General features: G+C 69.7%; 106 protein-coding genes, 1 rRNA gene and 1 pseudogene. 54 read left to right on the forward strand and 54 right to left on the reverse strand.

Annotated features, from left to right (window positions below; translation table 11 throughout):
- Both rrf and C4V41_RS00010 read left to right on the forward strand, forming a co-directional pair.
- Window positions 1–82, forward strand: a 5S ribosomal RNA gene (gene rrf, locus C4V41_RS00005); the annotation flags it as partial.
- 1,636 nt (window positions 83–1,718) lie between these two features.
- A complete protein-coding gene (locus tag C4V41_RS00010) occupies window positions 1,719–4,403 on the forward strand; it encodes a tetratricopeptide repeat protein (protein ID WP_200823654.1) in 2,685 nt (894 codons plus the stop codon).
- A 41-nt stretch (window positions 4,404–4,444) separates the two neighbouring features.
- Here C4V41_RS00010 and C4V41_RS00015 read toward each other — a convergent pair whose 3' ends face one another.
- The gene (locus C4V41_RS00015) at window positions 4,445–4,789 is read right to left on the reverse strand and encodes a VOC family protein (protein WP_103953626.1); all 345 of its coding nucleotides are present in this window, start codon (window positions 4,787–4,789) and stop codon (window positions 4,445–4,447) included.
- Between the two features lie 73 nt (window positions 4,790–4,862).
- The gene (locus C4V41_RS00020; RefSeq protein ID WP_103953627.1) at window positions 4,863–5,489 is read right to left on the reverse strand and encodes a LysE family translocator; all 627 of its coding nucleotides are present in this window, start codon (window positions 5,487–5,489) and stop codon (window positions 4,863–4,865) included.
- Window positions 5,490–5,571: 82 nt separating this feature from the next.
- Between C4V41_RS00020 and C4V41_RS00025 the strand changes: the two genes are divergently transcribed.
- On the forward strand, window positions 5,572–6,060 hold the full coding sequence (locus C4V41_RS00025; RefSeq protein ID WP_103953628.1) for an Lrp/AsnC family transcriptional regulator: 489 nt from the start codon (window positions 5,572–5,574) through the stop codon (window positions 6,058–6,060).
- Between the two features lie 2 nt (window positions 6,061–6,062).
- On the opposite strand, the gene C4V41_RS00030 is transcribed toward C4V41_RS00025, so the two are convergent.
- The 6 genes from C4V41_RS00030 to C4V41_RS00055 all read right to left on the reverse strand — a co-directional run bounded on the left by C4V41_RS00030 (window position 6,063) and on the right by C4V41_RS00055 (window position 13,172).
- Window positions 6,063–7,532 (reverse strand): phosphodiester glycosidase family protein, encoded by a 1,470-nt coding sequence (locus tag C4V41_RS00030; RefSeq protein ID WP_103953629.1) that lies wholly within the window; start codon window positions 7,530–7,532, stop codon window positions 6,063–6,065.
- 168 nt (window positions 7,533–7,700) lie between these two features.
- A complete protein-coding gene (locus C4V41_RS00035) occupies window positions 7,701–8,723 on the reverse strand; it encodes a methyltransferase (protein ID WP_103953630.1) in 1,023 nt (340 codons plus the stop codon).
- A gap of 18 nt (window positions 8,724–8,741) precedes the next feature.
- Window positions 8,742–9,113 carry a cupin domain-containing protein gene (locus C4V41_RS00040; RefSeq protein WP_235029825.1) on the reverse strand — a complete coding sequence of 124 codons (372 nt, stop codon included), beginning with the start codon at window positions 9,111–9,113 and terminating at the stop codon, window positions 8,742–8,744.
- 33 nt (window positions 9,114–9,146) lie between these two features.
- Window positions 9,147–10,763, reverse strand: coding sequence for a PucR family transcriptional regulator (locus C4V41_RS00045; protein WP_103953632.1), 1,617 nt, complete (start codon window positions 10,761–10,763; stop codon window positions 9,147–9,149).
- 66 nt (window positions 10,764–10,829) lie between these two features.
- The gene (locus C4V41_RS00050) at window positions 10,830–12,458 is read right to left on the reverse strand and encodes an AMP-binding protein (protein ID WP_103953633.1); all 1,629 of its coding nucleotides are present in this window, start codon (window positions 12,456–12,458) and stop codon (window positions 10,830–10,832) included.
- A gap of 12 nt (window positions 12,459–12,470) precedes the next feature.
- Window positions 12,471–13,172, reverse strand: coding sequence for a TetR/AcrR family transcriptional regulator (locus C4V41_RS00055; protein WP_103953634.1), 702 nt, complete (start codon window positions 13,170–13,172; stop codon window positions 12,471–12,473).
- Window positions 13,173–13,227: 55 nt separating this feature from the next.
- On the opposite strand from C4V41_RS00055, the gene C4V41_RS00060 reads away from it, so the two are divergent.
- Window positions 13,228–14,676, forward strand: coding sequence for an MFS transporter (locus tag C4V41_RS00060; RefSeq protein ID WP_103954647.1), 1,449 nt, complete (start codon window positions 13,228–13,230; stop codon window positions 14,674–14,676).
- Here the strand turns inward: C4V41_RS00060 and C4V41_RS00065 are convergent.
- Window positions 14,673–15,374: an alternative oxidase gene (locus C4V41_RS00065; protein WP_103953635.1), complete on the reverse strand. Its 702-nt coding sequence runs from the start codon at window positions 15,372–15,374 to the stop codon at window positions 14,673–14,675. The genes C4V41_RS00060 and C4V41_RS00065 overlap by 4 nt on opposite strands.
- 237 nt (window positions 15,375–15,611) lie before the next feature.
- On the opposite strand from C4V41_RS00065, the gene C4V41_RS00070 reads away from it, so the two are divergent.
- From C4V41_RS00070 to C4V41_RS00080, 3 genes are all read left to right on the forward strand, one after another.
- Entirely contained in the window at window positions 15,612–16,892 is a 1,281-nt protein-coding gene (locus C4V41_RS00070; RefSeq protein ID WP_103953636.1) for an aspartate aminotransferase family protein, read from the forward strand.
- Complete coding sequence (locus C4V41_RS00075) at window positions 16,889–18,397, forward strand: CoA-acylating methylmalonate-semialdehyde dehydrogenase (RefSeq protein ID WP_103953637.1); 1,509 nt, start codon at window positions 16,889–16,891, stop codon at window positions 18,395–18,397. The genes C4V41_RS00070 and C4V41_RS00075 overlap by 4 nt, the downstream gene beginning before the upstream one ends.
- 98 nt (window positions 18,398–18,495) lie before the next feature.
- Window positions 18,496–19,599 (forward strand): extracellular solute-binding protein, encoded by a 1,104-nt coding sequence (locus tag C4V41_RS00080; RefSeq protein WP_146103475.1) that lies wholly within the window; start codon window positions 18,496–18,498, stop codon window positions 19,597–19,599.
- A 112-nt stretch (window positions 19,600–19,711) separates the two neighbouring features.
- On the opposite strand, the gene C4V41_RS00085 is transcribed toward C4V41_RS00080, so the two are convergent.
- Both C4V41_RS00085 and gabT read right to left on the reverse strand, forming a co-directional pair.
- Window positions 19,712–19,888, reverse strand: a complete 177-nt coding sequence (locus C4V41_RS00085) for a hypothetical protein (protein ID WP_407669887.1) — start codon at window positions 19,886–19,888, stop codon at window positions 19,712–19,714.
- A gap of 232 nt (window positions 19,889–20,120) precedes the next feature.
- On the reverse strand, window positions 20,121–21,449 hold the full coding sequence (gabT, locus tag C4V41_RS00090) for a 4-aminobutyrate--2-oxoglutarate transaminase (protein WP_103953639.1): 1,329 nt from the start codon (window positions 21,447–21,449) through the stop codon (window positions 20,121–20,123).
- A gap of 92 nt (window positions 21,450–21,541) precedes the next feature.
- On the opposite strand from gabT, the gene C4V41_RS00095 reads away from it, so the two are divergent.
- Window positions 21,542–23,068, forward strand: a complete 1,527-nt coding sequence (locus C4V41_RS00095; RefSeq protein ID WP_103953640.1) for a PucR family transcriptional regulator — start codon at window positions 21,542–21,544, stop codon at window positions 23,066–23,068.
- On the opposite strand, the gene C4V41_RS00100 is transcribed toward C4V41_RS00095, so the two are convergent.
- Entirely contained in the window at window positions 23,034–23,660 is a 627-nt protein-coding gene (locus C4V41_RS00100; protein ID WP_103953641.1) for a TetR/AcrR family transcriptional regulator, read from the reverse strand. The two genes, C4V41_RS00095 and C4V41_RS00100, sit on opposite strands and share 35 nt — an antisense overlap.
- A gap of 290 nt (window positions 23,661–23,950) precedes the next feature.
- On the opposite strand from C4V41_RS00100, the gene C4V41_RS00105 reads away from it, so the two are divergent.
- Entirely contained in the window at window positions 23,951–25,378 is a 1,428-nt protein-coding gene (locus C4V41_RS00105; protein ID WP_103953642.1) for an aldehyde dehydrogenase family protein, read from the forward strand.
- Between the two features lies 1 nt (window position 25,379).
- Here the strand turns inward: C4V41_RS00105 and C4V41_RS00110 are convergent, their stop codons facing one another.
- A complete protein-coding gene (locus C4V41_RS00110; protein WP_200823655.1) occupies window positions 25,380–26,456 on the reverse strand; it encodes a trypsin-like serine peptidase in 1,077 nt (358 codons plus the stop codon).
- A 270-nt stretch (window positions 26,457–26,726) separates the two neighbouring features.
- Between C4V41_RS00110 and dxr the strand changes: the two genes are divergently transcribed.
- Window positions 26,727–27,917 carry a 1-deoxy-D-xylulose-5-phosphate reductoisomerase gene (gene dxr / locus C4V41_RS00115; RefSeq protein ID WP_103953643.1) on the forward strand — a complete coding sequence of 397 codons (1,191 nt, stop codon included), beginning with the start codon at window positions 26,727–26,729 and terminating at the stop codon, window positions 27,915–27,917.
- 39 nt (window positions 27,918–27,956) lie between these two features.
- Window positions 27,957–29,120, forward strand: coding sequence for a flavodoxin-dependent (E)-4-hydroxy-3-methylbut-2-enyl-diphosphate synthase (gene ispG, locus C4V41_RS00120; protein ID WP_103953644.1), 1,164 nt, complete (start codon window positions 27,957–27,959; stop codon window positions 29,118–29,120).
- Between the two features lie 113 nt (window positions 29,121–29,233).
- Here ispG and C4V41_RS00125 read toward each other — a convergent pair whose 3' ends face one another.
- Both C4V41_RS00125 and C4V41_RS00130 read right to left on the reverse strand, forming a co-directional pair.
- Entirely contained in the window at window positions 29,234–29,719 is a 486-nt protein-coding gene (locus C4V41_RS00125) for a PIN domain-containing protein (RefSeq protein WP_235029826.1), read from the reverse strand.
- 15 nt (window positions 29,720–29,734) lie between these two features.
- Entirely contained in the window at window positions 29,735–30,196 is a 462-nt protein-coding gene (locus C4V41_RS00130; RefSeq protein ID WP_103953645.1) for a helix-turn-helix domain-containing protein, read from the reverse strand.
- Between the two features lie 205 nt (window positions 30,197–30,401).
- Here C4V41_RS00130 and C4V41_RS00135 point away from each other — a divergent pair, with 205 nt between their 5' ends.
- Together C4V41_RS00135 and C4V41_RS00140 are read left to right on the forward strand one after the other, a co-directional pair.
- Window positions 30,402–31,991, forward strand: coding sequence for an alpha/beta hydrolase (locus C4V41_RS00135; RefSeq protein ID WP_327535306.1), 1,590 nt, complete (start codon window positions 30,402–30,404; stop codon window positions 31,989–31,991).
- A 72-nt stretch (window positions 31,992–32,063) separates the two neighbouring features.
- On the forward strand, window positions 32,064–32,906 hold the full coding sequence (locus C4V41_RS00140) for a GNAT family N-acetyltransferase (RefSeq protein WP_103954650.1): 843 nt from the start codon (window positions 32,064–32,066) through the stop codon (window positions 32,904–32,906).
- Between the two features lie 16 nt (window positions 32,907–32,922).
- On the opposite strand, the gene C4V41_RS00145 is transcribed toward C4V41_RS00140, so the two are convergent.
- Together C4V41_RS00145 and C4V41_RS00150 are read right to left on the reverse strand one after the other, a co-directional pair.
- A complete protein-coding gene (locus C4V41_RS00145) occupies window positions 32,923–33,300 on the reverse strand; it encodes a DUF3037 domain-containing protein (RefSeq protein ID WP_103953647.1) in 378 nt (125 codons plus the stop codon).
- Complete coding sequence (locus tag C4V41_RS00150) at window positions 33,297–34,103, reverse strand: HipA family kinase (protein WP_103953648.1); 807 nt, start codon at window positions 34,101–34,103, stop codon at window positions 33,297–33,299. Before C4V41_RS00150 ends, C4V41_RS00145 begins: the two co-directional genes overlap by 4 nt.
- 82 nt (window positions 34,104–34,185) lie before the next feature.
- On the opposite strand from C4V41_RS00150, the gene C4V41_RS00155 reads away from it, so the two are divergent.
- The gene (locus tag C4V41_RS00155; protein WP_103953649.1) at window positions 34,186–34,623 is read left to right on the forward strand and encodes a MarR family winged helix-turn-helix transcriptional regulator; all 438 of its coding nucleotides are present in this window, start codon (window positions 34,186–34,188) and stop codon (window positions 34,621–34,623) included.
- A 4-nt stretch (window positions 34,624–34,627) separates the two neighbouring features.
- A complete protein-coding gene (locus tag C4V41_RS63845; protein WP_103953650.1) occupies window positions 34,628–35,176 on the forward strand; it encodes a TetR/AcrR family transcriptional regulator in 549 nt (182 codons plus the stop codon).
- Here the strand turns inward: C4V41_RS63845 and C4V41_RS00165 are convergent.
- Together C4V41_RS00165 and C4V41_RS00170 are read right to left on the reverse strand one after the other, a co-directional pair.
- Entirely contained in the window at window positions 35,160–36,032 is an 873-nt protein-coding gene (locus tag C4V41_RS00165; protein ID WP_103953651.1) for a TIGR03619 family F420-dependent LLM class oxidoreductase, read from the reverse strand. The two genes, C4V41_RS63845 and C4V41_RS00165, sit on opposite strands and share 17 nt — an antisense overlap.
- Window positions 36,029–37,276, reverse strand: a complete 1,248-nt coding sequence (locus C4V41_RS00170; protein WP_103953652.1) for an LLM class flavin-dependent oxidoreductase — start codon at window positions 37,274–37,276, stop codon at window positions 36,029–36,031. Before C4V41_RS00170 ends, C4V41_RS00165 begins: the two co-directional genes overlap by 4 nt.
- Before the next feature lie 88 nt (window positions 37,277–37,364).
- On the opposite strand from C4V41_RS00170, the gene C4V41_RS00175 reads away from it, so the two are divergent.
- From C4V41_RS00175 to C4V41_RS63850, 5 genes are all read left to right on the forward strand, one after another.
- Window positions 37,365–38,171: a TIGR03619 family F420-dependent LLM class oxidoreductase gene (locus C4V41_RS00175; RefSeq protein ID WP_103953653.1), complete on the forward strand. Its 807-nt coding sequence runs from the start codon at window positions 37,365–37,367 to the stop codon at window positions 38,169–38,171.
- A 33-nt stretch (window positions 38,172–38,204) separates the two neighbouring features.
- Window positions 38,205–39,698, forward strand: coding sequence for a serine/threonine-protein kinase (locus C4V41_RS00180; RefSeq protein ID WP_103953654.1), 1,494 nt, complete (start codon window positions 38,205–38,207; stop codon window positions 39,696–39,698).
- A 54-nt stretch (window positions 39,699–39,752) separates the two neighbouring features.
- Window positions 39,753–41,150 (forward strand): serine/threonine-protein kinase, encoded by a 1,398-nt coding sequence (locus C4V41_RS00185; RefSeq protein WP_103953655.1) that lies wholly within the window; start codon window positions 39,753–39,755, stop codon window positions 41,148–41,150.
- Between the two features lie 106 nt (window positions 41,151–41,256).
- Window positions 41,257–43,125, forward strand: coding sequence for a protein kinase domain-containing protein (locus C4V41_RS00190; protein WP_103953656.1), 1,869 nt, complete (start codon window positions 41,257–41,259; stop codon window positions 43,123–43,125).
- A 28-nt stretch (window positions 43,126–43,153) separates the two neighbouring features.
- On the forward strand, window positions 43,154–43,285 hold the full coding sequence (locus tag C4V41_RS63850; protein ID WP_235029827.1) for a DUF6203 family protein: 132 nt from the start codon (window positions 43,154–43,156) through the stop codon (window positions 43,283–43,285).
- 1 nt (window position 43,286) lies between these two features.
- Here the strand turns inward: C4V41_RS63850 and C4V41_RS00195 are convergent, their stop codons facing one another.
- Both C4V41_RS00195 and C4V41_RS00200 read right to left on the reverse strand, forming a co-directional pair.
- The gene (locus C4V41_RS00195) at window positions 43,287–46,163 is read right to left on the reverse strand and encodes an FAD-binding and (Fe-S)-binding domain-containing protein (protein ID WP_103953657.1); all 2,877 of its coding nucleotides are present in this window, start codon (window positions 46,161–46,163) and stop codon (window positions 43,287–43,289) included.
- The gene (locus C4V41_RS00200) at window positions 46,163–47,011 is read right to left on the reverse strand and encodes a fumarylacetoacetate hydrolase family protein (RefSeq protein ID WP_103953658.1); all 849 of its coding nucleotides are present in this window, start codon (window positions 47,009–47,011) and stop codon (window positions 46,163–46,165) included. Before C4V41_RS00200 ends, C4V41_RS00195 begins: the two co-directional genes overlap by 1 nt.
- Window positions 47,012–47,149: 138 nt before the next feature.
- On the opposite strand from C4V41_RS00200, the gene C4V41_RS00205 reads away from it, so the two are divergent.
- The 4 genes from C4V41_RS00205 (at window position 47,150) to C4V41_RS00220 (ending at window position 50,710) form a co-directional block, all read left to right on the forward strand.
- Window positions 47,150–47,902, forward strand: a complete 753-nt coding sequence (locus tag C4V41_RS00205; protein ID WP_160150130.1) for an IclR family transcriptional regulator — start codon at window positions 47,150–47,152, stop codon at window positions 47,900–47,902.
- Between the two features lie 81 nt (window positions 47,903–47,983).
- A complete protein-coding gene (locus C4V41_RS00210) occupies window positions 47,984–48,814 on the forward strand; it encodes an SMP-30/gluconolactonase/LRE family protein (RefSeq protein ID WP_103953660.1) in 831 nt (276 codons plus the stop codon).
- A 33-nt stretch (window positions 48,815–48,847) separates the two neighbouring features.
- Window positions 48,848–49,930 carry an alanine racemase gene (locus C4V41_RS00215; protein WP_103953661.1) on the forward strand — a complete coding sequence of 361 codons (1,083 nt, stop codon included), beginning with the start codon at window positions 48,848–48,850 and terminating at the stop codon, window positions 49,928–49,930.
- Window positions 49,931–49,945: 15 nt separating this feature from the next.
- Complete coding sequence (locus C4V41_RS00220) at window positions 49,946–50,710, forward strand: SDR family NAD(P)-dependent oxidoreductase (RefSeq protein ID WP_103953662.1); 765 nt, start codon at window positions 49,946–49,948, stop codon at window positions 50,708–50,710.
- A gap of 3 nt (window positions 50,711–50,713) precedes the next feature.
- Here the strand turns inward: C4V41_RS00220 and C4V41_RS00225 are convergent, their stop codons facing one another.
- Genes C4V41_RS00225 through C4V41_RS00235 form a run of 3 tightly spaced genes read right to left on the reverse strand, consistent with a single transcriptional unit; the run spans window position 50,714 to window position 54,001 of the window.
- A complete protein-coding gene (locus tag C4V41_RS00225) occupies window positions 50,714–51,766 on the reverse strand; it encodes an amidohydrolase family protein (RefSeq protein WP_103953663.1) in 1,053 nt (350 codons plus the stop codon).
- Window positions 51,759–53,054 carry an alpha-galactosidase gene (gene melA, locus C4V41_RS00230; protein WP_200823656.1) on the reverse strand — a complete coding sequence of 432 codons (1,296 nt, stop codon included), beginning with the start codon at window positions 53,052–53,054 and terminating at the stop codon, window positions 51,759–51,761. Before melA ends, C4V41_RS00225 begins: the two co-directional genes overlap by 8 nt.
- Before the next feature lie 2 nt (window positions 53,055–53,056).
- Window positions 53,057–54,001: a zinc-binding dehydrogenase gene (locus C4V41_RS00235; RefSeq protein ID WP_103953665.1), complete on the reverse strand. Its 945-nt coding sequence runs from the start codon at window positions 53,999–54,001 to the stop codon at window positions 53,057–53,059.
- 286 nt (window positions 54,002–54,287) lie between these two features.
- Here C4V41_RS00235 and C4V41_RS00240 point away from each other — a divergent pair, with 286 nt between their 5' ends.
- Entirely contained in the window at window positions 54,288–55,439 is a 1,152-nt protein-coding gene (locus C4V41_RS00240) for an FAD-dependent monooxygenase (protein WP_200823657.1), read from the forward strand.
- A gap of 19 nt (window positions 55,440–55,458) precedes the next feature.
- Here the strand turns inward: C4V41_RS00240 and argG are convergent, their stop codons facing one another.
- Window positions 55,459–56,910 (reverse strand): argininosuccinate synthase, encoded by a 1,452-nt coding sequence (argG, locus tag C4V41_RS00245; RefSeq protein WP_103953667.1) that lies wholly within the window; start codon window positions 56,908–56,910, stop codon window positions 55,459–55,461.
- Window positions 56,911–57,065: 155 nt separating this feature from the next.
- Between argG and C4V41_RS00250 the strand changes: the two genes are divergently transcribed.
- From C4V41_RS00250 to C4V41_RS00260, 3 genes are all read left to right on the forward strand, one after another.
- Window positions 57,066–57,524 (forward strand): hypothetical protein, encoded by a 459-nt coding sequence (locus C4V41_RS00250; protein ID WP_146103476.1) that lies wholly within the window; start codon window positions 57,066–57,068, stop codon window positions 57,522–57,524.
- Window positions 57,525–58,204: 680 nt separating this feature from the next.
- Window positions 58,205–58,465, forward strand: coding sequence for a GntR family transcriptional regulator (locus C4V41_RS00255; protein ID WP_103953669.1), 261 nt, complete (start codon window positions 58,205–58,207; stop codon window positions 58,463–58,465).
- 120 nt (window positions 58,466–58,585) lie between these two features.
- Window positions 58,586–59,530 carry a restriction endonuclease gene (locus C4V41_RS00260; RefSeq protein ID WP_103953670.1) on the forward strand — a complete coding sequence of 315 codons (945 nt, stop codon included), beginning with the start codon at window positions 58,586–58,588 and terminating at the stop codon, window positions 59,528–59,530.
- 46 nt (window positions 59,531–59,576) lie between these two features.
- On the opposite strand, the gene C4V41_RS00265 is transcribed toward C4V41_RS00260, so the two are convergent.
- Together C4V41_RS00265 and C4V41_RS00270 are read right to left on the reverse strand one after the other, a co-directional pair.
- Window positions 59,577–62,654 (reverse strand): DUF3427 domain-containing protein, encoded by a 3,078-nt coding sequence (locus tag C4V41_RS00265; protein ID WP_103953671.1) that lies wholly within the window; start codon window positions 62,652–62,654, stop codon window positions 59,577–59,579.
- Between the two features lie 178 nt (window positions 62,655–62,832).
- Entirely contained in the window at window positions 62,833–63,165 is a 333-nt protein-coding gene (locus C4V41_RS00270) for a hypothetical protein (RefSeq protein WP_200823659.1), read from the reverse strand.
- A gap of 17 nt (window positions 63,166–63,182) precedes the next feature.
- Here C4V41_RS00270 and C4V41_RS00275 point away from each other — a divergent pair, with 17 nt between their 5' ends.
- Window positions 63,183–63,713, forward strand: coding sequence for an NUDIX hydrolase (locus tag C4V41_RS00275; protein ID WP_327535341.1), 531 nt, complete (start codon window positions 63,183–63,185; stop codon window positions 63,711–63,713).
- Window positions 63,714–63,813: 100 nt separating this feature from the next.
- Here C4V41_RS00275 and C4V41_RS00280 read toward each other — a convergent pair whose 3' ends face one another.
- The 8 genes and pseudogenes from C4V41_RS00280 to folE all read right to left on the reverse strand — a co-directional run.
- Complete coding sequence (locus C4V41_RS00280; RefSeq protein ID WP_103953672.1) at window positions 63,814–64,626, reverse strand: class I SAM-dependent methyltransferase; 813 nt, start codon at window positions 64,624–64,626, stop codon at window positions 63,814–63,816.
- Window positions 64,627–64,691: 65 nt separating this feature from the next.
- Complete coding sequence (locus C4V41_RS00285; RefSeq protein WP_200823660.1) at window positions 64,692–65,615, reverse strand: DUF2797 domain-containing protein; 924 nt, start codon at window positions 65,613–65,615, stop codon at window positions 64,692–64,694.
- 30 nt (window positions 65,616–65,645) lie between these two features.
- The gene (locus tag C4V41_RS00290) at window positions 65,646–66,326 is read right to left on the reverse strand and encodes a dTMP kinase (RefSeq protein WP_103954653.1); all 681 of its coding nucleotides are present in this window, start codon (window positions 66,324–66,326) and stop codon (window positions 65,646–65,648) included.
- Between the two features lie 5 nt (window positions 66,327–66,331).
- On the reverse strand, window positions 66,332–67,429 hold the full coding sequence (locus C4V41_RS00295) for a nucleoside phosphorylase-I family protein (protein ID WP_200823662.1): 1,098 nt from the start codon (window positions 67,427–67,429) through the stop codon (window positions 66,332–66,334).
- Window positions 67,426–68,259, reverse strand: a complete 834-nt coding sequence (locus C4V41_RS00300) for a hypothetical protein (RefSeq protein ID WP_103953674.1) — start codon at window positions 68,257–68,259, stop codon at window positions 67,426–67,428. The genes C4V41_RS00295 and C4V41_RS00300 overlap by 4 nt, the downstream gene beginning before the upstream one ends.
- Entirely contained in the window at window positions 68,249–69,052 is an 804-nt protein-coding gene (locus tag C4V41_RS00305) for a 7-carboxy-7-deazaguanine synthase QueE (protein WP_103953675.1), read from the reverse strand. Before C4V41_RS00305 ends, C4V41_RS00300 begins: the two co-directional genes overlap by 11 nt.
- 61 nt (window positions 69,053–69,113) lie before the next feature.
- Complete coding sequence (gene queD, locus C4V41_RS00310; RefSeq protein ID WP_103953676.1) at window positions 69,114–69,491, reverse strand: 6-carboxytetrahydropterin synthase QueD; 378 nt, start codon at window positions 69,489–69,491, stop codon at window positions 69,114–69,116.
- Window positions 69,488–70,024 (reverse strand): annotated as a pseudogene (gene folE / locus C4V41_RS00315) (GTP cyclohydrolase I); the annotation flags it as partial. The pseudogene folE and the gene queD, both read right to left, overlap by 4 nt.
- Before the next feature lie 250 nt (window positions 70,025–70,274).
- On the opposite strand from folE, the gene C4V41_RS00320 reads away from it, so the two are divergent.
- Both C4V41_RS00320 and C4V41_RS00325 read left to right on the forward strand, forming a co-directional pair.
- Window positions 70,275–71,576, forward strand: coding sequence for a helix-turn-helix transcriptional regulator (locus C4V41_RS00320; protein WP_103953677.1), 1,302 nt, complete (start codon window positions 70,275–70,277; stop codon window positions 71,574–71,576).
- Window positions 71,577–71,586: 10 nt separating this feature from the next.
- The gene (locus tag C4V41_RS00325; protein ID WP_103953678.1) at window positions 71,587–71,955 is read left to right on the forward strand and encodes a hypothetical protein; all 369 of its coding nucleotides are present in this window, start codon (window positions 71,587–71,589) and stop codon (window positions 71,953–71,955) included.
- A 186-nt stretch (window positions 71,956–72,141) separates the two neighbouring features.
- Here C4V41_RS00325 and C4V41_RS00330 read toward each other — a convergent pair whose 3' ends face one another.
- Window positions 72,142–74,118, reverse strand: a complete 1,977-nt coding sequence (locus C4V41_RS00330) for a hypothetical protein (RefSeq protein WP_103953679.1) — start codon at window positions 74,116–74,118, stop codon at window positions 72,142–72,144.
- Window positions 74,119–74,157: 39 nt separating this feature from the next.
- Window positions 74,158–75,375, reverse strand: coding sequence for a Gfo/Idh/MocA family protein (locus C4V41_RS00335; protein WP_103953680.1), 1,218 nt, complete (start codon window positions 75,373–75,375; stop codon window positions 74,158–74,160).
- Window positions 75,376–75,473: 98 nt separating this feature from the next.
- Here C4V41_RS00335 and C4V41_RS00340 point away from each other — a divergent pair, with 98 nt between their 5' ends.
- Window positions 75,474–76,577 carry an ROK family transcriptional regulator gene (locus C4V41_RS00340; protein WP_103953681.1) on the forward strand — a complete coding sequence of 368 codons (1,104 nt, stop codon included), beginning with the start codon at window positions 75,474–75,476 and terminating at the stop codon, window positions 76,575–76,577.
- Between the two features lie 9 nt (window positions 76,578–76,586).
- On the opposite strand, the gene C4V41_RS00345 is transcribed toward C4V41_RS00340, so the two are convergent.
- Window positions 76,587–77,534: a threonine/serine dehydratase gene (locus tag C4V41_RS00345; RefSeq protein ID WP_103953682.1), complete on the reverse strand. Its 948-nt coding sequence runs from the start codon at window positions 77,532–77,534 to the stop codon at window positions 76,587–76,589.
- A gap of 281 nt (window positions 77,535–77,815) precedes the next feature.
- On the opposite strand from C4V41_RS00345, the gene C4V41_RS00350 reads away from it, so the two are divergent.
- Window positions 77,816–78,598 (forward strand): phytanoyl-CoA dioxygenase family protein, encoded by a 783-nt coding sequence (locus C4V41_RS00350; protein ID WP_146103477.1) that lies wholly within the window; start codon window positions 77,816–77,818, stop codon window positions 78,596–78,598.
- 68 nt (window positions 78,599–78,666) lie between these two features.
- On the forward strand, window positions 78,667–79,209 hold the full coding sequence (locus tag C4V41_RS00355) for a YbaK/EbsC family protein (RefSeq protein ID WP_103953684.1): 543 nt from the start codon (window positions 78,667–78,669) through the stop codon (window positions 79,207–79,209).
- On the opposite strand, the gene C4V41_RS00360 is transcribed toward C4V41_RS00355, so the two are convergent.
- Both C4V41_RS00360 and C4V41_RS00365 read right to left on the reverse strand, forming a co-directional pair.
- On the reverse strand, window positions 79,187–81,937 hold the full coding sequence (locus C4V41_RS00360; protein WP_103953685.1) for an ATP-binding protein: 2,751 nt from the start codon (window positions 81,935–81,937) through the stop codon (window positions 79,187–79,189). The two genes, C4V41_RS00355 and C4V41_RS00360, sit on opposite strands and share 23 nt — an antisense overlap.
- A 135-nt stretch (window positions 81,938–82,072) precedes the next feature.
- Entirely contained in the window at window positions 82,073–82,597 is a 525-nt protein-coding gene (locus C4V41_RS00365) for a TetR/AcrR family transcriptional regulator (RefSeq protein WP_103953686.1), read from the reverse strand.
- Between the two features lie 101 nt (window positions 82,598–82,698).
- Here C4V41_RS00365 and C4V41_RS00370 point away from each other — a divergent pair, with 101 nt between their 5' ends.
- The 3 genes from C4V41_RS00370 (at window position 82,699) to C4V41_RS00380 (ending at window position 86,363) form a co-directional block, all read left to right on the forward strand.
- Window positions 82,699–84,915 (forward strand): MMPL family transporter, encoded by a 2,217-nt coding sequence (locus C4V41_RS00370; RefSeq protein WP_103953687.1) that lies wholly within the window; start codon window positions 82,699–82,701, stop codon window positions 84,913–84,915.
- Window positions 84,916–84,925: 10 nt separating this feature from the next.
- Window positions 84,926–85,777, forward strand: coding sequence for an oxidoreductase (locus C4V41_RS00375; RefSeq protein WP_200823664.1), 852 nt, complete (start codon window positions 84,926–84,928; stop codon window positions 85,775–85,777).
- Between the two features lie 130 nt (window positions 85,778–85,907).
- A complete protein-coding gene (locus C4V41_RS00380; protein WP_103953688.1) occupies window positions 85,908–86,363 on the forward strand; it encodes a hypothetical protein in 456 nt (151 codons plus the stop codon).
- On the opposite strand, the gene C4V41_RS00385 is transcribed toward C4V41_RS00380, so the two are convergent.
- Window positions 86,355–86,933, reverse strand: a complete 579-nt coding sequence (locus C4V41_RS00385; RefSeq protein WP_103953689.1) for a helix-turn-helix domain-containing protein — start codon at window positions 86,931–86,933, stop codon at window positions 86,355–86,357. The two genes, C4V41_RS00380 and C4V41_RS00385, sit on opposite strands and share 9 nt — an antisense overlap.
- Before the next feature lie 69 nt (window positions 86,934–87,002).
- Here C4V41_RS00385 and C4V41_RS00390 point away from each other — a divergent pair, with 69 nt between their 5' ends.
- Entirely contained in the window at window positions 87,003–87,908 is a 906-nt protein-coding gene (locus C4V41_RS00390; RefSeq protein WP_103953690.1) for an NAD(P)/FAD-dependent oxidoreductase, read from the forward strand.
- 12 nt (window positions 87,909–87,920) lie between these two features.
- Window positions 87,921–88,151, forward strand: coding sequence for a hypothetical protein (locus C4V41_RS00395; RefSeq protein WP_103953691.1), 231 nt, complete (start codon window positions 87,921–87,923; stop codon window positions 88,149–88,151).
- Here C4V41_RS00395 and C4V41_RS00400 read toward each other — a convergent pair.
- Genes C4V41_RS00400 through C4V41_RS00420 form a run of 5 tightly spaced genes read right to left on the reverse strand, consistent with a single transcriptional unit; the run spans window position 88,138 to window position 90,377 of the window.
- On the reverse strand, window positions 88,138–88,521 hold the full coding sequence (locus C4V41_RS00400; protein WP_103953692.1) for an effector-associated constant component EACC1: 384 nt from the start codon (window positions 88,519–88,521) through the stop codon (window positions 88,138–88,140). The two genes, C4V41_RS00395 and C4V41_RS00400, sit on opposite strands and share 14 nt — an antisense overlap.
- A 57-nt stretch (window positions 88,522–88,578) precedes the next feature.
- On the reverse strand, window positions 88,579–88,860 hold the full coding sequence (locus C4V41_RS00405) for a hypothetical protein (RefSeq protein ID WP_103953693.1): 282 nt from the start codon (window positions 88,858–88,860) through the stop codon (window positions 88,579–88,581).
- A 13-nt stretch (window positions 88,861–88,873) separates the two neighbouring features.
- The gene (locus tag C4V41_RS00410) at window positions 88,874–89,185 is read right to left on the reverse strand and encodes a hypothetical protein (protein ID WP_146103478.1); all 312 of its coding nucleotides are present in this window, start codon (window positions 89,183–89,185) and stop codon (window positions 88,874–88,876) included.
- 50 nt (window positions 89,186–89,235) lie between these two features.
- Window positions 89,236–89,883, reverse strand: a complete 648-nt coding sequence (locus C4V41_RS00415) for an ArsR/SmtB family transcription factor (RefSeq protein WP_103953695.1) — start codon at window positions 89,881–89,883, stop codon at window positions 89,236–89,238.
- Entirely contained in the window at window positions 89,883–90,377 is a 495-nt protein-coding gene (locus tag C4V41_RS00420) for a cupin domain-containing protein (RefSeq protein WP_103953696.1), read from the reverse strand. Before C4V41_RS00420 ends, C4V41_RS00415 begins: the two co-directional genes overlap by 1 nt.
- 318 nt (window positions 90,378–90,695) lie before the next feature.
- Here C4V41_RS00420 and C4V41_RS61610 point away from each other — a divergent pair, with 318 nt between their 5' ends.
- Both C4V41_RS61610 and C4V41_RS00425 read left to right on the forward strand, forming a co-directional pair.
- Window positions 90,696–90,845, forward strand: a complete 150-nt coding sequence (locus C4V41_RS61610) for a hypothetical protein (RefSeq protein ID WP_160150131.1) — start codon at window positions 90,696–90,698, stop codon at window positions 90,843–90,845.
- Between the two features lie 39 nt (window positions 90,846–90,884).
- Window positions 90,885–91,472, forward strand: coding sequence for a TetR/AcrR family transcriptional regulator (locus tag C4V41_RS00425; RefSeq protein WP_200823665.1), 588 nt, complete (start codon window positions 90,885–90,887; stop codon window positions 91,470–91,472).
- A 6-nt stretch (window positions 91,473–91,478) separates the two neighbouring features.
- Here the strand turns inward: C4V41_RS00425 and C4V41_RS00430 are convergent, their stop codons facing one another.
- Window positions 91,479–91,886: a RidA family protein gene (locus C4V41_RS00430; RefSeq protein ID WP_103953698.1), complete on the reverse strand. Its 408-nt coding sequence runs from the start codon at window positions 91,884–91,886 to the stop codon at window positions 91,479–91,481.
- Window positions 91,887–91,942: 56 nt separating this feature from the next.
- On the opposite strand from C4V41_RS00430, the gene C4V41_RS00435 reads away from it, so the two are divergent.
- From C4V41_RS00435 to C4V41_RS00445, 4 genes are all read left to right on the forward strand, one after another.
- Window positions 91,943–92,566, forward strand: coding sequence for a TetR/AcrR family transcriptional regulator (locus tag C4V41_RS00435; protein ID WP_103953699.1), 624 nt, complete (start codon window positions 91,943–91,945; stop codon window positions 92,564–92,566).
- A 131-nt stretch (window positions 92,567–92,697) separates the two neighbouring features.
- Entirely contained in the window at window positions 92,698–92,883 is a 186-nt protein-coding gene (locus C4V41_RS60555; RefSeq protein WP_146103479.1) for a hypothetical protein, read from the forward strand.
- Window positions 92,884–92,958: 75 nt separating this feature from the next.
- Window positions 92,959–93,876 (forward strand): helix-turn-helix transcriptional regulator, encoded by a 918-nt coding sequence (locus C4V41_RS00440; RefSeq protein WP_235029828.1) that lies wholly within the window; start codon window positions 92,959–92,961, stop codon window positions 93,874–93,876.
- Between the two features lie 106 nt (window positions 93,877–93,982).
- A complete protein-coding gene (locus tag C4V41_RS00445; protein WP_103953701.1) occupies window positions 93,983–94,984 on the forward strand; it encodes a WD40 repeat domain-containing protein in 1,002 nt (333 codons plus the stop codon).
- A gap of 30 nt (window positions 94,985–95,014) precedes the next feature.
- Here the strand turns inward: C4V41_RS00445 and C4V41_RS00450 are convergent, their stop codons facing one another.
- Both C4V41_RS00450 and C4V41_RS00455 read right to left on the reverse strand, forming a co-directional pair.
- Complete coding sequence (locus tag C4V41_RS00450; protein ID WP_146103480.1) at window positions 95,015–95,701, reverse strand: hypothetical protein; 687 nt, start codon at window positions 95,699–95,701, stop codon at window positions 95,015–95,017.
- A gap of 24 nt (window positions 95,702–95,725) precedes the next feature.
- On the reverse strand, window positions 95,726–96,814 hold the full coding sequence (locus tag C4V41_RS00455; protein ID WP_103953703.1) for an alcohol dehydrogenase catalytic domain-containing protein: 1,089 nt from the start codon (window positions 96,812–96,814) through the stop codon (window positions 95,726–95,728).
- Window positions 96,815–96,953: 139 nt separating this feature from the next.
- Between C4V41_RS00455 and C4V41_RS00460 the strand changes: the two genes are divergently transcribed.
- From C4V41_RS00460 to C4V41_RS00470, 3 genes are read left to right on the forward strand one after another with little or no spacing between them, the layout of a single operon-like run.
- On the forward strand, window positions 96,954–98,213 hold the full coding sequence (locus C4V41_RS00460) for an ABC transporter substrate-binding protein (protein ID WP_103953704.1): 1,260 nt from the start codon (window positions 96,954–96,956) through the stop codon (window positions 98,211–98,213).
- Window positions 98,210–100,807 (forward strand): ABC transporter permease subunit, encoded by a 2,598-nt coding sequence (locus tag C4V41_RS00465; protein WP_103953705.1) that lies wholly within the window; start codon window positions 98,210–98,212, stop codon window positions 100,805–100,807. The genes C4V41_RS00460 and C4V41_RS00465 overlap by 4 nt, the downstream gene beginning before the upstream one ends.
- A gap of 2 nt (window positions 100,808–100,809) precedes the next feature.
- Window positions 100,810–101,550, forward strand: a complete 741-nt coding sequence (locus C4V41_RS00470; protein WP_103953706.1) for an ABC transporter ATP-binding protein — start codon at window positions 100,810–100,812, stop codon at window positions 101,548–101,550.
- On the opposite strand, the gene C4V41_RS00475 is transcribed toward C4V41_RS00470, so the two are convergent.
- Window positions 101,547–102,275 (reverse strand): dienelactone hydrolase family protein, encoded by a 729-nt coding sequence (locus C4V41_RS00475; protein WP_103953707.1) that lies wholly within the window; start codon window positions 102,273–102,275, stop codon window positions 101,547–101,549. The genes C4V41_RS00470 and C4V41_RS00475 overlap by 4 nt on opposite strands.
- Before the next feature lie 85 nt (window positions 102,276–102,360).
- Here C4V41_RS00475 and C4V41_RS00480 point away from each other — a divergent pair, with 85 nt between their 5' ends.
- Window positions 102,361–103,173, forward strand: coding sequence for a helix-turn-helix transcriptional regulator (locus tag C4V41_RS00480; protein WP_103953708.1), 813 nt, complete (start codon window positions 102,361–102,363; stop codon window positions 103,171–103,173).
- A 1-nt stretch (window position 103,174) separates the two neighbouring features.
- Here the strand turns inward: C4V41_RS00480 and C4V41_RS00485 are convergent, their stop codons facing one another.
- The 3 genes from C4V41_RS00485 to C4V41_RS00495 all read right to left on the reverse strand — a co-directional run bounded on the left by C4V41_RS00485 (window position 103,175) and on the right by C4V41_RS00495 (window position 105,513).
- Entirely contained in the window at window positions 103,175–103,600 is a 426-nt protein-coding gene (locus C4V41_RS00485; RefSeq protein WP_103953709.1) for a MerR family transcriptional regulator, read from the reverse strand.
- 19 nt (window positions 103,601–103,619) lie between these two features.
- Window positions 103,620–104,600, reverse strand: coding sequence for an MDR family NADP-dependent oxidoreductase (locus C4V41_RS00490; protein ID WP_103953710.1), 981 nt, complete (start codon window positions 104,598–104,600; stop codon window positions 103,620–103,622).
- A gap of 67 nt (window positions 104,601–104,667) precedes the next feature.
- Window positions 104,668–105,513, reverse strand: coding sequence for a LysR family transcriptional regulator (locus C4V41_RS00495; RefSeq protein WP_235029918.1), 846 nt, complete (start codon window positions 105,511–105,513; stop codon window positions 104,668–104,670).
- A gap of 82 nt (window positions 105,514–105,595) precedes the next feature.
- Between C4V41_RS00495 and C4V41_RS00500 the strand changes: the two genes are divergently transcribed.
- Together C4V41_RS00500 and C4V41_RS00505 are read left to right on the forward strand one after the other, a co-directional pair.
- Window positions 105,596–106,264: a type 1 glutamine amidotransferase domain-containing protein gene (locus C4V41_RS00500; RefSeq protein WP_103953712.1), complete on the forward strand. Its 669-nt coding sequence runs from the start codon at window positions 105,596–105,598 to the stop codon at window positions 106,262–106,264.
- Window positions 106,265–106,359: 95 nt separating this feature from the next.
- Entirely contained in the window at window positions 106,360–107,325 is a 966-nt protein-coding gene (locus tag C4V41_RS00505) for an alpha/beta hydrolase (RefSeq protein ID WP_103953713.1), read from the forward strand.
- On the opposite strand, the gene C4V41_RS00510 is transcribed toward C4V41_RS00505, so the two are convergent.
- On the reverse strand, window positions 107,303–108,409 hold the full coding sequence (locus C4V41_RS00510; protein WP_103953714.1) for a PucR family transcriptional regulator: 1,107 nt from the start codon (window positions 108,407–108,409) through the stop codon (window positions 107,303–107,305). The genes C4V41_RS00505 and C4V41_RS00510 overlap by 23 nt on opposite strands.
- A 66-nt stretch (window positions 108,410–108,475) precedes the next feature.
- On the opposite strand from C4V41_RS00510, the gene C4V41_RS00515 reads away from it, so the two are divergent.
- From C4V41_RS00515 to C4V41_RS00525, 3 genes are read left to right on the forward strand one after another with little or no spacing between them, the layout of a single operon-like run.
- Window positions 108,476–109,576: an acyl-CoA dehydrogenase family protein gene (locus C4V41_RS00515; protein ID WP_103953715.1), complete on the forward strand. Its 1,101-nt coding sequence runs from the start codon at window positions 108,476–108,478 to the stop codon at window positions 109,574–109,576.
- Window positions 109,573–110,523: an acyl-CoA dehydrogenase family protein gene (locus C4V41_RS00520; protein WP_103953716.1), complete on the forward strand. Its 951-nt coding sequence runs from the start codon at window positions 109,573–109,575 to the stop codon at window positions 110,521–110,523. Before C4V41_RS00515 ends, C4V41_RS00520 begins: the two co-directional genes overlap by 4 nt.
- Window positions 110,520–111,347, forward strand: coding sequence for a TIGR03619 family F420-dependent LLM class oxidoreductase (locus tag C4V41_RS00525; protein WP_103953717.1), 828 nt, complete (start codon window positions 110,520–110,522; stop codon window positions 111,345–111,347). The genes C4V41_RS00520 and C4V41_RS00525 overlap by 4 nt, the downstream gene beginning before the upstream one ends.
- The last annotated feature ends 467 nt before the right edge of the window (window positions 111,348–111,814 follow it).

Raw genomic sequence — 111,814 nt, forward strand, 5'->3', positions numbered from 1 at the left:
CATTCCGAACCCGGAAGTTAAGCTTCTCTGCGCCGATGGTACTGCACTCGGGAGGGTGTGGGAGAGTAGGTCACCGCCGGACAATCTTTTTGAAAGGGCTCCGACTTCGGTCGGGGCCTTTTCTATTTCCCGTGCAATGAGGGCTTTCTGCGCTTACCGGGCATGCTGGAGTTTCGGTGGCGGGCTCCAGAAGGCGCCGTCACTCTGGAGGAGTGACGGCTGCACCCCCTTCAGGATCTGAATCGGAGCAGGCACGGCGTAATCGCCGACGCCTGCGTCTGGTGACTTGGGCAGTAACGCCGGTTTCGCTCACCCTCATTACGGCAGGGTTGGCGGACTTTTTTGCCGACTCATTAGAAAAGCCCGGGACACTCCTGCACGTCCTCGATGAGCAGGACAGCCTGATCAGCATTTCGCTGGGAATCGCCGGCGTGTTGGCGGTGGGGGTGACGGCGATGGTGCGCCGTCGGGCCCTCCGAAGGAAGCAGTTCAAGGAACCCACACTCGCGCCAGGCGACGGGCCCGAACACCCGAACGACCCGGCCGCGACGGCGGACCCATCCGAGACAGCAATCCCGAGCGGAACGGTAACCCCAAGCGGGACGGGAGCCCCGAGCGGAAAGACGCCTCTCACCGGGCCAGCAGCTACCACCGGGCCAGCAGGCCCCACCGGGACGACAGCTGCCACAGGGACGACAGGTCCCACTGGGGTCGCCTCGGGTGAGACGGCAGCCCCGGACGGGGTCGGACTCCCGAGCGGGACGGCCGCTCCCAGTGAGCCGGCAGCCCCAAGCGGGACGGCGACTCCGAGCGGGGTCGTCGCCCCGAGTGGGACGGTGGATCCCGCCCGGACGGGAACCTCGAACGGGGCGGCCAACCCCGATAGGACGGGCGATCCGTTGGAGGCAGAGAACCCGGCGTGGCCAGACGCCCGGACTCGGGCAGGCGACCCGGTTCCGACAGCCGGTCCAGCCCAGGAGGCTGGTCCGGCTCAGGTCGCCGGTCAGGCTCAGGCGGCCGGTCCCGCTCCCATGGGTGGCCCGGATCCCATGAGGGATCCCGGCCCGACGGTCGGCCCTGCTCAGGCGGGTGGTCCCGCTCAGGCGGCCGGTTCGGTTCCCGCAGGTGACCCGGAACCCACAACGGATCCCGCCCCGACGGTCGGCCCCGCCCAGGGGGCCGACCGGGGTCCGGCGGGTGGTCCGGCTCAGGCGGTCGGTCCCGCTCCCACGAGCGGTTCGGCTCCTACGGGCGGTCCGGCTCCCACCGCCGGCCCGGCTCAGGCGGCCGGTTCGGTTCCTGCGGGTGGCCCGGATCCTATGGGCGATCCCGGCTCGACGGTCGGTCCTGCTCAGGCAGGCGGTCGGGCTCAGGCGGCCGGTCGGGCTCCGGCGGGTGGCCCGGATCCCACGGGCAGCCTGGCTCCCACGGGTGGTTCGGATCCTACGGGTGGGCGTATTCCTGCGGGTGATCCTGTTCGGGGGGAACGTTCCATTGGGGTGGGTGGGGATAACGCGGGGGTGGCGATGACTGGGGATGGGGCCACCTCGGTGATCGGTGGGCATGTGGGGGTCGTCGGGGATGTGCATGTGGCGCCCCGTCCGGCGGTTCCGACGCGGCCTGTGCAGCTTCCGCCCCGACCCCCGCAACTGCTTGGCCGGGACGAGGTGGTGGCCGAGGTGCGGGAGCGGTTGGTGGCCGGGGTCACTGAGCCTTGCGTGGTCGTCATCTACGGGCTGGGCGGGGTGGGGAAGACGAGTCTGGCGCTTGAGTATGCGCACCGCCACCAGCAGGAATACCAGCTCGTCTGGCAACTGCCGGCCGCCGATCCGGCGGTGTTGTCGGGGGCGTTCGCTCGGTTGGCCGCGTTGCTGGGGCTGCGGGAAGGGGCCGCTGTGGCCGATCCGGTGGATCAGGTGCATGCGGCGCTGGCCGCTCGTACCGATCCGTGGTTGCTGATCTTTGACAACGCACCAGAAGGCGGGGCGTTGCGCCCTTTTCTGCCGCCGGCGGGGCCCGGGCATGTGCTGGTCACCAGCCGTTCTGGAAACTGGCCGCGCGAGCAGAGCCTGGAGTTGCCCGTGCTGGAGCCGGGGCCGGCGGCGGCTCTGGTGCAGGCGCGGTCCGGGCAGGAGGACGCCGAGGCGGCGGCCGCCGTCGTGGCGGAGCTGGGGGCGTTGCCGTTGGCGCTGGAGCAGGCCGCCGCCTACATGGCGGAGACCGGCCTCACCCTGCCCGAGTATCTCGACCTGCTGGACCACCAGCGGGCGGCGTTGCTCGCGCAGGGACAGGCGTGGGGATACCCCGAGCGGGTCACGACCACCTGGCAGCTCGCCTTTCAGAATCTGGCTCGGACCAGCTCCCGGGCGATCGCGCTGCTGCGGGCGCTGTCCTGTTACTCGGACGACGCCATTCCGTACCATCTGCTGCTGTCGCAGCTCGAACGGTGTACGCCACGGGAGTTGTTCGGGGCTGATCTGCGGCGGCAGCGGGCGTATGGGCGGTTGCAGAGTGCCAGGGTTCGGTTGTTTCGTGACTTTCGTCCGTGGCTCAGTGCGCTCGCGGTGCTGCAGGAGTTGCCGCGTGACCCGCTCACGCTGAACGCCGCCATCAGCGCGCTGCGCGTCCACAGCCTCATCGGGCTGCCGATGGACGGCATGGTGTCGGTGCACCGCCTCGTCCAGGCCGTCACTCTCGACCGGCTCGCGCCCCACGAGCGGCAGCGCTGGCACGACGCCGCCGCCGTGCTCCTGGAGTCCGTGCTGCCCGACGACCCCACCCACGCGGGCGACTGGCCCCGCTATGCCCAGTTGCTGCCGCACATCCTCACCGTGCTCAGCCCGACCTCGGCCGGGATGGACAAGGCGGCGCAGTATCTGGGGGCGAGCGGCGACTACCGTACCGCCAGACGGCTCTATCGGAAGATTCGCGATGCCCTCAGTGCGCGGTTCGGCGCCGACCACCCTTCCACGCTGACCGCCCGGCAGGCGCTGGCGCGGTGGACGGGTGAGTTGGGGGACGCGGGGTCGGCGCGGCGGCAGTACGCGGCGCTGCTGCCCGTGCGGGAGCGCCAGCTCGGTGCCGAACACCCGGACACGCTGACGGTCCGGCACGAGCTGGCCCGGTGGACGGGCGAGCTGGGGGACGCCGCCTCGGCCCGTGACCAGTACGCGGCTCTGCTGCCGGTACGCGAGCGCGTCCAGGGCGCTGACCACCCCAACACGCTCACCATCCGGCATGAGCTGGCCCGCTGGACCGGCGAACTGGGTGACGCGGCCGCTGCCAGAGACCAGTACGCCGCCCTCATCCCCATCTGGGAACGCGTGCAGGGGATCGACCATCCGGACACGTTGACCGCCCGCGCCAACCTGGCCCAGTGGACCGGCGAGGCCGGCAACGCGGCCGCCGCCCGCGACCGGTATGCCGCCCTCCTCCCGATACGCGAGCACCTGCTCGGCCCCGATCACCCCGTCACCCTCACCCTGCGGGCGAACCTCGCCCAGTGGACCGGCGAGGCGGGCGACCCGGCGGCGGCCCGCGACCAGTACGCGGCCCTGCTCCCCGTCTCCGAACGCGTCCTCGGCCCCGAGCACCCCGGCACCCTGACCACCCGCCACAGCCTCGCCCAGTGGACGGGCCAGGCGGGTGACCCGGTCGCCGCCCGCGACCAGTACGCCGCGTTGCTCCCGGTACGAAGACGGGTGTCCGGCCCCGAGCACCCCGGCACGCTCACCACCCAGGCCAACCTCGCCCAGTGGACCGGCCGGGCGGGCGATCCGGCGGCGGCCCGCGACCAGTACGCCGCGCTGCTGCCCGTCCAGGAACGGGTCCAGGGGCCCGAGCATCCCTCCACCCTCACCAACCGGCACGAGCTGGCCCGGTGGACGGGCGAGCTGGGCGAGGCGGTGTCAGCCCATCAGCAGTACGCGGCCCTCGTCGCCGTACGCGAACGGATCTCGGGCCCCGACCATCCGGACACGCTGACGATCCGGCATGAGCTGGCCCGCTGGACCGGCGCGCTGGGCGACGCGGCCGCCGCCCGTGACCAGTACGCGGAACTGGTGCCGATCCGCGAGCGCGTCCAGGGGATCGACCATCCGGACACGCTGACCGCCCGCGCCAACCTGGCCCAGTGGACCGGCCAGGCGGGCGATCCGGCGGCCGCCCGCGACCAGTGCGCGGCGCTGCTGCCGGTCAGGGAACGTGTGCTCGGCCCCGACCACCCCTCGACCCTGATCACCCGGCACGAGCTGGCCCTGTGGACGGGCCAGTCGGGGGACGCCGCCTCGGCCCGTGACCAGTACGCGGCCCTGCTGCCCATCAAGGAACGCGTGCTCGGCCCCGACCACCCGGCGACCAGGAGCACCAGAGAACAACTCGTCTACTGGGCAGAGCGAGCGTGAGCACGATGCGGGTCAGGAGGGCGGAGCGTGCTGAGCATGGGTCACTGGGTGGGGGCCTGGGCGAGGGACAGGCTGTTGCCGTCCGGGTCGAGGATCTCCACGTGGCGTACCCCGTTCCCGTAGGTTTCCACGGGCTCGTGCTCGACACCGTGCGCCGCCAGCCGGGCCACGATCTCGTCGAGGTCGTTCACCCCGAACGTGATCATGGTGCCGCCCACCCGCGACGCCCGCACCTGCCGATCGTCGATGACGACCCAAGCGTTCTCACCGACCTGCCACAAGTACTCCTCGCCGATGATCTCGTCCGCCGGCCGCCCGAAGAACACCTCGAACCACTTCAGCGATACCGCCCGATCACGCACGCACACGACGCTGTACAGGTCCACCCGGACCACTCCTTCCAGTCGCTTCAGAAGGTCAGACCGCTCCCGCGATCAGAACTCATCGGCGGCGAAAAGGCTACTGGGTGCCGAGCGTGGCGGCCGCGACGACCAGGAGCATCGTGCCGGAGACGGCGGTGATGCGGCGGGCGGCCTTCGGGGTGCCGGTCAGGGCGCGGCCGGCCTGCGCCGTGGCGACGGCGATCAGCCCGTACAGCAGGGCGCAGTTCACGACGTGGAACAGGCCGAGCACGGTGAGCTGGACGCCCAGCGGGACGCCCGTCTCGGTCGAGATGAACTGCGGCATCAGCGACAGGTACAGCAGCACGCCCTTCGGGTTGAGCAGGGCCGTGAACATGCTCTGCCGCAGCACCTTGGTGGCCGGTTCAGTATCGGCGCCGAGCGCGGGGCCGGTGCGGTGGCGCAGCGACATCAGGGTCCTGACCGCGAGGAACACCAGGTACGCGGCCCCGGCGTACCGCATCACCGGCAGCGCGGCCGGGACGGCCTGGAGCGCGGCGGCCAGCCCGGCGGCGGCCAGGACGGTGTGCACCGCGTAACCGCCGCAGATGCCCGCCACCGCCGTCAGCCCGGTGCGCCGGCCCTGGCCGAGCGAGCGGGCCACCACGTAGAGCATGTCGGGGCCCGGCGTGCAGATCAGCAGCAGGTCCATGCCCAGAAAGAGCAGTACGAGCCGAGTGTCCATAGTGCGACGGTAGCCGGAAAGGGCTGGCACACGATGGTGGATTCATGCCGTCGAAACCCGGCATGTGGCACGATGTTGCGCCATGGACGCGATCGACCGCAGCATTCTGCGGGAGCTGCAACGGGACGGCCGGCTCAGCAACACCGACCTGGCCGACCGCGTGGGGCTCACGCCGTCGCCGTGCCTGCGCAGGGTGCGGCAGTTGGAGGAGAACGGGGTCATTCGCGGCTATCGGGCGCTGCTCGACGGCGACGCGGTGGGGCGGGGGTTCGGGGCGTTCGTCACGGTGGTGATGAGGTACGAGGATCACGACACGGTGGCGGAGTTCGAGCGGCGGGTGGCGGAGATGCCGGAGGTGGTGGAGGCGCATCGGCTGTTCGGCGACCCGGACTTCCTGCTGCGCGTCGCCGTGCGGGATCTGGCCGCCTATGAGCGGTTCTACTCCGAGACGCTGTCGGGGCTGCCGGGGGTCGCGCAGGTCACCTCGCACTTGGCGATGAAGGCCATCAAACCGGACACCGGCCTGCCCATAGAAAAGGGACCCGCCCATGGTGGCGCGGGTCCCGGGTGAAACTACTGGGGCAGCACCAACAGGGCGTCGCCGACGCCGCGCTCGGCGCCGTCCGACGGGCGGTTGACGAGCTTGTTGCCGACCACCATCGCGGTCGAGCCGCCGCCGTCCAGGTTGATCGCCTGGGTGGCGCCCAGCCAGCGCATGAACTGAGCCGCCTCGGGGAAGTTCGCCCCGATGGTCACCCCGGGCTGCCGGCCGTCGATGGTCGCCAGGATCAGGCTGCCGTTCTTCGTGACGCCCAGCAGGGTGCGGGGGTGCCGGCGCAGGATCATGTTCATCGAGTCGTGCCCGTCGAGCTTGGCGGTGATCTTCACCTTGCCGTTGCGGACCAGGCCGACGCCGCCCGCGATGACGTGCAGGTCGGGGGTGAGCTTGAGGGCCTTCTTCGTGCGCAGGTCGACGACCTTGGTGTCCACCTTGACCGTGTAGTCGGCCAGGGCGTGCTCGTTGAGCCAGTCGGAGGCCACGCCGTTGCCGTGCAGCACCCGGGTTCCGGCGGCCACCGCGGCGCCGGAGCCGCGGACGCCCACGACCTTGCCGTTGGCGTCGAGGACGACGTCGGTGCCGCCGGTGGGCGTCTTGGCTCCGTACTCCTCCGTGTACAGGACCAGTTCGTTCTCCACGGTCGCCCGGTTGACGCCGTTCACCTCGACGGCCTCGCCGTCCTGGGAGGTGGCGACCACGGAGGTCTTGAGCTCGGTGATCTTGGCGGTGCGGCCCTTGAGGACGACGGCCGAGCGGCCGGGTACGGCCTCGCTCAGCAGCTTGCCGCCGACCACCGACGCGCCGACGGGCTCGCCGCGCAGCGCCTTGGAGGTGTGGATGTTGAAGAAGCCGCCGTTCACGCCGAGCAGCGCCTTCTGCGCCTTGGCCATCGAGGAGACGGTTTCGCGCTTGGCCACGCTGGTGCCGAGCGAAGCGGCGTACGAGCCGCGGAACGTCCGGCTGTCGATCATGGCGACCTTGACATCCCAGGGGCCGGTGGTCTTGAGACCGTCGTCGCCGAGGTAGTCGACCTTGATCTTCAGGCCGGCGTCCTTGAGCGTCTTGGCCGTCTCCTCGGCCTTGGCCTTGTCCTTGAAGGCCCAGAGGCCGACGCGGACCATGTAGACGGTCTGGGAGGGGGCGTCGGCGACGCTCGGCCGGATCACCTTCTGCAGGCTGGCCACCTCGCCGGCGGCCTCCACCTCGGCGACCTTGGCCTCGGCGGTCGGGAGCGTCCCGTAGTCACGGCCGCTCGGCATGAGGACGGTGACCGTGTAGCCGTCGGTGGAACTGCCGGCCTTCACGTCGTACAGATCGATGCCCTGTGAGACGGCGGTCATCGTCTTGGTCGGCACGGGCCGGGTGCCCAGCGGGAACTTCGCCGACGGGAACCCGACCGACAGTTGCTCCGCTGTCGCGGGCAACGCGGTGAGGGTGAGCGCCGCGGCTATGGCCAGGCCGCCGGCGAGGGTGCGTCGAGACATGAACTCTCCAGAGGGCGTAAAAGGGACCGCACCATAGTGGCGAGATCAAGGTCTCGTGGGCAGGCGAACACGCCAAACGGGTAAAGAGGTTACGAGATTGACACCAGAAACGACTACCAGTCGTATATGAGTCGCATCCGCGCGTGGCGGAACCATTTAAAAAGCCATTCACATTAGGCGAGAAATGGCCAGTTCCATGGCGGCGGAACGCAGCGGCCGGCGATGCCGGGGCCGGCCGAACCCGGCCGCCCGCAGCAGGCCCGACACCTCGCCGAACTCGCGCACCCGGCCACCCGCCGCGACCAGGTAATTGAGGTCCAGCAGCCGCAGCAGGGCGCGGCTGGCCCGGCCCGGCATCAGGCTGTCGCCGAACTGGTCGCCGACGACGATCGTGCCACCGGGGCCGAGCGCCGCCGCCAGCCGGGCGAGGAGCGTGGCGGCCTCCCGGTCGTCGAGCCCGTGCAGGACGTTGAAGAGCAGGACGACGTCGTAGCCGGCACCGAGGTCGTCGTCGAGGAACGACCCGGGGCGGAGCGTCAGCCGCGGATGGTCGGCGGCGGCCTCCAGCGCCCGCGGCAGGTCGATGACGGTGGCTCGCAGCCCGGGATGCCGGCGCAGCAGCTCCATGCCGAACCAGCCGTGCCCGCCGCCCACGTCCAGCACCCGTGCGGCACCGCGCGGCACCGGGACGACGCGCGCCACGGCCGGGGCCTGCCGCCTGGCCAGCGCTCCCGTCCACGCCTGGAACGAGCGCGACAGCTCCGGGTCGCTTTCGAGCAGCGTGTAGAAGGGCGTGCCGGGCGCGCCGTCCCGCACCGCCTTCTCCACCCGGGGCCAGATCACGCAGGCGGTACGCTCCCAGAACTCCAGCCCCGCCACCAGCGACGTCGGCGAGTCCGTGGTGAACCACGACCGGGCCGTCCTGGTCAGCCGGTAACGCCCACCCCGGGAACGCAGGTAGCCGAGCCCGGCCAGCGACCGTAACAGCACGCCGGTCGCGTGCGGGTCGAGGTTGAGCGCGGCGGCCAGCTCACCGGCGGTGGACGGCCGCTCGCCGAGGGCGTCGAAGACGCCCATCCGGGCGGCGGCGACGAGCGCGTGCAGGCCCAGGGCGCCGAAATAGTCGAACATCGGCGGCACGATCGACAGCCGGTGGGCGCCGGCTTCCAGCGCGTTGTAGAAGAGGGGCACACCTGCGACGGTAAGCGGCTATTCCGTGCTCTGGCGGGTCTGGTACACCTTGCGCAGCGTCTCATGCACGATCCACGTGGTCTTGGCGCCCTCGGCGAACAGGCACACGTCACCCGGGCCGACCTCGATCGTGGTGCCGCCCTCGACGGCGATCGTGGCGCGGCCGGACAGCACGACGAAGATCTCGTCGGTCTCCACGTCCGTCACGACGCCGGGCGTGATCTCCCAGATGCCCCGCCCGTCTCCCAGCTCCAAGGAAGAGGTCGCGGGGTCGCCCGCGACGATCTGCTCGGGATCGAGCTCTTCCCTGGTCAGCCGCACGTCGTGGACGGGCACCGAAAAGGCGCCCGCGGTGGCGAGCATTCGGCCGAGATCGGTCGCATCAGGCATCAATACATCAGACATATCGCCCATTTCAGCACATCAACGGCTCTCTCTGCGGAACGACTCCAGTGCCAGGAGCGCCACATGCAGCGAAAGGCACGATTCGACGTCGTCGAGATCGGTGTCGAGAATGCGCTCAAGACGGCGCAGCCGGTCGTAGAAGGCGGGCCTCGAAAGGTGGGCCTTCTGCGCCGCGACCGCCTTGTTGCGGCCCGAGTCGAGGTAGATCCGCAGGATGCGGGCGAGGTCGCCGCCCCGCTGCGCGTCGTGGGCCAGCAGCGGGCCCAGCTCCCGCTCGGCGAACGTCTGCAGCCTCGCGTCGTCGCGCAGCAGGTGGAGCAGGCCGCGCAGGCGCAGGTCGGGCAGCCGGTAGAAGGCCCGGCCGTCCGGCTGGCGGACCGCCACGTCGGCCACCTGCTCGGCTTCGAGGAAGCTGCGGCGTACGTCTCTGATGGACTCCACCACCGAGCCCGCCGCCAGCACGAACGACGAGCCGGGCCGCCACAGCACGCGCAGCCGCTCGGCGAGCGAGGTCAGCGCGGGCTCGGCCTGCGCGCGCGGCGGCAGCGGCAGCAGGACACCGACCCGCTCCTGGTCGAGCGCGCCCACCAGGGCGGGCAGCCGGGCGTCGCGGCAGGCGGCGGCGGTGGCCTCGGCCAGCTCGCCGAGCTGCGCCTGGCCGTCGAGGGCCTGGTCGATGGGCTCGGTCGGCCTGATGACCACGCTGACCAGCTTGCGCCCGGTGAGCGGCACGCCCACCGCGCGGGCGCGGGCGGCGGCCTCGTCGGGGTCGGCGTAGGCGTGGGTCAGGATGCCGGTGATGATCGTGCCGTGCGCCTGCCGTTCGAGCGACTCCTGGTGGCGCTCCAGCAGGCGGCCCAGGGCGAGCGTGGTGGCGGCGCGCTCGGCCAGCACCATGTCGCGCGGCGACGGCTGCGCGTCGCACAGCAGGATCAGCCGTCCCCAGTCCTGCCCGCGCGCGCCGACCGTGGTGACCAGCCAGCCCGAGGCGCCGTCGTACGCGGTGCGCTCGGCCGGAGCCACCGCCCGCGACCTGGTCTCCCACCCGGCCAGCAGGGTGCCCGCGTCACGCCCGGCGGACTCGCAGGCCAGCACCTGGTGGGCCAGGTTCTCCAGCAGCACCGGCCGCCCCGACAGCCGCGCCACCTGGGCCAGCACCTCGGCCGGTGAGGCGCCTTCGACCGACAGCTCGGTGAAGACCTCGTGCAACTGCTCTGAGGCCCGCAGCTCCTCCAACTGGATGTCGATGATCCGCGCGTGCACCGACTCGGTGATCTGCACGAACGGCGTCTCGCGGGTCAGCACGATGACCGGCAGGCCGTGCTCCTCCGCGGACTTGATCACGGCCCGCGGCAGCTCGCGGACGAACCGGCGGCCCAGCTCCACGATCAGCCCCGACGCTCCCACGGACGAAAGCTCACCGATGTAGTCGGCGAGCTTCTCGGGGTCCTCGGGCAGGGCGACCCCCGTGGTGAGCACCAACTCCCCGCCGCGGAGCAGATGGGCGATGTCGGCGATCTCACCGACGTGCACCCACCGCACCTTGGTGTCGAGCCGATCGGCGCCCGCGACCACGCGCGGGCTGCCCCGGCGTACGGTCTCCAGGGCGAGGACATCGGCGATGGTGGGCAGCACGGGGCAGAGCCTAGCCGATCAGCCTGTAAGAAGGGCCATAGGCCGATTTACACTTTGTGACCCTTGTCATGGATTGAGGTCATCCTCGCGATATTCCTGGCGAGGTTCGCGTACGCGCAGCTCAACGCGGCGGATCTTGCCGGAGATCGTCTTCGGCAACTCGCCGAACTCCAGCCGCCGCACCCGCTTGTACGGCGCCAGCTCCCGCCGGCAGTGCTCGAAGATCGACCGGGCGGTCGCCTCGCCGGCTTCGAACCCCGGAGCGAGCGTCACGTACGCCTTCGGCACGGCCAGCCGCACCGGATCGGGGGCGGGCACCACGGCCGCCTCGGCCACCGCCTCGTGCTCCAAGAGCACGCTTTCCAGCTCGAACGGCGAGATCCGGTAGTCGGAGGCCTTGAAGACGTCGTCGGTCCTGCCGACGTAGGTGATGTAGCCGTCCTGGTCGCGGGTGGCGACGTCGCCCGTGTGGTAGAGCCCGTCCCGCATCGCATCCGTCAATCCACCGACATATCCGGACATGAGGCCTAGGGGGCGGCGGTCGTCCAGCGGCAGGCAGATCTCCCCATCCTCGCCCCGCTCACCCGACACCGGGTCGACCAGCACCACCTCGTAACCGGGCAGCGGCCGGCCCATCGACCCCGGCCGCACCACCTCGTCAGGCGCGTTGCCGATCTGCGCGGTCGTCTCCGTCTGGCCGTAGCCGTCCCTGATCGTCACGCCCCATGCCCTGGACACCTGCTCGATGATCTCGGGGTTCAGCGGCTCGCCCGCCGCCACGGCCGTCCGCAGCGGCAGCTTCCACGCGGCCAGGTCCTCCTGGATGAGCATCCGCCACACCGTCGGCGGCGCGCAGAACGTGGTGACCCGCTCGTCGCGCAGCACCTCCAGCAGCGCGGGCGCGGAGAAGCGCTGGTAGTCGTGGACCAGCACGGTCGCCCCCGCGTTCCACGGCGCGAACACGTTGCTCCACGCGTGCTTGGCCCACCCCGGCGAGGACACGTTGAGATGCACGTCGCCGGGCTTGATCCCGATCCAGAACATCGTCGACAGGTGCCCGGCCGGATAGGAGGCGTGCGTGTGCTCGACCAGCTTCGGCTGCGAGGTGGTGCCGGAGGTGAAATAGAGCAGCAGCGTGTCGCCCGCGCGTGTCGGCCCGTCGGGGGTGAAGCTCGCGCGCGCCTCGTACGCCTCGTGGTACGGCAGCCAGGTGTAGGCGTCGCCCACGGCGATCCTGGTGTATTCGCCCGCCCCGAACTTGCCCGCGTCGGCGGCGTTGGCGATCACGTGGGAGACGCCGCCGCGCTCGATCCGCTCGACGATGTCCTTGCCGGTCAGCAGCGTCGTGGCCGGGATGATGACCGCGCCCAGCTTCATCGCGGCCAGCAGCGCCTCCCACAGCTCGGCCTGGTTGCCCAGCATGAGCAGGATCCGGTCGCCCCGGCGCACCCCCTGCTCGCGCAGCCAGCCGGCCACCTGATTGGAGCGGGCGGACAGTTCGGCGAAGGTGTAGGAGGCGCTGCTCGCGCCCACGATCTTGAGAGCGACGGCGTCCGGGGTCTCGGCGGCCAGCACCCCGTCGAACCAGTCGAGCGCCCAGTTGAACGTGTCGAGCTCCGGCCAGCGGAAGTCGCGGCGGGCGGTGGCGGGGTCGGCGCCGAGCAGGAAGTCACGGGCGGCACGAAAATCGCTCATGCCCGGATCCTGCTACGTCGCCAGCCGCCGCTCAAGGCCGTCGAGCACCGACACGAGCCCGAAGTCGAAAGCTATCTCCCGCACCGCCTTCGGGTCGTCGTAGGTGGCCATGTCGACGCTCTCCAGCATCTCCGGGAAGGGCGCGGCGGCCTTGGCCACCGCCGCCCGCATCTCGTCGGCGTCGTAGACATGGCCGCCGGTCGACTTGTTCCAGGCGATCTCGGGGATCGTCATGCCGTAGACGTAGGCCGTCAGCGTGGCGATGGCGTAGTCGGTGTCGAGCCCGGTGAATCCGGCCGCCTTGAACATCTTGCGCAGCTCGTTGGCGACCCACAGCGCGTTGGGGCCGAGGGCGGGCAGCCGGCCGACGAACTCGGCCGCCCACGGGTGGCGCACGATGACCTGGCGCATGCTGTAGGCCAGCGCGGCGGCCGCGTCGCGCCAGCCCACCTCCTCGTGGTCGGGCACGGTCATCTCGCCCCAGATCTCGTCGTAGACCAGCTCAAGAAGCTCGTCCTTGTTGGCGACGTACCAGTAGAGGCTGGTGGCGCCCGCCCTCAGCTTCGCGCCGAGCTTGCGCATGCTCAGCCCGGCCAGGCCCTCCTCGTCCAGAAGTTCGAGGGCGGCTCTGACGATCTCCTCCCGGCTGCGCCCGGGGCTGGTGGCCTTGCGGGGCTCGCGGAGCCATACGGAAGGGAACGGCTTGCCTGTCATGAGCCCAGGATAAAACAACTCGCACACTGTGCGAGTTTTGTCGTACGGTGTGCGAGTGAACTCGAACACCGTACGAGATCCCCGTCGCTGGTGGATTCTCGCCGCTCTGTGCCTCGCGCTGCTGGTGCTGGTCATCGACAACACCGTGCTGAACCTGGCCATCCCCTCGCTCAACGAGGAGATGGGCGCGACGCCCTCCGACATCCAGTGGATCATCGACGCCTACGTGCTGGCCTTCGCCGGTCTGCTGCTCACCTCGGGCGCCCTGTCCGACAAGTACGGCCGCCGCCTCTTCCTGGTCATCGGCCTGGTGTTCTTCGGCGGCGCGTCGCTGCTCGCCGTGATCGTCACCGAGCCCTGGCAGCTCATCGCCGCCCGCGGCCTGATGGGCGTCGGCGGCGCCCTCGTCATGCCGTCCACGCTGTCGATCCTGATGACCGTGTTCGACGAGGAGGAGCGGCGCAAGGCGATGGCCGCCTGGAGCGCCGTGGCCCTGGTCGGCCTGGTGTCGGGCCCGACGCTGGGCGGCTTCATGCTGGAGCACTACTGGTGGGGCTCGGTCTTCCTGCTGAACATCCCGGTCGCGGCGATCGCCGTCGTGGCCGCCTTCGTCCTGATGCCCGAGAGCCGCAGCGAGGGCCGCAAGATCGACCCCGTGGGCGTGGTGCTGTCGATCGTCGGCCTGACCGCGGCCGTCTACGTGATCATCGAACGCGAGTGGAACATCCCCGTCATCGCCCTCGCGGTCGTCGCCCTGGCCGGCTTCGTGATCTGGGAGCGCCGGCGCGAGGAGCCGATGCTGCCGCTGCACCTGTTCGCCAACCGCAACTTCAGCGGCGCCTCGTTCTCGATCCTGCTGATGTCGTTCGGCGCGGGCGCCGTGATGCTGATGCTCACCCAGTACCTGCAGTTCGTGCTGGGCTACGGGGAGATGCAGGCCGGGCTGGCCATGCTGCCCTACGCCGTGGCCGCGGCGATCTTCAACGGGGTGGGTGCCGGGCTGGGGAAGAAGCTCAGCAACCGGGTGCTGGTCGGCGTCGGTCTGCTGGCGATGGCCGGGGGCTTCGTCGTCATGGCCATGACCACCGGCTACCTCCCGCTGCTCACCGGGCTGACGCTCATGGGCGTGGGCGGCGGGCTGGCCGGCCCCTCCGCCTACGCCTCGCTCATGGGGGCGATCCCGATCGAGCACGCAGGTGTCGGCTCGGCGCTCAACGACACCGTCCAGCAGGTCGGCATGGCGCTGAGCATCGCCGTCCTGGGCAGTGTGCTGGCCGGGAAGTACACCTCGGAGATGCCCGCCGACCTGCCCGCGGCCGCCAGGGAGTCGATCGGCGCCGCGCATCCGATGGGCCTGGCGGAGGTGGCCAACGAGGCGTTCACCTCCGCCATGCACCTCGGCTCGTGGGTGGGGGCCGCGTTCTGCGTGGCCGCCGCGGCGCTGGCCGTCACCGTGCTGCGCCCGGCCGAGCCCGCCGCGGCCCCCGACCCCGTACAGGTCTAGCGGACACGGGGCTCCCTCATGCTCTCGATGCTGTCGAGCTTGTGGGTCCGCTCGTCGTGGCCGATCTGCCGGAGCAGGTCGGCCACCGAGCGGTAGCGGCCGTACTCGGCGGCGTAGGTGCCGGGGTCGGGCACGAAGTCCAGCTCCGGGTTCTCGGCCACGAACGTCATGTACTCGTGCTCGGCGTGGTCCTCGAACTCGGCGTTGAGCCGGTAGCTCCAGTCGGGCCTGACCAGGAACAGCACCCAGGACACGTGATAGTAGAAGAACGCGATCAGCCAGGGCGCGGCCTTGTGCAGCAGCCACGACTGCCGCTGCCCGGTGCGTTGCACCAGGTCCTGCATGATCAGCAGGTGCCACTGCTCGTTGTCCTGGTCGGCGCGGGCCTCCACGATCCGCTCGAAGACCCGCCTGGCCAGCGCGGAGCGGCCCGCGTGCCGGTGCACGGCCCAGTAGCCCATGCGCTCCCACGCCTGGTACGGCACCCTGGCGATGATCTCCAGCATGGCGAACTTCGTGTACGAGCCCCGCTTGCCGTACATGAGGTCCACCGGCTTGAACATCATCTTCGCCAGCAGGCTGTAGTCCATGCGCGGCGTGTCCAGGGTGTCCTGCTGGGCCCGACGCAGTTCCTCGCGGTCGAGCTTCGGCGGGCCGGACGGCGCTTCGGGGCGGTGGTGGTCGACGATCACGGTCATCTCGGTGTCTCCTTTTGTTTTGCGAGTGACTAGATCGTCGTCGAGGGGGGCGGTCCCGGTCGTCGCCCGCCAGTGGTCATTCGCGGTGATTCCGGGGACGTAGAAGAGCGGAGATCGGTACACCTCCAGGCGGACGGGAGATCCCCTAGGGGATTTTCCACTCTGTAAGCCATCTCCTGGCGTCCCCGACAGGTTGGAGGTATGAGGGCGGGGAACGGAAAAGGGATACTCGGTAGCATGTCGGAGCTTCTCGCGCGCCACCGGGCGGTCATGCCCAACTGGCTGGCACTCAACTACACCGAGCCCATCGAGATCGTCAGTGGCAAGGGCAACCGCGTCATCGACGCGGACGGCAAGAGTTATCTCGACTTCTTCGCCGGGATCCTGACCAACATGATCGGCTACGACGTACCTGAAGTGCGTGAGGCCGTCGAGCGCCAGCTCGCCACCGGGGTGGTGCACACCAGCACCGTCTACCTGCTGCGCGGCCAGATCGAGCTGGCCGAGAAGATCGCGCGGCTCTCCGGCATCCCCGACGCCAAGGTCTTCTTCACCAACTCCGGCACCGAGGCCAACGAGACGGCGCTGCTGCTGGCCACGTACGCGCGGAAGAGCGACCAGGTGCTGGCCATGCGCCAGAGCTACCACGGCCGCAGCTTCGGCGCGGTCAGCGTCACCTCCAACCGGGCCTGGAAGAACAACTCGCTGTCCCCGCTCAACGTGCACTTCCTGCACGGCGCCGACCGGCATCTCACCCAGTTCAAGGGGCTGTCGGACGCCGACTACATCCAGGCGTGCGTGGACGACCTGCGGCACGTGCTGGCCACGAGCGTCTCCAACGACGTGGCGGCGCTGATCGCCGAGCCGATCCAGGGCGTGGGCGGGTTCACGATGGCCCCCGACGGGCTGTTCGCCGCGTACAAGGAGGTGCTCGACGAGCAGGGCATCCTGTTCATCTCCGACGAGGTGCAGACCGGGTGGGGCCGGACGGGCAGCGCGTTCTTCGGCATCCAGAACCACGACGTGACCCCCGACATGATCACGTTCGCCAAGGGGCTCGGGAACGGCTTCGCGGTCGGCGGCATCGTGGCGCGCGGCGACCTCATGGACGCGCCGCACGCGGTGGGCCTGTCCACGTTCGGCGGCAACCCGATCTCCATGGCCGCCGCCAACGCCACCCTCGACTACGTGCTCGACCGCGACCTGCAGGCCAACGCCGCGCGGACCGGCGACATCATCATCGGCGGACTCAAGGCGGCGGCCGGGCGGCTGTCCATCGTCAAGGACGTGCGCGGCAAGGGCCTGATGTTCGCCATCGAGCTCGAAACCCCCGCCCAGGCGGCCCGGTTCATGGAGGAGACCAAGCGGGCGGGCCTGCTGGCCGGCAAGGGCGGCCTGTACGGCACCGCCATCCGCATGGCGCCGCCCCTCACCCTGACGGTGGACGAGGCCACCGAGGGCCTCGGCATCATCGTCACGGCCCTGGAGACCATCGACGCGGAGGCTGCTGCGCAGTGAAGTTCGTCAAGCACTGGATCAACGGCGCGATCGCGGACGGCGACCCCGCGCGCACCGCGGAGCTGTACAACCCGGCCACGGGCGAGGTGAGCGGCCACGTCGCGCTGGCGGCCGCCGCCGACGTGGACGCGGCCGTGGCGGCCGCCGTCGCGGCGTTCCCCGCCTGGCGGGACGCCTCGCTGGTCAAGCGGGCACAGGTGCTGTTCCGCTTCCGCGAGCTCATGTACGCCCACCGCGACGAGCTGGCCGCGCTGATCTCCGCCGAGCACGGCAAGGTGCACTCAGACGCGCTCGGCGAGGTGGCCCGCGGCCTGGAGGTCGTGGAGTTCGCCTGCGGGATCCCGCACCTGCTCAAGGGCGGTTTCTCCGAGGGCGTCTCGACCAGGGTCGACTCCTACTCGCTCCGGCAGCCGCTGGGCGTCGTGGCCGGGATCACGCCGTTCAACTTCCCGGCCATGGTGCCGATGTGGATGTACCCGGTGGCGATCGCGTGCGGCAACGCCTTCGTGCTCAAGCCGTCGGAGAAGGACCCGTCGGCGTCGCTGCTGATGGCGCGGCTCTGGCAGGAGGCCGGGCTGCCCGACGGCGTGTTCAACGTCGTGCAGGGCGACAAGGTGAGCGTGGACCGGCTGCTGGAGCACCCCGACGTGCGCGCCGTCTCGTTCGTCGGCTCCACCCCCATCGCCCGCTACGTCTACGAGAGCGGCACCGCGCACGGCAAGCGCGTCCAGGCGCTCGGCGGCGCCAAGAACCACATGCTGGTCCTGCCGGACGCCGACCTCGACCTGGTGGCCGACTCGGCGGTCTCGGCCGGGTTCGGCTCGGCGGGGGAGCGGTGCATGGCGATCTCCGTCGTGCTGGCCGTGGACCCGATCGGCGACGAGCTCGTCCAGAAGATCGTCGAGCGGGTGGACCGGCTGGTGATCGGCCCAGGCGACGACCCCGAGTCGGAGATGGGCCCGCTCGTCACCGGGCCGCACCGCGACAAGGTCGCCTCCTACCTCGACCTCGGTGTCGAGGAGGGCGCCAAGCTGGTCGTCGACGGCCGCGAGACGGCCGTGCTGGGCGGGGGCAAGGCGTCGGAGACGCCCGGCTTCTGGCTCGGCCCGACCGTGCTCGACCAGGTGCCGGCCGGGTCGCGTACGCACACGGACGAGATCTTCGGCCCGGTGCTGTCGATCGTGCGCGTCTCCTCGTACGAGGAGGGCCTGGAGATCATCAACGGCGGCCTGTACGGCAACGGCACCGCGATCTTCACCAACGACGGCGGCGCGGCCCGGCGCTTCCAGAACGAGGTCGAGGTCGGCATGGTCGGCATCAACGTGCCCATCCCGGTGCCGATGGCCTTCTACAGCTTCGGCGGCTGGAAGTCGTCCCTGTTCGGCGACACGCACGTGCACGGCACCGAGGGCGTGCACTTCTACACGCGGGGCAAGGTCGTCACCTCCCGCTGGCTCGACCCGTCGCACGGCGGCGTGAACCTGGGCTTCCCCACGAACGGGTAGGCGCTCGCGCTTCGGCCGGGAGTGAACGTGGCGTTCCTCCCGGCCCCGTCCCCGGTAAGCTCCAGCGCAGGGACGGCGCGGGTGCAAGGGGGGACATCGTGAAACGACGTGCCATGGTGCTCGCCGTGACGGCTCTGGTCGCCGGCATGGGCGCGGGCCGTCCCAGCCCCACCCCTACTCCCACTCCTTCGCCGACCGTCACGCAGAGCGACGGCACGCTGCAGATTCTCACCTATCGCGGCTACGCCGAATACGGCGGCACGAGCCCCAAGGTCAACTGGGTGGGCTCGTTCGAGAAGGAGACCGGCTGCCGCATCGCCAGGCTCGACGTCGTGCAGAGCGCCGAGGAGATGGCCGACCGGGCCGACGACCGCCCCTACGACGTGATCAGCGCCGGGCCGGTGCTGGCGGGCGACCTCATCGAGCGCAAGCAGGCGCAGCCCATCGACCCGGCCAAGGTGACCGGCTTCGAGGACATCGACGAGCGCTTCCGCGACCTGATGACCGTGTCGGGCAAGGTCTACGGGGTGCCCTATCTGTGGGCGTACGACGAGTTCCTCTACGCCTCCGACCGGGTCAAGGGCGGCGGGCTGGAGCAGGTGTTCGCCTCGGACCGGACGGCGCTCAGGGACAGCGCGATGACGATCGCGGACGCGGCCATGGCCGGGGGCGCGAAGGAGCCCTACGAGCTGGATACGACCGACTTCGGCAAGGCGATGGCGCTGCTGGAGCGCACCAAGGACCGCACCTACTGGAGCAGCCCGATCGACCTGGTCACCGGGTTCGCCACGGGGAAGCTCGACTACGCGCAGGCCACCCCCTACTACCGGCTGCTGCTGCAGCGGGCCGGCAACCCGGTCAAGACGATCGCGACGGATCGCACGACCGGCTGGGTCGACTCCTGGATGCTCGGCGCCGGCGTCACCGACACCACCTGCGCCTATCGCTGGCTCAACTGGATGACCGCGTCCGGCGCGCAGCGCGACGCGGCCGCGTGGGCGGGGATGGCGCCCGCCAACGGCAAGGCGTGCAAGGGGCGGGCCAGGCTGATGTGCGAGCTCTACGGGGCGGGCGACGACAAACGGCTCGACCGCGTGCTGTTCGCCGTGCGGCCGCCTGACGGTTGCCGGGCCGAAGACGGGGAATGCACTGACTACCGCCTCGTCTGGACCGACCGGTGGGGCAAACTGACGACCAAGTGAGTGACGCGGTCGTGTCCTTCCCCCGCGGACGCGGCCTGCGGAGGCGCCCCGGGCCTTCCCCCCGTCCCGGGGCGTCTCGCTCACCGCCGCGCGGGCGGCGGCTCAGCTCGGCTCAGCGAGACGGGAAGGCGACCACGGTGGCCATCGGGGTGGGCATGAGCGCCTCCGCGCAGTCGCCGCAGGCGAGCACCGCGGAGTCGTCGGGCAGCCGGCCCACGCGCACGCGCGGTCGCGGCCAGCGCTTGTGGCAGACGACACACGCGTCACCCTCGCGCTGTGCCGAGGTCAAGCCCTCAGGGTCGAACGTCAACACACTCCGCGCCGTTCTGGTCGGACCCCAGTTCATCACGCTCCCAGCAGCCATAGCCCATCCCTATGTCGGAACCGTTATAACCCTGACCGAGGCCGGAGGCGTCTAGCTGAGCGTCAAGTCAGGGTGAATTCTCTACCCGAGTGCCGCCTGTTACACCACAAAACGGGCATCCAGCCGCAAGCTGGATGCCCGTTTCGTTGGGTTTCGTCTAGAGCTCGGCGATCGCCTTCTCCAGGATGCCGAGGCCCTCTTCGAGCAGGTGCTCGGGGATGACGAGCGGCGGCAGGAAGCGCAGGACGTTGCCGTACGTGCCCGCCGTCAGGACCAGCAGGCCCTCCGCGTGGCAGCGCTTCACGATCTCCGCCACGGCCGCCGGGTTCGGCTCCTTGGTGCCGGGCTCGACCAGCTCGATCGCGATCATCGCGCCGCGCCCGCGTACGTCGCCGATCACCTCGAACCGCTCCTTGAGCGCCTCCAGGCGGGGCAGCATGATCTCCCCGATGCGGCGGGCCCTGGCGACCAGGTCCTCCGCCTCGATGGTCTCCAGCACGCCGAGCGCGGCCTCGCAGGCGAGGGGGTTGCCGCCGTACGTGCCGCCGAGGCCGCCCGCGTGCACCTTGTCCATGATCTCCGCGCGCCCGGTGATCCCGGCCAGCGGCAGGCCGCCCGCGATGCCCTTGGCGGTGGTGATGATGTCCGGCACGACGCCCTCGTCCTCACAGGCGAACATCGTCCCGGTACGCGCGAAGCCCGTCTGCACCTCGTCGGCCACGAACACGATCCCGTTCGCCCGGCAGAACTCCGCGATGCGCGGCAGGAACCCCCTGGCCGGCACGATGAACCCGCCCTCGCCGGCGATCGGCTCGATCACCACGGCGGCCACGTTGTGCGCGCCGATCTGCTTGGTGATCACGTCGATGGCCTGCTCGACGGCCTCGTCCGCGCAGTTCTCCGGGCCGCTCGGCCACCGGTACGGGTAGGCCAGCGGCACCCGGTGCACCTCCGGCGCGAACGGGCCGAATCCCTCCTTGTACGGCATGTTCTTGGCCGTCAGCGTCATCGTGAGCAGCGTGCGGCCGTGGTAGCCGTGGTCGAACACCACGACGGCCGGCCGGCCCGTGGCGTGCCGGGCGATCTTGACCGCGTTCTCCACGGCCTCGGCGCCGGAGCTCACCAGGAAGGAGCGCTTCTCGTGGTCGCCCGGGGTCAGCTCGTTGAGCTTCTCGCAGACCCGCACGTACGACTCGTACGGCGTGACCATGAAACAGGTGTGGGTGAAGTCGGCCACCTGCTTCTGGACCCGCTCGACGACCTTGGGCGCGGCGTTGCCGACGTTCGTCACGGCGATGCCGGAGCCGAAGTCGATCAGCGAGTTCCCGTCGGCGTCCTGCACCACGCCGCCGCCGGCGCGGGTGACGAAGACCGGCAGGGCGGTGCCGATGCCGGGCGGGACGGCGGACTGCTTGCGGGCCAGCAACTCCTGGGACTTGGGGCCTGGGATCGCGGTCACGAGGCGCCGCTCCTGGGGAATGCTCATGGTTCTGACGCTACGGCGGGCTCCCACCTGGGCCGATACGTCGATATGTCACACTGAAGGTGCTCGTCTTTGCCGGAATGGATAAAACACGCATGCCGCCTACGCTGCAGACCGTCGTGCGCCGCATGAACTTCCGGCCGCTGGCCGGGACCTCGGGCGGCGGGGTGCTGGACGCCGCGGTGCGGTGGGTGGCGGTCAGCGAGCTCGCGGACCCCACACCGTACCTGGAGGGCGGCGAACTGCTGCTCACCACCGGCATGCGGATGGAAGGCGACCTGCGGCACTACGTCGGCCGCCTGGTGGCCAGGGGAGTGGCCGGGCTGGGGTTCGGCGTCGGGGTGTCGCACGAGGAGACGCCGCCCGCCCTCGTCGAGGCCGCCGAGGAGGCCGGGCTGCCGCTGTTCGAGGTGCCGCGCGAGACACCGTTCATCGCGGTCGGCAAGGCCGTCAGCGAGCTGCTGGCCGCCGAGCAGTACGAGGAGGTCACCCGGGCCTTCGCCGCCCAGGGACGGCTGACGCGGGCGGCGCTGCGGCCCGAGGGCATGCACGCGGTCATCGACCGGCTGGCCAAGGAGGTCGGCGGGTGGGCGGCGCTGCTGGAGGAGTCGGGCGAGGTCCGGCACGCCACGCGCGGCGCCAGGACGGAGGCGGTCGCCGCCGAACTCGCCCGCCGCCGCGGCCGCCCCGTCCCCGGCCGTACCGGGGGTGCCGAGCGGCCGCCGGACAGTCTCGCGCTGTCCGCGCCAGGGGAGCACACCGTCATCCAGCCGCTGGGCGGCGGCGGACGGCCGCGCGGGTTCTTCGCCGTGGGGGCCGGGCACGCCTTCTCGCCCGTCACCCACACGGTGATCAACGCGGCCGGCTCGCTGCTCACCCTCGCCATGGAACAGGGCAGGACCCAGCTCGCCGCCGAACGCCGCCTCAGGACCGCCGTACTGGAGCTGCTGCTGTCGGGGGAGGAGGACCGGGCCCGCACGGTGCTGGGCGCGCTCGGCGGACGGCTCCCGGACGGGCCCCTGATCGTGCTCGCGGCGCCTCCGGAGGCGTTGGAGGCCCTGGAGCCCGTGGCGTTCACCGCCGCGCCCGGCGGCCCTCACAGCGGCCCTCACAGCGGCTCCGGTGAGGAGCCGGTCGTCGCGCTGGTGGCCGAACCGGAGGCGGAGGAGGTCGCGGCGGCCGCCGAGGGGCCCGTGGGCCTCAGCCAGCCCTGCGGATACGACGGCCTTCGCAACGCCCTCGACCAGGCGAGCAGGGCGCTGGAGTCGGGCGGCGGCGGCGTGGTCCGGTTCGGGGAACTGGCCGGTCAGGGCCTGCTCGGGCTGCTCGACCAGGCCACCGTGCGGGCGTTCTCGGCCGCGCTGCTGGCCCCGCTCACCGGGTACGGCTCCCGGGCCGACCTCGTGCGGTCGCTCCGCGCGTACCTGGACAGCAACGGCCACTGGGACGCGGCGGCGCAGCGGCTGGGCGTGCACCGGCACACCCTGCGCTACCGCATGAGACGCGTCGCCGAACTGCTCGGCCGCGACCTCGACGACCCCGGCGTACGCGCGGAGCTGTGGCTCGCCCTGGAGGCGGCCCAACGGCCTAGTCCTGCTTCTCCACCAGATAGCAGCAGATAGTCGCCATCGTCACCGCCTCGTACGTCCGCCCGTCGCGTAGGTGCCCGGCCCGTTCGAGGCTGATCGCCCCCTGGGCCGCCGCCCACAGCGCGTCCGCGATCTTGCGCGGCTGGGTCGGGACCAGGTAGCCGGCCGAGATGCAGTCGGCGATCACCCGGTCGAGGATGTTCAGGGCGGCGCGGGCCAGCGTCCTGGCGCGCTCGCTGGGCTCGAAGCCGGGGATCGCGCGCTCGAACATCAGGCTGTAGTAGCCCGGCTCGGCCAGGCACGCCTGGCGGTAGGCGGGCCCGAGCGCGCTCAGGTGCTCGAACGGGTTGCGGCGCTGCGGCACGGACTCGAGAAAGCGGCGGAAGCGCTCGAACCCCTCCAGATAGAGCGCCTCCGCCAGACCCTCCCGGTTGCCGAACATGGTGTACATCACGGTCGTCGTGCAGCCCGCCTCCGCGGCGATCCTGCGCATGGTGAGGCTCTCCGGGCCGTCCGACTGGAGCAGGTTCACCGCCACGTCGAGCAGACGGGAACGGAGTTCGTCGTGACCGGCACGCTCACCCAGCAGGTAGGCGCCCTGCAGGCCCAGTGGCGCCGAGGTCATGAGAGTCCCCCTGTGGCCAAGGAACGAAGTGTCCTTGTGACCTCACGTTGTTCGGTCACGGGGCCCACGCCTTTCAGATCGGGGGCCCGCCGCGCTGGAGACCCGCACCGATGACTTAGCCATGGCGGAGATCGCTCAAACCACCCCGCATGGTAAACATCCCGAATTGGGTCTACTTCTGTTACATCATGGGTATACAACGGGGCTTGTACTTAACGGTGGGCCCTCGCGGGAGTCTTGTGCATCGTGGTGTAAATCCCCGGTGTGCGGCTTGGCATAACGTCGGGGGTATGGACGTGCGTACCTTCTGGCTGGCCGGCCGCGCCGCGACCGGGGACACCGAGCTCACCGTCACCAACCCGCATGACGGCCGCGAGGTCGGCAGGCACTCCGTGCCCACCGACGCCCAGGTCGAGGAGGCCGTCGCGGCCGCTCGCGCGGTGGCCGGGCAGGCCGCCGCGCTGCCCGTGCACGTACGGGCCGAGGCCCTGGCCCACGTCTCGCGCCGGCTGGCCGAGCGGGCCGAGGAGATCGCCCGGCTGATCACGGCCGAGAACGGCAAGCCCATCCTCTGGGCGCGCGGCGAGGTCGGCCGGGCCGTCGCCACCTTCCGCTTCGCCTCCGAGGAGGCCCGCCGCTGGTCGGGCGACGTGCAGCGGCTCGACACCGAGCCGGCGGCGGCCGGGCGGCTGGCGTACGTGTCGCGCGTCCCGTACGGACCCGTGCTGGCGATCACCCCGTTCAACTTCCCGCTCAACCTGGTCGCCCACAAGGTCGCGCCCGCCATCGCCGTCGGCGCGCCCGTCATCGTCAAGCCCGCCCCCGCCACGCCGCTGTCCTCGCTCGTGCTCGGCGAGATCCTGGCCGAGACCGACCTGCCCGCCGGCATGTTCTCGGTGCTGCCCATCGAGAACGACCGCGCCTCCGGCCTCGTCCAGGACCCCCGGCTCCCGGTGGTGTCGTTCACGGGCTCGGCGCCGGTCGGGTACGCCATCGCCGACCAGGTGCCGCGCAAGCACGTGACGCTGGAGCTGGGCGGCAACGCGGCCGCCGTCGTGCTGGCCGACGCCGACCTCGACTGGGCGGCCCAGCGCATCGCGCTCTACTCCAACTACCAGGCCGGCCAGAGCTGCATCGCGGTGCAGCGGGTGATCGTCGAGCGGCCGGTGTACGACGCCTTCGTCGAACGCCTGCTCCCGGCCGTCTCCGGCCTCGTCACCGGCGACCCCGCCGACGAGAAGACCCAGGTGGGCCCGCTGGTCTCGGAGGCCGCCGCCGAGCGGGTCGAGCAGTGGGTGCAGGAGGCCGTCGCCGCCGGGGCCAAGGTCCTGGCGGGCGGCACCAGGGAGGGCGCGACCTTCGCCCCGACGGTGCTGTCGGACGTCCCCCGGGAGGCCAAGGTCGCCTGCGAGGAGGTCTTCGGGCCCGTCATGATCCTCCAGCCGGTGGGGTCGATGGAGGAGGCGTACGCGGCGGTCAACGACTCCGCGTACGGGCTGCAGGCCGGGGTGTTCACGCGCTCGCTGGACGCCGCCTTCCGGGCCAACAGGGAGTTGGAGGTGGGCGGCGTGATCATCGGCGACGTGCCGTCGTACCGGGCGGACCAGATGCCCTACGGCGGGGTCAAGGACTCCGGGATCGGGCGCGAGGGGCTGCACTCGGCGATGACGGACCTGACGTACGAGAAGGTCATGGTGCTGACCGGGCTGTCGCTCTGACCTAGGCGTGCTCGGCCGTGTTGAACAGGGCCTTGGCGGCGTCGCCGAAGTAGGGGCCGTACATGGTGCGCTGGTCGTCGCTGTACTTGAAGCTGCTCAGCGACGTGATCGTGCCCTTGCCGGTCGTGGGGTCGAACCTCGTCATCCAGGGGCCGCCGCTGGAGCCCGCCGTCATGTCGCAGCCGAGGCCCTGGTCGCGGGTCTGGCCGTACGGGTCGTCCTTGAGGCGGCCCGCGCAGTAGACCAGGTGGTCGCCGTCGTAGGGCGGGTCGGCGGGGTAACCGAAGCCGAACGCCTGGCCGCCGCGCGAGGAGTTGAACCCGATCTCCTGCGTGCCCACCGCGTCGGCGACGTGCTTGCCGCCCGAGGTGGCCAGGGCGACCATGCCGACGTCGTGGTTGTCGTCGCCGCTGCGTGACCAGGGGCCGGCGACGAACATGCGGCGGGCGGTGTACTGGCCGTAGGGGTGCGCGCCGCCCGTGCGGTAACCGGGGACGAACGTCCAGTTCGCCGCCCACTCGCCCACGCCGTCCTTGACGCAGTGGCCGGCGGTGACCACGACGTCCTTGTTGGCGCTCCTGACCGTGCTGGCCGAGCAGACGAAGTCGGCCCCGGCGACCGTCAGGAACACCCGGCCCGTGGTCCTGGCCACCAGGCCGCCCGTGACCCAGCGGGCGCCGACCGTCCTGGCGTCGGGTCTGGCCGCCGCCAGGGGGCGTGCCGCGCCCATGAGCCTGCGCGCGGCCTGCTCGCTTGTGAGGTCGGACGTGGTGCGGGTGCTCGTACGGCCCGTCAGGTCGTCCACCAGCTTTCCGCCCTTCGTCACGACGTCGAGCAGGCCGATCGGGAGGGCTCTGGCCATGCGCTCCGTGGTCCAGTAGGCGAGCACGCGCTGCTGGTCGGCGGGGGTGCGCGCGGCCACGTGCTCGACGATGTCGCTGTGGGCGGCGGCCGTGCGGACGTGTGCGGCGGCAGGCGCGCCGGCCTGCTGCGGGCCCGGGACCGCGCCGAGGAGCGTGGGGCCGATCAGCCCTGCCAGGAGCGGAGCGGCCGCAAGCAGGGGGGTGCTCAGGGTCATGGATCACGAGTGTGCACCACGACGTGTGTCGTTGTCGTTACTTTCGGTAAATGGCCCAGGGTGTGTGGGTGTTTTGGGGTGCTTGATGAGCGGTCTGGGTGTTTGGAGGTCAGCCGCCTAAATATCCAGATTTATTGGGACTCGTACAAGCTGATATGGCGATATTCCAGCCGGAATTACGTGTGTTATCGCACGTCGCAAAAGGGAGGAAAATCGAGTTCGGGCAGGCCCGCGTGCCCGAGCGCACCGTCCAGCGGGGACAATGGAGGCGTGCATGCAGAGAACCTCCGCTCCGTCGTCGTGCTCGGCTCCACCGGTTCGATCGGCACGCAGGCCCTCGACGTCATCGCCGCCAACCCGGGCGGCTACCGGGTCGCCGGGCTGGCGGCAGGGGGTGGCAAGGTCGACCTGCTGGCCAGGCAGGCGGCGGAGTTCGGCGCCGAGGTGGTGGCGGTGGCCGACGCCTCGGCCGTACCGGCGCTGAAGGAGGCGCTGGCGGCGCACCACGCCCGGCCCGTCGTGCTCGCCGGGCCGGAAGGCGTCGCCGAGGTGGCCGGTTGGCAGTGCGACATGGTGCTCAACGGCATCACCGGCGCGCTCGGGCTGACCTCCACGCTGGTCGCGCTGGAGGCGGGCCGGCTGCTCGCGCTGGCCAACAAGGAGTCGCTGATCATCGGCGGGCCGCTGGTGAAGCGGCTGGCGAGCCCCGGCCAGATCCTCCCGGTCGACTCCGAGCACTCGGCGGTGCAGCAGTGCCTGTGGGCCGCCGGGCCCGGCGGTCACGACCCCTCGCGCGTCCGTCAGCTCGTGATCACCGCCAGCGGCGGGCCGTTCAGGGGCATGAAACGCGAGGAGATGACCGACGTCACGCCGGAGATGGCGCTGGCCCACCCCACCTGGTCCATGGGCCCGGTCATCACGATCAACTCCGCCACCCTGGTCAACAAGGGGCTGGAGGTGATCGAGGCACACCTGCTGTTCGACCTGCCCTTCGACCGGATCGAGGTCGTGGTGCACCCGCAGTCGATCATCCACTCCATGGTCGAATACATCGACGGCTCCACCATCGCCCAGGCCAGCCCGCCCGACATGCGGCTGCCGATCGCGCTGGCGCTCGGCCACCCCGAGCGCGTCCCCGGCGCGGCCCGGCCGATCGACTGGACCAAGGCGCACACGTGGACGTTCGAGCCGCTGGACGACGTGGCGTTCCCGTCCGTCGCGCTGGCCAGGCACGTCGGCAGTGAGGGCGGCACCGCGCCGGCCGTCTACAACGCCGCCAACGAGGCGTGCCTCGACGCGTTCATGCGGGGCCGGCTGCCCTTCCTGGCCATCGTCGACACCGTGGCCAAGGTCGTCGAGGAGCACCAGGTGACTCCCGCCGATTCCGTCGAAGAGGTGCTGGCGGCCGACGCCTGGGCGCGCGCCCGTGCGGCGGAACTCACAGCCGGGCAGTCCCGCTAGCTACCTAAACTGGAAAGCGTCGTCACACTAAGGGTTGAAATGTCTCCTGTAGCTCTCGGCATCCCGTCGGTCCGTCCCAAGCCCCTCGCCGAACGCCGCCACTCCCGCCAGATCATGGTCGGCAGCGTGCCCGTGGGCGGGGACGCGCCGGTCTCGGTGCAGTCGATGACGACGACGGTGACCGCCGACGTCAACGCCACCCTGCAGCAGATCGCCGAGCTCACGGCGTCGGGCTGCCAGATCGTCCGCGTGGCCGTACCGTCTCAGGACGATGCCGACGCGCTCCCGATCATCGCGAAGAAGTCGCAGATCCCGGTGATCGCCGACATCCACTTCCAGCCGAAGTACGTGTTCGCCGCCATCGAGGCCGGCTGCGCGGCCGTCCGGGTGAACCCCGGAAATATCAAGAAATTCGACGACAAGGTCGGCGAGATCGCTCGCGCGGCCGCCGACCACGGCGTCCCGATCCGCATCGGCGTCAACGCCGGCTCCCTCGACCCCAGGCTCCTGCAGAAGTACGGCAAGGCCACCCCCGAGGCGCTGGTCGAGTCCGCGCTGTGGGAGTGCTCCCTGTTCGAGGAGCACGGCTTCCGCGACATCAAGATCTCGGTCAAGCACAACGACCCCGTCGTCATGATCAACGCCTACCGCCTCCTGGCCGCCCGCTGCGACTACCCGCTGCACCTGGGCGTCACGGAGGCCGGCCCCGCCTTCCAGGGCACGATCAAGTCGGCCGTCGCCTTCGGCGCGCTGCTGGCGGAGGGCATCGGCGACACGATCCGCGTCTCCCTCTCGGCCCCGCCGGTCGAGGAGGTCAAGGTCGGCGCCCAGATCCTGGAGTCGCTGGGCCTGCGCGAACGCGGCCTCGAAATCGTCTCCTGCCCGTCGTGCGGCCGCGCCCAGGTCGACGTCTACACCCTCGCCGAGCAGGTCCAGGCGGGCCTGGAGGGCATGAAGGTCCCGCTGCGGGTGGCCGTCATGGGCTGCGTCGTCAACGGGCCCGGGGAGGCCAGGGAGGCGGACCTGGGGGTGGCCTCGGGCAACGGCAAGGGGCAGATCTTCGTCAAGGGCGAGGTCATCAAGACCGTACCGGAGTCGCAGATCGTCGAGACCCTGATCGAGGAGGCCCTGCGCCTGGCCGACGAGATGGGCGTCGAGGTCGACCTCGACGAGGACGCGAGCCCGACGGTCACGGTCGGCTGATCTTCTTCCGGGGTGTGGGCCTGAAAGTAGGCCCACACCCCGGCCGGCTCATCCGAACCATCGTCTGACCTCATCGGCGAACCTTGGTGTGCCGGTTCGCTCCAGGGCTGTCATCAGTCCCGGTACGGTTCTGGGATCGCGCTTGTAGCCGTCAGCTTGCTCGCGCAGCGTTCGAAGGACAATTCGGGGTGCCGCATCCAGCAGCCGAGGAGGAAGATGTCCGGAGTGAGCAGTTCGATGTCGTACGGCTCGCGGGAGTCTGCGGGAAAGTCTTTCGCATTGAAGGTCACCAGCGCGTTCGCGCCCACGCACACTCCGGCGGCCAGCACATGACGGTCCTTCTCGTCGCAGGTCACCGTGGGGATGAGAGGCTGGTAGCCGATCACTTCGGCGTCTTCGAAGGCGAGTCGCATCTCGGCCACCAGCCGGCGCACGACCTGGGCAGGGATGCCTGCCCTGATCAAGTTACGGTCCAGCTCATCCAGGATGTCCGCGGACCACAGCGGCCGGAACAGGCCGGCTTCCGCCAGGCGCAGCAGAGTGTCCCGTAGATAGGCGGGATACAGAACGCGCGTGTCAAGGACGACGCTATAGGTCATGCCGACCCCATCTGATCACCTGGTCGGGCGGAAGTCGGCGGTTGCCTCGTACAGATCGGCTTCTTCGGAGATCTCGACCATCCGGTCCAGAGAGGCTCGGCGTTGGTGACGACGGCGCTCCTGGTAGGCCAGCACCTCGCGGAGCAGGATCCGGCGGTGTCGTCCCGGCTGTTCGTAGGGGATCTCGCCGCGTTCCAGCAGTCGGACCACTGTCGGCCGGCTCACGCCCAGCAGGTCGGCGGCTTCCTGAGTGGTGAGCGTCTGGTGATGAGGCGCGATCGTGACCGCCTGTCCGGCGGCCATCGCCAGCACCACCAATTGGACGACCTCGAACACCTCGTCGGGCAGGACGATTCGTTCTCCGGACGCCCCGACCAGCTCCGCGTGTCCGCCGTGAGCGTGTCGCACCGCATCGGCCAGTTGATCCAGCGGCACCCCAGGCGGAAGAACCGTCCGTTCGACCAGTTCAGCCGTCATTTGAGCCTCCTCTCACCATCTCGACTGTAGCAAGAAATCGAACGAAACGAACATGCCCTTCTCCGAGACCGGCCGTGCTTGACTACGCCTTGCAATGGATCCATTACAAAATGGCAAGCCTTCCCCATACCCAGCGTCACGACCCGATCGCTCGCGGGAGCATCGCAGGGCCTATGACAGGGCCTATGACTGGGAAGGGGGCCGGGTGAAGCGGGTAGTTGGGGTTGTTGCCGGGCTGGTGGTGCTGGTCGCCGGGATCGTGACCGCGGACAGTGCGGTGGCCGACAGGGGGGCGCCGGCTGCGGCGGTGTGGGGGGCCTGTCCGAAGGTGGCGGGGAAGGCGGTGGCGGCCGATCTGGAGTGTGCCACCGTGCGGGTGCCGCTCGACTACCGCGCCCCCATGGGGCAGTCGATCAAGATCGCGCTCAACCGGATCAAGGCGAAGGTGTCCAGGGACGCGAACCATCTGGGCACGCTGCTCATCAACCCCGGGGGGCCGGGGTCGCCGGGGCGGGACCTGACGGAGTACGTCGCCACGCAGCTACCGGTCGACGTGTCCGAGCGGTACGACATCGTGGGGTTCGACCCCCGGGGCGTCGGCGGGAGTGAGCCGGCCGTGCGCTGCGTGGATCCGGCCGCCTACTACAAGGCGCCGCGGCCCGACGCGGTGCCGCACGGGAAGGCGCACGAGAAGGTGCTGCTCGCCCGGGCCGCCGAGTACGCCGGCCGCTGCGGCCACCTCTGGTCCTGGCTGCTGCCGCACCTCACCACCGAGAACACCGCCAGGGACATGGACCGCGTCCGCGCCGCCCTGGGCGAGGAGAAGATCAGCTACCTGGGCTACTCGTACGGCACCTACCTCGGTGCCGTCTACGCCACCCTCTTCCCGAACCGGGTCAAGCGGCTGATCATGGACAGCACCGTCGACCCCTCCGGCGTCTGGTATGAGTCCAACCTCAAGCAGGACCGCGCCTTCGAGCGCCGCCACCGCCAGTTCCTGGCCTGGACCGCCAAGCACAACTCCGTGTACAAGCTGGGCGCCGGCACCAAGCAGACGTCGTTCGCCTACTACGCGATGCGCGACCGCCTGCGGGCCCGTCCGGCGGGTGGCATCGTGGGGCCGAGTGAGCTCGACGACACCTTCACCGTGGCCGGCTACAGCGACAAGGTCTGGCCGCTGTTCGCCCAGGCGTGGTCCTCGTACGTGCGCCAGGGCGACACCAAGGGCCTCATCGAGATCTACGACAAGCACGGCAAGCAGGACGCCAAGGACGAGAACGGGTACGCCGTCTACCTCGGTGTCCAGTGCCGCGACGCGCGGTGGCCGCGCAACTGGGACCGGTGGCGTACGGACATGGACGCGATGCACCGCCGCGCGCCCTTCCTGACCTGGCCGAACGCCTGGTTCAACGCCCCCTGCGCCTTCTGGCCGGTCAAGGGCGGCAAGCCGGTCGAGGTCCAGGGCTCGAAGAAGCTGCCCCCGGTCCTCATCCTGCAGTCCCGCGACGACGCCGCGACGCCGTACAAGGGGGCGATGGAGATGGCCAAGCGCTTCCCGACCTCGCGCATGGTGGTCGAGAGCGGGGGCAACCACGGCATCTCGCTCGGCGGCAACGCGTGCGTGGACGGGCACCTGGCGGCGTACCTGAGGGACGGGTCGCTGCCCAAGCGGGGGGCCACGTGCGCCGCGCTCGCGGAGCCCCGTCCGGCCGCCCACATGACGTCGGGAGAGCCGAAGTCCGCCGAGCTGCTGGGGCTGCTCGGAGCGCTCGGAGGGCTCACCGGCGGAAGGTGACGTCAAGAAAGGGTTACCGTGGGCAGCGCCAGATGAGCTAATCGGTAACCCTTCGCGTAGTCTGACCTAGTGATGCTGCGTACATCGGCGTCGCGCGTGCTCGACGACAGCGACCGGGACGAGGTTCTCGCCCTGCTGGACAGCGATCCGGTCGCGAACGTCTTCGTCGCCTCCCGGGTGCGGGCCGTCGGACTCAATCCGGCCCGGCTCGGTGGGCAGATGTGGGGGTTCGGGCAGCGCGGTGGCCTTGTGTCACTCTGTTACGCCGGTGCCAACATGGTGCCGGTGAACGCCGGTCCGGAGGCCGTGCACGCCTTCGCCGACCGTGCCCGTAAGCAGGGGCGGCGCTGCTCGTCCATCGTGGGGCCGATCGACGCTGTCTCCCTGCTCTGGGAACGGCTGGAGCCGCACTGGGGCCGGGCGCGCGCGATCCGCTGGGCTCAGCCGGTCATGGCCACCTCGCGCAAGTCGCCGGTGCCCGCCGATCCGCTCGTACGCCGGGTGCGGCCGGACGAGTTCGACATCCTGCTGCCCGCGTGCGTGGCGATGTTCACCGAGGAGGTCGGGGTCTCGCCCAACCTCGGTGACGGCGGCGCCCTCTACCGGACCCGGGTGGCCGAGCTGATCCGGATCGGGCGCTCTTACGCGCGGATCGAGGACGGCCGGGTGGTGTTCAAGGCCGAGGTGGGGGCCGTCACGCCGCAGGCCTGCCAGATCCAGGGCGTCTGGGTGGCGCCCGACCTGCGCGGGAAGGGTCACGCGGCGGCGGGGATGGCCGCCGTGGTCGAAGCGGCCATGAGCTGTTTCGCCCCGATCGTCACCCTCTACGTCAACGACTTCAACCGGTCGGCACGGGCCGTCTACCGCAAGGTGGGCTTCCACGAGGTCGACACGTTCATGTCCGTACTTTTCTAGACATGTCCGGGCTTTTCTAGATTCGCACCAGCTTGTCGAAGAGCCTGGCCAGCTCCGTGACCGGATCGGCGGTGAGTCCGGCGTGCACCGGGCCCGTCTGGACGATCGTGCTGCGCGGCGCCGTCAGCCAGCGGAACCTGCCGCCCAGCGGCTCGCCCGCCAGCGGCCCAGGGTCGTCGCCGCAGGCCAGCTCGTACGCGCTGAGCGCCCGGTCGATCCCGTCGATGTCGGCGTGCGGATCGAGGGCGCGCAGCCGGGCCGGGTCCAGTTCGACCCGGGCGCACAGGTAACCGCGCGGCTGGCAGTAGAGCAGCACGCCCGCGTTGATCAGCTCGCCCCGCTCGACCTTGGGGATGACGCGGATCACCGCGTACTCGTAGACGTCCCTGGTCATCGGCTGCCGCCTCCCCGCCAGAACTCGCCGACCGAACCGGGGCCGGTCTTCGGCGACAGGTGCTCACTGCGTACGAGCCACTCGCCGTGAGCCCGTTCGAGCAGATGATCGACGTACGCCCGCCGCACGGCCGCCGGCGAGTCGAAGCCCGGCTCGCCCTCCAGCCATTCGTCCGGCACCAGTGCCGTCACCGTCTCCAGCAGCTCGGCGGTGATCCTGCGGGCGAGATCGGCGCCGGCGGCCGGCACGTCGCCCGCGTAAGGCGCCAGCACGTGGTCACTCGCGTCGAACGGCCGCTGCGGGTCGGCGGTGCGCCAGTTGTGGTGGAACCAGAGCGCCGCGCCGTGGTCGATCAGCCAGGTGTCGCGGTGCCAGACCAGCAGGTTGGGGTTGCGCCAGCTCCGGTCGATGTTGTGGATCAGGCCGTCGAACCACACCAGCCTGGCCGCGAACAGCGGATCGGCGACCCAGGCCAGCGGCTCGAACCCGAGCGCCCCGGGCAGGAAGTCGACCGCCAGGTTGAGGCCGGTGCTGGCCTTGAGCAGGTCTTGCACCTCCTCGTCCGGCTCCCTGATGCCGAGCTGCGGATCGAGGTCGATGAGCTTCAGATCGGGGGTCCTGAACCCGAGGCGGCGGGCCAGCTCTCCGGCGATGATCTCGGCGACGAGCACCCGCCGGCCCTGACCCGCCTCGCGGAATTTCACCACGTATGTGCCCAGGTCGTCGGCCTCGACCACGCCGGGCAGGGACCCGCCCTCCCGCAACGGGGTCACATAACGGGTGGCTGCGATCTTATCCAGCACGAGATGAGGCTATCGTCCCTTCGCACCGCCCCTGTCCAGGGGCAGCCCGGATCGCTGTCGTGACAGCCAGTAGCCTGGCCATATGACGGAACGACCTTTCGAGCTGACCCTGGGCGGAGGGGCGCTGCTCGTACAGGTGGGGCGGGAACTGAACACCGAGACCGAGCGGCGGCTGGCCCCGTTGGGGCTGACGGCCCAGCAGGCGGCGCTGCTGCTGCACGCGTCCGGCGGCGCCAGCACGCCGAGCCTGCTGAAGACCCGGCTCGGCACGGACACGGCCGGGATGACCCGCCTGTGCGACCGGCTGCAGGCCAAGGGCCTGCTCCGGCGCGCCCGGCATCCCGAGGACCGGCGCTCGATCGTCATCGAGCTGACCGACGAGGGCCGGGCGCTGGTGCCGCGCCTGCCGCCGATCTTCGGGCGGATCACCCACCAGGTCTTCGAGGGGTTCTCCCCGGAGGAGATCGCGCGGATGGCGGAGATGCTGCGGCGCATCATGACCAACCTGTCCGGGGCGTGACCGGGTGGGGCGGCTGAGCGCGGACGACTGGGCGCGGGCGGCACTGGCGGCGCTGGCCGAGGGCGGGCTGGCGGCCGTGGCCGTGGAGCCCGTCGCGGTGCGGCTCGGGGTGTCCAAGGGCAGTTTCTACTGGCACTTCGCCAACCGGCGGGCGCTCGTGGAGGCGGCGCTCGCGCGCTGGGAGGCGTGGACCGAGGAGGTCATCGCGGGGCTGGAAGGCGTACCGGATCCGGTGGTGCGCATGCGGACGCTGCTGGAGCAGGCGTTCGGCGACGCGCAGGACGCGGCGATCTCCTTCCGGCTGATCAGTGAGGCCGACGATCCCGTGGTCGGCGCGGTGGCGCGGCGGGTGAGCGAGCGGCGGCTGGCGTACATGCGCAGGACGCTGGAGGAGGCCGGCCAGCGGCCTGAGGAGGCGGCGCGGCGGGTGCTGGCCGGGTACGGGACCTACTTGGGGCTGGCGGCGCTGGTCCGGGTGGGCGCGGTGGCGGAGGTGCCGCCGGACCTGGTCGAGGTGGCCATGGTGGAGCTGGGGCTCACATCTTCGCGATGACCTCCTCGGCGAAGCGCTCCATGGTGGCGATCTTGAGGTCGAGGGTGCCTTCGCCGTACCGGGCCTTCTCCTCGGGGGTGGCCAGCCACCACGGGGCGGCCATCGTGCCCGTGACGCCCTTGGCGGCGAAGCGGCGGTAGGTGCCGGCGTCCGGCAGGACCGCCAGCGGCGCGATGATCTCGAACGGCTCGTCGGCCCTTCCATGTTCGGCGAGGTGGCCGCGCAGGGTGTCGAGGACGGTGTCGAACTGCTCCTCGGTGTAGATGCGGTTGCCGATCCAGCCGTCGCCCAGCTTGGCGGCGCGCCGCAGGGCCGCCTCGCTGTCGCCGCCCACGTAGACGGGAATGGGAGCGGCCGGGGTGGGGGAGATCGACAGGGGCGGCAGGCCGTCCACGGTCACGGTCTCGCCGGTCCACAGGGCGCGCAGCACGGGGAGCATGTCGTTCAGCCGCCGGCCGCGGGTGTGGAAGTCCTGGCCGGTGCCCTCGAACTCCTCCTTGCACCAGCCCACCCCGACGCCGAACGTCACGCGCTCGCCCGACAGCACCGCGGCCGTGGAGACCTGCTTGGCCACGGTGAACAGGTCACGGGCGGGCGCGATGTAGACGTTCGGGGAGAAGCGCAGCGTGCTGGTCACGGCCGCCATGGCGCCGATCGTCACCCAGACGTCCGGCCAGTGCGTGCTCGCGTCCCAGCGTGGCCGCCCCGACTTCGAGTACGGGTACGGCGAGGCGAAGTCCGCGTAGAAGAGATGATCGGACAGCGTCAGCGTGTCGAACCCGCACCGCTCGGCCGCCCGCGCGAGCTCCAGGAACTGGCCGGTGTCGACGAACGAGGCTCCCAGCCAGAATTTCATCGGAACTCCGGTGCGACCTTGGTGGCGAACAGTTCGAGGTTCCGCTTGACCGTGTCCAGGGGCAGCACACCCTGCTGGCCCTGCATGTACAGCCCGAACCACTCCAGGTCCGGCATCCGGTCCAGCATGCGCTGGATGCCGCGCTTGACGTCGTCGGGGGTGCCGAACAGGGCCATCTCGACGTCGTTCATGCGCTTGGCGTCGCCCTTCTCCGGGGAGATGGGCTTGTGCTTCTCGTCCTCCTTCTTGCGCAGCACCTCCAGGTAGCCGAACGGGCCGAAGAAGGCGGCGAAGTCCTTGGGGATGCTGCGGCCGAAGGTGTTGATGGCGTCCTCGGTGGTGTCGGAGATGCCGACGATCTTCAGGATGCCGGTGTGCTCGCCCAGCTTGTAGTCGCGGCCCTGCTTGGCCGACTCCTCCTGGTACAGCTTGGCCTTGGCCGCGTGGTCGTCCGGGTTGGGGGTGAACATCCACGGCAGGATGTTCTCCTGCGCGGCCCTGATCACCGACCGGTCCGAGATCGTGAACGGCTGCCACAGCTCGGGGTACGGGTTCTGGTACGGCCGCGGGCAGACCGACACCGCCTGCACCTTGTCGTCCTCCGACAGCTCCCCTGGCGCGCCGAAGGTCCTGGTCCACTCGATGGCCGGCCAGCCCTCGATGCCCTCGTACGGATAGGGCACCTGGTAGTCCAGCACGTCCGACTTGTACCGCAGGCTCTCCTCCGTCCACGCCAGCTTCATGATCTTCAGCACCTCACCGAAGACGTCGAAGTTGCGCGTGTCGGTGGCCGAGCCGTCGGAGCGGGCGGCGGCCGCGTGCCAGCGCTGGCCCAGGACGTTCATCCAGCGGTTCTGGTAGCCCCGCGCCACGCCCAGCCGCAGCCGTCCCTTGCAGAACTGGTCGAGCAGCGCCACGTCCTCGGCCGCCCTGATGGGGTCCCAGGCGGGCAGCACCATGCCGAGCGGCGCGAGCAGGATCCGCTCGGTCCTGGCGGCCAGATCGGTGAGGAACATCAGCGGGTTGACCGAGAACTCCATCCCTTCGGAGTGGAAGTGGTGCTCGGTCATCATCAGCGCGTCGAACCCGATCTGGTCGGCGTGGACGGCTATCTCCCGTACCTCGTGCAGCAGTTTCTGGTACGACTCCGTGTCGCGCCCGATCGGGCGTTTGGCCTTGGCATTCTCCTCGGCCGCATATCCAGAGCCTGGAATCTGGGGATTCAGGAAGATAGAGAACTTCACCGGGAACCTCTTTCCGCGGGATGGTCTTCTGCAAGGTACTCTGGAAATCTTAACCGAGCAATCGCTTGGTTCATAAGGAGGTCGGCGCATGAGGCTCGGGGTCACGATGTTCGCCACCGATCGGGCCATGCCGATCCAGGACCTGGCCAGGGCCGCCGAGGAGCGCGGCTTCGACTCGCTCTACGTGCCGGAGCACACCCACATCCCGGTCTCGCGCCGCACCCCGCCGGCGGCCGGCCAGGACGAGCTGCCCGAGGAGTACAAGCGCACCCTCGACCCCCTCGTCGGCCTCTCCTTCGCCGCCGCCGCGACCACCCGGCTGCGTGTCGGCACCGGCATCCTGCTCGCCGCCCAGCGCGACCCCATCGTCACCGCCAAGGCCATCGCCACCCTCGACCATCTGTCCGGCGGACGGGTGGTGGTCGGCGTCGGCTTCGGCTGGAACGTGGAGGAGATCGAGAACCACGGCGTCCCGTACGGGCGGCGGCGCGAGGTGGCCCGTCATAACGTGCTGGCCATGCGGGCGCTGTGGCGGGACGAGGTCGCCTCTTTCGACGGGTTCGAGCCCTCCTGGTCATGGCCCAAGCCCGTGAACGGGCCGCCCGTCTATGTCGGCGGGGCCGCGGGACCGAAACTCTTCGCCCACGTCGCCGAGTACGCCGAAGGCTGGATGCCGATCGGCGGCCACGGGATCAAGGCTTCGCTCCCCGCCCTGCGGGAGGCGTGCGAGAAGGCGGAGCGGCCGATGGCGAAGGTGATCCCGTTCGGCACCCGGCCCACCCGGGAGAAACTGGACTATTTCGCCGGGCTCGGCATCGAGGAGTCGGTGGCCACGCTGCCCAGCGCGCCGGCGGACGTGGTGCTGCCGATTCTGGACGCGTACGCCGCGCTGTAACGCGTGTTGCGCTTGCTGTAATAATGGCGCCCTATGTCCGAGCTCCACGCTGATGACCCCCGGCAACTGGGGGAGTACCAGCTCTCCCGCAGGCTCGGGCAGGGGGGCCAGGGCGTCGTCTTCCTCGCCCATTCGTCCGGCGGGGCACAGGTCGCCGTCAAACTGCTGCACGCCGGCCTGTCCGGCGATCCGGACGTGCGGCGCCGGTTCCTCGGCGAGGTCGAGGCCGCGCGGCGGGTGGCCGCCTTCTGCACCGCCCAGCTCCTCGACGCCGACCTCGACGGTGACCGGCCCTACCTGGTCAGCGAGTACGTCGAAGGCCCCTCGCTGGGCGAGCACGTGATCGACAAGGGGCCGCGGACGGGCGGCTCGCTCGAACGCCTGGCCATCGGCACCGCCACCGCTCTGGGCGCCATCCACCGGGCCGGGGTCGTGCATCGCGACTTCAAGCCGGGCAACGTGCTGCTCAGCCTCGACGGGCCGCGGGTGATCGACTTCGGGATCTCACGGATGATCGACACCGCGCTCACCACCAGCGGCGTCGCCATCGGCACCCCGGCCTACCTGTCGCCGGAGCGCATCCAGGCCGTGCCCGCCGGGCCGCCCGCCGATCTGTGGGCCTGGGGGCTGACCGTCGCGTACACGGCGACGGGCAGGCATGCGTACATGGCGGACACGTACCAGGAGATCCTGGCCAGAATCCTGTACGGCAAGCCGGATCTGAGGGGTCTGTCCGGGCGGCTGCGGGAGATCGTGGAGGCCTGCCTCGCCCACGATCCCGCCGAGCGGCCGGACGCGGAGGAGGTGCTGCGGTGGCTGCTGGGGCATGACGCGGAGACGGACGACGTGCTCAGGACCGGCGTCCGAGCGGCCACCGCCGCTCCCGACACCGCCCCTTCCGGCACCGCTCCTTCCGATACGACGGAACCGGGCCAGTCGCCGCCCGAGCCGCTCCCGACCGCCGACCTCAGGGGCATCCGCACCGGGAACGGCGAAACGGAACCGAAGGAAGGGTTACCGCCCGGACGCCGGTTACGGGCATGGCGGGGAGCGGTGGCGGTCGCCGGGCTGGCCGTGGCGGTGACCGGCTTCGTCCTGTGGACGCGCGGCGACCAGCAGGCCGGAGCGGGGCGCACGGGGACGGAATCGGAGCTGCCGGCGGTCGCGCGATCGGCGACCGTCGAGCCCACGACGGCCCCGGCCAAGCCCGTTCAGGAGCCGCGTCTGGCCGGCACGTGGAAGGGATCGGCCGAGCATCCCACGGCCAAACGGATCTTCCCCGTCGAGCTGGAGCTCGGCGACGACGGCGGGGTCATGCGGTGGGGATCCGACCTGCACTGCTCGGGACGGCTCAACCCGACCAAGAGCGCGCAGGCGTTCGCGCTCGACCACGTCAAGGGTGACGCGTGCCATCCCGGGACGCTGCGCATCGTCCCGACCGCCGACCCCAACCAGATCGTCATCACGGTGACGCGAGAGGGGAAACACGAGGTCACCTATTCGGGCACGGTCGCCCGCGGTTCCTGACCGGTTGCCGATCAGTACGCCTCGCCGTTATAAGAGCGGGCATAATGGCAGGATATGTCCGAGCTACGTGCCGATGATCCGCGCCAACTGGGGTCGTACCGGCTTACACGCAGACTCGGCCAGGGGGGCCAGGGGGTCGTCTATCTCGGCGAGTCGCCGCAGGGGGCGCACGTCGCGGTCAAGCTGCTGCACGCCAGCCTGTCGGGGGACCCGGACGTGCGGCGCAGGTTCCTGGGTGAGGTCGAGGCGGTGCGCAGGGTGGCCGCGTTCTGCACGGCGCAGCTTCTCGACGCCGACCTGGAGGGCGATCGGCCGTACCTGGTCAGCGAGTACGTGGACGGGCCCTCGCTGCGCGAACATGTGGTCGCCGAGGGGCCGCGGACCGGCGGCTCGCTCGAACGCCTGGCCATCGGCACCGCGACCGCCCTCGGAGCCATCCACCGGGCCGGGGTGGTTCACCGGGACTTCAAGCCGGGCAACGTGCTGCTCGGCATCGACGGGCCGCGAGTGATCGACTTCGGGGTGTCCAGGCTCGCCGACACCTCCGTCACGACCAGCCACATGCCCATCGGCACGCCCGCGTACATGGCGCCCGAGCGGATGAAGGCCGAGTCGGCGGGGCCGCCGGCCGACATGTGGGCCTGGGGGCTGACAGTGGCCTACACCGCCACGGGGCGGCACGCGTACCGGGCCGACACGCATCAGGAGGTGCTGGCCCGGGTCCTCTACGGCAAGCCGGACCTGGGCTCGCTGAGCGGGCGGCTGCGGGAGATCGTGGAGGCGTGCCTGGTCCCCGAGCCGAAGGAGCGGCCGGACGCAGAAGAGGTGCTGCGGCGGCTGCTCGGGCAGCACGCGGACGGCGCCGACGTGCTGTCCACCGGCGCGATGGCCGCCGTCGGCCCCTCAGGGCACATCACCAGAGGGCCCGCCACCACGCGTCCCGGCATGGTCGTCGGGATCGGCGTCTCGGAGGCCGCGCCCGGCGTGATCACCGACCCCAACCCGACCACGAGCTTCCCCGCCATCACCGCCGCGACGACCGAGGCGCCGGTGCCGAAGAAGGGCCGCGCCTGGCAGGTCGCCGTGGCGGCGGCCGGGGCACTGATGGCGCTGGCCGGGTTCTGGTACTGGCTGGGCGGGGCGCGGGCGCCGGGACTGACGGGAACCTGGACGGGCTCGGCCGAGCATTTCACGGCCGACCGGATCTTCCCCGTCGAGCTGGAGCTCGGCGACGACGGCGGGGTCATGCGGTGGGGCGCCGATCTGCACTGCACGGGGCGGCTCACCCGGGACGGGACGGTCTTCGCGCTCGATCAGGTCAAGGGCGACGAGTGCTATCCGGGCACGCTGCGCATGTTCCCGACGTCCGACTCCAACCAGATGGCCATCAAGGTCACGCGTGAAGGTAAGGACGAAGTGACGTATTCGGGCAAGGTCGCACGCACGTCTTGACCGGCTGTGTCACGGTCAGGCGGCGATTGCGTTGAGCACCGTTGACTGATCGCCGCCCGTTGCATTCAGTAGAAAGCAGCAAGGGTGGCGGCGAGGGGAGGCGCCCGTGCCAACGGCGCAGCCGCTCAGAACGGGGGACCCGCAGCGACTCGGGGAGTACGCACTTTCCGGACGCCTGGGTGAGGGTGGTCAAGGCGCCGTCTTCCTCGGTTCACGGGGTGGCGAGACATACGCGGTCAAGCTTCTGCACGGGCCCGTGGGCGACGAACGGGCGGCGTTCCTGCGGGAGGTCGAGCTGGCCAAGCACGTGGCCCGGTTCTGTACGGCCCAGGTGATCGACGCCGGGTTCGACGAGGGGCGTCCGTACATCGTGAGCGAATACGTCGACGGCCCTTCTTTGCAACGGGAGGTCGCGCTCACCGGGCCCCGGCGGGGTGGCGCGCTGGAGCGGCTGGCGGTCAGCACGGCGACCGCGCTGGCCGCGATCCACCGGGCCGGGATCGTCCACAGGGACTTCAAGCCGCAGAACGTGCTGCTCGGCTCCGACGGGCCGCGGGTGATCGACTTCGGGCTGGCCAGGGCGCTGGACGCGGCGGCCACGGTGAGCGGGCGCGGGGTGGGGACGCCGGCGTACATGGCGCCCGAGCAGATCACCGCGGCGGCGGTCACCGGAGCGGCGGACGTGTTCTCGTGGGGCGCGACGATGTGCTTCGCGGCCAACGCCTCGGCGCCGTTCGGGCAGGACTCGGTGGCGCCGGTGCTGCACCGGATCCTGACGGCGCCGCCGGAGCTGGGGCGGCTGGACGGGCGGCTGCGGACGCTGGTGGAAGCCTGCCTGGACAAGGACGCGCGCAACCGGCCGAGCAGCCGGGAGCTGCTGTTCGAGCTGCTGGGGGAGTCGTCGCAGGACGTGCCTGCGGAGGTGCTGCGCTCGCCCCCGCCACACATTCTGCGCGACACGCCCATACTCGTCCCCGAGCAGCGAGCGCCCGCCGGCGACTCAGGGGCCACTCCGCTGGCCGAGCCGGAGGCGACCGGCGCGCCCGGCGGCTATGTGATGCCGGACGTGCCCCGGCCGCGCCGGGGCTGGCCCAGGGCGGCCCTCGCGGTCTGCGTGGCGCTGCTGGTGACGGCGGCCGTACTGCTCACCATGATCGTCCCATCGCTGAACAAGAGCGACGCGGTGCCGGGCCCCCAGGCCGCCGGGCCGTCGAACCCGCCGCCGACGGAACCCGCGCCCACGGTGGCCAAGTCCGCCCCGGCCAAGACCAGGTCGGCGGGACCGCGCGAGTCCGCCGTCGATCCGCCGGTGGCCCGGCCGCCCACGGTCACGGTGCCGCTGCTGACGGGCCTGACCAGGGGCGCGGCGACCAGGGCGATCCAGGACGCCGGGCTCGTGCTGGGCTCGGTCACCCCGATCGACTCGGGGCGCAAGATCGGCCAGGTGCTGGCCAGTCAGCCGGCCTCCGGCACGTTCGTGAACCAGGGCGCCAAGGTGTCGTTGCAGGTGTCGGCCGGGCTGGCCGTACCCGCCGTGACGGGCATGCGGCGCAAGGCCGCCGAGTCGGCGCTGACCGGCACCGGGCTCACGGTCGGCGCCATCACCACCACCTGCTCCCAGTCGCCGGACGGCCGGGTGCTGTCCACACGGCCCAAGGCGGGCCGCCGCGTCCCGGGCGGCACCCCGGTGGCGCTCACGGTGGCGCGAAAGGGCGCCACCGTGCCATCGGTCGTCGGCCAGGCCCGTGAGGACGCGCGGGGGGCGCTGATCGCGGCGGGACTCACGGTGCAGACGAAGGACCAGGTCGTGGAGGACGAGTCGCGGGTCGGCACCGTACTCGCGCAGAGCGTCCCGCCCGGGGTGTGCGGCGCGCCGGGCGCCTCGATCGTGATCACCATCGGCATGGCCGCCCCGCCGAGCCCCGACCCCGGCGAGCCCACCGAGACCCCGACCGGGCCGATCCCCGGCGACTGACGCTTCCGTCTCAGGGCAGGTGGGGGGCATGAAGAAGTTCCTGAAAGTGCTGGTGGTACGCCGCCTGGCGGCCACCCCGATCGGGCTGGTCGCTCTGGGAGTCGGCTGGTACCTGGGCCGGCGGCACAAGAAGCGGCGGGACGAGCGCGCCAAGCACTGACTCAGCCGGTGGCCTCGTCGAGGAGTTCGAGCAGATGGTGGTACGGCCGGCCGGTGGCGCGGGTCAGGGCCAGCTCGCAGGTGCGGTTGACCGAGGCGTGACCGGCGCAGCCGGCCGTCACCACGGCGGCGGCCTCCGCGCGGGTGGCCGAGGCGGTCAGCTCCGGGTGCAGCAGGCCACGGTCACCGGCGAAGGCGCAGCACTGCCAGCCGTCGGGGATCACCACCTCGTCGGCGATGGCCTCGGCGATCGTGGCGATGGCGGCGTCCAGGCCGAGGTGGGTGGAGGAGCAGGTCGGATGGAGGGCCAGCGACGGCAGGCGGCGGGCGGCCGGTAGGCGGGGCAGGATGTGCTCGGCGGTGTAGGCGACCGCGTCGATCACCTCCAGGCCGAGCCGGCGGAAGCCCTCGGTACAGGAGGCGGCGTCGGTGACGATCGGCAGGCTGTCAGTGAGCGCGGCGTCGGTGCCCGCCGGCAGGTCGGCGAGCGGGTCGTCGGCGAGCGGGCCGCCGGCGAGCGGGCCGCCGGCGAGCGGGCCGCCGGCGAGCGGGCCGCCGGTGAGCGGGTCGCTTGTGAGCAGGCCGCTGGTCAGCGCGGCGCGGACCTGCTCGGCCATGGTCTCGTGACCGTCGGTGTAGCCCTTGGAGGACCAGGGGGTGCCGCAGCACAGGCTCGCGATCTTGCCGGGGACGCGCAGCCGCAGGCCCGCGCGTTCGGCCAGCCGCTGGAAGGCGGTCATGACGCCGGGGCCGCCGTCGGCGGGCGCGAACAGGGTGTTCAGGCAGGACGGCACATAGATCGCGTCAGCGTCGGCGGCCGGGCTCGGGCGGCGGCGGGTGCCGCCGCGCGGCAGGTCGCGGGTCCACTGGGGGACGGCGTCCGTGAGAGTACGGGCGGCGCGGCCGACGGCCTCGGTGAGCCGGGGCGGGGTGGCGGCGGCGGTGTCCAGGGCGAGGTTCATCGCGCGGGTGACGCCGTCCCAGTGCCTGGCGGCGCTCTTCCAGCCCTTCTGGGCGGCGCGGCCATGACGCTCGGCGCGCAGGCGCTTGGTCAGATCGCCGGTGTTGATCAGTACGGGGCAGGCGGTGGCGCACATGCCGTCCACGGCGCAGGTGTCGACGGCGTCGTAGGCGTACTCGGCTTCGAGCTCGCGGGCGAGGGCGTGGTCACCGGCCGCGTGGGCGGCGGCGAGCTCGCGGCGCAGCACGATCCGCTGCCGGGGCGTCGTGGTCAGGTCGCGGCTGGGGCAGACCGGCTCGCAGTAGCCGCACTCCACGCACCGGTCCACCTCGGGCTCGACCGGCAGGACGGTCTTCAGGTCGCGCAGATGCGCGCCGGGGTCGTCGGTGAGGACGACGCCGGGGTTGAGCGTGCCGGCGGGGTCGCACAGGCGCTTGACCTCGCGCATCACGTCATAGAGCGCGTCGCCGTACTGGCGGCGGACGAAGGGCGCCATGACGCGGCCGGTGCCGTGCTCGGCCTTCAGCGTGCCGCCCCGGTCCAGGACGGCGGCGACCATGTCCTCGGTGAAGTCGGCGTAGCGCCGCAGGTCGGTGCCGAAGCGCTCGTTGAGCATGAAGTGCAGGTTGCCGTCCTTGGCGTGGCCGAAGATGACGCTGCGCTCGTAGTGGTGCCGGGTGAACAGCTCGTCGAGGTCGTCGCAGAGGTCGGCCAGCGCGGGCACCGGGACGGCGACGTCTTCGAGCAGGGCGGTGGTGCCGCTGGGACGGGCGCCGGCGACGGAGGCGTACAGGCCCTTGCGGATGTGCCAGAGCGCGGCCCGGCCACCGGCGTCGCGGCTGAGCCGCGCGGGCGCGGACAGCTCCAGGCCGGCGAACACCCGCTCGGCCGCCCGCTCACGGCCGGTCAGCAACTCGGCGTCGGACTCCTGCCATTCGATCAGCAGGGCGGCGTGGCCGGCGACGGTGAGCGTACGCAGCACGTCGTCGGCCTTGGGGTCGGTCTGGGCGACGCGCAGGGACTCGGCGTCCAGCAGCTCGACGGCGGCGGGCTCGGCGGTGATCAGCTCGGGCATCGCGGCCATCGCCTGGCGCAGGGTGGGGAAGACGAGCAGGCCGGTCGCGGCCAGGCGGTGTGCCGGGACCGTGCGCAGGACCGCCTCGGCGACGAAGCCGAGCGTGCCCTCGCTGCCGATGACCAGGTGGGCGAGGATCTGCGCGGGGGAGTCGTGGTCGAGAAGGCTGTTGAGCCCGTAGCCCATCGTGTTCTTGAGCGCGAACTGGGCGGTGATCCGGCGTACCGACTCGGGGTCGGCGCGGACGCGGTCGCGCAGCCGTTCCAGACCCTCGGCGAGCTCGGGTTCGAGCGCGCGCAGCCGCTCGTCGGCGTCGCGGGCGCCGGTGTCGACGACGGTGCCGCTGGGCAGCACGAGCGTCATCGACTCCAGGGTCTGGTACGTGTTCGCGTGCGTCCCGCAGGTCATGCCGCTGGAGTTGTTGGCCACGACCCCGCCGATCGTGCACGCCGACTCGCTCGCCGGGTCCGGCCCGAGCTTGCGGCCGTAGGGCGCCAGCCGGGCGTTGACCTGCCGCAGCACCGCCCCAGGCTGCACGCGCACCCGGGCCCCGTCGTCGAGCACCTCGATCGCGCGGAAGTGCCGCCGGGTGTCGACCAGCAGATGCTCGCTCACCCCCTGCCCGCTCAGGCTGGTGCCGCCGGAGCGGAAGGTGAGCGTCAGACCGGTCCGCAGCAGCGCCGCCACCTGCTCGGCGCTCTCCGGCACCAGGACGGCCTGCGGGGTGAGCAGGTAGTGCGAGGCGTCGTGGGCCATGCCGAGCCGGTCCGTCACCCGCGAACGGGTGATCCCCGGGACGGCGTTCTCCACGGCGGCCAGGACGGCGGGGTCGGGCGTGCGCACTAGCGCGGGCCCTGGACGTGCTGGCGCTGACTGCCGAGGCCGTCGATGCCGAGCTCCATGACGTCGCCGGGCTGGAGCCAGATCTGCGGGTCGTGGCCCATGCCGACGCCGGGCGGGGTGCCGGTGTTGATCAGGTCGCCGGGCTCCAGCACCATGAACTGGCTCAGGTGGTGCACGATGACGTACGGGTCGAAGATCATCGTCGCGGTCGTCCCGGTCTGGCGGCGGACACCGTTGACGTCCAGCCATATGCCGAGGCTGGTGACGTCGGCGATCTCGTCGGGGGTGACCAGCCAGGGGCCGGCCGGGTTGAACGTCTCGGCCGACTTGCCCTTGCTCCACTGGCCGCCGCGCTCCATCTGGAAGGCGCGCTCGCTGACGTCGTTGACGACGCAGTAGCCGGCGATCGCGTCGCGAGCCTCCTCCACCGAGTCGAGGTAGGAGGTGCGCTTGCCGATGACGATGCCCAGCTCCACCTCCCAGTCGGTCTTGGTGGCGCCGCGCGGGATGCGCACGTCGTCGTACGGCCCGACGAGCGTGTTGGGCGACTTGGTGAACAGGATCGGCTCGGCGGGGACGGCCTGCCCGGTCTCGGCGGCGTGGTCGCTGTAGTTGAGGCCGATGCACAGGATCTGGTGCGGCCGGGCGATCGGCGCGCCGATCCGCTCACCGGCGAGCTCACGGATCTCGCCGTTGGCGACCCGGTCGGCGAGCAGCGCGACGCCGCCCTGAGCGAAGAAGCGCTCGTCGAAGTCGGGGGTCAGGTCGGAGACGTCGATGTAATGGGTGTCGTCGACGCGGACGGCGGGCTTTTCGGCGCCGGGCGCGCCGATGCGCATGAGGTACAAAGGATGTTCCTCCGTGAGATTCCTGTCCAGATTCCGAACCGTAGACTACCGTTCCGAGGAGCGGAAGCAGCGGGCGGGGGTTTGTTCCGCGATGCGCGCTAGCATTCCATGAAGCGGAACAGAGGATCGGAGAAAGCAGTGGCAGATTCCCCTGTGGGGAGCGTCGACCGCGCCCTGCTGATTCTGCAGGAGATCGGCAAGCACAGCAGGGGCGTTACGCTCGACGAGCTCGCGACCCGGCTCGGCCTGCCCAAGAGCTCGCTGCACCGCCTGCTGGGCGCGCTGCGGCATCGGGGGTTCGCCGCGCAGCCCGAGCCCGGCGGGCCCTACTTCCTCGGCACCGAGATGCTGGCCACCGCCTTCCGGTTCTACGAGTCGATGGACCTGCGCACTCTCGTGCGCCCGCTGCTGCTCCGGCTGAGCGAGGAGTTCGCCGAGACCGTGCACATGGCGATGCTGGACGGTTCGGAGGTCGTCTACCTCGACAAGGTCGAGGCGGTGCGGTCGATCACGATGACGTCGGTGGTCGGCGGCCGCAACGCGGCCCACTGCACGGGGGTCGGCAAGGCGCTGCTGGCCTGGACCTACCCGACGGACGAGGCGATCATCGCCTGGGGCGACCGGTTCGGCCCGCTGCCGGCCAGGACCCGCAGCACCATCACCAGCCCCGCCAAGCTGGCCACCCACCTCGACCAGGTCCGTCAGCGCGGCTACGCGCTCGACCTGGAGGAGAACGAGCCGGGCGTGCGCTGCGTGGCGGCCCCCGTCTTCATGGGCAAAACGGCGCCGGTCGCGGCGGTCAGCGTGACCGCGCTCAAGGACCGGATGTCGCCGGCGCGGATGGAGGAGATCGGGCACGTCCTGCGGCGATCGGTCGCCGAACAGACGTAACCACCCGGGGGCCACGGTCGTGTGGGCCCGGGCCTTGGGTTTGTGCGTTAGGCGGAATGTCGTTCCGTAAGGAGGAAAACGGTGAAGCTGGAGACGGTGCCGGTCCCGAGGGCGCGACTGGGCGAGGGGCCGCGCTGGGACGCGAGCACGGGAACGCTGCTGTGGGTGGACATCCCGGCGGGCCTGGTGCACCGGCTCGACGGTGACTCCCAGGAGACCATCGACGTGGGGCAGCCGGTCGGCGTGGCGGTGCCGCGCGAACAGGGCGGGCTGGCCCTGGCCGTACGCGACGGTTTCGCCGTGCTGGCGGACGGGCGGCTGACCGTGGTGGCGCCGGTGACCGCCGCCGAACGGCCCGGCAACCGGATGAACGACGGCGCGTGCGACCGGGCGGGCCGCTTCTTCGCCGGCACCAAGGCCGAGGACGACACCCCGGGGGCGGGCGCGCTCTACCGGCTGGACCCCGACCGCACCTCGCGGCGCGTGCTGGACGGGGTGACGATCTCGAACGGCGTCGGCTGGAGCCCGGACGAGCGGCTGCTCTACTACGTGGACACGCCGACAGGCCGGGTGGACGTGTTCGACTACGACCCGGCGACCGGCGAAATGGCGGATCGCCGGACGTTCGCCGAGCTCCCGCAGCCCGACGGGCTCACGGTGGACGCCACGGGGCACGTGTGGGTGGCGCTGTGGGGCGGCGGCGCCGTCGTACGCCTGCGGCCCGACGGCGGCCACGACCTGACCCTGGAGGTGCCCGCCACCAACGTGACGAGCTGCGCCTTCGGCGGGGCCGGCCTCGACGAGCTCTACGTCACCACGGCCTGGGACGGCCGGACCGGCGGCGAGCTGTGGCGCTGCCGCACCCCGTACACCGGCATTCCGGCCCATGGGTTCCGTGATTCGGAACGCTAGTGCGCGATACGGAACGGATGCTATGTTCGCACCATGTACCCCGAGCTCGACACTCCGGCGCTCGTCATCGACCTCGACGCCGTCCGGGCCAACATCGACGAGATGGCCGAGGCCGCGGCCAGGCACGGCGTCAGGCTGAGGCCGCACATCAAGACCCACAAGATGCCCGAGCTGGCCCGGATGCAGCTCGACGCCGGAGCAGGCGGCATCACCTGCGCCAAGCTGGGCGAGGCCGAGGTGATGGCGGACGCCGGGATCGACGACATCCTGCTGGCCTTTCCCCTCTGGGGCGAGCCCAAGCTGCGCAGATTCGCCGCGCTGCGTGAGCGCGCCCGGGTGCGGGTCAGCCTCGACTCTCCCGAGGTGGCCGCCGGGCTCGGCCGGCTGGGCGGGCCGCCGGTCGAGGTGCTGGTCGAGGTCGACACCGGCCAGCACCGGCTGGGCCGGCCGCCGGGGCGGCCCACCGCCGACCTGGTCGCCGAGATCGCCGCGATCCCCGGTGTCGAGGTCGTGGGGCTGCTCACGCTGGCCGGGCACGCCTACCACGCGCGTACCGCCACCGAGCTGGCCGAGACCGCCCGCCGCGAGGGCGAGGACCTCGTCGCCACGGCCGAACTGTGCGCCCGCGACGGCATCGAGCTGCGCGAGATCAGCGTCGGTTCCACCCCGACGGCTCGGCACGCGGCGGGTGTCGCCGGGGTGACCGAGATCCGGCCGGGCACGTACATCTTCAACGACACCGCGATGATGCGTCTCGGCGTGGCCACCGAGGAGACGGCGGCCGCCCGCGTGCTGACGACCGTGATCGGCAGGCCGATCCCCGAGCGGGCCGTCTTCGACGCGGGCACCAAGTGCCTGGCCTCCGACGGCACGGGCACGCCCGGCTGGATCAGAGCCGCCGGGCTCCCGTACGTGCACATGGACTTTCTCAACGAGGAGCACGGCGTCGCCCTGCTGGAGGCCGGGCACCACGACGACCTGCCGGTCGGCACGCGGGCCCAGCTCATCCCCAGCCACGCCTGCGCCGCCGTCAACAACTTCGACCTCGCCTACGGCGTCGAGGGCGGCCGGGTCACCACCGAACTTCGCGTCGCGGCCCGCGGCGCGGTGCGCTGAAGGGAAGGCGACGCCATGCGCGGACTCGCCGGCAAGCGGGTGCTCATCAGCGGCGGCAGCAGCGGCATCGGCGCCGCCACCGCCCGCAGGTTTCTGGAGGAGGGCGCCAGGGTCGTCCTCACCGGCCTCGACCAGGCCGAGGCGGACGCCACGGTGGCCGGGCTGTCGGCCCTGGGGGAGGTGCATGGGCTCGCGGGCGACGTCAGCCTCGAAGCCGACGTCGACCGGCTGGTCGGCGGCGCCGTCCAGGAGCTGGGCGGCCTCGACGTCCTGGTCAACAACGCCGGTACGGCCTGGCGCGAGCCGTTCCTGGAGATCACCCCCGCCCACTGGGATCGGATCATGGCGGTCAACCTGCGCGGCATGTTCCTGGTCGCCCAGGCCGTCGCCCGTCACCTGGTGGCGCAGGGCACCGGCGGGGTCATCCTCAACATGTCCTCCACCAACGGCCTGGGCGGCGAGGCCGACTACGCCCACTACAACGCCTCCAAGGGCGGCGTGCTGCTGCTCACCAGGACCATGGCCGTCGAGCTGGGCAAACACCGCATCCGCGTCAACGCGCTGTGCCCCGGCTACATCCAGACCCCGCTCAACGCCTCGATCTCGGCCGGGCTGGACGGCGACTTCGTCTCCGGCTACGAGCGCGACCACATCCCGCTCGGCCGGGCGGGGCTCGCCGAGGAGGTCGCGGCCGGGTACGCCTTCCTGGCCTCCGACGACGCCGCCTTCATCCACGGCACCGAGCTGGTGATCGACGGCGGGCAACTCGCGATCATGTGAGGGTCACGCCAGTCTGGGAACGAGGTCGAGCGCGTTGCCCGCGTACACGCGCTCCAGGACCTCCAGCGGCAGGTCGAGCCCGGAGATCGTCCAGCGGCCCATCAGCGGCGGGTCGTCCCGCGAGTGCGCGAACGCCTCGTCGTCGGTCTCCATGAACCGGAAGTGGGTCCGGTAGATCTCGCGGTCCGGCGGGATCTCGTCGGTGCCGAACAGCACCCGCCCGGGGTGACGCAGCATCAGCGCTCGGGTGGCGCGCGGCTGGCGGCCCAGCTCGGCGATCCGGGCGGCGATGTCGATGTGGAAGTTCGGGTACGTGTCCAGCAGCCGGCTCGCGAAGCCCAGGTTCTCCGGCCAGCAGCCGGCGTGCACGCCGATCACCGTGGTCGCCGGATGCCGGGCGATCATCGACTCCATGGCCTCCATCAGCCGCTCGAACGGCGGGAACCCGGGGCCGGAGAAGTTCCAGTCGGGGCGGGCGGCCAGCAGCTCGTAGCGTTCGTTGCGCTCGTCGGCCGGCTCGAAGAAGGCCACCGGGTCGGCCGTGTGCAGCGCGATCGGGATGCCCGCTTCGCCGACGGCGGCCCAGAGCGGGTCGAGCCTGGGGTCGTCGAGCATGAGCAACTCGCCGCGGTCGTCGCGGACCCGCAGGCCGACGTCCTTCCAGACCTTCAGCCCGGCCGCGCCCTCGGCCACGTTCCTTCTGAGCTGTCCGGCCAGCCGTTCACCGAAGCCCGGCTCGGCCGCCATCGACCAGTCGACGTGGCAGAACGTGGCGAACCTGCCTGGGTGGGCGGCGTCGTAGCGTTCGAGGTTCTCGGCCAGCTCCCTGCCCCAGCGGCCGTCGAGGTTGACCATGCCGCGCAGGTTGAGCTCGTCCATCAGGCCGGTCAGCGCCGGGACGTCCTTGACCATCCAGTCGCCGTCGTCGGTGAGCCAGCGGCCGAGGTGGATGTGGGCGTCCACGGCGGGCACCCGGGCGCGGTCGATCTCGTGGACCGCGACCCGTAACCGGGACACCGGCCGGTAGCGGGAGAGGGGCAGATCCGGGTCACACATCCCTGATTCCTTCCGGCAGCAGGTCTCCGTGGGCCGCGATCAGGTCGTCCACCAGCGCGCGGACCTTGCGGACCGGGAGGGTGGCGGCGGTGTTGGGGTCGAGCAGCGCGGCCTGGTAGACGTGGTCGCGCCGGCCTTCGAGCGCCGCCTTTACGGTCAGCTCGCTGACGTTGAGCAGGGTCCGGTTCAGCGCGGCCACCTGCGCGGGCAGCGGGCCCACCCGCACCGGCTGCACGCCGGCGCGGTCGACATGGCACGGCACCTCGACGGTGGCCTCGTGCGGCAGGTTGGAGATCAGGCCGGCGTTGCGCACGTTGCCGTGGATCATCCGGCGGGTGCCGGTCTCCATCGAGTGGATGGCCAGGGAGGCCAGCTCCTCGCCGCGCTCGATCGGCACGCCGCGGCCCGCTTCGAGCGAGCGCTTGTACGCCGCGTACTCCTCGAAGCCGTCGGCCAGCCACTCCAGGTAGACGCCGACCGGGATCCGGTAGTGCGCGACCTCGTCCTCGTGCGGCAGGAACCAGGGCAGATACTCCGAGCCGTGCTCGCTGGACTCGGTGGGAAAGTAGCCGAAGTTCCGGTAGACCTCGACGCGGACGCGGCGGGCCAGCTCGGGGTCCTTGGCGATCAGGGCGTCGAGGCGGTCGTACAGGTTCTCGCCGTCGCGCTCGAAGCGCAGGACGAACGCCTGGTGGTTGACGCCCGCGGTGAGGAAGGAGATCTCCTCCTCCGGTACGCCGACCATCCTGGCCAGGGTCTGCTGGGTGTCGCGGGCGGCGTGGCAGACGCCGATGACGTTCTGGAAGGGCGTGCCCGCGTAGACCGACCACGGGATCATCGACATCGGGTTGGTATAGGTGAACAGGGTCGCGTCCGGGGCCAGCTCGGCCAGGTCGTTGCCGATGCCGACCATCACCGGGATCGTGCGCAGGGCGCGGAAGATGCCGCCGATGCCGAGGGTGTCGGCGATGGTCTGCCGGACGCCGTAGGAGGCGGGGATGTCGAAGTCGCGCTTGACCGCGTCGAGGCCGCCGACGGCGATCTCGTTGATCACGTAGTCGGCGCCGGCGACGGCGGCCCGGCGGTCGGCGTGGGCCTCGATCGTGGCGCCGATGCCCAGCTCGGTGACCATCCAGCGGGCCATGGCCGCGGCGGTGGCGAGGCGGGCGGGGTCGATGTCGTGGAGGACGATGGTCGATTCCGACAGTTCCGGAAATGTCAGGATGTCGGAGAGGAGATTCTTCGCGAAGGTAATGCTGCCGGCTCCGACCAGGACGATTCTGGCCACGTCTACCTCGCTTCCGGGGACAGCAGGGCCTTGACCGGCAGGGACCGGCCGTTCATCAGGGTCGTGAACACGTCCGCGCCCTCGCTCAGGGGGAAGGTCCCGACCCAGCTCAGGTCCCATCCGGCGACCAGGTCGATCGCCTGGGCGAAGTCGGCGTCGTCGTAGGCGAACGAGCCGAGCACGCGCTTCTCACCGCGTACCAGGTCCTGGGCGTCGAAGCCGGCCATGGGGTCGGCCAGGCCGAGCCAGACGGCCGTGCCGCCGGGGCGCAGGCGGGCCAGCGACTGCGCGTGGGTGGCGGCGGCGCCGACCGCGTCGAAGATGACGTCGTACTCGCCGGTCAGCTCGGGGCCCGCCGTCCGTGCGCCGAGCCTCGCCGCGACCTCCAGCCGCTCGGGCGAGCGGTCGGCGACCTCCGCCGAGCCGGCGCCGCCGGAGAGCGCGGCCTGCAGGCAGGTCAGCCCGATCGCGCCGGCGCCGATCACGCCGACCCTGGCGCCGGCCGGCCGCCCGGCCAGCCGCCAGGCGTGCACGGCGTTGGCGGCGGGCTCGACCACGCCCGCGGCCGTCCAGCTCAGGTTTTCCGGCAGCGGTACGACGGCGCTCGCGGGCACCGCGACCCGCTCGGCGAACGCGCCCGGCCGGTGCACCCCGATGATCTGCCGGCTCCGGCACACGTTGCGCAGCCCGAGCGCGCAGACGTCGCAGGTGCCGCAGGACAGGATCGGGTTGACCGTCACGGCTCGCCCGTCGTCGGTGCGACCGGCGAACTCGTGCCCCATCACCAGCGGCGGCACCCGGAAGCCGGGGGCCTTGACGCCGTGCAGCTCGCTGCCGCAGATGCCGGACGTGACCACGTGCACCAGGACCTCGCCCTGGCCGACCTCGGGCTCGGGTACGTCGAGCGGCTCCACCACGCCCGTCGCGGTGAAGACGAGCGCCTTCATCGCTGCCCGCCGGCGTTGGAATGCGCGTGTTCCATGAAGTTCCTTCTTCAGATTCCGTATTACGGAACAACGTTCCGAACTAGCGCTAGCAGATCACTGACGCGAAGACGATGTCAAGAGGGTTCTATTCCGGATAATGGAATCACGCTCTGCTATTCAGAATGAACGACGTCCAGAGTTGGGAATCTCCTGACCCACGACGCGACGGGATGAAAGAGACCCAACGCACCCCCCTTGCTACTGTCAGTAATGACTTAATGACCTTGCGTTACATATGGGGGCTTGTGTGAAGGTCGCGTGCGTCGGCGGTGGACCCGCCAGCCTGTACTTCTCGATCCTGATGAAGCGGGTGGACCCGTCCCACGACATCACCGTCTATGAGCGCAACCCGGCCGGGTCGACGTACGGCTGGGGCGTGACCTACTGGTACGAGCTGTTCGAGAACCTCCGCCGCGCCGACCCGGAGTCCGCCCGCGACATCGCCGAGAGTTCCGTGCACTGGGACAGCTGGTACGCGCAGGTCCACGAGCACCCGCCGATGATGATCGACCACTGGGACGAGGGCTTCGGCATCGGCCGCCGCGAACTCCTCGACATCCTCACCCGGCGCGCCCGCTCGCTCGGCGTGCGGGTGGAGTTCGAGCACGAGATCGGCGACGACCTCCCGGAGGCCGACCTGATCGTCGCCGGCGACGGCGTCAACAGCGTCCTGCGCGACCGCCACCCCGAACACTTCGGCACCAAGGTCGAGGTCGGGCGCAACAAGTACATGTGGCTCGGCACCACGAAGGTCTTCGGCCCCTTCTCCTTCGCCTTCGTCGACACCCCGCACGGCTGGATCTGGTGCTACGGGTACGGCTTCAGCCGCACCCACAGCACGTGCGTCATCGAGTGCTCACCCGAGACCTGGCAGGGACTCGGGCTGCACCAGACGAACGAGGCCGACAGCCTGGCTCTGCTGGAGAAGCTGTTCGTCGAGGTCCTGGACGGCCACCCGCTGATCGGCCGCGAGCAGGCCGACGACAGCGCCCACTGGCTGAACTTCCGCACCGTCACCAACCGCACCTGGTACCGCGGCAACGTGGTCCTGCTCGGGGACGCCGCGCACACCACGCACTACTCGATCGGCGCCGGCACCGCCCTGGCGCTGGGCGACGCCGCCTACCTGGCCGACGCCCTGCGCCAGGACACCTCACTGGAGGCGGCGCTCGCCGCGTACCAGAAGGAACGCCGGTCGGCGATCCGCACCAGCCAGCGGGCGGCCCGCAACAGCGCCCGCTGGTACGAGAACCTGCCCCGCTACGCCGGCCTGCCACCACAGCACATGCTCACCCTGCTCGGCGAACGGCACTCGACCCTGCTCGCCTACATGCCACCGAAGCTCTACTTCCAGCTCGGCAAACTGACCTCACGAGCCATCCAGGCCGTACGCCGCTGACCGAGCCAGGCTGCTTGCGTCAGTCGGTGCCGGCCTCCATGGCGGCGTTGTCGAGCAGCTGCTCCTCGTCGTCCGGCACCTCGCCGCGCGACGCGATCGCCTCGGCGCCGCCCTCCGACAGCTCCCCGATCAGGTCGGGCGCGGGGGTCGGCGCGGCGACGACGAGCGTCGTGTGCTGGCTGCCGACCATGCCCAACGCCGCGTACTGCTCCAGCTTGGCGCGCGAGTCGGCGATGTCGAGGTTGCGCATGGTGAGCTGGCCGATGCGGTCGGTCGGGCCGAAGGCGGAGTCCTCCGTACGCTCCATCGACAGCTTGTCGGGGTGGTAGCTGAACGCCGGGCCCGAGGTGTGCAGGATGGAGTAGTCCTCACCGCGGCGCAGCCGCAGGGTGACCTCGCCGGTGATCGCCATCCCGACCCAGCGCTGCAACGACTCGCGCAGCATCAGGGACTGCGGGTCGAGCCAGCGGCCCTCGTACATCAGCCGGCCGAGCTTGCGGCCCTCCGTGTGGTAGCTGGCGACGGTGTCCTCGTTGTGGATGGCGTTGACCAGCCGCTCGTAGGCGGCGTGCAGCAGCGCCATGCCCGGCGCCTCGTAGATGCCGCGGCTCTTGGCCTCGATGACGCGGTTCTCGATCTGGTCGGACATGCCCATGCCGTGCCGGCCGCCGATGGCGTTGGCCTCCAGCACCAGGTCGACGGGGGAGGCGAACTCCTTGCCGTTGATCGCCACCGGGCGGCCCTGCTCGAAGGCGATCGTGACGTCCTCGGTGGGGATCTCGACCTCGGGGTCCCAGAAACGTACGCCCATGATGGGGTCGACGATCTCGATGCCCGCGTCGAGGTGCTCAAGCCTCTTGGCCTCGTGCGTGGCGCCCCAGATGTTGGCGTCGGTGGAGTAGGCCTTCTCGGTGCTGTCGCGGTAGGGGAGGTCGCGAGCGAGCAGCCACTCCGACATCTCCTTGCGGCCGCCGAGCTCGTGGACGAAGTCGGCGTCCAGCCACGGCTTGTAGATGCGCAGGGAGGGGTTGGCGAGCAGGCCGTACCGATAGAACCGCTCGATGTCGTTGCCCTTGAAGGTCGAGCCGTCGCCCCAGATCAGCACCTCGTCCTCGAGCATCGCGCGCACCAGCATGGTGCCGGTGACGGCGCGGCCGAGGGGGGTGGTGTTGAAGTAGGTGCGGCCGCCGGAGCGAATGTGGAACGCCCCGCACGCCAGCGCCGCGAGCCCTTCCTCCACGAGCGCCGCCCGGCAGTCGACCAGCCGTGCGATCTCCGCACCGTAGGCCGTGGCCCGGCCGGGCACGGAGGCGATATCGGGCTCGTCGTACTGGCCGATGTCGGCGGTGTAGGTGCAGGGGACGGCGCCCTTTTCGCGCATCCACGCGACCGCGACCGAGGTGTCGAGACCACCGGAGAAGGCGATCCCGACGCGTTCGCCGACGGGCAGGGAGGTGAGCATCTTAGACACGAGTAGAAGTATATACATACCTCTGCATGGCCATGCAAAGCCTGGCCCTGTGGCGTCCTTCACTTCTCCGCTGGCGTGGGTGCCGACACGGGGGTGCTTTTCTCCCCCGACAAGGCGGGCTAGTGCCAGCGCGCCGGACATTTCCCCCGGTCAGGGTGGATGAAGCCGGGGGAGAAAACCACACCCTGCCGCCTAACGGCACCCACGTCTGTGAGCTGCTTGCCATCATGTGCTTGTACGTCGATGAAGCCCAGGCCGACAGACAACCTGGCTTCTCTCCCGCAACCGAAAAGGCATGGTCGTTCGTGGACCTAGAGGCCGAGATCCTCGATCTGAAGCGTCGTATGCAAGCGTTCGAAGCAGACACGTACTCCAAGGACGACGCGCTGACACCGATCGGCGCCACCGAGGCGAAAACCCTGATCGCAGACGTCCAGACTGGGATAACCGACGATCTGGGGGCTCTCGGGGTGGAGATCGCGGGCCTTCGCTATCAGACCTCCGAGTACTTCAAAACCGCCCATATGCAGATGATGGAGCGACTCGACGCTCTCCGGAGCGACATGCTCCACCTGGAGCTGAGATTCGATCAACTGCTCAAGGATCGACAGTAGAACTCGTTAGGGCCCTCGATGCCAGGCTGGTCGAGGGCCCTACACGGGCGCTCCTTAACGTGCTCGCCCTTCAAGCAGATCCCTCCAGAGCTGGTTCGCCGCAGCGGCGCGAAGCCAGGGCTCTCGCTGACACGACCGCCTGCGGACGTCCGTACGGTCCGACGGATGTGGCTCAGACCCCAGCTCATAGACGGTGCGGTAGTCGCGGACTTGGACGGTGGGCGACCTTCCCGCCGCGTCTGACCAGACGATCGCGCGGTAGTCCTTTCGCATGGGCTCTGGGTGCGTGCTGTGGAATTCCTCCATGCTCATGCCGTCCTCCGACGCCGATAGCACTCTTGCGAATGGGGCATTGAGGGACTCGGTGGACTCGAGGCGAGCCTTAAAGCGGGCGGACATGGGTGACGTGGCGGCTAGGGAGTAGCTCACGCCCAGCGCGGTGGAGCCAGCGGCGAAGCAAAGAGTCCCTGGTTGTAGCCGGATTTCGAGCGAACGGCGTCTCGTTGAGGCTGCTGTCGAACGGATCCATCCCTCGCTCCTCCTTCGTCAGTGCTGTGACTGGGCGGCTGGCGTAGCTCGACCATAGCTCAACCTGTGAAGTCCTGTAACGTGATGTCAGTTGACGTTATGTGCATAGCGCTTCTATGTCATGTAGTCAATAGCCCTTTAGTGTTATCAGCGTGACCGATCAAGGCGGCTTCGAGTGGGACCACACGCTCTACAAATACGAGCAGATAGCCCAAGTCATTGCAGAACGGATCCGAACGGGTGCCTACCCGCCGCAGACCGTGCTGAGCGAAGTGCGCTTTGAGCAGGAGTTTGGAGTCTCCAGACCGACAGTGCGGCTTGCTTTCAAGATCCTCAGGGAGGAGAACTTGATCGTCACCAAGCCTGGTAGGGGCTCTGTCGTGCTACGTCGTGGCAGCGCTGAGGGGTCGTGACGGTCGGCCCTGCGTCGATTGAGTCCGACTTGTGTCGAATAAGTTCATCTAGATGGTTGGCGTGAAAAATCGGCGTATGTCACAGTAGATCACCTCTAAGGCGATCTACTGGAGACGCACATGACCGCGCAGTCCTCGTCGCAGCCTCCGACCTGGTCTCTCGTTCCTGGACGACCGATCAAGCGCACGATGCTGCACCAGAGTTTTGGTGGCTCCGGGCAAGGCGGTATCGGACCTTCTGCGCGCTCCAAGAATGTCTTCGTTTTCACCGATCCCACCGAAGGTGAGAAGCACGGCTACTTCGATGACTGGATGCCTGATGGCATGTTCCACTACACCGGCGAAGGTCAGCGCGGCGATCAGCGAATGAGAGCGGGAAACGCGGCAATTCTGAGGCATCGGCAAGACGGGCGTGCCTTGCGCGTGTTCGAGGGTAGTAAAGGAACTGTCGTCTATCTTGGCGAGTTTGAGATAGCGGACGAGAACCCGTGGTACGAGGCAGATGCGCCGGAGACTAACAATGGTCCGATACGCCGAGTAATCATTTTTCGGTTGCGCCCCATCGATACCCAAGCTCGGCCGCCACAGACTCGTTTAGGGCGGTTACGAGCTGCTTTGACAAGCCGTGTGCAGGCGGTGCCATTGGAGCAGCAATTTACCGAGAAAGTGTTCGTTGAGCCAGGTCGGGAACAGTATACCGCGGAGCGGAGAGAGGCCGGTTTAGTGCAGGCGCTTGCCGATTACCTATGCGGTCTGGGTCATGCTGTTACGCGCCATCAAGTACTGCCCGAAGGTGAGAGTCGGCCGCTCTTCACTGACTTGTTCGATGCGGACTCGAATCTGCTCGTCGAGGCAAAGGGAAGCGTCACGCGAGAGAATGTACGGATGGCAATTGGGCAACTCGCCGACTATGGCCGCTTCTGGCCGGAGGCCAAGAGGGCGATCCTTCTGCCGACTGAGCCGCGTAACGACTTGATGGAGCTTGCTCATAGTCAGAGCATCGTGATCATATGGCCGACGGACGTTGGCTATGGCAGTAGCCGGCCGGGTTTTACGTTAGCTTAAGCCGAATGGCGACTCCTTCATAAAGAGGTCGGCTGCCCTCGCTGGCTTATCCGACTACTGCCGCGCGGCGGAACAGGTCCACAGGCATTTCCTCGTCCAGACGCCAGGTGATTGCCATTGGACGTTCGCCTTCATGCTTCACATAGCGGGCTGTCCCATGAAACACAAACGGCTCGGGATGGCGGTTCTCGTTCTCTTTGCGCTCTCGGGTGAACAGGAGCACATGACTGCCTTCGTGTTCATGATTTTGGTAGCGCAGCCCGGTTGAAGAACGTTCTCTTGTGCGATGCTGGGACTCCCAATGAAACAGAGTTGGAGTCAGGGCATAGTCCCGATACATGGTTTGGGGAGAAAACTCCTTCTCGTTCTTCTGCAGAGTGACAAAGAGAGCGTCGCATTGGGTGGTGGGGCTCCATGCGACGCCCTCGCGCATGGTGGAGGGCACCGACTTGCCTAGGGTTGCCCAGCCTATTGCGGCCAGGGCCTCATCTGTAGAGTAGCGAGCATTAACGGCAAGGGGCAGTTCGTTGAGTGGCGCGGGTAGCCTTCTGGCGACGTGGCGCGGGCGCTCCAAGCCGTAGGAAAGCACCTGGTTGATCTCCTCACAGAGAGCGGGCTGGCTGCGTAGTTGGCGCAGGCCTTCGTCGTAGGAGGCGAACCCTGCACCATCGCGCCAGAATGAGAAGAACAACATGCGGGCGAATGCTTGTTGGGTGGCGGAAAGCTTGTCGTAGCGCACATCGTCAGAGCTGAGCAGGTGCGCATATGCTGCGGCTCTGCCAGCGTCGTCAACGTGAAGAAGAGCGCGGATGCGGCGTCCAAGCTCTATCTCTAGTGGTGAGCTCTCCTCGGGCAGAAGCTTGCTTTGACGCAAGAGCCCCGTCCAGAAGCGCTTGTTGCGATACAGGTCGTTGATGTCGCGGCCGCTGGATTCCAGATAGTTGATAAGGGATTGCTCCGCGTATGAGCGAATCTCTTGCGTAAGGGTCGTCACGGTGGCCGCGAGATGGGCTTTTAGCTCGGCGAGCACGCGGTCCTTGGTGACTCGATCGAGCACGATCTGGCTGCCCGTTGGCAGATGTGGGAAGTCGTTGTTGGCCTGCTCCTGCAGTCGGCCGCGGGTATGGCCTGTCAACGCCTGGAATCGGTTGGTGAAGCGGTACTCCTTGCGGTGCTGCCCGACAAAATCTAGGACAGTCAGAACTGCCTTTTCTGGAGTTCGTCGTAGGCCGCGGCCGAGTTGTTGCAAGAACACTGTGCCGCTCTCGGTAGGACGCAGTAGGAGCAGAGTGTTCACGTCTGGTACGTCTAGACCTTCATTGAAGAGGTCAACAGTGAAGAGGAATTTTACTTCTCCCATGCGCAAAGCGTTCAGCGCGCCTTTGCGAGATGCCTCGTCGGTGGAGCCATCTACTGCCAAGGAGGGTAGGCCGGCCTTGGTGAAGATTTTAGCCATGAAGTGGGCATGGCGGACCGATACGCAGAAGCCCAGGCCGCGTACTGCTGCAAGGTCAGAAACTTTGTCCCGTAATGAATTGAAGATCAGGCGGGCGCGAGCATCGTCGCCGGTGAATATGTTGTCCAAGTCCGTCGCGTCGTAAGAGCCACGTGACCAGCGCACCGCGGAAAGGTCGGTTTCGTCGTTGATCCCGAAATAGTGGAATGGGCACAGCAGATCGGCGTCGAGGGCATCCCAGAGGCGTAGTTCAGAGGCGATGCGGCCGTCAAAGAACTCGTCCTGAACCCACTTGCCGTCTGACCGTTCAGGTGTGGCGGTAAGTCCGAGCAGCTCAATCGGCTGTAGGTAGTCGATTATTTCTCGATAAGTGCGGGCGGTAGCGTGGTGGAACTCGTCGATGACGACCACATCGAAGTGATCGGATTTCAGCGTCTCGATACCGCGTGCCGTGAGCGATTGGATCGACGCAAATACGTGCCGCCAGTGACGCGATTTCTCGTGCCCCACATGCAGTTCGCCGAAGTCGGGTACGGCCAGCACCTGGCGGTAGGTGCGCAACGCTTGCGTGAGGATCTCGCGACGATGTGCGATGAACAGCAGAGATGGCTGCCGCCCAAGCCGTTGCTGCAGGTTGCGGTAGTCAAATGCGGCTACAACGGTTTTCCCTGTGCCGGTCGCCGCGACCAGGAGATTACGGTGCCGATCGTGCACGGTCCGCTCGACGTCCAGATCCTCTAGCATCTCTCGCTGATGCGCGAAGGGATGAGGAACCAGGGCCGGGATGTCGAAAAGCGGTTGTCCTGTCTTCGACCGGGACAGCGCCTCGTCCAGACGATCGCCATCTGTGTCTGGGTCGTAAAGCTCGAACTGTTCACGATCCCAGTAGGAGTCGAACGTGGCCTCGAACTTGTCTAGCAGTCGCGCCGTTGTCACCGACGATAGGCGAACGTTCCACTCAAGCCCGTCCAGAAGCGCAGCGCGGGAGAGGTTGGAACTGCCAACGTACGCTGTGTCGAATCCAGTGCGCCGCCGAAGCAGCCAAGCCTTTGCATGTAGGCGGGTGGTGTTCTGCTCGTAACTGATGCGTACCTCTGCGCCGAAGTCACGTACCAGTCGATCGAGAGCGCGACGCTCGGTAGCACCCATGTACGTGGTGGTGATCACCCGCAATGGCACGTTTCTGCGACGGAGATCGGCCAGCGGACGTTCGAGGATACGTAGCCCGGACCATTTCACAAACGCGCACAGCAGGTCCACGCGGTCAGCGCTCGCAAGTTCTGTGGCGAGTTCGTGGGACAGGCTCGGATCCTCCCGAGCGTTAGTGAGTAGCGCTGCTTCGGAGAGGGAGGTCAGAGGCCGGGGCGGTGAGGTCTTGCCAGGCGTCTGCTGGACGATGGAGAGCAGCTTGGCCGGGCCGTCCACGAGGGTGTCGGGATCGGCGAGTTGGCGCAGGAGCCGGTTGGCTAGCTCTACCTGCTCTTTCGGGCTCTTGAGGGCTGCGAGCGCGCGGGTCGAGGCCTCGCCGACGAATCGCCCCAGCAATTGGGCGACTTCCTCGTTGGCAACATCGGAGATTTGGACAAGGTGTCCCGAACTGGTCCAGGCGTCAGTTTGCTGTTGAAGACGCTGTGTGAGGAGCGAGTCGTACAGGCCTTCAATTGGCATGTTGTCCACAGGCAGCCGCCCCCCGGTTGAAAAGTGACCAGGAGGAACTCCCTTCCTGATGGATGATCATTTTGGCTGCTTGGCGGGGGCAGTGCAATACCAGTAGCTCAGCCGGTCTATCGAGTGGCAATACACGTTAACGAGGTGTACCAAGCAGCCCGAAGTTAAGAGCCGTTTCTCAGCGTTTGCGCTTCTTGCGGCGGCTCTTTGCGCCTGGGGGAGTTGTCGGGATCAGGCGGAGCGGGTGGCGGCTGGTGGCGCGGAGTGGCTCGGCGACCAGGACCCGTAGCTCCTGCAAGCCCACGACGTCATGGTGCCCCGATGCCAGCACCGCCTCCACGAACTCGTACGCATCCCCACCCGCCATACTCCTGAGCTGCTCGATCAGGGCGTCCGGCCCCCCGAGCTCCAGCATGGACAAGAAGTTCTCCGCCGCCAGGAGCAAATGCTCCCGCTGGCTCAACGACTCGGGATCAAGCTCCCCGCCGTCCACAAGGAAGGTCTGCCCCAAGCGAGTAGCCTGGGGCGGTGGATCAGCGTGGCCCTGACCAGTACACGTTGCGGGCAGCCGTGAAGGATGCCCGCAACGCAGAAGCTGAGTTCGACAACGCGTGCGCCTGGCTGGAGGCGGCGATGAATGGCCCGATGGCCCCGCTCGCGGCCGAGGTGTGGGTGTTCGACGAAACCCTCCGGCATGTGCTGCTGGTGAGGCATCGCTGGCGAGGTTGGGTGCCGCCGGGCGGACGCGTCGAACCTGGCGAGAGTCCACGGGAGGCGGCTCGTCGTGAGCTGCTTGAGGAGTCGGGTCTTTCTGCTGATCTGCTGGAAGTTCCGGCGGCGGTGACGGTGCGGTCCTACCGCCGGGATTGGAGTGTCACGCTTGGCTTGTCCTATGGAGCCGTCGTGCACCGGTCGCTCCGGCTGACCGAGGAGAGCGGCCAGCCTGTGGCATGGGTCCCTCTTTCACAGGACTGGGATGGGGTCTTTCCCGAAGATCGACCTCGGATACGTGAGTATGCGAAACAGCTATCTCGACGGGCCGGAGCTGTAGGGACGTGATCGGCCTCCCAGTCCCGCCGGCCGGCGATGCGGGGTGAAGGGGATCTCTTTGAGAAGTAGGACGGGCCCATGACGGAGGGCGCCGGAGCGCTTGTTGTTGTCAGGCTCGGGAAGTGACGACGAGCCAGCGCGTGGTGATCTCTCGTGTCCTGTCGGCCGCGTCGTAGGCCCTCTGCAGGATCTTCATGCGCTGGGCGTGGGTGAGTTGGCCGAGTGGTCGGGCGAAGAGCGGGATCGAGAGCCAGGCACGTTTCTCCTCCAGGGTGCCGGTGCGCGCGACAATGTCTGAGGCGACTGTGGTGAATCCGGCGGCCTTCAGTTGCGCTTGTACGAGGGCAGATGTCAGGGGTGGTCGGCATCTTTCCTTGGGTGGTACGTAGCCGTAGTCCGCTACCGCGATGGCGGTGATCAGGTCGTTGAGGGACGTCGTGGCGTGAGGGTCTCGGTTGGTGAGGCCGGCGAATCGGCCGCCGATGTTGAACACGAACCGTCCGCCTGGCCGCAGTACGCGTTTTGCCGCGGCGAAGACGGCGGTGGTGTCGGTCTTCCAGATCGCTGAGTTGCAGACCACGGCGTCGGCCGGTGTGGAGATGTGGTGGGCGACGTCTTCGGCCTTGGCGGTGATCCAGGTGATGCGGGGGTCGTCACGAGTACGTCGTCCTATCGCTTGCATGGCCGGAGCGCTGTCCAGAGAGATCACGCGGCCGTGGGGCGGAAGACTCTCCAGGAGGATGGCCGCGGTGACGCCTGACCCGCCGCACAGATCGATGACCAACTGCTTGTCGGTGAGGTCGGCGCGGGAGACCAGGTCTCGGCTGGCGTCGGCGTAGAAGGTGTGCTCGCGGGCGAAGCGGTCATAGAGTTCGGCGTTGTGCTCGTCGTCCCAGCCGGTGATCGCATCCAGGCGTTGCATGAACCTCCTGTCTTCGCAGGTCGCCGTGGGCTGCTGCTTGCCGGCGGCGCGAGCTGCGGTTGTTGTCAGAAGAGTGATCCTTGGACGGTTGTCCGTGGAGAGGTGTAGTTCCCGATCAGTACGCGGTGGCCTTTGAGCGTGTTGAGGTCGAGGACATAGGGGATGTCGTCGGCGCCGGACGACAGCCGTGCCATGACATGGGAGCCGGAGCAGGCTTCGATACTGAACCCGTGCTCGCCGGTGCGCAGGTCATGTGGGTAGATCGCGCGTTCTGGTGATCGTGGGAAGTTGCGGAGGGCATGGCTCTCGGGCGGAGGCGTCCATGCCTCGCGTTCAGGAGCTACTCCGGCTGCGGTCAGCGTGGCATGAGTTCGGTCGACGGCCTTGTCGTGTGCGGCATCAACGTGGTCGTGATCGAAGGCGATCAGGGCGGCGAGTTTTGCGGTGGAGCGGATCGTCTGGGCGAGGCCGAGTTCGCGGCTGAGAGTGTCTTCGAGGCGGCGAACGGCGTGGCCGTTGGGTGCTTGGGCGATGTAGGTGGCGCGTATCGGTCCTTGCTCGTCCAGCCGTGAGGTCCGTCGGGAGGCCGCCGCCGTTCCGACCTTGCTGACCGAGTTGGCAAAGGTGGCAATGTAAAGCCAGTGGGGTTGCGCCATGTAGGCCGCGAGTGCTGGGGGAACATGTCCGCTCTTGTGGACCTGGTGCGCGAAGCGGAAGTCGTCCCTTTCCAGGCAGGTGGCGCATTGGCCACCGCGTTCGGCGACGGCTTGCTGCGGGCATGCCCGTGGTTCCACACGGAAGGTGTCGGTGAAGCCGTAACGGCCGGTGCAGAACCGGGCCCGGTCGACCACTTTCAGCCCGAGCTGCAAGCTCATGACCTCAACCTGCCCGAGGGCGCCGGTCGTGGTGTCGGCCAGGAGGAGCGTAGGCACTCTTGCCGCCCAGGTGATGCTGTGCCATAGGTACTGCCGGCCGGTTTCGCGCTTCACGCAGCCTCCTCGTCAATCGTCGCCGGTACTTCAGGGGATTCGGATGTCGAGGCATTCGGACAGCAGGGCGAGCGTCTCGGTCAGGACGGCATCGGCGTCCTTACGTGTAACGTCCATGGACGCCCAGGTTGCGTCGGTTGCTTGTCGGCGTAGTTCCTCGGTCACGTGCGTTTGGTAGGAGATGAACGCCTCGCCCGTGGATCCGGTGCGGCCTGCCTCCAAAGCGCTGAAGTCGCCATTGCGCCGACGCAGGGCCTCATCGGCGGTGATATGGAGGAACAGGATGAGGTCGGGCGTGGTGAGGTGGGCAAAGAGTTGGCGGGCCAGATCGGTGGGGACGTCAGGGGAGACGGCGTAGCGGGCGAGGATCTTGTGGTGGGCGTTGTCGAGGATGACGTGGACGCCGGCCTGCAACGCGGGTTTGATGATCAGTTGGTCCTGGAGGGTGTACCAGGCGGCGAGCGCGAACAGCCAGTAGTGGTTTCCGCAGGCGGCGCCCACGCCCGGCTTACGCCGGTAGACGACTGCGTTGACGTCGTCGACGTATTGCGACAGGTCTGCACTCATCGGGACCTCGGTGGTGTGTTTGCCCACGAGGATGGTGTGCTCTGTGGAGTCCTTGAGCGCTGAGTGGAGGGATGCGGCCAGGGTCGATTTGCCGGCGCCGTCGATGCCGGCCACCGTGATGAGCTTGCCGGGCTTTCCCGCCATGATGTTCACGCGTTCGTTCCTTCGCTGGCCTGTGTCGCGGGGATGCTCCGCAACCGGAGCCGGATGATCTCGTGGATGCGGTCGAGAAGTTGGGCACGCCGTTCGACCACCGTGTGCAGTCGTTCGTTGGAGAGGTCTTCGGGGTAGTGGCGGGCCAGGTTGTTGGAGATGACGTGAAGGAACCCGAACTCGATGCCGGCGGTGTGGGCGGCGCGTCCCATGTGGCCGATCTCGGGGTCGACGAAGCGGTGTCCGTGCTGTCGGGCCAGCCAGTTCGTGTCTTCGAACAGGATCGATGGCGAGGTCACGTGGACACCGGAGCGGACGTCCGACTGGCCGGCGGCGAGGCCGCCGAAGAAGTCCGGCCAGGTCACTTGGCCGTCGGACAGAACGCTGCTGTTGCCAGTGGCCAGGCAGGTGTTCGGGGCGATGCGCGGGTCGAGAGAGCCGACCTTGCCGACGTAGATGACCCGGCGTGCGCCCAGCGTGGCCAGGCGTGCCACCACGCGGCCGGCCACGTCGCCCCAGATGCTGTGCAGGTAGCCCAGGTAGAGCACGCGCCGCCCGTCTATGTTGGTGCGTTGCCATGCGTGGCCGGGGCCGTGGACCCAGGTGGTGCCGTTGACGAACCGCTCGAGGCCCCAGCCGACGACGATGAGGTCGTCTGTGGAAGCGTCGATGTCCAGCCGGTCGACGGCTGACCGGCATGCGTGTTCAGAGGGGAGCCGGTAGTCGACCTGGCCGCGGTAGCGGCCGACCATGTTCAGGTACGTCGCGATGATGAGGGCGTAGTGGTGGACGTAGTCCACGCCAGGGAAGCACTTGACGATCAGGTGATTGCCCTGGACGTGCGCGGTGGGGCGCTGCCAGTTGAACAGCTTGTCGTTCTTCTCATGCGCCGAGACCATGCAGTGGCGGTCATAGCCGGCGGTGACCGAGATGCGGGCCCAGTCGTAGTCCTGGATCAGGTGATGGACCTTGATTTTCAGGTAGCGCAGCAGGTTCGAACTGCTCATCGTGTGGCGGTAGAAGTCGATGGGGGATGCCCCGAGGAGTCCTACTTCTGCTGCGGGCGCGTGGTCGGTGAGCGGAGGGCTCGTCATATCGGCGTCCGGATCTCGATGGGGCAGTTGGCGGCGTACCGGACGGCTTTGATGTTGTCCCTGATCAGCGCGAACCGGTCGGGTTCGATGTGCTGCACTGCCTCGACGCGTGGCGTCGGGGTTTTCTGGTAGGGCCCGTCGGGCAGCATCCGGAGGCCCATGGCGCCGAGCAGGACCGGCGCGGCGGCATCGACCGAGCTGATCCACTCGTGGTGACGTTGTTCGAAGAGTTCCAGATGGCCGGTGCGGCCGAGGCCCAGGAGCCGGTAGATCCGGTCGGCGTTGATCATCCCGTGGGCTTCGAGGTAGTCGGTTGCGGCGACGCGGTTCTTCGACAACTCACTGCTCGGCTCCTTGCCGCGGGAGGCGGGAAAGGCGATCGCGCCGACGTGGTCGCGGGTGGCGAAGTGGTCGTAGCAGTGGCGCCAGTCCTTATCGTCGGCGGCCTGTACGACCGCGCACAGCCGGAACTCGTCGCTCATGTCGAGGATCTGTGCGGCTGCGCTGTCGCTGGCCCGCATGGTGGCATGAGCGTCGCGGATGACATCGGACAAGATGATCTCTTCGGCTTTCACCGCCCGAGCTGCACGTACGAGCTCGCATGGGCTGAGCGAGCGGCCAAGGTCGAAGACGCCGTTGTCGAGGATGATCGTGGCGCCCCGTCGTTCCTCTTCGAGGAAGAACTCCCGGTAGACGGGATCGAGAAGGACGCGCTGGGCCGCCACATGGTGGATCGTGGCAGGTGTCTGGGCGACGAAGTCTCGCAGGTAGGCGGCGGGCGCGATGACGGAGAAGTTGATGCTCTGGGACGGGTGGAGGCTACTTGGCACGCTGGCCGCCCCAGATCAGCACGTGCTCACGGGTGGTCAGGTTCCAGCCGTGTGCCAGGGCAAAGCTTGCGGCCATGCGCATCCGCTCCAGGACGCGGGTGGGGGTGGTGCCCTCCGGGCTCAGCCAGATCTCGGTGAGCCCGAACTCCGCCTGAAGCTCGGCGATCTCGGTCAGGTCCTCCAGGGTGCTGACGACGAACTTCCACCTGGCCTGGCCGCTGGCCTCGATCGCTCTGATCGCGTCCGGTTTGATGCGCTTCTTGCGTGGCACCGCTGAGCTGGCCAGTTTGGGGCCGGCGTTGAAGGCCACGCCCGGGGAGAGCAGCTTGGGGTTCGGCTTGATGGTGGCGTTCGTCTCGATCTCGATGTGCCGGCCGGTCAGTGCGGCTTGGCGGGCGAGATGCAGGATGGCGTCCTGGTGGAGAAGCGGCTCCCCACCGGTGACGACGATCAGATCGACGGGGGCGATGGAAGGGGTGGCCGTGGCGGGATCGAGGTTGATGAGCTCGTCCCACACTCCTTGCGGCGTCAGGTGCCGTACACCGTCGGAGAGGTCGTGCTTGGCGCTGTTCCAGGTGTACTCGGTGTCGCACAGCATCGTGCCCTGTGCCGGGATGTCGCCGGTGGCGGGTGCCTGTCTGTAGCCGCAGGTCAGGTTGCAGCCCAGGAAGCGAACGAGGAGAGCGCGACGGCCGAGATTCACACCTTCGCCCTGGAAGGAATAGAACAACTCGGCGATCGGGACGGGCCGCTGTTCGGTCGGGTCGGCGATCGACAGCAGGTCGGCGGACATGGAGATTCCTCTCGAGGGAGACGGGCGCGGATCACACGCCCACATCAGGTCCTTCTGGACGTCAGTGGCAGGGGCGGTATTCGGCCCAGGTGGCTGACGTTTCGCTCACCCGGACCGCCTCGATGGCGGCGGTGGCGGGCAAGGGGACGTTCTTGGCGCACCATTCGAACAGGACTCGAGCGAGGTTCTCGCTGGTCGGTTCGATGTCGATGGCCTCGTTGAGCGGTTGGTGGTCGAAGTGCTCGGCCAGATGGCGCTTGATCGGATCGAGGTTGGCGAAGTCGATGACGAAGCCCGACTCCGACAACTCGGTCGCGGTCAGCACCACTTCGACCGTGTAGGAGTGGCCATGCAGACGGCCGCACTTGTGCCCTCCGGGTAGACCGCTCAACTGGTGAGCGGCTTCGAAGGTGAACCGCTTACCGATCCTGAAACTCATGCCGCCCTCCGCACCTGCGGGACGGCGAGCTGCAGAAACTCGGCACGGGCTGCGGGATCATCCCGGAGCGCGCCTCGGCAGGCGATCGTGACCGTGTCGGAGCCCAGGGCGCGCACCCCGCGGCGCGTCATGCACAGGTGCTCGGCCGTCAGGACGACACCGACCCCGCGGCATTCCAGCCGCTCTTCCAGGAAGGTCGCGATCTGCTGCCCGAGTTCTTCCTGAACCTGCATCCGAGCGGCGAACGTCTCGACGGTCCGCGCCAGCTTGGACAGGCCGGCGATCCGCTGGCCGGGAATCACCCCCACATGCGCGGTTCCCGAGAACGGAAGCAGATGGTGGGCGCACAAGGAGGTGAACGGCACGTCGCGGGCCAGCACCAGCTCGTGCTGCCCCTCCCGATTGGGGAAGGTGGTGAATTCCCACGCCGGGCAGCTGAGCAACTCCGCTAGGCCCGCCACCATCCGGGCGGGAGTACGGACGGCGGCTTCGCTCGTCTCGGCCACGCCGAGCGCCGTGAGAAGGGCGGCGGCCGCCCGTTCGGCGGCCTAGAAGTCGAAGCCTGGAGATCCCGGGAATAGGCGGTTGCTTTCGGGGTGTGCGATGAGCACGTCGTCTCCTCCGATCGAAGTCCCAGCAGGCACCGTTAAGCCAACCGCGCGGCAAAGCACCAGGCCACGGCGCCGGCGACGCATCAATGAGGCACCTTTGCGGCATCGCAGCCGCTGAGCGGGCCGGTCCCGTACGCTTCCCTTGGAAGAAGGACACAGGTGGAGGTGCGCCTTGGCGGGCAAACGAAGGCGCCTCGCCGACCGGAGAAAGGCGCTCGGCTACAGCCAGGAATTCTTCGCTGACGAGCTCGGCATCGACCGGACCACGGCAAGCCGGTGGGAGCGAGGAGAAACCGAGCCCTGCCCCTACATCCGGCCCAAGCTCTGCGCCGTCCTGCAGGTCACGCCGGATGAGCTGGACGACCTGCTGACCCTTCGCTGCGAATCCGCGGTCGCCGCCGTTTCCGCACCGATCATCATGGGCCGGGTCGTGCCTGAACCCGCGCTCACGGGTGAAGCTGACGATATGTACCGTCGCGAACTTCTCCGCTTGCTGAGCATCGCCGGCACGCTCATGGTGCTTCCCCAGCCGGCCTCCGCCCAGCCCCAGGACTGGCTCGGCCAAGGCGACGAGGCCGATGACATCGAACAGCACGCCCTGCTCAGCGGCCATCTCTGGCAGGTCTTCGCCCTGTCCAAGTCGAAGCGCCTTGTCTACCCACTGGTCCATGACCAGCTCAGACTCCTGGTCAAGCAGATGGACCAGGCCCACTCAGCCCGAGCACGGCGTCAACTCTGCCTACTGGCCTGCGATCTGTTCCAACTCGCCGGAGAGATCCTCTTCGACAGCAATCGCTATACCGACGCCGCCTACTGCTACACCATGGCCGTGAACGCCGGTCGTGAAGCTCGCTGCTACGACCGATGGGCTTGCGCCCTGACCCGCCAGGCGTTCATCAACATGTACGACCAGGAATACCCCGAGGCCTCTTCCGTCCTCTCCGCGGCCGCACGGATCGCTGAGCAAGGCGACAGCCGGCTGTCGACTCGGTATTGGGTCGCAGCCGTACAGGCCGAGGCCCATGCCGGGGACGGCGACCGAACAGCATGCGAACGGGCCCTCGCCATCGCAGACGAAGTTCTCAACCTCGCCCACCCCGTCAGCCCTGGAGGTTGGCTCCGCTTCGACGGCTCCCGCTTGGCAGAGGAAAGAGGTACCTGCTACCTCACTCTCGGCCAGACCGACCTGGCCGAGACGTCACTCAACGCCGCACTCAACCAGGCCACCTCGCTCCGGCGCCGGGGCAGTCTCCTCACTGACCTGGCAGCCCTCGGCATCCAACGCCGCAGCCTGGACCAGTTTCTGCACTACGCCGGCGACGCCGTGGACCTGGCCGAGCAGACCCAATCCGCGGGCTACGTCGGCCGGAAACTTCACAGCGTTCAAAAGCAGCTCCAACCCCTTCTGTCCGACAGCCGGGTGGTCCAGTTGAACGACCGCATCGCCCGCCTGTCGGCTCCCGTCCAACAGTGAGAGGAACACGATGCAGACTGAGGCGGACGAGCAGGGCCGTACCTTCCGGGAGGCATGGATCGCGGGGGTGAACAAGCACTATCCGGGCGAGCCTAAGTCCTCCTACGTCACACCGTGGGAGGAGACACCCGAATGGGAACGCCAGGCCGCCGCCGCCGTCTGCAGCCAAGTGCGTACCTTCGTCGAGATCAGCGCCGGCAACACGGCCAAGCTGACCCGCGAGCAAAAGGGCCGATTCGTTGCTCTGTGCTGGATCGTCCAGATCCATAAGCACATCGACAACCCAAAACCGTCATATGTCGCCGATTGGGGCGATCTCCCCGAGTGGCAGCGAGAGACCGACGCGGACATCTTCGAACACATCGAAAACGACGCCTAGCGAAGTCCCGCGACTGGGCCCTTACCCTCGGTTGCGCGTCGGGAACAAGACATAGCGGATAGCGGCAGGTCTTAAGAAGCCAGGTTGCCCCGATGTCAGGACCGCGTCCCACGAACTTGTACGCGTCATCCCAGCCAGCTCACCGATCTTCATACGGACCGACTGCTCGGTGAGGCCAGTTGTTTCTCAGCGTTTGCGCTTCTTGCGGCGGCCCTTTGCGCCTGGGGGAGTCGTGGGGATCAGGCGGAGCGGGTGGCGGCTGGTGGCGCGTAGCGGCTCGGCGACCAGGACCCGTAGCTCCTGCAGGCCCACAGCGTCATGATGCCCCGAAGCCAGCACCGCCTCCACGAACTCGTACGCGTCCCCACCCGCCATTCCCCTGAGCTGCTCGATAAGGACCTCCGGCCCTCCGACCTCCAACAGGGACAGGAAGTTCTCCGCCCCCAGCAGCAGATGCTCCCGCTCGCTCAACGACTCAGGATCAAGCTCCCCCTCATCCACCAGGAAGGTCAGGACGGCGGGGCCGAGGGTCGGGTCGTGGCGGAGGTCGGTGAGGAGGGTGCGGCCCTGGGGGAGGGCTTCGGTGAGGAGGTTGAGGAGGGCGGCCGTGCGCGAGCGGAACGGGCAGTCGCGGATGGCCTGGAGGAGGGTTTCGACGGTTTGGCCGGGGTGGGTCAGCCAGCCGTTGAGTTCTGTGGTGATGTCTTCTGGGGCGTAGTGCTGGGAGATCACGCCGAGGAGGCCGGACGGTGGGGTCGTGGCGAGGGCGCCGAGGAGAGGGGCGTCGCGGCCTTCGGAGAGGAGGTGGTCGCGGACGGCGCGGCGGCCGAGGGGGGTCAGGCGGATCTGGGGGAGGTCTGGGGCGGTGAGACCTTTGCGGAGTCTCTTGATCGCGTCCGGAGGGAGCTCCTGGTCCTCGTGGTCGAGGTCGCTGGAGTAAAGGGGGTCGGCGGGGCCGTGGAAGAGGTCGATGGCGCCGAGGTCGGACAGGACCTCAAGGGTGCGGGTCAGGTCTTCGGCGGTTTCGCGGCGCAGGACGTCCCGGATGTGTTCTTCCTTGTCGTCCAGAACGAAATACTCCTGGCAGGCCAGCCACACCGTCTCCTGCAACCGGATCACGGGCATGTCGTCCATGCCGTAGATCGTGTTGAGGACGTCGGGCAGGATCAGGTCGAAGGCGTCCGCGAGCAGGGAGCCGGGTTGCCCGGTGACCGCCCTGCCCAGGTAGGGGAGGGCTTCGAAGGCTTGCTGCCACAGGGTTTCCGGGTCGCGCAGGAGCGGAGCGGCCTTGGTGACCTGGAAGAGGCGGCCCTTGGCGGTGCGGGTCAGGCGGAGTTTCTTGGCCCAGGCTAGGAGGAGGGTCAGGCGGGGGAGTTCGGCGGCGCTGCGGGCTTGGAATTGCTCCTCGCCGGTGCCCAGAACGGTTGATAGTTCGCGGGCGGCCGCCAGGGGGAGGTTGCCGGTTTTAGTGAGGGGGCGGCCTTCCGTGCCTGCCCAGGTGGCCAGGGTGATGAGGTGCTGGACGGTCTGGCTCTGGGTCGCGGCTTCGGTCAGGTCGGCGGCCGGGGGGAGGGTGATGGGAGGCTGGGGGAAGGCGCGTTCCTCGTCGAGGCCCGTTCCGTGGAAGCGGGCCTCGACCAGTTGGTCGAGTACGGCCTGGTCGTAGTCGATGCGGCCGGCCTCGATGTCCTGCCTGAAGCGTTCGAAGGCGGCCGGGTCGGTGAAGTCCACGTCGTGGTCGAGGGCCTTCTGTGCCCAGAACTTGGCCAGGCCCTGGCGGGTGGGGTCGTCGAGGGCGGACGGGTATTCGGCTACCGCCTGGGCGAACGCCTCCGGGGTCGTGGTGCCGCGGGGGTCGCGGAGTCCGGTGGCGTCGAGGTAGTCGAGGAGGGTACGGAGGATGTCGGGGGCCGCGTCGAGGAGGTCGCGCGGGGCCACCACGTGGTGCGGCACATAGCGCAGCAGAAAGCGCCTGACCTGCTCGTCGTCCCAGTAGGCCAGGCGGCCGTCGCGGCTCTCGTGGCGGGCGTCGACGGCCGTGGCCAGCACCAGGCCGTCGGCGGGGCGGCCGTGCTCCTCGGCCCAGGTGAGACAGCGCCGGACCAGCAGGTCTTTGGCGGCCTCGAACTCCTCGGTCTCCTCCGGCTGGAACCAGGTACGCACAGCGTCACTCCCTGTCGTGGCGTGCGTACCAGTATCGCGCTATTTGAGAGCCACGGTCTCGCCTTCCAGGCGCGACCGTTCTGCGGCCCAGGCGATGAGGTGGCTGTGCAGGCTCTCGCCCGGTGAGGAGAGGACCGACGAGCGGTCGCGCGTCGCGACCGCGGTCAGGAACGCGTCCACCAGGCCCTCGTCGCCGCCCCCGTGGCCGCCCCTTGCCGTCGCGTCGCCTGTGGCGCTGGTGTCGATGGTTTCGGTCCGGCCGGTGACGAAGTCGGTGATGGTCAAGGTGTTGCCGTCGCCGTCGATCGAGCCGCGGGTGCAGAAGACGCGGGTCTGCCGGTGGAGGGCCGGGGTGAAGGCGGTCATGGTGAACGACGCCGTCGTGCCGCCCTCGAACTCCATGTTCACGACCTGGTGGTCGACGACGTCGTTGTCGCAGGCGTACACGCATCTGCCGTACGGGCCCGTCCGCAGGGCTTCGAGGACGCCCGCCTCGGAGACGTCGTCGGTGATGACCGACAAAGGCCATTCGTCCTTGCCGGCGCGCGGGAGGTAGATGCGCTTGGCGGAGTAGGGGCAGTCGGGTTCGACGGCGCAGTCGAGGCAGCGGTCGGCGGCGCCCGCCGGGCGGTTCTCGGGACGGAAGTGCTTGAGGTCGCCGAACGAGGAGACGCGCGTGACCTGCTTGCCGGTGAGGTGGACGAGCCAGTCGAGGTCGTGGCAGGACTTGGCGAGCAGCATGAACGTGGACTCGTCGGCCCGCCGCCAGTTGCCCCGTACATATGAGTGGGCCTGGTGCCACCAACCGACCGGCTCCAGGTGCTGGATGCTGACGATCTCGCCGATCCGGCCGGCGTCCAGCAAAGCCTTCAAAGCCCGTGTGTACGGGGTGTAGCGCAGCACGTGGCACACGGCGAACACCGCGTCCGAGCGTTCGGCGGCCGCCACGATCCTCCGGCAGTCGTCCTCCGAGACCGCCATCGGCTTCTCCAGCAGGATGTCGTAGCCCAGCTCGGCGAAGCGCACCGCGGGCTCGACGTGGTCACGGTCCTGGGTGGCGATGATCACCGCGTCCGCCTGGCGGGGCAGGGCGGCCAGCTCACGCCAGTCCGCGTACTGCGCGGCCTCGGGGAACCTGTCGCGGCGGACGTCCAGCGGGTCGGCCACCGCGACCACCCGCGCCTGACCGGTCTCGACGGCGTGGCGGGCGTACGAGGTGCCCCGCGAGCCCGCACCGACGACGGCGAGCGTGACCATGACGCCTCCACATATGTAACCAGTTAACGTATGTCGGCCGATGCTAGGATCCTGGCTGGTAGACGTCAATAGGGGAGTTACGGGAAAGGGTCTCATAAGTGACCGAGCTCCGACCCGGCGACGCGTCGCTCCTGCGCAAGGTGAACACCCAGGTCACCCTCCGCGCCCTGCGTCGCGAGGGCGTGGCCACCCTGACCCGGCTCGGGCGGATCACCGGCCTGTCCCGGCAGACCGTGGAAGCGGTGCTCGACGAGCTGGGCGAGCGCGGCTACATCAGGGAGATACCGCCCGACGAGGGCGTGATGGGGCGGCCCGCGCGACGGTACGGGTTCCGGGCGGACGCCGGTCACGTGGTGGGCCTGGAAGTGGGCGGCGACGGCGTCGTGGTGGCGCTGGCCGATCTCAACGGTGACGTGGTCGCCTGGGAGCGGGCGGAGCTGGGCGATGACATGGCGGCTCACGAGCGGATCGAGGCCGCCAGGGACACGGTGCTGAAGTGCGTGAACGGCGCGGGGGTCGCGCACAAGCGGATCTGGGCCGTGGCCGCCGGCACGCCGGGCATCGTGGACCGTACGGGGCGGGTGACGTTGTCGCTCACCCTCCCGGGCTGGACGGGGCTGGACCTGGCGGAGGTGGCGGGCCGGTGGTTCGGCTGCCGCGGGCTGGCCGCCAACGACGCCAACCTGGCCGCGCTCGCCGAGCACTGGCGCGGGAGCGCGCGGCACGCCTCCGACATCGTGTACGTCCTGATCGGGCACCGGGCGGGCGCGGGCATCCTGATCGGCGGGCGGCTGCACCGCGGGCGGAGCGGAGCCGCGGGTGAGATCGGTACGCTGCGCCAGGTCGGCTGGGAGGCCGCCGCCCGCGACCTGGTCAAGGACGCCTCGGCGGCGGAGGTGTTCGAGGCGGCCTCGAAGGGGGATCACGAGGCTCGGGAGCGGGTGGAGCGGTACGCCGAACACCTCGCCGTCGGCGCCTCGGCGCTCATCCTGACCGTCGACCCGGATCTGCTGGTGCTCGGGGGCGGAGGGTATTCGCAGGCGGGTGACGTACTGCTCGAACCGGTGCGGCGGCACCTCGCGGAGCTGTGCGTGAGCGCGCCCGAGGCGGTGGCGTCCACTCTCGGCGACGAGGGCGTGGCGCTCGGCGCGGTACGCCTCGCGCTCGACCACGTCGAACGCGAGGTACTCGGACTTCAGTAAGCCCGGGCTTTACGTCGCCAGGTCGGCGGGGTCGGTGTTGGCGCCGCAGAGCACCAAGGCGAGCCGCTCGTTCGCACCTGGCCGGTACGATCCGCTGACGAGGCCGGCGAATGCCGTGGCGGCTCCATATTCCACCGCGATGCGCCAGCCGTCCCAGAGCATCCGGCGGGCTTCACGGATCGCGTCTTCACTGACGAGGACCGATTGCACGTCCGCCTGGGCGGCGACGGCATAACCGATGTCGCCGATGCGGGTCGCGCCAAGAGAATCGGATGCCACGCCGGTGACGGAGACGTCGACCGGCCGCCCCGTCGCCAGCGCCGTGTTGAGGGTCGGCGCCGCTTCCGGCTCGACGGCGACGACACGTGCCTGTCCCGCGACGGCCGTGGTGACGCCCGCGAGCAGCCCTCCGCCTCCCACGGCGACAATGATCGTATCGAGCTCTTCGGTCTGTTCGAGCAGTTCCAGCGCCAACGTGCCCTGTCCCGCGCAGATCTCCGGCTGGTCGTACGCGTGGCAGAACAGTGCTCCGGTGTCACTCGCCTCCTTGACGGCCACGTGATAAGCGTCTTCATAAATCTGTCCCGCCTGGACGACCTCGGCATCGAGCTTGCGCAGCTTCTCCACCTTGACCCGGGGAGCACTGGTGGGCAGGACCACGCGAGCGGGGATGCCGAGCTGAGCGGCGGCATAGGCCACGCCCAGCCCCGCGTTGCCTCCGGAGGCGACGATGACCCCAGCGGGTGGCAGCCGGCCCTCCTCCATCGCTTTCAAGATGCGGTTGAAGGCGCCGCGAGGTTTGAAGGATCCGGTGTATTGCAACTGCTCAAGCTTCAGCCACGCCCGGCCGGGCGTTGAGGTGAGCGCGTCGAGATCTATTTCGATGATGGGCGTTCTGCGAACGTGGCTGCGTATACGTCCTGCCGCGGCTTGAACGTCTGCCAGGGAGATCGTCATTGTCGGGCCGATTCTTGATATCTGACAGGGACGAAAATCAGGTTCGGGGCACCGGCAAGACTACAACGTGTCCTCGTGAGCCGTGAGCGAAGCCGAACAACGGTCGAGGCTGGCCAGGTCATTTCGATATGCCGCCTGACTTGTCAGGATATAACATATTTCTGGCGGTCCGAGGAGACTCTGCGCAGTCGTGGGGCAGAATGTGAACGGAATTCAGCGCTCTCTGGTCATCGAGCCAGTGCCGGTTTAGTATCGATCCATCTCGATCGTGTGAGGGAGTCATGAGGACTGACGATCGAATGGCACAAATCGTTACCCTGGGCGGGCTTGATCCGGAGGCACTCACCACTCTTGCGCGCGATGGGGTCGGCGCCTTGCGAGTGCCTGGGTTTTTTGACGAAAAGTTCTGCGAACAACTGCTCGCGGTGGGACACGAGTTTCTCGAGCGCTACGACCGTGACCAATATCCGGTCGTGGCCTGCAAAATCGGCCCAGCGCTCAACGAGTACATGGTGAAGGACGGAATTTCTCCGCAGTATTGGTCCGAGGCGGACCGGGTCGTCCATCTCTGGTCGACCGAGCTGCGACACCTCGCCGTGCACGATGAGTGTCACAGGCTGCTCACCGAGTCCTGGAGCGGGCCGGTGCGGGCGGCGCGAGTCTCTGGCAGGCCACTGTTCTGGGGAATCGTCAGAGAGATCAGTGAGGGAACCCTCATCCACTGGGACGATGTGACGCAAGAGCTCCAAGGGTTGTCGATCGATCCTCGTCCGTGGGCCCAGCTAGCGCTCAACGTCTTCCTGTCAGTGCCGGAGCAGGGCGGCGAGGCGGTGGTCTGGCTACAGCGATGGGCGGTGGGCGACGAGTCGCACAGAATAAGTTTCGGGTATCGGCCAGATGTGATTCGGCCCTCCTCGCCGATCTGCACGATAGTGCCCCACGTCGGCGACGCGATACTTTTCAATGCGAGAAATTATCACACCGTCAATCCTGGCCATTCAGGACGAAGGGTGGCTTTTTCCGCATTTGTGGGATTGGGTGATGAGATGGCGCTATGGTCTTAAACGCCTATTTAAATGGTTATTGAAATGACGCCTGGCTGGCACTTGGAAAATGGTGTTAGCATCGGCGAGTGAGTGATTCACTTCAGTTCGTCCCTGCGCTGAGCAGGCCTGAGTTGCTTGCAGAGCCGGTGCGCGCCGTGCTCGAGCGATGGGCCGAAGCGCCATGGTCGGAAGATGTTCAAGTGGCGGAGATAGATCCGGCTTTCGCCGGCGGCTCTGAGCTTTGCGATCATTACGGCCTCGACCCGAAATTCGGCGGTAACTGCCTGGTGATCGAGGCAAGGAGAGGCGGCGTCTTCAAAAGGGCCGCATGTCTCATCCCTCCAGGCACCCGAGCCGACTTGAACGGCGTCGTGCGCAGGCACCTCCAGGTGCGCCAGGTGACGATGCTGGATCGCGATTCGGCCGTTTCGGACAGCAATATGGATTACGGCAGCATCACGGTAATCGGGCTGCCCTCCGATTGGCCGGTTCTCATCGATGCCTCATTGAGTGATTTGCCGAGACTGGTGATCGGCAGCGGACGTCTTCGAGCGAAACTCAGGCTTCCGGGAGAGGCTCTTGCCGATATGACCGGTGCGACCGTGCTCACGGGTCTGGTTCGCTCGTAGGCCCTGGACGGGAGTCGGCCGCATCCATGTCGGCCAGTATGCGACGAATGTCCACCGCCTCTGGCACGCCAAGACCCTGGAACAGAATGAGCGCCTGGCCAAGTGGCCCCCTTGCCTCGCCACGTCTCCCCGCGCACAGTCGCGCTCGTCCGAGCCCGTCGAGCGCCCGGGCCTCCTCATAGACGGACCCCGTTTGCCGGGCCAGAACCTGTCCTCGCAGCGAGTACTTCTGGGCGAGTTCGCACTCGCCCATCTTCACGTGCAGATAGCCCAAATTGTTGTAGACCGTGTTCTCGATCTGTCTGTCCCCCAGTCGCAGTGCGAGATCGAGTGCGCGCAGGAGATATTCCTTGGACTCGGCGAACTTGTTCATCCGCTCGAACGTGAAGCCGATGTTGTTCAGGGTGCGAGCTTGGCCGTGCAGATCCGAGATATCGATGCGCGTCCCCAGCGCGGAGACGAAACATCGCAACGCCTCTACGTACGTGCCCTTGCGCCAGTGGACGGCGCCCAGGCTGTTCAGCGTTTTCGCCTGGCCATGGAGGTCGCCGAGCCGGCTTCGAATATCAAAGGACTCCTGGAGGACTCGCAGCGCATCGGGATAGTCGCCGGTGCGCTCGTAGGTGAATCCGATCTTGTCGAGAACGCGTGCTTCGCTCTCCACATCCGCGAGATCCTTATAGAGGCCGAGCGCGACGTTGAAGCAGACGAGGGCCTCCTGGAAGCTGCCGAGCTCCCACTTCGCCGTGCCGCAGTTCTCATGACTCACCGCCCGCATCGCCGCGCCGCCCTCTTGCGAGGCGACTCCTACCGCGGCCGAATGCAGATCCACCGCCTCTCTGATATAGCCCCTCAGAAGGAGAAAACCCGCGGCCGCGGCGGCGAGATCGCACACCGCCGTCGGAACGACCTGTTGGGCCTGGCGCGCGACGCCGAACAGATTCAGACGTTCTTGCTCCATCCACCGCAGGGCTTCCACTCGGCCGGCGAAGCACATGCGCACGGACACGGTGTCATCGGGCACGATGACCGCGGGATGGAGCCGTGTGTTGATGTGCACACTGGCCGCTCTGGATCCGGCCAGATAGAACTGGATGATTCTCTCTGTGGCCGACCGGAGCTCTGCCGACTCATGGGAGGACGTCGCCATGTTGCGGGCGAAGTCCTTGAGCAGATCATGGAACTGGTAACGCCCCGCGGTCGCTTCCTCGAGCAGGCTGTGGTCCACGAGCGTCTCGATGATGTCCTCGACCGTTTCCCGGTCGGCATCGTAAAGGGCCGCTGCGGCCCCCACGCAGATGGTCGCTCCTTCGTGCAGGCTCAGTCTGCGGAACATGAGCTGCTGGCGCGCTTCAAGGCCGGCATAGGACAGCTTGAACGCGGCTTCCAACGCCATGTCCTCGGCCCGCAACATCAGGGACCGGGACTTGGCCGCCCGCAACCGCCGCGCGAATGAGGAGATATCCCATTCCGGACGATACTTCAGCCTGTTGCCGGCCAGCTGGAGGGCCAACGGCAGTCGGCCGCACAGTTCGGCCACCGTGCGAACCTGGCCTGGTTCCCGACCGGCCCGTTCCGCTCCGATGATGTTGGTGAGAAGCTGTACGGCGTCCCGGAGTTGCAGACATCGCAGGGACAGGGGCTGCGCATGTCCGAGCCCGGTGAGCTGACGTCTGCTGGTGATGATGACCCGGCAGGTGGCCGTACCGGGCAGCAGCGGCCGTACCTGCTCGTGATCGAGCGCGTTGTCCAGGACGAGCAGGGCCCGCTTGGAGGACATCGCGGAGCGCCAGAGCGCAGTCCGTTCATCCATATCCAGGGGGATCTGTCCGATGAGGGGCCGTGCCATGCGCAGCAGCATTCCCAAGGCCTCGCCGGCCTGAAGGGGTGGCTGGCCCGCTGTATATCCGTGCAGGTCGAGGAAGAAGCAGCCGTCCGGATAATCGTCGCGCATCTTGTGTGCGACGTGGACGGCCAAAGCCGTCTTCCCGATACCGGCCATGCCATTGACCGTGTCGATCACGAGAGTGCCGGGACGGTCCGGTTGACGAAGGATTCTTTGGATTTCCGTCTTTCGGCCGACCACCATGACGTCGCGTGGGAGGTTGTTCACTGATTCGGCGGTTGCAGTCGCCTTTTCGCTTGCGGAGATCGACTGCGTTGGCACTTGAGTGATGCGGCCGGTATCTCGTCGCAGTTCTCGCAATTCATCAACAATGGCCGCGGTGGCCTGCGCACTGGCTCTTTGCAAATAAAGGGAGTAGATGCCGTGGAGTTCCGGAAGATGCCAGACCTCCTCGGCCAGGCAGTTGAGAAAACAGACGAGCGCGTTGTGAGCTCGCTCCGCCCCGATCTCTTCTCCGAGATGATGACGGAAGTGCTCCTCGACGGTCCGGCGAGCGTCGTCAGCGGCCGTGCTCCCCGCCTGCCTGATGATGGCCTCCATGGAGGTCATCAGCGCCTGGCCGGTCCAGAATCGCCTGTCGAGTGCCAGCCTCTCGGCGACCTCTTGGTCTACATCGCGGTACGCTCGGTGAAACTTCACCAATGCCGCTTTCACTGCACCTGCGAACTCGGCCCGGAACTTGCCGTCGCTCTTGAGCCTGCGGATCCCTTTGGCGACCTTGTCGCCGTGCAGGTTTTCGGCCAGCCGCGCCATCGAGTCCAGCGCCGAGTCGAGAGCTCTCTCAAGAGCGTAAGACGGAAGCAGGGAAAATGGATCGATCATATCGGCCCCTTTGCTCGCTCAAGGAAGCCTGAACCTCATAGGTGAGATTTATTCGCAAAAATGCTGAAGCCGGGTCACGGCACTTACGTTACAGATCCTTTGCGGGGCCATTCGGCTTCTTCGGAAAAAGGCATATCAGTATGCCCTCGCGGCCTCGAGGAGAGCCGCCCGTACCTGGTCCTCCGGGAGGTCCATGGTCTTGACCGCGCCCCACTGCAGCGCGCCGAGCAGGGCCCAGCTCTTCAGCCGGGTCTCCGGCGTCGGGTCGTCGCCGACCAGCTTGGCGTAGATCTCGTCCCGGAACGTCCTGACCTTCTCGCGTTCCGAACCGGGCTCCCCCGAGGAGTCGTCCGCCGCCAGGTCCTCCATGAACAGGCGGATCACCGAGCGGTACCGCACCGCGAACCCGACCAGCGCCTCGACGAACTCCTGCCGGGTGGCGTACGTCGTCCCGAGGAGCGCGAGCATGTCGCCAGCCGACGGGGACAGCAGCTCGGCGGCCAGCCGGTCCTTCGGATGGAAGTGGTAGGCGACCGCGGTCTTGGTCAGGCCGACGACGGCGGCGATGTCGGCGAGGGATGTGGCCGCGTAGCCGCGCTCGGCGAACAGCTCTCTGGCGGCGGCCAGGATCCGGGTGCGGGTGTCGTCGGGTGTGGTCATCGTCTCATTTCCCTACGGGAGACGGTATTCCGGATATATCCCGTCTTATCGTATGTCCTGTACGACCGTACAGGACGGCCGTTGGGCGGGGGCACAGAGCGATGACGCGGTTACTGGGACGGTTGGGCGGCTGGTGCGCGCGGCACGGATGGATCGTGCTGGTGTCATGGGTGATCGCGGCCGCCGCGCTGATGGGCGGCAGCCTCGCCTTCCCGGGCCCGACCAGCAACGACGCCAGCATCCCCGGCACCGACGCGCAGCGCGCGCACGACCTGATGAAGACCGGCTTCGGCCCCGGGTACGCCACCGGTGGCACGATCCAGCTCCTCCTCTACTCCGCCGACGGCCCCCTGATCGACGACAAGCCCAAAAAGGCCGTGGAACGCACCATCGACGACCTGCGGACGATGCCGTACGTCACGAAGGTCGAGACGCCGTTCCGGAGGGGCGGCATCTCCTCCAACCTGCAGATCGGGCTCATCACCATCCGCCTGGAGGGTCACGACTCCAACAAGCTCGCCGAGACCACGCAGAAGCTGTCGAAGGCCGCGGATCCGGCGCGGGCCGCCGGGCTGGAGGTGGTGCCCGCCGACAGCTCCACGCCCGCCGACAAGGAGATCAAGACCGGGCCCAGCGAGATCATCGGCGTGATCTGCGCGCTGCTGGTGCTGGTGTTCGCGTTCGGGACGCTGGTCGCCGCGATGGTGCCGATCTTCGTCGCCCTCATCAGCGTCGCGTCGGGGCTGGGCGTGATCGGGCTGCTCGGGTGGGTCGTGGACATGCCCAAGCAGGCCGGCATCATGGCCACGATGATCGGGCTCGGCGTCGGCATCGACTACGCGCTGTTCCTGCTGTCCCGCCACCGGCGGCTGCTGGCCGAGGGCGTGCCGGTGGTGGAGTCGGTACGTCGTACGGTGGCGAGCTCCGGCGGGGCCGTCGTCTTCGCGGGCGGCACCGTGATCATCGCGCTGAGCGCGCTGCTGCTGGCCGGCTTCCCGCTGCTGGCCACGCTCGGCTGGGTGACCGGCATTTCGGTCGTGGCCGCCGTACTGACCTCGGTCACGCTGGTCCCGGCCCTGCTCGGGCTGCTCGGCCACCGCGTCAACGCCCTGAAGGTGCCCCTCCTGCGCGGCGGCGGCACGTCCGGCGAGGGCTGGGCGGGGCTCGGCTCGTGGGTCGCGCGCCGTCCGTGGCGGGTGCTGATCGCCAGCGCCCTCGTGCTCGGCGCCTTCGCCGCGCCCGCGATGGCGCTGAAGCTGGGACCGCTCGACGAGGGGTACGGCACCAAGGGCTCCGAGCCCCGCCGCGCCTACGAACTCATGGCGACCGGCTTCGGGCCAGGCTTCAACGGCCCGCTGATCGTGGTCGCCACCCTGCCCTCCCGCGTCACCGACGCCGAGGAACCGATCGTCGACAACCTCGTACGCGAGGTGAAGGACGTCGACGGCGTCGCCCACGTCGCCGACCCCAAGATCAACACCTCCGGCCGCTCGGTCCTCATCCAGGCCATCCCCGACTACGCCCCCAGCGACGACCGGGCCGCCGAGGTGGTCCGCGACGTCAGGGCCATCTCGGTCCCCGGCGTGCGGGTGCACGTCGGGGGCAAGGTGGCGGGGCTCACCGACGCCGGTGACCGGATGGCTGAGCGGACCCCGCTGGTCATCGGGGTCGTGGTGCTGCTGAGCGCGCTGCTGCTGTTGCTGGCCTTCCGCGCGCCCGTCGTCGCGATCAAGGCGGCGGTGATGAACCTGGTGTCCCTGGGGGCCGCGTTCGGGGCGCTGGCCATGGTGTTCTCGATCGGCGTCGGCAGCGGGCTGGTGGGCATGGATCCGCCGGTCAGCTCGTCGTACGTGACGGAGCTGTTCTTCTCGGTGCCCATCGAGAGTTATGTGCCGCTGATGCTGTTCGCGGTGCTGTTCGGGTTGTCGATGGACTACGAGGTGTTCCTGCTGACGGCGGTGCGGCAGTCGTACCTGCGGCATGGGGACAACTCGCGGGCGGTCGCCGAAGGGCTCGGTTCGACGGGACGGGTCATCACGTCGGCGGCGTTGATCATGGTGGCGGTGTTCGTGGCGTTCATCGCCTACCCAGACGCGATGGTGAAGACGTTCGGGGTGGGGCTGGCGGTGGCGATCGCGGTGGACGCGACGATCATCCGCGGGTTCCTGGTGCCGGCCACGATGGTGCTGCTCGGGCGGTGGAACTGGTGGTGCCCGCGGTGGCTGGACCGGATCCTGCCCAACCTGTCGGTGGAGGGCCACGAGGAGGACGAGCCCGCCACGCCGCGTCGGCGGGAACCGGTGGAGGCAGGGGTTTAGGGTACAGATCATGGGGTGGGAACTGGGCGGCGACCTGAGCGTCGCGCGAATCGGGTACGGCACGATGAAGCTGACCGGCTGGCCGATGGGCGACCCGCCCAGCCGGGAGACGGCGCTGGCCATCCTGCGCCGGGCCGTCGAACTCGGGGTGAACCACCTCGACACCTCCCACTACTACGCACGTGACGGGGTGGCGGCCAACGAGCTGATCCGGGAGGCGCTGCACCCGTACCCCGACGATCTGGTGATCGTGACCAAGGTCGGAGCGCTGGTCGAGGCCTCCGACCTCGCCCTGCCCGCGGCGGAGAAGACCGGCCTCACGCCGGACAACCTGCGCCGTGGCGTCGAGGCGAACCTGCGCACGCTCGGCGTGGACCGCCTCGACGTGGTGAACCTGCGCATGGGCGACCTCGGCCACGGCGCGACGTCACTGGCCGCGCCCCTGGAAGCGCTGCTCGCGCTGCGCGAGGAGGGCCTGATCCGGCATCTGGGCGTCTCCAACGTCAGCGCCGCCGAGTTCGACGAAGCCCGCAAGGTCGCGCCGATCGCCTGCGTCCAGAACCTCTACAACCTGACCCAGCGCGACGACGACCCGCTCGTCGACGCCTGCGCGGCGGCCGGCATCGCGTATGTGCCCTTCTTCCCGGTCGGCGGATTCCAGCCGATCACGGCCGAGCGCCTGGAGGCCGTCGCCGCCCGCCACGGGGCGAGCGTGCCGCAGGTGGCGCTGGCCTGGCTGCTGGCCCGATCGCCGAACATCCTGCTCATTCCCGGCACCGGTTCACTGGCCCACCTGGAGGAGAACATCGCCGCCGGCTCGCTGCGGCTGAGCGAGGAGGACCTCGCCGAGCTGGTCGCGTAATCAATCTTGTCACCGCCGCGCCCGTTGTGCTGTGCGCGGGGGCACCAGGCCGGCGGGTAGATGTGCGCGGACGGATCAGCGGCCAGAGGCGATGCTGACAGCCGGTGCATTCCTTCCGAAGGACCCCCATATGACGCTACGCACTCTGGTCACGGACCCGGCGGGCCTGTTCGCCGAGCTGGTTCGGCTGGACCTGCCCTACGGCGACTACGTCGTGTGCGGCTCGGCCACGCTCTACGTACGCAACCTGCGCACCTGCATGGGCGACCTCGATGTGCTGGCCCGCGGCGCCGCCTGGGCCATCGCCCTCACCCTCGGCGTCCCGCCCAGAACGGCCCCCTCCGGCCACGGACAGGTGATCAACCACCCGGCGTTCGCCATCGAGTTCGTCGACCGGTGGACCCCCGGCTGGCCGACGCACCACCTGATCGAGACCGCCGACCTGATCGACGGCATCCCGTTCATGCGGCTCGGCGACGTCCTGGAGTGGAAGGCGCGTGCCCGCCGGCCCAAGGACCTGCCGGACATCTCCGCCATCGACAACCTGCGCCGCCTGTGGAGCGCGCCCCTGGCCGGGTCAGTCTGACCGCGTGTGTACGTGGATGCGCTCGCCCGGCCGCCCGAAAATGCTCAGCACCTCCGCCGCCCCCTCCCCGGTGCTGCCGAACCAGTGTGGCACCTGGGTGTCGAACTCGGCCGCCTCGCCCACGCCGAACACGAAGTCCCGGTCACCGAGGATCAGGCGCATCCGGCCCGACAGGACGTACAGCCATTCGTAGCCGTCGTGCGTCCGCAGGCTCGGCGTCGACTGGCTCGGCGGAATGATCATTTTCCAGGCCTGGACGCCGTTCGGCTGCCGGGTGAGCGGAATGACCGTGCGGCCGTGCACCCGTCGCGGCTTGAGCCTGATCCGTGGATCGGCCACGTCGGGGGCGCCGACCAGGTCGTCCAGCGGTACGCGGTAGACCTGGGAGAGCGGCAGCAGCAGCTCGAGACTGGGACGGCGCTGGCCGTTCTCCAGCCGGGACAGCGTGCTCTTCGAGATGCCCGTGCGCTCGGCCAGATCGGTCAGGGTGACCCCGCTCTGAGCCCGGATCCGCTTCAGCCGCGGCCCCACCCGGTCGAGCGCGGCGATGATCGTCGATGTGTCGTCCACCCGCCCATTTTTCCCGGAAATGGCAACGAACGTTGTCGGCTCTACCCGTGAACGAGCACCCTGGCCGACATGAGCGAATACGACGTAGTGGTCATCGGCGGCGGCGCCGCCGGACTGTCGGCGGCCCTGGTCCTGGCCCGGGCCCGGCGCCGGGTCGCGGTGGTCGACGCGGGCGCGCCGCGCAACGCCCCGGCCGCCCACATGCACGGCTTCCTGTCCCGTGACGGCTTCGCGCCGCGCGACCTGCTCGCCGCCGGGCGCGAGGAGGTGGCGGGCTATGGCGGCCTGCTGATCGACGGCCTGGTCGCCGGCGTCGACCCGGGCTTCCAGGTCAGGCTGAAGGACGGCCGCTCGTTGAGCGCCCGCCGCGTCCTGGTCACCACCGGGCTCCAGGACGAGCTGCCCGACCTGCCGGGCGTGCGCGAACGCTGGGGCCGGGACCTGCTGCACTGCCCCTACTGCCACGGGTACGAGGTCCGCGACCAGCCGCTCGCGGTGCTGGGCGGGACTGCGGAGGCGGTGCAGCACGCCCAGCTCGTCAGGCAGTGGTCACCCGATGTCCTGATATTTCCGCATAATGGCATGCTCACGGCCGGCCAGCGCGAACAGCTCGCCGCCCGCGCGATCGGCGTCGTGGACGGCCCGGTGCGGCGGCTGGTCGTGGACGACGACCGGTTGAGCGGTGTCGAGCTGGAGGACGGTCGTTTCGTCGGCCGGGCCGCGGTGTTCGTCCGGCCGCGCTTCGTCCCCAACGACGACGTGCTCGTCTCCCTGGGCTGTGCAACCGACGAGCGCGGCTGGGCCGTCAGCGACGACACGGGCCGTACCAGCGTCGCGGGCGTCTGGGTGGCGGGCAACGCGGCCGATCCGCGAGCCCAGGTCATCACCGCCGCCGGCATGGGGTCGGCCGCCGCCATCGCGATCAACGCGGACCTGGTCGCCGACGACGTCCAGTCCTCCCTGACCCGAGCATAAGGAGCTCCCACCATGTCCCCCGACCGGACGATCCCACCGCCCTCGAAGCACCAACTGGCGTTCATGATCTGGCTGGCCGTCTTCCCGACGCTGGCCGTTCTCAACCTGGCGCTCGGCGGCCCGCTGGCCGGGCTGCCCGTCGTCGTGCGGACGTTCGTGCTCGCCACGATCGCGGTGCCGATCGTGATCTATGGCCTCATGCCGTGGCTTCACCGGCTCCGCGCCCGGCTCATGAGCCGGTGACCTCAGGGTCGGCGAGCACCTGGGCGAGGTGGTCGGTCAACGCCTTGGCCGCCGCCGCGTCGAGGCCCTTGACGCCCTTGGCGGTCAGCTCCACCGAGGACTCCTCCTGGCCGCGGCTGATCTTGATACTGACCTCGCCGCGCCGGGTGCCCAGCCACGCCACCAGCACCGTCGCCATCGTGGCCAGCGCGCCGCCCGCGCCCAGCAGGAGTTGCAGCACGTCAGGGGCCGCGCCGAGGGCGCCCGGCTCCGGCGGGGCCTCCACGATCTTGACGCGGCCGCGCAGCTCGGGCTCCTCCGACAGCCACGCGTACAGGTCTCGCAGCGCGTCCGCGGAACTGTCGGCCGACACCTGCAACTGAACGGTCACGGGCGCTCCCGGATGGGTGGGTATCCGGAGAATCTACCCCGGATACCCGGCCGGTGGTCAGCCGATCTGCACGCAGTCCTGGAGGGTGACCTCGTCGGGCAGCGCGGCCGTACCGCCGCTCACGCACTTGATCTTGAGGGGGACCTGCACGGCCACGCCGATCGCCTCGCCCGCGAAGGGGCCGTTGGTGACGGCGCCGGGCGAGGCGTGGCAGTTGCCGAACAGCACCGACACCCCGGGGTCGCCGCGGACCGTGTCGCAGGTGTAGGTGGGGATGTCCTGCAAAGGGGCCGGGAGGCCCAGGAGCAGGGCGACGGTGGCGGGGAGAAAACTGATCATCGCGGGACCTCCGTCAGTCCGGGTCGGCGAGGTTGCAGGCGGGGACCCAGCCGACGACGCCGGTGGTCGCGTTGCGGCCGTGGTGCCACAGGCTGCTCTTGAAGTTGTCGCACCGGTAGAGGCCGTGCTCCTCTTCCCGGTTCGACTCGAAGCCCTGGCCCGCGTAGCCCAGGCCGTTGCGGTTGGAGTCGGCCCTCGGCTCGCTCCAGATGACCACGCCCTCGGCGGCGAAGTCGTACAGGCGTCTGGCCTGGGCGTCCTGGGCCAGGCCGCCCATGGTCGCGGCCGTGAGCAGGCCCGCCATGGTGGCTCGTCTGATGTGCACCGTGCCTCCCTCTGTGAGAGTGTCGTTGCTCACAGTAAGGGAACGGTCGCTCAGCGTTCCAATGGTTTTTCGCCGCGCCGCCAGCCCAGGAAGCCGCCGTCCAGCGGGTGGGCGGTGTAGCCGTGCTCGCGCAGCAGGCGCACGGCCTCGGGGGAGACCACGCAGTACGGGCCGCCGCAGTACGCGACGATCTCCGACTCCTTCGGCAGCTCGCCGAGCTGGTCGAGCAGGTCTTCGAGGGGTACGGAGACCGCCCCGGGGACGTGGCCGGCCGCGTAGTCGGCGGCCGAGCGCACGTCCACCACGACCGTGCCGGGATCCGCCAGCCGGTCCGCGAGCTGGTCGGCGGTCACGCCCTCCAGGGTGCCGAGCCGGTCGCGTACGGCGTCGCGCAGGTCCGCCAGCCGGTCGTGCGCGAACCCCTGCAGCTCGCCGAGAAAACGCGACACCCGCTCGTCGGCCAGCCGGTAGTAGACGCGCGTGCCCTCCCGCCTGCTGGTCACCAGGTGCGCCGCGCGGAGCTGCTGGAGCTGGGCCGAGGTGTTCTTGAGCGGGATCTCCGCCGCCTGCGCCAGCTCCTCGACCGTGCGTTCGCGCTGGTCGAGGACGTCGAGCAGGCGCAGCCGCACCGGGCTGGCCAGGGCCTTGCCGACGCGGGCGAGCTGCTCGTAGATCGGCTCCTCAGGGAACTGCGGCATCAGACCATGTACTGGTCGTGCCGCAGGTAGAGCTCCGTCCATTCCTCGGGGGTGAGTTGCCGGCCGGTGCCGGCGATCTCGGCCAGCTCCTCGAAGTACGCCTCGCGCGGCGCGCCCGGCGTGAACAGGATCAGCATCGTCGCCGGCTCGCCCGACTCGTTGCGGAACGCGTGCACCCCGCCCTCCGGCAGGAAAAGGAAGTCGCCCGGCTTGCCGTCGGCCCACTTCTCGCCGTTGTAGAGGCGGATGGTGCCGGACAGCACGTAGAACGACTCGGTCATCGTCCGGTGGAAGTGCGGGCCGGGGCCGGATGGTTTCGGGCCCATTTCGTACCGGTAGAGGCCGTACGCGCCGTTCGTGGAGCCGCCCGTGGCCAGGTAGTGCACGTTGGTGCCGCCCTTGCCGATGGACAGGTCCGGCTCCCGGCCGGTCAGGTGGAACGTGCCGCTGTGCTCGCCGGTCTCGCCGAAGTAGCGGGGCTCGGGGTACGTCATGGCGTCTCTCCTATTATTCTAAGGAATTTTAGATTAGCGCGGAAGGGCGTCCGTGGCCAGCCTTTCGAGCTGTTCGGGTTCGTCGACCATGGGGTCCACGTTCGCGTCGCCGTACATGAGACGGAGTCGACTGTTTGGCGATCCTGAAGCTCGCCGGATCGCGCACTGAATCCCACCTCCTGGCGGCCGCTCTCCCTCTCCGACCCGGAACGCGTCACGACGCTGCTGACCGCCGCGGGCTTCCGCGACATCGCCGTCTCCTTCGTCGAGGCCGAGTCGAACTGGGGCGGCGACGCGGCGGACGCCGCCCGGTTCCTCATGGATTGGGGCCCGGCCCGGTTCAACCTCGGTCCGGCCGACCCCGAGCCGGCCCGGGCGGCGCTCGAAGCCGCGTTCGGCCGCTTCGAGCGCGCGGACGCCGTCAGGCTGCGCGCCACCGCCTGGCTCGTGACGGGGACCCGGTCGTGATGACTACGATCTGAATCGATATCACCGAGAAAGGCGGCGGTGCTCCGGGAGGGCGACCGGGGCCTGCGTGAGCATCTGGTCGCCACCACCGAGCGCATGATCTCCGAGCGGGGCACGGCGGGCCTCACCGTACGCGCCATCGCCCGCGAGGTCGGCGTCGCCGACGGCGTGCTCTACAACTACTTCGCGGACAAGGAAGAGCTGCTGGCCGAGGCGCTGCGCGCGCACGTCAGGTCCGTCGAACGGGGTCTCGGCGAGCTGCCGGAGCCCGGCGGCGGGACCATCGCCGGCAACCTGCGGGCTCACATCGAATACGGCCTGGCGATGCACCGGGCGATCCTCCCCGCCTTCGCCGGGCTCCTCGCCCAGCCCAAGGTCCTCGACCGGTTCGCCGAGCTGGGGAGCCCGGGCGAGGATTGGCGCGATCGGCTGCGCGACCATCTGCGGGCGGAGCGGGAGCTGGGCCGGCTGCGCGTCGACGCCCAGGTGGACGCCGCGGCGGCGATGATCGCCGGGGTGTGCCACGAGACCGCGCTGACCCTCCTGTTCCGGGACACGGCCCCGCCCATGACGGCTGCCGACATCGACGACCTGATCACGGTCGTCCTGGGCGGAATCCTTGGCTGACCGGTCTCAGTCGAGGACCGCGGTGGCCTCGACCTCGACCAGCAGATCGGGCTCTCCCAGCGCCGCGACGCCCAGCAGCGTGATCGGCTTGACCGGGTCGACCCCCAGCTTGGCCGCCGCCCGGGAGACCCCCTCGCCCAGCAGCGGCATCTTGTCGGGCGTCCAGTCGACGACATAGATCGTCAGCTTGGCCACGTCGTCGAAGGAGCCGCCGACCTCGGCCAGGGCGGTGCCGATGTTGAGGTAGGCCTGCTCCACCTGGGCGGCCAGGTCCCCTTCGCCGACTCGCCCGCCCTCGGCGTCGCGGGCCACCTGGCCCGCCAGGAACACCAGCCTCGATCCGGTGGCGATCGACAACTGACGGTAGACCTCGGGCTTCGGCAGCCCGTCGGGGTTGACCAGTGTCACGGTCATGCTCTGCTCCTTGCTCGACTTTCTCTAAACATAGCAAAGCTATGTATTGTGGTGCCATGGTGAGGACGAAGGACCCGGCGGTCCACTCCCTGCTGATCGACCGGGCCGCGCAGTTGCTCGCCGCCCGGAAGCCGGTCACGCTCCGCTCGCTGGTGGCCGGCACGGGCGTGTCGACCATGGCCGTCTACACCTACTTCGGGGGCATGGACGGGCTGTGGACGGCGATGCGGCAGGAGGGCTTCACCCGGCTGGCCGCCCGCCTGGCCGAGGTCGCGCCCTCGAAGGATCCGGTACGGGATCTGGCCGCGCTCGGCGCCGCATACCTGTCCAACGCCATGGCCGGTCCCGATCTCTATCGGGTGATGTTCGACGCCGGGTTCGAGCTCGAGGACGCGGCGGCGGCGGATGACACGCTGCACTGTCTCGTACGGACCGTCGAACGGGCCACGGCCGCCGGCCGCTTCCGTGACGGCACCGACCCGCTGGAGCTGGCCACGCAGAGCTGGATGATCGGCCACGGGCTGGCCTCACTGGTCGCCACCGGCCCACTGCCCCCGCAGGCGCTGGCCCACGGCGTACCGCTGCTGACCGCCCTGTTCACCAGCGCGGGCGACGACCCCGGCCGATGCCGCCGATCGGTCGAACACGGCTGGCATCCCGATGCTAGGGTCCGGCCATGATCCAACAGCGATCAACGGGACCGACCGGCTTCACGTAGCGCGCCAGGAAATACCTGGCGGTGCTACTGAGGGAGCCTCATGTCCCGCACTGCCCATCACCTCGGTCGTCCGGCTCTTCGGTGGGGAGCCGCATGGCGATCGGTGACGATCGTCGATCTTCGTTACAGCGCCGCCTGCCTGCGACGGGCGCGGCGGGACGGTCACCGGCCACGGCCGATGTCCGTCCGCCGCAAGGTGGCCGTCTCGCCGTCGAGGCCATCGACGATCTCGAAGTTCACCCCGCGCGACACCGTCGCAACGTGATCTGGCAGTACTGATCACGGACTACGCGGTCTACCGGGGGGACAATCTCAACCCCTCTTTCCGCCGGTCCGATCCCTACAGTGAATCGGGTGGACAGCAATCGAGAGCAGATCCGCGGCTTCCTCATCAGCCGGCGTGCCAAGATCACGCCGGAGCGGGCCGGGCTGCCCGCCGGTGGTCGGCGCCGGGTTCCGGGGCTCCGGCGTGAGGAGGTCGCCGTTCTCGCGGGCGTGAGCACCGAGTGGTACACACGGCTGGAGAAGGGCCACGTCAGCGGCGTGTCCGACGACGTTCTGGAGGCGGTCGCCCGGGCGCTGCAGCTGACCGAGGAAGAACGGATCCACCTGTTCGACCTGGCCCGAGCGGCACGGCCCGCTCGCCGCGCGCCTTCCCGCCGCAAGGAGGTGGAGGTCCCGCGTCCCGTCCACTGGTTGCTCGACTCCATGACGATGTCGGCCGCGTTCGTACGCAATGGCCGCCTTGACATCGTCGCCATCAACCCGCTGGGCCGAGCCCTCTTCGCGCCGATGTACGACAGCGACACCACGGACGAGCGCGGCCGCGCCAACTTCGCCCGCTACTACTTCCTCGACCCCGGCTCCCACCACTTCTTCGTCGACTGGGACGACGGCGCCGACGTCACCGCCGCGCTGCTGCGCGCCGAAGCCGGTCGCGAGCCACATGACCGCGCGTTGCGCGAGCTCGTCGGCGAGCTGTCCACGCTCAGCTCCGAGTTCCGCACCCGGTGGGCCGCGCATGACGTACGCATTCGCCACGAGGGCGTCAAGTCCCTGCAGCATCCCGAGGTCGGCCGCCTTGAGCTGACCTACCTGTCCCTGGACCTGCCCACGGCGCACCGGACCGTACGCAACCTGACCGCGTACACCGCCGAGCCGGGCACCGTCGCCGAAGACCGGCTCAAGCTGCTCGCCAGTTGGGCGGCCACCCTCGGCCGGCGCCAGGACGCGGAGGCACCGCACACCGAACAGGGCGGGAGGCCGGAATGAGCGAGGCGAGCCTGCGACCTCTGTCAGATGCACCACGTCGACCGGGCCATGGCCGGCGCCGGGGGAGGCGCCGCAGGTGCCGCCGTTCGTGAGAGGATCAGCGGCTGTGACGGACGCGCCGCATCGACTGCTGTGCCGGCTTGACGAATACTTCCACGTCAGCGTGGTCGCCTGCCCGAATGACTTGAGCGTGGTGCTGGCCGGGGCCGGTGCGACCGGTAACAACGACCTCGGTGAGGTGCTGTTGTTGCGGCCGGATCCCGACGCCGAAGAGCCGGACCAGATCGCCGTACTGGCGCGGCAGGCGACGGCCGTGGACGCGGTGTTCAGCCCTGACGGTACGCGGGTGACCATCGGGTACGCCGACGTCGGCGGTGGCGGCGACGGTCCGGGAACCTATGGGCTCGACGGAGTTCTCCGGCATGGTTTCGCCATCGGCGAGGAACTCGCGGCCGATGGCGGCTGGGATGGTGACATCGCCTTCGACCGGCTCGCCCAGTCCGGCGACGGGCGATGGCTCGCCGGTGGCAGCGCCGTGGTGGGTGCGGTGACCGTGGCCGACTCGGCGACCGGCCGTACCCTGCTGACCATGCCGGACGCGACGGGGCCTGTGGCGCTGGACCACACCGGCGGCCGCCTGGCGTACGCCAGGCCGGACGGCCGGATCTCGGTACGAGAGACGCATTCCGGTGCCGCCCTGTCCACCTGGGACACCGGCCTGCCGGCGGTCCACGCGTTGGCGTTCTCCCCGGACGGCTCCGGGCTCGTCGCAGCCGGTGGAGACCGTCCGACCGCTTGTCTGTTCACGGCGGACGGGGACCGAACGGACGTGATGGTGGCCGATCCCGCACTCACGATCGACGCCACGCTGCCCTGGACGGCCATATCGACGCGAGCCTGCTGGACCGGCCGCGGCCCGGCCGTGTTCACCGCCGACGACTACCAGGCCGTGCTGTTCGACGCCACCGACGGCCGCGTTCTTTGGACCGGCTCCGACCAGACCGTCGCCTCGTTCACTCCGGACGGCCGAGTCTTCATCGCCTCGGGCTCCGACGGCATCAGCGCCTGGCTCCTCGCCGCGCTCATGGGAGATCCCGCCACCCCATGAGCCCGCGCCGCACATGGCCCGCGAAGATCGTTACGAGAAACCCGCGATTCGGTGAGCGCGTAGCCCTCGCGGAATGACGATGCGGTCCGCCTTGCGCGTCTTACCGGTTCGTGGGTCGAACACCCAGCGGTCGTATCCCCGGTAGTTGCGCCATGGCCCCTTGTGGACGGCGAGCAGCATCGTCAGCGTGCCCGACCGGTTCCAGGTCAGGTGGACACCGCTCGTGAGCACCGAGACGCGGGGACGCACCTCGGTTCCCCTGCTCAAACTGGTGAACGTGATCCAGGTGCCGCCGTCCTCGATCCTCGTGGCGAGGGTGTCGCCGTCCGCGGCGAGGGCGTGGGCCGGTCCGGTTCGCCGCACCACGGTCGAGGTCGGCAGGTCGTACACCACCACCTCATCGCCATGACCGTCCGTGTGGAGAAGCGCGCGTGAGCCGTCGGGGGTGAAGGAGATGATGCTCCCCATCGGGGCGGCGAAAGCGGTTTTGTCTCCAGGGCGGCGGACGGTCGCCCGCGCGTCCTTGAGCTGGATGACCCGGTCGTCGCTCAACCAGGCCTTCCATGGTCCGCACGCCTGGCCGCCGCAGGTGCCCAGGCCCATGTAGCGGAGGGTCGGGCCTTTTGCCTGCGCGGCCGCCATGCTCTGACCGGGGGCGAGGAACCCGAAGGTGAGAACCAGCGAAACCAGTGCCCGTAAGCCAGTCGCCCAAGTCATCGCTGTCCGTCCGTGGACCGTGCTCTAGAAAGTGATGACAGTGCGGGCTACTGAGCCTTGGCGGACGTGAGCAACCGCTTCGTTGATGTGGTCCAAGGGGAGGCGTTCCGTGATCAGGCCGTTCAGGTCCAGGCGGCCTGCCAAATACTGTGCGGTGAGCATGGGGAGGTCGCGGTGGGGGGCCGAGTCGCCGCCTTGGGTGCCCATCAGGCGGCGGGAGGAGAAGAGGAGCGCCGTGTCCAACTCCATGGGGTGGCCAGAGGGCGGGCTGCCCACCATGACCGTGGTGCCACCTGGTTGGGTCGAGGCGAACGCCTGGGCCAGGACTCCTGGGACGCCTGTCGCGTCGAAGGCGTAGTCCGTGCCGCCCCTTGTCAGCTCCCCTACCTGCTTGGGGAGGTCGGTGGGCTGGAGGGTGTGGGTGGCGCCGAAGCGTTCGGCGAGTTTGAGTTTTGGTTCCGCCACGTCGGCGGCGATGATCGTGGTGGCGCCGGCCAGGACCGCGCCCTGGATGACGTTCAGGCCGACACCGCCGCAGCCCACGACGAGGACGGTCGCGCCGGGTGGGACTTTGGCGACGTTGAGGACGGCGCCGACGCCCGTGATGACACCGCAGGCCAGGAGGCACATGGCGTCGAAGGGGGCGGATTTGGGGATTTTTACGCACATGGGTTCGGCGACCACCGCGTACTCGGCGAAGGAGCCGATGCCGATGAAGCGTTTGAGCTCCGCGCCGTCCAGGGTGATGCGGGGGAGGCCGCCCATGATGGTGGGCAGGCGGGCCGGGCCCGAGCAGAGGTGGAAGCGGCCCGAGCCGCATTGATGGCAGCGGCCGCAGGGGCCGCTCATCGAGATGATGACGTGGTCGCCCGGCTTGACGGTCGTGACGCCCGTACCGGCGCTCTCGACGATTCCGGCGCTCTCGTGACCGAGGATGAACGGCGGGCGGCTCACCACGGGGCTCTTGCCGTCCATGGCCTTGAGGTCGGAGCCACAGACTCCTGACGCCTTGATCTGGACGCGGACCTCGCCTGGGCCCGGGTCGGCGATGTCCACCTCGCGAAGTTCCATGGGGGCGTTGAAGGCGGTCAGGACGGCTGCGCGCATCAGCATGGGGTTCACGCTAGTCCGGGGTACTGATTGCGAGCAAGCGGTTGCTCGGTACGGCCGTTGACGGTCTGGGCGGGTGAATTTACGCTCAGGACAATAACCAAGCGAGCGCTAGGCCAAATGGGCGAGGGAGGCCATCAGCATGGCTCGTGGGTACGGGGTGGCGGTCAGGGCGGGATCGGGCCTGATGGTGGTTGCCGCGCTGCTTGCCGGGTGCGCGGCTCAGCAGCGAGGTACGGCCGCGGGCGGCGACACCCCCGGCGTGACCGACACGACGATCAAGATCGGCGGTGTGCTGACCAAGACCAGCGCCAGCGGATACTCGACCAAGGACGCCGAGCTCGGCGCGAAGGCCAGGTTCGAGCGGGCCAACGCCGAAGGCGGCGTACACGGCAGGAAGATCGAGTTCCTCGGCGCCGAGGACGACGGCCAGGACGCGGCCAAGGGCGACGCCGCCGCGAAGAAGCTCGTACAGAAGGATCAGGTCTTCGCCCTCGTCCCCGTGCACGCCCCCAACTTCGGCGGCGCGGCCTTCCTCGAACAGCAGGGCGTCCCGTGGTTCGGGTGGGCGACGGGCCCCCAGTGGTGCGGTACGAAGACCGGTTTCGGCTACAACGGCTGCCTGGCGCCCAAGACGGGCGCGGGCTCCCAGACGTGGTGGGGCAGGCAACTGGCCGACCTGCTCGGCGGCGCCGCCGGCAAGAGCGTCTACGTACAGACCTCCGACTCCAGCGGCAGCAAGTACGGCGGCACCACCATCTCCCAGTCCTTCGTCGCCGCCGGCTTCAAGCTGGCGGGCGTGAACTCCGGCCTCCCGGCCGCCGCCCCGCCCCCCGACTGGCTCCCGTACGTCAACAAGATCATGACCTCGAACGACGGCAAGGCGCCCGACATCGTGGTCTCGGTGATCGCGGGCACCAAGTTCAACGTGGGCCTTTACGCGGCACTCAAGCGAGCCGGCTACAAGGGCGTGCTCACGGACGCGACCAGCTACGACGCCGCCATCCTGAAGGACCCCGCCAGCGCCCAGGCCCTGGAGGGCGTGATCGCGGCCCCCATGTTCGAGCCCTTCGAGTCCAACGCCCCCGAGGTCGCCCGGCTCAAGCAGGATGTCGAGAAGGTCGCCCCCGGCACCGTGCTCACCCAGCACCTGGCCATCGGCTACTGGGCCGCCGACATCTTCCTCGACATGGCGAACAAGACCGGCAAGGACCTGACCAGGGAGAAGTTCCTGGCCACGGGCAACGGCTCGTACGCCTACGAGAACGCCGGCTTCGGAAAGGTCCGGTATCCCAAGGACCACACCGAGCCGAACGGCTGCGGCGCTCTGGTCAAGCTGGAGGGCGGCGCTTTCCAGGTGGCCAAGAGCATGAAGTGCTTCGACAACGTGCCGCTCAAATGATCCTGGGCTACATCCTCAGCGGCCTGGTCACCGGCGCCATCTTCGCGATCATGGGATCGGGCCTGACGCTCTCGTACGCCGCCACCGGCGTCTTCAACTTCGCCCACGGCGCCATCGGCTTCCTGACCGCCCTGCTGTTCTACGAGCTCAACCAGGCCGGCCTGCCCGCCTGGCTCTCGGCCCTGCTGTCGGTGGCGCTGTTCGCGCCCGCGCTCGGCTACGGCCTGCACAAGGCCATGTTCCGCGGGCTCGCCCAGGCGGGGGAGACCGCCCAGATCGTCGCCACCATCGGACTCACGATCGCGCTGCCCGCGCTCGGCCTGCTCGTCGTCGACCTGGCCGGGCTGCCGCCCGCGGACGCGACCTCGCTGCCGCGCGGCATCGGGCCGCACCCCGCCCAGGCGTTCGAGGTGGGCGGGGGAGTGCACCTGGACACCGACCAGCTCATCACGTTCGCCTTCTCGGCGGTGGCGGCGGCCGGGTTGTGGGCGTTCATGCGGCACACCCCGTACGGCCTGCGCATGCGCGCCTCCGTGGACCGCCGCCGGCTGGCCACGCTCCGGGGCATCGACGCCGACGCCACCTCCGCCCTGGCCTGGATGCTCGGCTCCGGGCTCGCCGGGCTGGCCGGGGTTCTGGCGGTTTCGGTGCTCGGGCTGGACGCGACCGCGTACACGGTGCTGCTGTTCGCCTCGGCCACGGCGGCGGTGTTCGGGCGGCTGCGCTCGATCCCGTGGACGTTCGCGGCCGGGCTCGCGCTCGGCGTCGTGCAGAACCTGGTCGCCGGATACACCGACTTCCTCCAGGAGGTCACCGGGCTGCGTACGGCCGTGCCGGTGATCCTGCTGTTCGCCGGGCTCGTCCTGCTGAACAGGTCCCGCGACCGCGTCGCCGGCAGCGCGGCCGAGGACGCGCCGCCGCCCGACCACCTGGCCGGGTTGCCGCCCTGGCGGCGCCGCCTGCCGTGGGCGATCGGGCTGGCCGCGCTGGTGGTGTTCGCGTTCACGGGCTCCGAGTACTACGTCGGCGTCGCGGCGCAGGGGCTCGTGCTGGCGTTGATCTTCTGCTCGTTCGTGGTGGTGACCGGGATCGGCGGCATGGTGAACCTGGCCCAGGCCGCGTTCGCCTCGATGGCCGCGCTGACCTGCGGCTGGGCGTTCGCGTCCGGGCTGCCGTTCTTCGTGGCGATCGTGCTGGGCGTGCTCGCGGCGGCGGCCGTCGGGATGCTCGTGGCGCTGCCCGCGCTGCGCCTGGGCGGGCGGGTGCTGACGCTGGCCACGCTGGCCATGGCGCTGCTGGCCGACCAGGTGCTGTTCCAGGTGGACGCGTTCAGCAACGGGACGATCGGCTGGTCGCTGCCCGCGCTCGGGTTCGGCTTCGCCGACACCTCCGATCCGCGTGTGCGGGTGGTGGTGCTGCTCGCGCTGATCGGCTGCGTGGCGTTGCTGGTACGCAACCTCGAACGGTCCGCCTCCGGCCGGGCGATCCTGGCCGTGCGGTCGGCGCCGGCGGCGGCCACGACGTCGGGGCTGTCGGCGCCGCGTACCAAGATCGTCCTGTTCGCGCTGGCGTCGGCGATCGCGGGGCTGGGTGGCGTGCTGTTCGCCATCTCCAAGGGGTCGATCACGGCGACCGATCTGCCGGCCTTCGCCGGGTTCGTGTGGCTGGCCGTGGTCGTGCTGCAGGGCGTGCGCCGGATCGGCGGCGCCGTGCTCGGCGGGCTGATCGCGGTGGCCGTACCCGAGCTGCTGGCGACCTGGGACCTGTCCGCGCACGTCGGCGCCATCCTGTTCGGGCTGGGCGGCATGATCCTGGCCAAGCATCCCGACGGGGTGCTCACCCAGATGGCCGAGCTGCGCCACCGCCGCCGCCCGGCCGTCACGGAGGAGATCCCCGAGGCCCCGCACGAAGGGCGGGCGCTGTTCGCGCTGGAGGGCGTCGTCGCCGGGTACGAGGACTGCACCGTCCTGCGCGGCGTGCACCTGACCGTCAACCCCGGCGAGGTCGTCGCGCTGCTCGGCGCGAACGGCGCCGGCAAGTCCACCACCTGCGCGGCGGCGGCCGGAGACCTGCCGGTGAGCCAGGGCAGGATCCTGCTGGACGGCGAGGACGTCACCGCCTGGCCCGCCCACCGCAGGGCCCGGGCCGGGATCATGCTGGCCCCCGAGGGCAGAGGCATCTTCCCCGGCCTCACCGTGGAGGAGAACCTGCGGACCTGGCTCGCCGACCCCGAACCCGTCTACGAGCGGCTGCCCCAGCTCGCCGAGCGGCGCGGCGTGCTCGCGGGCGCCCTGTCCGGCGGCGAGCAGCAACTGCTCACACTCGCGCCCGCGCTCGTGCGCCCGCCCCGGGTGCTGATCGCCGACGAGCCGTCGCTCGGGCTGGCGCCGATGGTGGTACGCCAGATCTTCGAGGTCTTCGCCGAGCTGCGCGAACGCGGAGTGGCGCTGCTGCTCGTCGAGGAGAAGGCCACGGAGGCGCTGGCGATCGCGGACCGGGTGGCGTTCATGCGGCTGGGCCGCGTCACCTGGGCGGGCCCGCGGGCCGAGGTCGACAGCGAGCGGTTGACCGCCGCCTATCTGGGGGTGAGGTGACCATGCTGGCCGTGGAGGGCGTGTCGGTGGCGTTCGGCGGGGTCAGGGCGCTGGACGGGGTCTCGTTCGAGGTGGGTGAGGGGCTGGTCTGCGGCGTGATCGGGCCGAACGGGGCCGGCAAGACGACGCTGTTCGACGTGGTGTCCGGGCTGCGCCGGCCCGACGAGGGGCTCGTACGGATGGCGGGGCGCGACCTGACCGGCGTGTCACCGCTCCGGCGGGCCAGGGCCGGGCTGCGCCGCACGTTCCAGCGGACCCAGGTGTTCGGCCGGCTGACCGTGGCCGACAACGTGCTGGCCGCGCTCGACTGGCACGGCGGCGGTGGCGGGCTCGCCGCCGACCTGGCCGGGCTGCCGTCGCGGCGGCGGCTCGAACGTGAGCGCCGCGAGCGGGTGGCCGAGGTGCTGGAGCTGTGCGGGCTCACGCCACTGCGCGACGCGTACGCCGCCGCGCTCCCCGTCGGCCGGCGCCGGCTCGTCGAGCTGGCCAGGGCGCTGGCCGACCGGCCCCGGCTGCTGCTGCTCGACGAGCCCACCTCCGGGCTGGACGCCGGTCAGACGGATCGGCTGGGTGAGGTGATCAGGGCGCTGGACACGACCGTGCTGCTGGTCGAGCACGACATGGGCTTCGTCATGGGCACCTGCGACCGGATCGTCGTCCTGGACCTCGGCAAGGTGATCGCCACCGGGTCGCCGGCCGAGATCAGGGAGGATCCCGTCGTCAGGGCCGCCTACCTGGGTTAGGCGTGGCGTTCGGTGAAGGACAGGATGCGGCGCCAGGAGTCCTGGCAGGCGTCCGCCCACTCGGCGTAGGAGCGGTCGAAGAACGAGTGCGGCGCGCCCTCGTACACGTGGCTCTCGTGCTCGGTCCCCACCCGCGTGAGCGCGGCCTCGTACGCGGCGAAGTCCTCCGGCGTCGAGACCGTGTCGGCCCCCGCCCGCAGCAGGAGCAGCGGCGCCCCGGGCCCGGTGGCCGGCTCCTCGATGGCGCGCAGCGCGCCGTAGAAGCCGATGCCGCCCGCGAGCCCGTTGCCCTCGGCCGCCTGCCGCCACGAGTGGGCGCCGCCCATGCAGAAGCCCACCGAGAACACCGGCAGCCCGTCGGCCGCCAGCTCGTCGGTGGCGGCCTTGACGTCGGCGCGGATCCCGTCGGTGGTGACCTGCTTGACGTGCGTCATGAAGTCGAAGTCGTCGCCGCGATCCCCCAGGCCCGCCGTACGGCCGAAGTAGTCGACCGCGATCGTACGGAACCCGGCCTCGGCGAACCGTACGGCCAGGTCACGGTAGTACGGGTGCAGACCGCGCACGTCGGGCAGGATCACGATGCCGCGCCCGTTGGGCTCGGCCGGCTCGGCCCGGTAGGCGAGCAGGCGGTTGCCGTCGGCGGCGGTCAGCTCGGCCGGTTGGTGGGAGGCCACCTCGCCCTGGATCGGCGGAGCGGGCGGCCGGCTGTCAGTGGAATGGCACATGACGCCAGCATGCCGAGCCGAGCCTCCGTGATCCAGGTACGAAGAGGGCCACGCTGGGCGTGTCCTCGGTCGGCAGAATTGTGGCATGAACAGGGAGCTGGGCGCCTTCCTCCGGATGCGCAGGAGTGAGGTCGCGCCGGAGGACGTGGGAATGGCCGGCGGGCCGCGCAGACGGGTGCGCGGGCTGCGCCGCGAGGAGCTGGCCCAACTGGCCGGGATCAGCGTCGAATACCTGGTCCGCCTCGAACAGGGCCGCACCACTCAACCTTCGGCGTCCGTACTGGAGTCGTTGGCCACGGCGCTCGGCCTGACCGACGCCGAGCGGGCCCACCTGTTCGACCTGGCCGCCCCGCGCGCCCGCCCCCGGCCGTCCGGCGGGGTGCGGCCCGAGCTGGCCCGGCTGCTGGAGCGGGTGGCCGACGCCGACGTGCCCGCGCTGGTCACCGGCCACCGGCTGGACGTGCTCGCCTGGAACCGGCTGGCCGACGCGCTCTTCCCCGGGCTGTGCCGCCCCGGCGCGAACCTGGCCAGGTACAACTTCCTGCACGACCAGTCGGCCACGCTCTACTCGGAGCACGAAGAGGTCCTGCGCGCCACCGTCGGCCAGTTGCGCCTGGCCACCGGCCGCCACCCGGACGACCCCGCGCTGCTTTCCCTGATCGGCGAGCTGTCCGTACGCAGTGAGCGCTTCCGCGTCCTGTGGGCCGGCCGGGTGGTCAAGGAGCGCACCCATGGCGTCAAACGGTTCCGGCATCCCGTGGTCGGCGAGCTGACGCTGCGCTACGAGACGTTCGACGTGCCCGGCGGCCCCGGGCAGCGGCTCAGCCTGCTGCATCCGGAGCCGGACGGCGTGTCGGAGGAGTCGCTGCGGCTCCTGGCCTCCTGGGGCACGCCCTAGATCACCTGGCCTCCTCGGCCATGCGGCGAACCGGCGCCTCCTCGGTCATGCGGTCAAGCGGAGCCTCTTCCGCCGCGCGTTCGGCGAGCCGGGCGCGCAGCCGGGACAGGCGGTCGATCTCCGCGTCGAGGGCGGCGAGCCGGCGCTCCACCACCCCGGCGGTGGTGGAGCAACCGGGCCCGCCGCGTGGCGGCAGCGTGTCGCCCTCCAGCAGGTGCAGGCGATCGGCGCAACTGCGGACGTCCTCGACGGTCAGCCCCAGCGACAGCATGTCGCGGATCAGGCGCACCCTGGCCACCTCGCGCGGTCCGTATTCGCGCTGGCCGGTGGCCGTGCGCGGGGGCGGGGTCAGCAGCCCCCGCTGCTCGTAGAAGCGCAGTGCCCGGGGCGTGGTGCCCGCCGCGGCCGCGGCGTCGCCGATGCGCATCGATCCTCCAGGAAACCCTCTACAACTCGACGATGACGGTCCCGAAATGCCGTCCCGTGATCACCTCGTGCAACGCCCCCGGCGCCTGATCGATGCCCGCCACCCTGACATGCGGGAACGTGAGGTCGCCCGCGCGCAGCCGGTCGCCGAACCGTTCGAGCCAGTCGGATCGCTCCTGCTGACCCTGGTAGGCCCTGATCGAGATCCGCTTGAGGATGAGCTGGTACGGGTCGAGCTCGACCAGCCCGGTCTCACTGGTGGACAGTTGCCCGGACAACGCGCCGACCAGGACGAACCGGGCGCCCGGCCGGGCCGCGGCGACCGCCGCCTGGAGCTGGTCGCCGCCCACGTTGTCCAGGAGGACGTCGATGCCGTCGGGCGCGGCCTTGGCCAGTTGCTCTTCGATCGGCCCCGCGCCGCGGACCACCACCGCGTCGTACCCCAGCTCGCCGACCAGCCGGTCGGCCTTCTCCGGCGAGCCGGTGCTGCCGATCACCCGGCCGGCGCCCAGCAACCGGGCGATCTGCCCGGCCATCGACCCGACAGCGCCCGCGGCGCCCGAGACGAACACCGTGTCCCCGGGCCTGACCTCGGCGTCCCTGGTCAGCGCGGCGTAGGCGAGGTCACCCTTGCTCAGGTGCGCGACGGGGTCGGGCAGCGTGTCGCCCAGCGGCGTGACCTGGCCGATCGGCACGGCCGCGTACTCGCGCCAGCCCATCCAGTGGAAGACCAGGTCGCCGGGCCGCAGCTCGCCGGCGGCCGACACGACCTCGCCGATCGCGGGTCCTGGCAGGGTGTCGCCGGGGCGTAGCGGCGGGATGGGCGTGTTCTTCACCCTGCCGCCGACCAGCGTGCTCAGCGCGGCGAAGACGTGGAAGTAGCGGTTGCGGACCAGCACTTCACCGTCGCCAGGCACGGGTCGCGGGACCTCGGCGACGACGAAGTGCTCGGGCCGCGGCAGCCCGTCCGGGATGGTGGCGAGCCTGACTTCTCGTGACATGACACTCCTTAGGGCATGAGGGCGTCGCGACCCTAACCCTTGACCCGCGCGTCAAGGGCAAGCCCTTCTAGTACGGCGGCGCGGCCCGCAGCTCCTTGACGAGATGGGCGCGCACCCGGGCCACGGCCGGCCGGGCCTCGGCACCGGAGCGGACGGCCAGGTAGCCGGTGTTGATCGGCGGCTCCTCCGGGACCGCCAGCCTGACCAGGGTGCCGGCGGCCAGGTCGCCGCGGCACAGGTACGCGGGCAGCACCGACACCCCCATCCCCGCCCTGACCGCGCTCAGCACCCCGCGCAGATCGGGGATGACGACCTGGGCGGCCATCGACGGGCGGCGGCCGTACACGGTGCGCCAGTAGCGCCGCACGATCGGCAGATCCTCGGCGTAGGCGACCAGCGGCGCGGGCTCCTCGACGAACGGCGCGGCGACCAGGACGAACTCCTCGTCGTACACCGGGTCGGCCCGCACGCCGCGCAGCCGGGGCCGGATCGTGGACAGCACCAGGTCCAGCCGCCCGGCCGCGAGATCGGCCAGCAGGTCGTCGGACAGGCCCAGGGTGAAGCGCAGCCGCAGCCCGTCGCGTACGAGCGGGGCCAGCATCGGCATCACCACCTCGCACAGGAACTCGGCGGGCCCGCCCAGATGGACGGCCTCGTCCGAGGGCAGCTCCGACTCCACCACCCCGTCCAGCGCGTCGAGCGCGGGCGCCACCCGGCGGGCCAGCTCGTCGGCGGCCGGCGTGGGCGCGACGCCGCGCGGCAGCCGGTCGAACAGCGGCCGGTCCAGCGCCGACTCCAGCGACTTGACCTGCGCGGTCACCGCCGGCTGCGACAGGCCGAGTGTCTGCGCGGCGGCCGTGATGGAGCCGGTCCTGTGCACCGCGAGAAAGGTGCGCAGCAGATCGAGCGACAGTGGTGACACATCACTATTCTGATGGCTCGAGTCAGGTTCCGTTATTTGTGGCTGATGGCTCATAGGGACGATGCTCGGAGGCATGACCAAGCGCATCCTGATCACTTTGACCAGCCACGACGACCTCGGCGGCGTGGAGAAGACCGGATACTACGTGCCCGAGGCCGCCCACCCCTGGGAGATCTTCCGCAAGGCCGGGTTCGACGTGGACGTCGCCAGCGTGCGCGGCGGCGAGCCGCCGCAGGACGGCTACGACCCGGCCGACCCCGCGCAGGCCGCCTTCGTCGCCTCCCCCGAACAGCGCAACACCCTCCGCCTGGCCGACGTCGACGCCTCCCGCTACGACGCCGTGCTCTACGCCGGCGGCCACGGCACGATGTGGGACTTCCCCGACGACCCGGACGTGATCCGCGTCGGCCGAGAGGTGTACGAGCGGGGCGGCGTCGTCGCGGCCGTCTGCCACGGCCCGGCCGCGCTGGTGAACCTGACGCTGTCCGACGGCTCGTACCTGGTGGCGGGCAGGCGCGTGGCGGCGTTCACCAACACGGAGGAGGAGCTGCGCGGGGTGGCGCACGTGGTGCCGTTCCTGCTGGCCGACAAGCTGGCAGAGCGTGGCGCTCGGCACGAGCCCGGTGACACGTGGCAGGCTCAGGTGGTGGTGGACGGCCGCCTGGCCACCGGCCAGAACCCGGCCAGCGCCGCCCCGCTGGCCGAGAGTGTGGTGGGCCTGCTCGCCGAACGGCGGGGCTGAGGCGGGCAATCACCGCCGGATGGCGGTTGTGCGACCCGGCCACGGACTCTGACGATCGAGGAGTAGGCCTCGTAGCACCGTGGAAGGGAAACCTCATGGCATTCCACCCCAACCTGGACCCGGAAATCCGGGCCACGCTTGAGCGTGCGCCTCTTCCGGCGTTCGACATGGCGAACCTGACGCCCGAAGAGCTGCCGGGGCACCGCGCCCAGGTCAACGCGATGCTGGCCGCCGCGCCGCCGTCGGACACCACCGTGGTGATCGAGGACCGGCAGGTCCCGGGGCCCGACGGCGAGCCGGACATCCGGGTCCGGATCTACCGGCCCGGCGGGGACGTTCAGGGACGGCCGGGGCTCTTCTGGATCCACGGCGGTGGAATGATCATCGGGGTTCCCGAGATCGACGACGCGATGATGATCGATTACGTCGAACGGCTCGGCATCGTGGCGGTGTCCGTCGACTACCGGCTGGCCCCCGACCACCCGCATCCCGCGCCGGTCGAAGACTGCTACGCGGGCCTGGTGTGGACCGCCAAGACGGCGGACGAGCTGGGCATCGACCCGGCGCGGCTGGCCGTCGGCGGGGCCAGCGCGGGCGGCGGGCTCGCCGCCGCGACCGTGCTACTGGCCCGCGACAGGGGCGGGCCCGACGTGGCCTTCCAGCTCCTCGTCTGCCCGATGCTGGACGACCGCAACATCACGCCGTCCAGCCACGAGTTCACCGAGGCGGTGGTCTGGGACAGGAGCGCCAACATCTTCGGCTGGACCGCGCTGCTCGGCGACCGGGTCGGCACCGACGACGTGTCCCCGTACGCGGCTCCGGCCAGGGCGACCGACCTCGCCGGGCTGCCGCCCGCGTTCATCGACGTCGGTGAGCTGGAGGTGTTCAGGGACGAGGACATGGACTACGCCCTGCGGCTGACGCGGGCCGGGGTGTCCACCGAGTTCCACCTCTACCCGGGGGCCTTCCACGGGTTCGACGGCATGGTGCCCGACACCGCGCTGAGCAGGCGGGCCAGGGAGACCAGGGTGGTGGCGCTCAAGCGGGGGCTCGGCCTCTGACCGGCGGGTTCGCCTGAAGGCGGGTGAGGGCGAGGGCCAGGTGGGCGCGCGTGCGGCCGGCCGGATCGGCGAGCGAGAATCCGAGTACGGACTCCGCCCGCGCGATGCGCCCGGCCAGCGAGCTGTGGTGCAGGTGCAGGGCGACGGCCGCGCCGCGTACCGAGCCCGCCAGGCACAGGGCCCGCACCGCGAGCAGTGACTCCTCGCCCAGCCCGGCCATCGCCTGGACGTCGGCCAGGCCCGCGATCGCGGCCTCGGGCAGGTCGGCGAAGAGCGCCAGCGCGCCCAGGTCGGACCAGCGCATGACCCGGTCGTGGGGGCCGGTGAAGCGCAGCGCGGTGCGGGCGCCCGTCCACGACTCGGCCGCCCGCGCCCCGGGCAGCTCGGGGCCGATCCCGATCCTGGCCCCGTCGGGCAGCTCGGGCAGGGTGGTCGCCACCAGCACGGCCTGGGTGTCGCCGATCGTGGCGGCCCGCACATGGTGCCCCATCATGCGCAATCCGGCGGCCAGCCCCTGGTCGGGCAGCCCTCGGTCGGGCAGCCCCCGGTCGGGCAGTCCTCGGTTGGGCGGTTCGGTGTCGGGCAGGGCGATGGCCAGCGCCTGGAGCGGGGTGGCCGGGTCGAAGCCGAGCAGGCGCAGGGCGCGGGCGCGTTCGGCCTCGCCGGTCTCGGCCGACAGCACCAGCTCGACCAGCGCCGGGTCCCGCCCGGTCCGGGTCAGCGCGGCGGCGCGTTCCAGGGTGACCTCGGCCGCCACCGCGTACCGTTCGAGCACGATCTCGTCGAGCCCGTGCGCCGGCCCCTCGCGTTCCATCCAGACCGACCCGAGCCCCGAGCTCAGCTCCCGCACCGAGGCCGGCGCGGACGCGGGAGTGTCGAGCGCGCCGCCGGGCGAGGTGCGGGTGCGCCGCCCGGTGGCCGCGTCGAACAGGCCGACCGGGCACTGCGTCAGCCGGGCCGTGGCCTTGAGCAGCACGGGCACGCTCACGTGGCCGCGCACCAGCGAGTCGAAGTAGGCGATGACCCGCACCGCGCTCTCCGCGTCCGCGTCGAGCGTCGAGAGCCGCAGCAGCAGTCCCTGCACAGCCCCACACTAAGTCCGCATCAAGCGAGCTGGCGACAATACCAAGCGTGCGCTAGTTTGGTTGCTGTGGATCTCGACTTCTCCCCGGCCGAGCGGGACTTCCGCGCCGAGGTTCGCGCCTGGCTGAGCACGTACGCGCCGGGACCGCTCCCGTCCATGGACACCCCCGACGGCTTCGAGGCACACCGCGCCTGGGAGGCGAAACTCGCGGGCGCGCGGCTGTCCGTCGTCTCCTGGCCCGACGAGTACGGCGGCCGTGGCGCCTCCCTGATCGAATGGCTGATCTTCGAGGAGGAATACTGGGCCGCCGGCGCCCCCGCCCGCGTCACCCAGAACGGCATCTTCCTGCTGGCCCCGTCACTCATGCGGTTCGGCACCCCCGAGCAGCGGGCCCGCTGGCTGCCCCGGATGGCCTCCGGCGCCGACGTCTGGGCGCAGGCGTGGTCGGAGCCGGAGGCGGGCAGCGACCTGGCCGCGCTGACCTCACGCGCCGAGCCCGCGCCCGGCGGCTGGCGCCTGTACGGGCACAAGACGTGGAGCTCCCGCGCCGCCTACGCCACCCACGGGTTCGGCCTGTTCCGCACCTCGGGGGCCCGGCACAAAGGGCTGACGTACTTCCTGTTCCCCCTCGACGACGTGGCCGTGCGGCCGATCGCGCAGCTCGACGGGCTGCCGGGCTTCGCCGAACTGCACTTCGACGGGGTGTTCGTGCCCGAGTCGATGGTGCTGGGCGAGGCCGGGCAAGGGTGGCGGATCGCGATGGCCACCACGTCGTCGGAGCGCGGCCTGGCGCTGCGCAGCCCCGGGCGCTTCCTGGCCACCGCCGACCGGCTCGTCCGCCTGGCGCGCGGGGCCGATCCGGCGCTCGCCGACCGGGCCGCGCGGTGCTGGGCTGAGGCGGAGGCGTACCGGCTGCACACGTTCGGGACGGCGCGGCGGATCATGGCGGGCGAGGACCTCGGGTCGGCGGCCAGCCTGGGCAAGATCTTCTGGTCCGAGCTGGACCTGCGCATGCACGCCCTGGCCATGGAGCTGCTGGGCGAGCGGGCGGGGGAGACGGACTGGCTGGACGGGTTCCTGTTCGCGCTGGCCGGGCCGATCTACGCCGGGACGAACGAGATCCAGCGCACGATCGTCGCCGAACGAGTTCTGGGGCTGCCGCGATGAACTTCGGCTTCACGGAGGAGCAGCTCGCCCTGGCGGAGACCGTGTGCGACGTGCTGCGGGCGCACTGCCCGGCGGCCGCGCTGCGCGGCGAGCGGCGGCCCGCCTGGAAGGAGCTGGCCGGGCTGGGGTTCTTCGGGCTGCTGGCGCCCGCCGAGGCCGGCGGGCTGGGGCTCGGGCTGGCCGATGTCGTGCCCGCGCTGGAGGAGACCGGGCGGGCCTGCCTGCCGGGGCCGGTCGCGGAGACCGTCGTGGCGGCCGCGTACCTGCCGGGCGCGGCGTCCGGGGAGCTGTGCGTCGGCATAGTGCCGGCCGGGCAGGACCACGCCTCGGACGCCGACCTCGCCGACCTCATCGTGGTGGCGCGGGACGACGGGTTACGCGTGGTCGCCCGCGAGTCCGCGCGCCTGGTTCCCCGGCGTGGACCGGATTCGTCCCGCCCGCTGTTCGAGGTGTCCTTCGAGGCGTCCGAGCCGCTGAGCGGGTCCGTCGAGGCGATCTCGCGGCGGATCACGGTGGCGACCTCCGCGCAGCTCATCGGGGTCGCCAGGGAACTGCTCGCGGTCACCGTCGGGTACGCGCGGGTCCGCACCCAGTTCGGGGCCGCCATCGGGTCGTTCCAGGCGGTCAAGCACCAGCTCGCGGACGTGGCGGTGGCCGTCGAGTTCGCCGCGCCGCTGGTCTGGCGGGCGGCGCTGTCGGTGGACGGCGACGTGCCCACCGCCGATCGCGACGTGAGCGCCGCCAAGGCCGCCGCCGGGGAGGCCGCGACCCTGGCCGCGCGGGTGGCGCTGCAGGTGCACGGGGCGATCGGCTACACCGAGGAGCTGGACCTGCGGTTCTGGCTCGCGCGGGCCTGGTCCCTGTCCGCCGCGTACGGCACCACGGCCGCGCACCGCGAACGCCTCCGCCACACCCTGACCGGCGGCGATCTGGGGAGATACCCGTGAAGTTCGGTGTGCCGCTCGGCCTGCTGCACCCGGCCGCCTGGAAGGACGTGGCGATGGCCGCCGACGAGCTGGGCTTCGAGTCGGTCTGGCTGCCCGAGCACCTCGTCTTCGCCACCGACCTGTCCCTGGCCGTCTACCCGGGCACCTCGGACCCGGGGATCAAGCCGGCGACGCCGCTGTTCGACGCTCCCGCGTACCTGTGCTGGCTGGCCGCCCACACCTCCCGCGTCAAGCTCGGCACGGCCGTGCAACTGCTGGCCCTGCGCCACCCCTTCGTGTCCGCCCGGGCGTTCGCCACGCTGGACGTGGTCTCCTCGGGGCGGGCCATCTGCGGGGTCGGGGCGGGCTGGTATCGCGGGGAGTGGGACGCGGCCGGGGTGCCGTTCGAGACGCGGGGGGCGCGGCTGGACGAGGCGATCGAGGTGGTCCGGCGGCTCTGGAGCGACCCGGTGGTCGCCCACTCCGGGCGGTTCTACTCCTTCCCCGAGGTCGCCTTCGAGCCGAAACCGGTGCAGCGGCGGCTGCCCATCCTCGCGGGCGGCGAGTCGGCGGCCGCGCTGCGCAGGGCGGCCCGGCTGTGCGACGGGTGGATCAGCATGCCGCACACGACCGAGTCGATCAAGCCGCAACTCGACCGGCTCGGGGCGGGCGTGCCCGTGACGGCGCACGCTTATGAGCTGGCCTCCCCGGACGAGGTGGCCGTGTGGGCGGGGCTGGGGGTGGAGCGCCTGATCGTCCGGCCGTGGACGCGCAGCCGGGACGCGGTATCCCGGCTGACCGCCTTCGCCACCGACTACGGGGTCAGGAACACCGGCGGGTCGTGATCTTTCCTATTGAACGAGCCGGCATGAACGGGCATGTAGAACGAGCCGTTCGCGACTTTCGCACCCACTGCGGGAACTTGACTCGCGCCGGATTTCGCCTTCCCGCCGATGACCGGGACCTTCGGCGTGGTGGCGACGTACCACCAGGCGTAGCCCTTCACCTCGTCGTCGCAGAGCTGGTCCTCGACCCTGACCAGGGTGTTCTTCCTGACGCAGAGCTCGGCCTGATCGGGCGGCTCCGCTACCTCCGCCGGTTCCTCATCGTCGTCCGCCCATTCCTCCCACTCGGACGGGGGCTGGACGCGGAATTGGAGTTCCCGATTTGCTCAGGCGCGGTGACGACCCCTTCCGCCGCCCGCGCCGACCAGCCGCCCATCGTCGTCCGGCACCGCCCGGTGGCGGCGGCCGCGCAGCGGGGTCTCCTGCGGGAACGCCTGCCGGTGCCGGCGCCCGCGCGGCGGGGCGTC

The sequence above is a fragment of the Nonomuraea solani genome (assembly GCF_900108335.1).
Classification (GTDB): Bacteria; Actinomycetota; Actinomycetes; order Streptosporangiales; family Streptosporangiaceae; genus Nonomuraea; species Nonomuraea solani.

What these genes read in the sequence shown, in the direction of transcription:
- C4V41_RS00435 (WP_103953699.1), top strand. Translation starts at nt 91,943, where the DNA reads ATGGTGAGGACGAAGGACCCGGCGGTCCACTCCCTGCTGATCGACCGG.
- C4V41_RS00225 (WP_103953663.1), bottom strand. Translation starts at nt 51,766, where the DNA reads ATGTGTGACCCGGATCTGCCCCTCTCCCGCTACCGGCCGGTGTCCCGG.
- C4V41_RS00485 (WP_103953709.1), bottom strand. Translation starts at nt 103,600, where the DNA reads ATGCGCATCGGCGACGCCGCGGCCGCGGCGGGCACCACGCCCCGGGCA.
- C4V41_RS00430 (WP_103953698.1), bottom strand. Translation starts at nt 91,886, where the DNA reads ATGACCGTGACACTGGTCAACCCCGACGGGCTGCCGAAGCCCGAGGTC.
- C4V41_RS00125 (WP_235029826.1), bottom strand. Translation starts at nt 29,719, where the DNA reads ATGACCTATAGCGTCGTCCTTGACACGCGCGTTCTGTATCCCGCCTAT.
- C4V41_RS00185 (WP_103953655.1), top strand. Translation starts at nt 39,753, where the DNA reads ATGTCCGAGCTACGTGCCGATGATCCGCGCCAACTGGGGTCGTACCGG.
- C4V41_RS00055 (WP_103953634.1), bottom strand. Translation starts at nt 13,172, where the DNA reads ATGACAGGCAAGCCGTTCCCTTCCGTATGGCTCCGCGAGCCCCGCAAG.
- C4V41_RS00110 (WP_200823655.1), bottom strand. Translation starts at nt 26,456, where the DNA reads ATGACCCTGAGCACCCCCCTGCTTGCGGCCGCTCCGCTCCTGGCAGGG.
- C4V41_RS00095 (WP_103953640.1), top strand. Translation starts at nt 21,542, where the DNA reads ATGCCGCCTACGCTGCAGACCGTCGTGCGCCGCATGAACTTCCGGCCG.
- C4V41_RS00130 (WP_103953645.1), bottom strand. Translation starts at nt 30,196, where the DNA reads ATGACGGCTGAACTGGTCGAACGGACGGTTCTTCCGCCTGGGGTGCCG.
- C4V41_RS00105 (WP_103953642.1), top strand. Translation starts at nt 23,951, where the DNA reads ATGGACGTGCGTACCTTCTGGCTGGCCGGCCGCGCCGCGACCGGGGAC.
- C4V41_RS00145 (WP_103953647.1), bottom strand. Translation starts at nt 33,300, where the DNA reads ATGACCAGGGACGTCTACGAGTACGCGGTGATCCGCGTCATCCCCAAG.
- C4V41_RS00380 (WP_103953688.1), top strand. Translation starts at nt 85,908, where the DNA reads ATGACGCTACGCACTCTGGTCACGGACCCGGCGGGCCTGTTCGCCGAG.
- C4V41_RS00470 (WP_103953706.1), top strand. Translation starts at nt 100,810, where the DNA reads ATGCTGGCCGTGGAGGGCGTGTCGGTGGCGTTCGGCGGGGTCAGGGCG.
- C4V41_RS00325 (WP_103953678.1), top strand. Translation starts at nt 71,587, where the DNA reads ATGCAGACTGAGGCGGACGAGCAGGGCCGTACCTTCCGGGAGGCATGG.
- C4V41_RS00040 (WP_235029825.1), bottom strand. Translation starts at nt 9,113, where the DNA reads ATGCCTGATGCGACCGATCTCGGCCGAATGCTCGCCACCGCGGGCGCC.
- C4V41_RS00065 (WP_103953635.1), bottom strand. Translation starts at nt 15,374, where the DNA reads ATGACCGTGATCGTCGACCACCACCGCCCCGAAGCGCCGTCCGGCCCG.
- C4V41_RS00390 (WP_103953690.1), top strand. Translation starts at nt 87,003, where the DNA reads ATGAGCGAATACGACGTAGTGGTCATCGGCGGCGGCGCCGCCGGACTG.
- C4V41_RS00405 (WP_103953693.1), bottom strand. Translation starts at nt 88,860, where the DNA reads ATGATCAGTTTTCTCCCCGCCACCGTCGCCCTGCTCCTGGGCCTCCCG.
- C4V41_RS00500 (WP_103953712.1), top strand. Translation starts at nt 105,596, where the DNA reads ATGACCAAGCGCATCCTGATCACTTTGACCAGCCACGACGACCTCGGC.
- ispG (WP_103953644.1), top strand. Translation starts at nt 27,957, where the DNA reads ATGTCTCCTGTAGCTCTCGGCATCCCGTCGGTCCGTCCCAAGCCCCTC.
- C4V41_RS00050 (WP_103953633.1), bottom strand. Translation starts at nt 12,458, where the DNA reads ATGAGCGATTTTCGTGCCGCCCGTGACTTCCTGCTCGGCGCCGACCCC.
- C4V41_RS00450 (WP_146103480.1), bottom strand. Translation starts at nt 95,701, where the DNA reads ATGACTTGGGCGACTGGCTTACGGGCACTGGTTTCGCTGGTTCTCACC.
- C4V41_RS00395 (WP_103953691.1), top strand. Translation starts at nt 87,921, where the DNA reads ATGTCCCCCGACCGGACGATCCCACCGCCCTCGAAGCACCAACTGGCG.
- C4V41_RS00025 (WP_103953628.1), top strand. Translation starts at nt 5,572, where the DNA reads ATGGACGCGATCGACCGCAGCATTCTGCGGGAGCTGCAACGGGACGGC.
- C4V41_RS00475 (WP_103953707.1), bottom strand. Translation starts at nt 102,275, where the DNA reads ATGTGCCATTCCACTGACAGCCGGCCGCCCGCTCCGCCGATCCAGGGC.
- C4V41_RS00235 (WP_103953665.1), bottom strand. Translation starts at nt 54,001, where the DNA reads ATGAAGGCGCTCGTCTTCACCGCGACGGGCGTGGTGGAGCCGCTCGAC.
- C4V41_RS00215 (WP_103953661.1), top strand. Translation starts at nt 48,848, where the DNA reads ATGTACCCCGAGCTCGACACTCCGGCGCTCGTCATCGACCTCGACGCC.
- C4V41_RS00520 (WP_103953716.1), top strand. Translation starts at nt 109,573, where the DNA reads ATGAACTTCGGCTTCACGGAGGAGCAGCTCGCCCTGGCGGAGACCGTG.
- C4V41_RS00415 (WP_103953695.1), bottom strand. Translation starts at nt 89,883, where the DNA reads ATGCCGCAGTTCCCTGAGGAGCCGATCTACGAGCAGCTCGCCCGCGTC.
- C4V41_RS00180 (WP_103953654.1), top strand. Translation starts at nt 38,205, where the DNA reads ATGTCCGAGCTCCACGCTGATGACCCCCGGCAACTGGGGGAGTACCAG.
- C4V41_RS00455 (WP_103953703.1), bottom strand. Translation starts at nt 96,814, where the DNA reads ATGCTGATGCGCGCAGCCGTCCTGACCGCCTTCAACGCCCCCATGGAA.
- C4V41_RS00140 (WP_103954650.1), top strand. Translation starts at nt 32,064, where the DNA reads ATGCTGCGTACATCGGCGTCGCGCGTGCTCGACGACAGCGACCGGGAC.
- C4V41_RS00375 (WP_200823664.1), top strand. Translation starts at nt 84,926, where the DNA reads ATGGGGTGGGAACTGGGCGGCGACCTGAGCGTCGCGCGAATCGGGTAC.
- C4V41_RS00280 (WP_103953672.1), bottom strand. Translation starts at nt 64,626, where the DNA reads ATGCAACGCCTGGATGCGATCACCGGCTGGGACGACGAGCACAACGCC.
- C4V41_RS61610 (WP_160150131.1), top strand. Translation starts at nt 90,696, where the DNA reads ATGGATTGGGGCCCGGCCCGGTTCAACCTCGGTCCGGCCGACCCCGAG.
- C4V41_RS00260 (WP_103953670.1), top strand. Translation starts at nt 58,586, where the DNA reads ATGACCGCGCAGTCCTCGTCGCAGCCTCCGACCTGGTCTCTCGTTCCT.
- C4V41_RS00070 (WP_103953636.1), top strand. Translation starts at nt 15,612, where the DNA reads ATGTCGGAGCTTCTCGCGCGCCACCGGGCGGTCATGCCCAACTGGCTG.
- C4V41_RS00305 (WP_103953675.1), bottom strand. Translation starts at nt 69,052, where the DNA reads ATGTCCGCCGACCTGCTGTCGATCGCCGACCCGACCGAACAGCGGCCC.
- C4V41_RS00175 (WP_103953653.1), top strand. Translation starts at nt 37,365, where the DNA reads ATGAGGCTCGGGGTCACGATGTTCGCCACCGATCGGGCCATGCCGATC.
- C4V41_RS00370 (WP_103953687.1), top strand. Translation starts at nt 82,699, where the DNA reads ATGACGCGGTTACTGGGACGGTTGGGCGGCTGGTGCGCGCGGCACGGA.
- gabT (WP_103953639.1), bottom strand. Translation starts at nt 21,449, where the DNA reads ATGAGCATTCCCCAGGAGCGGCGCCTCGTGACCGCGATCCCAGGCCCC.
- C4V41_RS00460 (WP_103953704.1), top strand. Translation starts at nt 96,954, where the DNA reads ATGGCTCGTGGGTACGGGGTGGCGGTCAGGGCGGGATCGGGCCTGATG.
- C4V41_RS00465 (WP_103953705.1), top strand. Translation starts at nt 98,210, where the DNA reads ATGATCCTGGGCTACATCCTCAGCGGCCTGGTCACCGGCGCCATCTTC.
- C4V41_RS00420 (WP_103953696.1), bottom strand. Translation starts at nt 90,377, where the DNA reads ATGACGTACCCCGAGCCCCGCTACTTCGGCGAGACCGGCGAGCACAGC.
- C4V41_RS00295 (WP_200823662.1), bottom strand. Translation starts at nt 67,429, where the DNA reads ATGACGAGCCCTCCGCTCACCGACCACGCGCCCGCAGCAGAAGTAGGA.
- C4V41_RS60555 (WP_146103479.1), top strand. Translation starts at nt 92,698, where the DNA reads ATGGCGATCGGTGACGATCGTCGATCTTCGTTACAGCGCCGCCTGCCT.
- C4V41_RS00345 (WP_103953682.1), bottom strand. Translation starts at nt 77,534, where the DNA reads ATGACGATCTCCCTGGCAGACGTTCAAGCCGCGGCAGGACGTATACGC.
- C4V41_RS00265 (WP_103953671.1), bottom strand. Translation starts at nt 62,654, where the DNA reads ATGCCAATTGAAGGCCTGTACGACTCGCTCCTCACACAGCGTCTTCAA.
- C4V41_RS00100 (WP_103953641.1), bottom strand. Translation starts at nt 23,660, where the DNA reads ATGACCTCGGCGCCACTGGGCCTGCAGGGCGCCTACCTGCTGGGTGAG.
- C4V41_RS00155 (WP_103953649.1), top strand. Translation starts at nt 34,186, where the DNA reads ATGACGGAACGACCTTTCGAGCTGACCCTGGGCGGAGGGGCGCTGCTC.
- C4V41_RS00020 (WP_103953627.1), bottom strand. Translation starts at nt 5,489, where the DNA reads ATGGACACTCGGCTCGTACTGCTCTTTCTGGGCATGGACCTGCTGCTG.
- C4V41_RS00360 (WP_103953685.1), bottom strand. Translation starts at nt 81,937, where the DNA reads ATGATCGATCCATTTTCCCTGCTTCCGTCTTACGCTCTTGAGAGAGCT.
- C4V41_RS00365 (WP_103953686.1), bottom strand. Translation starts at nt 82,597, where the DNA reads ATGACCACACCCGACGACACCCGCACCCGGATCCTGGCCGCCGCCAGA.
- C4V41_RS00165 (WP_103953651.1), bottom strand. Translation starts at nt 36,032, where the DNA reads ATGAAATTCTGGCTGGGAGCCTCGTTCGTCGACACCGGCCAGTTCCTG.
- C4V41_RS00335 (WP_103953680.1), bottom strand. Translation starts at nt 75,375, where the DNA reads ATGGTCACGCTCGCCGTCGTCGGTGCGGGCTCGCGGGGCACCTCGTAC.
- C4V41_RS00505 (WP_103953713.1), top strand. Translation starts at nt 106,360, where the DNA reads ATGGCATTCCACCCCAACCTGGACCCGGAAATCCGGGCCACGCTTGAG.
- C4V41_RS00030 (WP_103953629.1), bottom strand. Translation starts at nt 7,532, where the DNA reads ATGTCTCGACGCACCCTCGCCGGCGGCCTGGCCATAGCCGCGGCGCTC.
- C4V41_RS00350 (WP_146103477.1), top strand. Translation starts at nt 77,816, where the DNA reads ATGAGGACTGACGATCGAATGGCACAAATCGTTACCCTGGGCGGGCTT.
- C4V41_RS00290 (WP_103954653.1), bottom strand. Translation starts at nt 66,326, where the DNA reads ATGGCGGGAAAGCCCGGCAAGCTCATCACGGTGGCCGGCATCGACGGC.
- C4V41_RS00480 (WP_103953708.1), top strand. Translation starts at nt 102,361, where the DNA reads ATGAACAGGGAGCTGGGCGCCTTCCTCCGGATGCGCAGGAGTGAGGTC.
- C4V41_RS00490 (WP_103953710.1), bottom strand. Translation starts at nt 104,600, where the DNA reads ATGTCACGAGAAGTCAGGCTCGCCACCATCCCGGACGGGCTGCCGCGG.
- C4V41_RS63850 (WP_235029827.1), top strand. Translation starts at nt 43,154, where the DNA reads ATGAAGAAGTTCCTGAAAGTGCTGGTGGTACGCCGCCTGGCGGCCACC.
- queD (WP_103953676.1), bottom strand. Translation starts at nt 69,491, where the DNA reads ATGAGTTTCAGGATCGGTAAGCGGTTCACCTTCGAAGCCGCTCACCAG.
- C4V41_RS00220 (WP_103953662.1), top strand. Translation starts at nt 49,946, where the DNA reads ATGCGCGGACTCGCCGGCAAGCGGGTGCTCATCAGCGGCGGCAGCAGC.